The sequence below is a fragment of the Saccharopolyspora sp. ID03-671 genome, assembly GCF_045278815.1.
Taxonomy (GTDB): Bacteria; Actinomycetota; Actinomycetes; order Mycobacteriales; family Pseudonocardiaceae; genus Saccharopolyspora; species Saccharopolyspora ipomoeae.
This window is the reverse complement of record NZ_CP134054.1, coordinates 3,952,476-4,065,214: the sequence shown is the minus strand read 5'-3', so window position 1 is coordinate 4,065,214 and position 112,739 is coordinate 3,952,476. Positions and strand designations below refer to the sequence as shown.

The 112,739-nt window shown below is 70.2% G+C and carries 114 protein-coding genes, 1 tRNA gene and 2 pseudogenes (1 of these 117 only partly in view); 53 read left to right on the top strand and 64 right to left on the bottom strand.

Annotated features, from left to right (window positions below):
- On the bottom strand, positions 1-190 hold the 5' end (the start) of the coding sequence (locus REH65_RS18690; RefSeq protein ID WP_281457408.1) for a phosphatase PAP2 family protein. It extends 377 nt beyond the left edge of the window; the window shows 190 of its 567 coding nt (coding positions 1-190); its start codon is at positions 188-190; the stop codon falls past the left edge of the window.
- Positions 191-382: 192 nt separating this feature from the next.
- On the opposite strand from REH65_RS18690, the gene REH65_RS18685 reads away from it, so the two are divergent.
- Entirely contained in the window at positions 383-925 is a 543-nt protein-coding gene (locus tag REH65_RS18685; RefSeq protein WP_281457407.1) for a chorismate mutase, read from the top strand.
- A 4-nt stretch (positions 926-929) separates the two neighbouring features.
- Here the strand turns inward: REH65_RS18685 and REH65_RS18680 are convergent, their stop codons facing one another.
- The gene (locus REH65_RS18680) at positions 930-1,616 is read right to left on the bottom strand and encodes a class I SAM-dependent methyltransferase (protein WP_406688482.1); all 687 of its coding nucleotides are present in this window, start codon (positions 1,614-1,616) and stop codon (positions 930-932) included.
- A 241-nt stretch (positions 1,617-1,857) separates the two neighbouring features.
- On the opposite strand from REH65_RS18680, the gene REH65_RS18675 reads away from it, so the two are divergent.
- A complete protein-coding gene (locus REH65_RS18675) occupies positions 1,858-2,184 on the top strand; it encodes a hypothetical protein (protein WP_406688481.1) in 327 nt (108 codons plus the stop codon).
- Here the strand turns inward: REH65_RS18675 and REH65_RS18670 are convergent.
- Positions 2,175-2,690: an N-acetyltransferase family protein gene (locus REH65_RS18670; protein ID WP_406688480.1), complete on the bottom strand. Its 516-nt coding sequence runs from the start codon at positions 2,688-2,690 to the stop codon at positions 2,175-2,177. The genes REH65_RS18675 and REH65_RS18670 overlap by 10 nt on opposite strands.
- A 94-nt stretch (positions 2,691-2,784) precedes the next feature.
- Between REH65_RS18670 and REH65_RS18665 the strand changes: the two genes are divergently transcribed.
- Positions 2,785-2,860: transfer RNA gene (locus tag REH65_RS18665), tRNA-Lys, on the top strand.
- 40 nt (positions 2,861-2,900) lie between these two features.
- Here REH65_RS18665 and REH65_RS18660 read toward each other — a convergent pair.
- Genes REH65_RS18660 through REH65_RS18650 form a run of 3 tightly spaced genes read right to left on the bottom strand, consistent with a single transcriptional unit; the run spans position 2,901 to position 5,386 of the window.
- Positions 2,901-3,644, bottom strand: coding sequence for a pyrimidine reductase family protein (locus REH65_RS18660; protein ID WP_406688479.1), 744 nt, complete (start codon positions 3,642-3,644; stop codon positions 2,901-2,903).
- Positions 3,644-4,507, bottom strand: a complete 864-nt coding sequence (gene folP, locus REH65_RS18655; protein WP_406688478.1) for a dihydropteroate synthase — start codon at positions 4,505-4,507, stop codon at positions 3,644-3,646. Before folP ends, REH65_RS18660 begins: the two co-directional genes overlap by 1 nt.
- A 42-nt stretch (positions 4,508-4,549) precedes the next feature.
- Complete coding sequence (locus tag REH65_RS18650) at positions 4,550-5,386, bottom strand: undecaprenyl-diphosphate phosphatase (protein ID WP_281457383.1); 837 nt, start codon at positions 5,384-5,386, stop codon at positions 4,550-4,552.
- A 131-nt stretch (positions 5,387-5,517) separates the two neighbouring features.
- Here REH65_RS18650 and REH65_RS18645 point away from each other — a divergent pair, with 131 nt between their 5' ends.
- Positions 5,518-5,916, top strand: coding sequence for an NUDIX domain-containing protein (locus REH65_RS18645; protein ID WP_281457382.1), 399 nt, complete (start codon positions 5,518-5,520; stop codon positions 5,914-5,916).
- An 81-nt stretch (positions 5,917-5,997) separates the two neighbouring features.
- On the opposite strand, the gene REH65_RS18640 is transcribed toward REH65_RS18645, so the two are convergent.
- Positions 5,998-6,600, bottom strand: a complete 603-nt coding sequence (locus REH65_RS18640) for a TetR/AcrR family transcriptional regulator (protein WP_406688477.1) — start codon at positions 6,598-6,600, stop codon at positions 5,998-6,000.
- A gap of 171 nt (positions 6,601-6,771) precedes the next feature.
- Between REH65_RS18640 and REH65_RS18635 the strand changes: the two genes are divergently transcribed.
- Positions 6,772-7,539, top strand: coding sequence for an ABC transporter ATP-binding protein (locus tag REH65_RS18635; protein ID WP_406688476.1), 768 nt, complete (start codon positions 6,772-6,774; stop codon positions 7,537-7,539).
- Positions 7,539-7,910, top strand: coding sequence for an ArsC/Spx/MgsR family protein (locus REH65_RS18630; RefSeq protein ID WP_281457503.1), 372 nt, complete (start codon positions 7,539-7,541; stop codon positions 7,908-7,910). The genes REH65_RS18635 and REH65_RS18630 overlap by 1 nt, the downstream gene beginning before the upstream one ends.
- Positions 7,911-7,912: 2 nt before the next feature.
- Here REH65_RS18630 and REH65_RS18625 read toward each other — a convergent pair whose 3' ends face one another.
- Positions 7,913-8,212: a hypothetical protein gene (locus REH65_RS18625; RefSeq protein ID WP_406688475.1), complete on the bottom strand. Its 300-nt coding sequence runs from the start codon at positions 8,210-8,212 to the stop codon at positions 7,913-7,915.
- A 426-nt stretch (positions 8,213-8,638) separates the two neighbouring features.
- Here REH65_RS18625 and REH65_RS18620 point away from each other — a divergent pair, with 426 nt between their 5' ends.
- The 7 genes from REH65_RS18620 (at position 8,639) to REH65_RS18590 (ending at position 16,484) form a co-directional block, all read left to right on the top strand.
- On the top strand, positions 8,639-9,268 hold the full coding sequence (locus REH65_RS18620) for a superoxide dismutase family protein (RefSeq protein ID WP_406688474.1): 630 nt from the start codon (positions 8,639-8,641) through the stop codon (positions 9,266-9,268).
- Between the two features lie 122 nt (positions 9,269-9,390).
- Positions 9,391-10,545, top strand: a complete 1,155-nt coding sequence (dusB, locus tag REH65_RS18615; RefSeq protein ID WP_406688473.1) for a tRNA dihydrouridine synthase DusB — start codon at positions 9,391-9,393, stop codon at positions 10,543-10,545.
- A 3-nt stretch (positions 10,546-10,548) separates the two neighbouring features.
- Positions 10,549-10,950, top strand: a complete 402-nt coding sequence (locus REH65_RS18610) for a hypothetical protein (protein WP_281457378.1) — start codon at positions 10,549-10,551, stop codon at positions 10,948-10,950.
- A gap of 320 nt (positions 10,951-11,270) precedes the next feature.
- A complete protein-coding gene (locus REH65_RS18605) occupies positions 11,271-12,125 on the top strand; it encodes a GGDEF domain-containing protein (RefSeq protein ID WP_406688472.1) in 855 nt (284 codons plus the stop codon).
- A gap of 253 nt (positions 12,126-12,378) precedes the next feature.
- Entirely contained in the window at positions 12,379-14,742 is a 2,364-nt protein-coding gene (locus tag REH65_RS18600; protein ID WP_406688471.1) for an LCP family protein, read from the top strand.
- A 103-nt stretch (positions 14,743-14,845) separates the two neighbouring features.
- Positions 14,846-15,493 (top strand): phosphate signaling complex protein PhoU, encoded by a 648-nt coding sequence (gene phoU / locus REH65_RS18595; protein ID WP_281457376.1) that lies wholly within the window; start codon positions 14,846-14,848, stop codon positions 15,491-15,493.
- Between the two features lie 133 nt (positions 15,494-15,626).
- Positions 15,627-16,484: a helix-turn-helix transcriptional regulator gene (locus REH65_RS18590; protein WP_281457375.1), complete on the top strand. Its 858-nt coding sequence runs from the start codon at positions 15,627-15,629 to the stop codon at positions 16,482-16,484.
- A 165-nt stretch (positions 16,485-16,649) separates the two neighbouring features.
- Here the strand turns inward: REH65_RS18590 and pstB are convergent, their stop codons facing one another.
- From pstB to REH65_RS18560, 6 genes are all read right to left on the bottom strand, one after another.
- On the bottom strand, positions 16,650-17,426 hold the full coding sequence (gene pstB / locus REH65_RS18585; RefSeq protein WP_281457374.1) for a phosphate ABC transporter ATP-binding protein PstB: 777 nt from the start codon (positions 17,424-17,426) through the stop codon (positions 16,650-16,652).
- 11 nt (positions 17,427-17,437) lie between these two features.
- Positions 17,438-18,352, bottom strand: a complete 915-nt coding sequence (gene pstA / locus REH65_RS18580) for a phosphate ABC transporter permease PstA (RefSeq protein WP_406688470.1) — start codon at positions 18,350-18,352, stop codon at positions 17,438-17,440.
- Positions 18,349-19,275: a phosphate ABC transporter permease subunit PstC gene (pstC, locus tag REH65_RS18575; protein ID WP_406688469.1), complete on the bottom strand. Its 927-nt coding sequence runs from the start codon at positions 19,273-19,275 to the stop codon at positions 18,349-18,351. Before pstC ends, pstA begins: the two co-directional genes overlap by 4 nt.
- 203 nt (positions 19,276-19,478) lie before the next feature.
- On the bottom strand, positions 19,479-20,594 hold the full coding sequence (pstS, locus tag REH65_RS18570) for a phosphate ABC transporter substrate-binding protein PstS (RefSeq protein WP_406688468.1): 1,116 nt from the start codon (positions 20,592-20,594) through the stop codon (positions 19,479-19,481).
- Between the two features lie 222 nt (positions 20,595-20,816).
- A complete protein-coding gene (mshD, locus tag REH65_RS18565; RefSeq protein ID WP_406688467.1) occupies positions 20,817-21,776 on the bottom strand; it encodes a mycothiol synthase in 960 nt (319 codons plus the stop codon).
- Between the two features lie 67 nt (positions 21,777-21,843).
- Positions 21,844-22,599: a winged-helix domain-containing protein gene (locus REH65_RS18560; RefSeq protein ID WP_406688466.1), complete on the bottom strand. Its 756-nt coding sequence runs from the start codon at positions 22,597-22,599 to the stop codon at positions 21,844-21,846.
- Between the two features lie 186 nt (positions 22,600-22,785).
- Here REH65_RS18560 and REH65_RS18555 point away from each other — a divergent pair, with 186 nt between their 5' ends.
- The 7 genes from REH65_RS18555 to REH65_RS18525 all read left to right on the top strand — a co-directional run bounded on the left by REH65_RS18555 (position 22,786) and on the right by REH65_RS18525 (position 26,756).
- Entirely contained in the window at positions 22,786-23,547 is a 762-nt protein-coding gene (locus tag REH65_RS18555; RefSeq protein ID WP_281457369.1) for an alpha/beta hydrolase, read from the top strand.
- A 31-nt stretch (positions 23,548-23,578) separates the two neighbouring features.
- Positions 23,579-24,382 carry a DUF2993 domain-containing protein gene (locus REH65_RS18550; RefSeq protein WP_406688465.1) on the top strand — a complete coding sequence of 268 codons (804 nt, stop codon included), beginning with the start codon at positions 23,579-23,581 and terminating at the stop codon, positions 24,380-24,382.
- The gene (locus tag REH65_RS18545) at positions 24,379-24,816 is read left to right on the top strand and encodes a TlpA family protein disulfide reductase (RefSeq protein ID WP_406688464.1); all 438 of its coding nucleotides are present in this window, start codon (positions 24,379-24,381) and stop codon (positions 24,814-24,816) included. Before REH65_RS18550 ends, REH65_RS18545 begins: the two co-directional genes overlap by 4 nt.
- A 90-nt stretch (positions 24,817-24,906) precedes the next feature.
- A complete protein-coding gene (locus REH65_RS18540) occupies positions 24,907-24,972 on the top strand; it encodes a putative leader peptide (protein WP_363786369.1) in 66 nt (21 codons plus the stop codon).
- Positions 24,973-25,104: 132 nt separating this feature from the next.
- A complete protein-coding gene (locus tag REH65_RS18535) occupies positions 25,105-25,548 on the top strand; it encodes a DUF4395 domain-containing protein (protein ID WP_281457366.1) in 444 nt (147 codons plus the stop codon).
- Positions 25,549-25,583: 35 nt separating this feature from the next.
- Complete coding sequence (locus REH65_RS18530; protein ID WP_281457365.1) at positions 25,584-26,423, top strand: sulfurtransferase; 840 nt, start codon at positions 25,584-25,586, stop codon at positions 26,421-26,423.
- Between the two features lie 33 nt (positions 26,424-26,456).
- Complete coding sequence (locus REH65_RS18525; RefSeq protein WP_281457364.1) at positions 26,457-26,756, top strand: DUF1416 domain-containing protein; 300 nt, start codon at positions 26,457-26,459, stop codon at positions 26,754-26,756.
- Between the two features lie 53 nt (positions 26,757-26,809).
- Here the strand turns inward: REH65_RS18525 and REH65_RS18520 are convergent, their stop codons facing one another.
- On the bottom strand, positions 26,810-27,553 hold the full coding sequence (locus tag REH65_RS18520; RefSeq protein ID WP_406688463.1) for a class I SAM-dependent methyltransferase: 744 nt from the start codon (positions 27,551-27,553) through the stop codon (positions 26,810-26,812).
- Positions 27,554-27,810: 257 nt separating this feature from the next.
- On the opposite strand from REH65_RS18520, the gene REH65_RS18515 reads away from it, so the two are divergent.
- Positions 27,811-28,452, top strand: a complete 642-nt coding sequence (locus REH65_RS18515; protein WP_406688462.1) for an FABP family protein — start codon at positions 27,811-27,813, stop codon at positions 28,450-28,452.
- A gap of 256 nt (positions 28,453-28,708) precedes the next feature.
- Here the strand turns inward: REH65_RS18515 and REH65_RS18510 are convergent, their stop codons facing one another.
- Complete coding sequence (locus REH65_RS18510) at positions 28,709-29,563, bottom strand: aminodeoxychorismate lyase (RefSeq protein ID WP_406688461.1); 855 nt, start codon at positions 29,561-29,563, stop codon at positions 28,709-28,711.
- A gap of 129 nt (positions 29,564-29,692) precedes the next feature.
- Between REH65_RS18510 and REH65_RS18505 the strand changes: the two genes are divergently transcribed.
- The 5 genes from REH65_RS18505 (at position 29,693) to REH65_RS18485 (ending at position 33,931) form a co-directional block, all read left to right on the top strand.
- Complete coding sequence (locus tag REH65_RS18505; protein WP_343231397.1) at positions 29,693-30,076, top strand: transcriptional repressor; 384 nt, start codon at positions 29,693-29,695, stop codon at positions 30,074-30,076.
- A gap of 38 nt (positions 30,077-30,114) precedes the next feature.
- A complete protein-coding gene (locus tag REH65_RS18500; RefSeq protein WP_406688460.1) occupies positions 30,115-31,257 on the top strand; it encodes a YgfZ/GcvT domain-containing protein in 1,143 nt (380 codons plus the stop codon).
- Positions 31,258-31,469: 212 nt separating this feature from the next.
- Entirely contained in the window at positions 31,470-32,030 is a 561-nt protein-coding gene (locus tag REH65_RS18495; RefSeq protein ID WP_093419992.1) for an aerial mycelium formation protein, read from the top strand.
- The gene (locus REH65_RS18490) at positions 32,027-32,959 is read left to right on the top strand and encodes an asparaginase (RefSeq protein WP_406688459.1); all 933 of its coding nucleotides are present in this window, start codon (positions 32,027-32,029) and stop codon (positions 32,957-32,959) included. Before REH65_RS18495 ends, REH65_RS18490 begins: the two co-directional genes overlap by 4 nt.
- A gap of 165 nt (positions 32,960-33,124) precedes the next feature.
- Positions 33,125-33,931, top strand: coding sequence for a methyltransferase domain-containing protein (locus REH65_RS18485; protein WP_406688458.1), 807 nt, complete (start codon positions 33,125-33,127; stop codon positions 33,929-33,931).
- Between the two features lie 191 nt (positions 33,932-34,122).
- Here REH65_RS18485 and REH65_RS18480 read toward each other — a convergent pair whose 3' ends face one another.
- Positions 34,123-35,001 carry a hypothetical protein gene (locus tag REH65_RS18480; RefSeq protein ID WP_281457356.1) on the bottom strand — a complete coding sequence of 293 codons (879 nt, stop codon included), beginning with the start codon at positions 34,999-35,001 and terminating at the stop codon, positions 34,123-34,125.
- Between the two features lie 246 nt (positions 35,002-35,247).
- Here REH65_RS18480 and REH65_RS18475 point away from each other — a divergent pair, with 246 nt between their 5' ends.
- Positions 35,248-35,436, top strand: a complete 189-nt coding sequence (locus REH65_RS18475; RefSeq protein WP_093419982.1) for a DUF3073 domain-containing protein — start codon at positions 35,248-35,250, stop codon at positions 35,434-35,436.
- A gap of 484 nt (positions 35,437-35,920) precedes the next feature.
- Here REH65_RS18475 and purM read toward each other — a convergent pair whose 3' ends face one another.
- From purM to REH65_RS18445, 6 genes are all read right to left on the bottom strand, one after another.
- Positions 35,921-37,033, bottom strand: coding sequence for a phosphoribosylformylglycinamidine cyclo-ligase (purM, locus tag REH65_RS18470; RefSeq protein ID WP_281458629.1), 1,113 nt, complete (start codon positions 37,031-37,033; stop codon positions 35,921-35,923).
- 82 nt (positions 37,034-37,115) lie between these two features.
- The gene (purF, locus tag REH65_RS18465; RefSeq protein ID WP_406688457.1) at positions 37,116-38,723 is read right to left on the bottom strand and encodes an amidophosphoribosyltransferase; all 1,608 of its coding nucleotides are present in this window, start codon (positions 38,721-38,723) and stop codon (positions 37,116-37,118) included.
- Between the two features lie 122 nt (positions 38,724-38,845).
- Entirely contained in the window at positions 38,846-39,235 is a 390-nt protein-coding gene (locus REH65_RS18460) for a sterol carrier family protein (protein WP_406688456.1), read from the bottom strand.
- A 219-nt stretch (positions 39,236-39,454) separates the two neighbouring features.
- Positions 39,455-40,258 (bottom strand): DNA-binding response regulator, encoded by an 804-nt coding sequence (locus REH65_RS18455; protein WP_281458627.1) that lies wholly within the window; start codon positions 40,256-40,258, stop codon positions 39,455-39,457.
- A gap of 269 nt (positions 40,259-40,527) precedes the next feature.
- Complete coding sequence (locus REH65_RS18450; RefSeq protein ID WP_406688455.1) at positions 40,528-41,700, bottom strand: S8 family peptidase; 1,173 nt, start codon at positions 41,698-41,700, stop codon at positions 40,528-40,530.
- Positions 41,701-41,989: 289 nt separating this feature from the next.
- Positions 41,990-42,406 carry a PRC-barrel domain-containing protein gene (locus REH65_RS18445; RefSeq protein WP_281458625.1) on the bottom strand — a complete coding sequence of 139 codons (417 nt, stop codon included), beginning with the start codon at positions 42,404-42,406 and terminating at the stop codon, positions 41,990-41,992.
- A gap of 183 nt (positions 42,407-42,589) precedes the next feature.
- Here REH65_RS18445 and REH65_RS18440 point away from each other — a divergent pair, with 183 nt between their 5' ends.
- Both REH65_RS18440 and REH65_RS18435 read left to right on the top strand, forming a co-directional pair.
- Positions 42,590-43,165, top strand: a complete 576-nt coding sequence (locus REH65_RS18440; protein WP_281458624.1) for a type VII secretion system-associated protein — start codon at positions 42,590-42,592, stop codon at positions 43,163-43,165.
- Between the two features lie 226 nt (positions 43,166-43,391).
- Positions 43,392-45,242: a glycoside hydrolase family 15 protein gene (locus tag REH65_RS18435; RefSeq protein WP_406688454.1), complete on the top strand. Its 1,851-nt coding sequence runs from the start codon at positions 43,392-43,394 to the stop codon at positions 45,240-45,242.
- A 205-nt stretch (positions 45,243-45,447) separates the two neighbouring features.
- Here the strand turns inward: REH65_RS18435 and REH65_RS18430 are convergent, their stop codons facing one another.
- On the bottom strand, positions 45,448-47,613 hold the full coding sequence (locus REH65_RS18430; RefSeq protein ID WP_406688453.1) for a putative bifunctional diguanylate cyclase/phosphodiesterase: 2,166 nt from the start codon (positions 47,611-47,613) through the stop codon (positions 45,448-45,450).
- Between the two features lie 420 nt (positions 47,614-48,033).
- Here REH65_RS18430 and REH65_RS18425 point away from each other — a divergent pair, with 420 nt between their 5' ends.
- Both REH65_RS18425 and REH65_RS18420 read left to right on the top strand, forming a co-directional pair.
- Entirely contained in the window at positions 48,034-48,837 is an 804-nt protein-coding gene (locus REH65_RS18425) for a lysozyme (RefSeq protein ID WP_406688452.1), read from the top strand.
- Positions 48,838-48,991: 154 nt separating this feature from the next.
- Positions 48,992-49,978 carry a pentapeptide repeat-containing protein gene (locus REH65_RS18420; RefSeq protein WP_406688451.1) on the top strand — a complete coding sequence of 329 codons (987 nt, stop codon included), beginning with the start codon at positions 48,992-48,994 and terminating at the stop codon, positions 49,976-49,978.
- 4 nt (positions 49,979-49,982) lie between these two features.
- On the opposite strand, the gene purL is transcribed toward REH65_RS18420, so the two are convergent.
- From purL to purS, 3 genes are read right to left on the bottom strand one after another with little or no spacing between them, the layout of a single operon-like run.
- Positions 49,983-52,265: a phosphoribosylformylglycinamidine synthase subunit PurL gene (purL, locus tag REH65_RS18415; protein ID WP_281458620.1), complete on the bottom strand. Its 2,283-nt coding sequence runs from the start codon at positions 52,263-52,265 to the stop codon at positions 49,983-49,985.
- Complete coding sequence (gene purQ, locus REH65_RS18410) at positions 52,262-52,939, bottom strand: phosphoribosylformylglycinamidine synthase subunit PurQ (RefSeq protein ID WP_406688450.1); 678 nt, start codon at positions 52,937-52,939, stop codon at positions 52,262-52,264. Before purQ ends, purL begins: the two co-directional genes overlap by 4 nt.
- Positions 52,936-53,175, bottom strand: coding sequence for a phosphoribosylformylglycinamidine synthase subunit PurS (gene purS / locus REH65_RS18405; protein ID WP_093419957.1), 240 nt, complete (start codon positions 53,173-53,175; stop codon positions 52,936-52,938). Before purS ends, purQ begins: the two co-directional genes overlap by 4 nt.
- Positions 53,176-53,408: 233 nt before the next feature.
- Here purS and REH65_RS18400 point away from each other — a divergent pair, with 233 nt between their 5' ends.
- On the top strand, positions 53,409-53,825 hold the full coding sequence (locus REH65_RS18400; RefSeq protein ID WP_406688449.1) for a hypothetical protein: 417 nt from the start codon (positions 53,409-53,411) through the stop codon (positions 53,823-53,825).
- Between the two features lie 103 nt (positions 53,826-53,928).
- A complete protein-coding gene (locus REH65_RS18395) occupies positions 53,929-54,564 on the top strand; it encodes an MBL fold metallo-hydrolase (RefSeq protein ID WP_406688448.1) in 636 nt (211 codons plus the stop codon).
- Between the two features lie 68 nt (positions 54,565-54,632).
- On the opposite strand, the gene REH65_RS18390 is transcribed toward REH65_RS18395, so the two are convergent.
- Both REH65_RS18390 and REH65_RS18385 read right to left on the bottom strand, forming a co-directional pair.
- Complete coding sequence (locus tag REH65_RS18390) at positions 54,633-55,376, bottom strand: DUF2334 domain-containing protein (RefSeq protein WP_406688447.1); 744 nt, start codon at positions 55,374-55,376, stop codon at positions 54,633-54,635.
- A gap of 179 nt (positions 55,377-55,555) precedes the next feature.
- Complete coding sequence (locus tag REH65_RS18385; RefSeq protein ID WP_281458615.1) at positions 55,556-56,446, bottom strand: phosphoribosylaminoimidazolesuccinocarboxamide synthase; 891 nt, start codon at positions 56,444-56,446, stop codon at positions 55,556-55,558.
- Between the two features lie 73 nt (positions 56,447-56,519).
- Here REH65_RS18385 and REH65_RS18380 point away from each other — a divergent pair, with 73 nt between their 5' ends.
- Positions 56,520-57,167 carry a TenA family protein gene (locus REH65_RS18380; RefSeq protein ID WP_281458614.1) on the top strand — a complete coding sequence of 216 codons (648 nt, stop codon included), beginning with the start codon at positions 56,520-56,522 and terminating at the stop codon, positions 57,165-57,167.
- A gap of 74 nt (positions 57,168-57,241) precedes the next feature.
- Here the strand turns inward: REH65_RS18380 and purB are convergent, their stop codons facing one another.
- Both purB and REH65_RS18370 read right to left on the bottom strand, forming a co-directional pair.
- On the bottom strand, positions 57,242-58,675 hold the full coding sequence (gene purB / locus REH65_RS18375; RefSeq protein WP_406688446.1) for an adenylosuccinate lyase: 1,434 nt from the start codon (positions 58,673-58,675) through the stop codon (positions 57,242-57,244).
- Between the two features lie 212 nt (positions 58,676-58,887).
- Positions 58,888-60,114: a threonine synthase gene (locus tag REH65_RS18370; RefSeq protein ID WP_406688445.1), complete on the bottom strand. Its 1,227-nt coding sequence runs from the start codon at positions 60,112-60,114 to the stop codon at positions 58,888-58,890.
- A 98-nt stretch (positions 60,115-60,212) separates the two neighbouring features.
- Here REH65_RS18370 and REH65_RS18365 point away from each other — a divergent pair, with 98 nt between their 5' ends.
- The 3 genes from REH65_RS18365 to REH65_RS18355 all read left to right on the top strand — a co-directional run bounded on the left by REH65_RS18365 (position 60,213) and on the right by REH65_RS18355 (position 63,946).
- A complete protein-coding gene (locus tag REH65_RS18365) occupies positions 60,213-61,763 on the top strand; it encodes an ABC transporter transmembrane domain-containing protein (protein WP_406688444.1) in 1,551 nt (516 codons plus the stop codon).
- A 13-nt stretch (positions 61,764-61,776) separates the two neighbouring features.
- Complete coding sequence (locus REH65_RS18360) at positions 61,777-63,510, top strand: ABC transporter ATP-binding protein (protein WP_406688443.1); 1,734 nt, start codon at positions 61,777-61,779, stop codon at positions 63,508-63,510.
- Positions 63,511-63,679: 169 nt separating this feature from the next.
- Entirely contained in the window at positions 63,680-63,946 is a 267-nt protein-coding gene (locus tag REH65_RS18355) for a hypothetical protein (RefSeq protein ID WP_281458609.1), read from the top strand.
- Positions 63,947-64,018: 72 nt separating this feature from the next.
- Here REH65_RS18355 and REH65_RS18350 read toward each other — a convergent pair whose 3' ends face one another.
- The 3 genes from REH65_RS18350 to REH65_RS18340 form a co-directional block, all read right to left on the bottom strand.
- A complete protein-coding gene (locus REH65_RS18350; protein ID WP_281458608.1) occupies positions 64,019-64,603 on the bottom strand; it encodes a TetR/AcrR family transcriptional regulator in 585 nt (194 codons plus the stop codon).
- A gap of 77 nt (positions 64,604-64,680) precedes the next feature.
- Positions 64,681-65,298, bottom strand: coding sequence for a hypothetical protein (locus REH65_RS18345; protein ID WP_406688442.1), 618 nt, complete (start codon positions 65,296-65,298; stop codon positions 64,681-64,683).
- Positions 65,299-65,349: 51 nt separating this feature from the next.
- Positions 65,350-65,865, bottom strand: coding sequence for a SigE family RNA polymerase sigma factor (locus tag REH65_RS18340; protein WP_093419930.1), 516 nt, complete (start codon positions 65,863-65,865; stop codon positions 65,350-65,352).
- Positions 65,866-66,092: 227 nt separating this feature from the next.
- Between REH65_RS18340 and REH65_RS18335 the strand changes: the two are divergent.
- Both REH65_RS18335 and REH65_RS18330 read left to right on the top strand, forming a co-directional pair.
- Positions 66,093-66,976: pseudogene (locus REH65_RS18335) on the top strand (threonine aldolase family protein); the annotation flags it as partial.
- A gap of 119 nt (positions 66,977-67,095) precedes the next feature.
- Positions 67,096-67,689 (top strand): HAD family phosphatase, encoded by a 594-nt coding sequence (locus REH65_RS18330; RefSeq protein WP_281458636.1) that lies wholly within the window; start codon positions 67,096-67,098, stop codon positions 67,687-67,689.
- Positions 67,690-67,767: 78 nt separating this feature from the next.
- Here the strand turns inward: REH65_RS18330 and REH65_RS18325 are convergent, their stop codons facing one another.
- The 3 genes from REH65_RS18325 to purD all read right to left on the bottom strand — a co-directional run bounded on the left by REH65_RS18325 (position 67,768) and on the right by purD (position 70,592).
- The gene (locus REH65_RS18325; RefSeq protein ID WP_175548164.1) at positions 67,768-67,932 is read right to left on the bottom strand and encodes a hypothetical protein; all 165 of its coding nucleotides are present in this window, start codon (positions 67,930-67,932) and stop codon (positions 67,768-67,770) included.
- A 198-nt stretch (positions 67,933-68,130) separates the two neighbouring features.
- Positions 68,131-69,297: a pyridoxal phosphate-dependent aminotransferase gene (locus REH65_RS18320; RefSeq protein ID WP_406688441.1), complete on the bottom strand. Its 1,167-nt coding sequence runs from the start codon at positions 69,295-69,297 to the stop codon at positions 68,131-68,133.
- 32 nt (positions 69,298-69,329) lie between these two features.
- Positions 69,330-70,592: a phosphoribosylamine--glycine ligase gene (purD, locus tag REH65_RS18315; protein WP_281458604.1), complete on the bottom strand. Its 1,263-nt coding sequence runs from the start codon at positions 70,590-70,592 to the stop codon at positions 69,330-69,332.
- Between the two features lie 192 nt (positions 70,593-70,784).
- Between purD and REH65_RS18310 the strand changes: the two genes are divergently transcribed.
- Positions 70,785-71,885 carry a glycerophosphodiester phosphodiesterase gene (locus tag REH65_RS18310; protein WP_406688440.1) on the top strand — a complete coding sequence of 367 codons (1,101 nt, stop codon included), beginning with the start codon at positions 70,785-70,787 and terminating at the stop codon, positions 71,883-71,885.
- A gap of 148 nt (positions 71,886-72,033) precedes the next feature.
- Positions 72,034-73,644 (top strand): Na+/H+ antiporter, encoded by a 1,611-nt coding sequence (locus tag REH65_RS18305; RefSeq protein ID WP_406688439.1) that lies wholly within the window; start codon positions 72,034-72,036, stop codon positions 73,642-73,644.
- A 125-nt stretch (positions 73,645-73,769) separates the two neighbouring features.
- Here the strand turns inward: REH65_RS18305 and REH65_RS18300 are convergent, their stop codons facing one another.
- Positions 73,770-75,056: an adenylosuccinate synthase gene (locus tag REH65_RS18300; RefSeq protein WP_281458601.1), complete on the bottom strand. Its 1,287-nt coding sequence runs from the start codon at positions 75,054-75,056 to the stop codon at positions 73,770-73,772.
- A gap of 103 nt (positions 75,057-75,159) precedes the next feature.
- Between REH65_RS18300 and REH65_RS18295 the strand changes: the two genes are divergently transcribed.
- From REH65_RS18295 to REH65_RS18285, 3 genes are all read left to right on the top strand, one after another.
- Positions 75,160-75,861 carry a hypothetical protein gene (locus REH65_RS18295; protein ID WP_406688438.1) on the top strand — a complete coding sequence of 234 codons (702 nt, stop codon included), beginning with the start codon at positions 75,160-75,162 and terminating at the stop codon, positions 75,859-75,861.
- A 153-nt stretch (positions 75,862-76,014) separates the two neighbouring features.
- Positions 76,015-76,647 (top strand): HNH endonuclease family protein, encoded by a 633-nt coding sequence (locus REH65_RS18290; RefSeq protein WP_406688437.1) that lies wholly within the window; start codon positions 76,015-76,017, stop codon positions 76,645-76,647.
- A 124-nt stretch (positions 76,648-76,771) separates the two neighbouring features.
- Positions 76,772-76,969, top strand: a complete 198-nt coding sequence (locus tag REH65_RS18285; protein WP_406688436.1) for a hypothetical protein — start codon at positions 76,772-76,774, stop codon at positions 76,967-76,969.
- Here the strand turns inward: REH65_RS18285 and REH65_RS18280 are convergent.
- The 4 genes from REH65_RS18280 to REH65_RS18265 form a co-directional block, all read right to left on the bottom strand.
- Entirely contained in the window at positions 76,966-78,054 is a 1,089-nt protein-coding gene (locus tag REH65_RS18280) for an aromatic acid exporter family protein (RefSeq protein WP_281458597.1), read from the bottom strand. The genes REH65_RS18285 and REH65_RS18280 overlap by 4 nt on opposite strands.
- A 193-nt stretch (positions 78,055-78,247) precedes the next feature.
- A complete protein-coding gene (locus REH65_RS18275) occupies positions 78,248-78,658 on the bottom strand; it encodes a DUF3151 domain-containing protein (protein ID WP_281458596.1) in 411 nt (136 codons plus the stop codon).
- Between the two features lie 85 nt (positions 78,659-78,743).
- Positions 78,744-79,778, bottom strand: a complete 1,035-nt coding sequence (gene fbaA, locus REH65_RS18270) for a class II fructose-bisphosphate aldolase (protein ID WP_281458595.1) — start codon at positions 79,776-79,778, stop codon at positions 78,744-78,746.
- A gap of 208 nt (positions 79,779-79,986) precedes the next feature.
- A complete protein-coding gene (locus REH65_RS18265) occupies positions 79,987-80,265 on the bottom strand; it encodes a YciI family protein (RefSeq protein ID WP_281458594.1) in 279 nt (92 codons plus the stop codon).
- Positions 80,266-80,357: 92 nt separating this feature from the next.
- Between REH65_RS18265 and REH65_RS18260 the strand changes: the two genes are divergently transcribed.
- The 4 genes from REH65_RS18260 to REH65_RS18245 all read left to right on the top strand — a co-directional run bounded on the left by REH65_RS18260 (position 80,358) and on the right by REH65_RS18245 (position 83,192).
- Positions 80,358-80,927 (top strand): SigE family RNA polymerase sigma factor, encoded by a 570-nt coding sequence (locus REH65_RS18260; protein WP_281458593.1) that lies wholly within the window; start codon positions 80,358-80,360, stop codon positions 80,925-80,927.
- Positions 80,928-81,014: 87 nt separating this feature from the next.
- Positions 81,015-82,199: an N-acetylglucosamine-6-phosphate deacetylase gene (gene nagA / locus REH65_RS18255; protein ID WP_406693194.1), complete on the top strand. Its 1,185-nt coding sequence runs from the start codon at positions 81,015-81,017 to the stop codon at positions 82,197-82,199.
- 56 nt (positions 82,200-82,255) lie between these two features.
- Positions 82,256-82,441: a hypothetical protein gene (locus REH65_RS18250; protein ID WP_281458591.1), complete on the top strand. Its 186-nt coding sequence runs from the start codon at positions 82,256-82,258 to the stop codon at positions 82,439-82,441.
- A 79-nt stretch (positions 82,442-82,520) separates the two neighbouring features.
- A complete protein-coding gene (locus tag REH65_RS18245; protein ID WP_281458590.1) occupies positions 82,521-83,192 on the top strand; it encodes a DedA family protein in 672 nt (223 codons plus the stop codon).
- Between the two features lie 132 nt (positions 83,193-83,324).
- Here the strand turns inward: REH65_RS18245 and REH65_RS18240 are convergent, their stop codons facing one another.
- The 5 genes and pseudogenes from REH65_RS18240 to REH65_RS18220 form a co-directional block, all read right to left on the bottom strand.
- Positions 83,325-83,969, bottom strand: coding sequence for a TrmH family RNA methyltransferase (locus REH65_RS18240; protein WP_406688435.1), 645 nt, complete (start codon positions 83,967-83,969; stop codon positions 83,325-83,327).
- Entirely contained in the window at positions 83,966-84,508 is a 543-nt protein-coding gene (gene pyrE, locus REH65_RS18235) for an orotate phosphoribosyltransferase (RefSeq protein ID WP_281458588.1), read from the bottom strand. The genes REH65_RS18240 and pyrE overlap by 4 nt, the downstream gene beginning before the upstream one ends.
- An 18-nt stretch (positions 84,509-84,526) precedes the next feature.
- Positions 84,527-85,301: pseudogene (locus REH65_RS18230) on the bottom strand (SDR family NAD(P)-dependent oxidoreductase).
- A 211-nt stretch (positions 85,302-85,512) separates the two neighbouring features.
- Complete coding sequence (locus REH65_RS18225; protein ID WP_406688434.1) at positions 85,513-86,235, bottom strand: hypothetical protein; 723 nt, start codon at positions 86,233-86,235, stop codon at positions 85,513-85,515.
- A 151-nt stretch (positions 86,236-86,386) separates the two neighbouring features.
- Complete coding sequence (locus REH65_RS18220) at positions 86,387-87,010, bottom strand: TetR/AcrR family transcriptional regulator (protein ID WP_406688433.1); 624 nt, start codon at positions 87,008-87,010, stop codon at positions 86,387-86,389.
- Positions 87,011-87,098: 88 nt separating this feature from the next.
- Between REH65_RS18220 and REH65_RS18215 the strand changes: the two genes are divergently transcribed.
- A complete protein-coding gene (locus REH65_RS18215) occupies positions 87,099-88,304 on the top strand; it encodes an MFS transporter (RefSeq protein WP_406688432.1) in 1,206 nt (401 codons plus the stop codon).
- Between the two features lie 232 nt (positions 88,305-88,536).
- Here REH65_RS18215 and clpB read toward each other — a convergent pair whose 3' ends face one another.
- Positions 88,537-91,122, bottom strand: coding sequence for an ATP-dependent chaperone ClpB (clpB, locus tag REH65_RS18210; protein ID WP_281458584.1), 2,586 nt, complete (start codon positions 91,120-91,122; stop codon positions 88,537-88,539).
- Positions 91,123-91,367: 245 nt separating this feature from the next.
- Here clpB and REH65_RS18205 point away from each other — a divergent pair, with 245 nt between their 5' ends.
- A complete protein-coding gene (locus REH65_RS18205) occupies positions 91,368-92,963 on the top strand; it encodes an alanine/glycine:cation symporter family protein (protein WP_406688431.1) in 1,596 nt (531 codons plus the stop codon).
- Between the two features lie 153 nt (positions 92,964-93,116).
- Here REH65_RS18205 and REH65_RS18200 read toward each other — a convergent pair whose 3' ends face one another.
- The 5 genes from REH65_RS18200 to REH65_RS18180 form a co-directional block, all read right to left on the bottom strand.
- Positions 93,117-93,983 carry a YceI family protein gene (locus REH65_RS18200; protein ID WP_406688430.1) on the bottom strand — a complete coding sequence of 289 codons (867 nt, stop codon included), beginning with the start codon at positions 93,981-93,983 and terminating at the stop codon, positions 93,117-93,119.
- A gap of 119 nt (positions 93,984-94,102) precedes the next feature.
- Positions 94,103-96,619, bottom strand: a complete 2,517-nt coding sequence (locus REH65_RS18195; RefSeq protein ID WP_406688429.1) for an MFS transporter — start codon at positions 96,617-96,619, stop codon at positions 94,103-94,105.
- Positions 96,616-97,143: a MarR family winged helix-turn-helix transcriptional regulator gene (locus REH65_RS18190; protein WP_281458581.1), complete on the bottom strand. Its 528-nt coding sequence runs from the start codon at positions 97,141-97,143 to the stop codon at positions 96,616-96,618. Before REH65_RS18190 ends, REH65_RS18195 begins: the two co-directional genes overlap by 4 nt.
- 133 nt (positions 97,144-97,276) lie before the next feature.
- Positions 97,277-97,663 carry a MarR family winged helix-turn-helix transcriptional regulator gene (locus REH65_RS18185; protein ID WP_406688428.1) on the bottom strand — a complete coding sequence of 129 codons (387 nt, stop codon included), beginning with the start codon at positions 97,661-97,663 and terminating at the stop codon, positions 97,277-97,279.
- Positions 97,664-97,840: 177 nt separating this feature from the next.
- Complete coding sequence (locus REH65_RS18180) at positions 97,841-98,572, bottom strand: pyridoxamine 5'-phosphate oxidase family protein (protein ID WP_406693193.1); 732 nt, start codon at positions 98,570-98,572, stop codon at positions 97,841-97,843.
- A gap of 282 nt (positions 98,573-98,854) precedes the next feature.
- Here REH65_RS18180 and REH65_RS18175 point away from each other — a divergent pair, with 282 nt between their 5' ends.
- Positions 98,855-100,027: an FAD-binding oxidoreductase gene (locus REH65_RS18175; RefSeq protein WP_406688427.1), complete on the top strand. Its 1,173-nt coding sequence runs from the start codon at positions 98,855-98,857 to the stop codon at positions 100,025-100,027.
- A gap of 235 nt (positions 100,028-100,262) precedes the next feature.
- Here the strand turns inward: REH65_RS18175 and REH65_RS18170 are convergent, their stop codons facing one another.
- The 7 genes from REH65_RS18170 to REH65_RS18140 all read right to left on the bottom strand — a co-directional run bounded on the left by REH65_RS18170 (position 100,263) and on the right by REH65_RS18140 (position 106,199).
- On the bottom strand, positions 100,263-100,691 hold the full coding sequence (locus tag REH65_RS18170; protein ID WP_281458631.1) for a heat shock protein transcriptional repressor HspR: 429 nt from the start codon (positions 100,689-100,691) through the stop codon (positions 100,263-100,265).
- A gap of 43 nt (positions 100,692-100,734) precedes the next feature.
- Positions 100,735-101,934 carry a molecular chaperone DnaJ gene (gene dnaJ, locus REH65_RS18165; RefSeq protein WP_281458579.1) on the bottom strand — a complete coding sequence of 400 codons (1,200 nt, stop codon included), beginning with the start codon at positions 101,932-101,934 and terminating at the stop codon, positions 100,735-100,737.
- A gap of 25 nt (positions 101,935-101,959) precedes the next feature.
- A complete protein-coding gene (gene grpE / locus REH65_RS18160; protein WP_406693192.1) occupies positions 101,960-102,640 on the bottom strand; it encodes a nucleotide exchange factor GrpE in 681 nt (226 codons plus the stop codon).
- 17 nt (positions 102,641-102,657) lie between these two features.
- Positions 102,658-104,526, bottom strand: a complete 1,869-nt coding sequence (gene dnaK, locus REH65_RS18155) for a molecular chaperone DnaK (RefSeq protein WP_281458578.1) — start codon at positions 104,524-104,526, stop codon at positions 102,658-102,660.
- A gap of 231 nt (positions 104,527-104,757) precedes the next feature.
- Positions 104,758-105,369, bottom strand: a complete 612-nt coding sequence (locus REH65_RS18150; protein ID WP_406688426.1) for a TetR/AcrR family transcriptional regulator — start codon at positions 105,367-105,369, stop codon at positions 104,758-104,760.
- A 14-nt stretch (positions 105,370-105,383) separates the two neighbouring features.
- The gene (locus REH65_RS18145; protein ID WP_281458576.1) at positions 105,384-105,707 is read right to left on the bottom strand and encodes a multidrug efflux SMR transporter; all 324 of its coding nucleotides are present in this window, start codon (positions 105,705-105,707) and stop codon (positions 105,384-105,386) included.
- A 78-nt stretch (positions 105,708-105,785) separates the two neighbouring features.
- The gene (locus tag REH65_RS18140; RefSeq protein WP_406688425.1) at positions 105,786-106,199 is read right to left on the bottom strand and encodes a DUF1707 domain-containing protein; all 414 of its coding nucleotides are present in this window, start codon (positions 106,197-106,199) and stop codon (positions 105,786-105,788) included.
- Between the two features lie 376 nt (positions 106,200-106,575).
- Here REH65_RS18140 and REH65_RS18135 point away from each other — a divergent pair, with 376 nt between their 5' ends.
- A complete protein-coding gene (locus tag REH65_RS18135) occupies positions 106,576-108,804 on the top strand; it encodes a (Fe-S)-binding protein (RefSeq protein ID WP_406688424.1) in 2,229 nt (742 codons plus the stop codon).
- A 50-nt stretch (positions 108,805-108,854) separates the two neighbouring features.
- On the opposite strand, the gene REH65_RS18130 is transcribed toward REH65_RS18135, so the two are convergent.
- Both REH65_RS18130 and REH65_RS18125 read right to left on the bottom strand, forming a co-directional pair.
- Positions 108,855-109,043, bottom strand: coding sequence for a DUF397 domain-containing protein (locus tag REH65_RS18130; RefSeq protein WP_406688423.1), 189 nt, complete (start codon positions 109,041-109,043; stop codon positions 108,855-108,857).
- Positions 109,044-109,055: 12 nt separating this feature from the next.
- Positions 109,056-109,901: a helix-turn-helix domain-containing protein gene (locus tag REH65_RS18125; protein ID WP_406688422.1), complete on the bottom strand. Its 846-nt coding sequence runs from the start codon at positions 109,899-109,901 to the stop codon at positions 109,056-109,058.
- A gap of 79 nt (positions 109,902-109,980) precedes the next feature.
- Here REH65_RS18125 and REH65_RS18120 point away from each other — a divergent pair, with 79 nt between their 5' ends.
- Positions 109,981-110,196: a hypothetical protein gene (locus tag REH65_RS18120; RefSeq protein WP_406688421.1), complete on the top strand. Its 216-nt coding sequence runs from the start codon at positions 109,981-109,983 to the stop codon at positions 110,194-110,196.
- Positions 110,197-110,257: 61 nt separating this feature from the next.
- Here REH65_RS18120 and REH65_RS18115 read toward each other — a convergent pair whose 3' ends face one another.
- Positions 110,258-111,661: a sugar porter family MFS transporter gene (locus REH65_RS18115; RefSeq protein WP_406688420.1), complete on the bottom strand. Its 1,404-nt coding sequence runs from the start codon at positions 111,659-111,661 to the stop codon at positions 110,258-110,260.
- A 495-nt stretch (positions 111,662-112,156) separates the two neighbouring features.
- Positions 112,157-112,738, bottom strand: a complete 582-nt coding sequence (gene dcd / locus REH65_RS18110; protein ID WP_281457515.1) for a dCTP deaminase — start codon at positions 112,736-112,738, stop codon at positions 112,157-112,159.
- Between the last annotated feature and the right edge of the window lies 1 nt (position 112,739).

Below are 112,739 nucleotides of genomic sequence, written 5' to 3'. Positions count from 1 at the left end.
CACCACCGGAGATCAGGATCGCCAGCGCGGCCCGCGCCCGCCGGTCCACCCGCCACCACACGTACCCGGCGACGGGGATGAACCCGAGCAGCAGCGCATGGGTCAGCACCAGGGCGACGGCCTGCAGCCAGCCGGGCGAGGCGGCGCCCCAGCCCGAGATGATCAAGAACAAGTCGGTGCTGTAGTCCACCTCCTCCACACTAACCGGACTCCCAGCACCCGGCTCCGGCCACGGCCGAGCAGGGGATTCACGATTTCAACGGAAGTCGGGTCCCGGATTTCCATTGAAATCGGGGACCCGACTTCCGTTGAAATCGTGTCGACCGGGGCGGGATTCGGGTGTATGACTGGGAACACCTGATCATCCTGGGGAGGTTCTGCGATGAGGTCGTTGGTCGTCGGGGGTGCCGTGGTCGCCGCGGTGCTGGGGCTCGGGGCACCGGCGCAGGCCGAGGGCGCGCTGGATCCGCTGGTGGGGTCCGCCGCCGAGCGGGTGGTGCTGTCCGACCAGGTCGCCGCCGCGAAGTGGGGGACGGACTCGCCGATCGAGGACCCCGAGCGCGAGCAGGAGGTGCTCGACGGCGTCGCCGCGCGGGCGGTGGAGCTCGGTCTCGACCCGGAGGAGGCCACGCGGGTCTTCCGCGACCAGATCGAGGCCAGCAAGCTCGTGCAGCGCGGGCTGCACGCCCGCTGGACCGCGCACCCCGACGAGCAGCCGACCGAACGCCCCGATCTCGGCGAGATCCGCCCGGAGCTGGACCGGCTGGGCGAGGCGATCCTGGTGCAGCTGCGCGACACCGACGAGCTCCGCGACGGCCCGTCCTGCACGGGCCACCTGGTCAGCGCCTACGCGCACACCGCCCGCGATCTCGACGCCCTCCACCAGGCCGCCCTGGGCCGGGCGACCCCGTCGATCTGCGCCTGACGGCTCAGCGGCGGAACAGCGCGGCCTGGAGGAAGTCCGCGCCGAAGGTCGGTGACTCCGGCGGCTGGGCGCGCATCGGGCGGATCTCGACCGGGGTGAGGTCGGCGAAGATCGCGCGCAGCTCGTCGGGGCCGTAGGCGAGGCCGCCGCGCAGGTCGCCCCGGCGGTAGAGGTCGGCGTCGGGCAGCTCGGTTCCGGTGTTATCGGCGCCGGTGACGAAGCAGGTCATGGCCAGGTGACCGCCGGGGGCCAGCAGCCGGTCGACGAGGTCGAGGTAGCTGATGCGGCGGTGCGGCGGCAGGTGGTGGAAGCAGCCCGAGTCGTAGATCAGGTCGTAGGGCCCGGCGAGGTCGAGGGTGAACGCATCGCCGTGCCGGAAGCGGATTTCCGGTGCTCGTTCGCGGGCCCACGCGATGGCGGTGGCCGACAGGTCGACGGCGTCGACGTCGAAACCCGTTGCGGCCAGGTGCATAGCGTTGCGGCCGGGGCCGCACCCGAGGTCCAGCGCGCGGCCCGGCTTCAGCACGCCGTCGTCCACGTAGGACACGAGGTTCTCATCGGGTTCGGTGACGAAGAACGGGACGTCGCGGTCGCGATCCGCGTAGAAGCCGTCCCAGAACGGTTGGGGCGACGGGAAGATCTCGTCCAGCATCCGCAGCAGGCCGCCGACGTCGCGCACTGATCTCGACATCACGCCATCCTACCGAAAAACTAAGCGGCACAACGGCATTTCCCGCTGAGCAGCCCAAATCCTCAGCGGCTCCAGAGGTGTTCCGATGCCAGTCGCGCACCATCGGCGAGCGCCGAGAGCTTCGCCCACTGGATCTCCTCGTGCACCCGGTGCACGCGAAACCGCAGTCGGTCCCGGCCAGCACGTTGTCCCGCCCCACGACCCCGGCGAGCCGGATCAGCCGCTGCGCCACCAGTTCCGGGTGCTCGACGACGTTGGTGTGGTGCGTGACCACGCCCGGGATGAGCTTCTTGCCGTCCGGCAGCTGCACCTCCTCCCACACCCGCCACTCGTGCTCGTGCCGCGGGTTGGCCTGTTCCATCGCGTAGGCACCGGCGCTGACCTGCAGGATCAGGTCGACGACGTCGCGGAGCTCTCCCCATGTCGACAAGCCCTGAAGAACACGGCCGCCGAGACCGCACGCCCGACCCATCTCCAGGACGAAGTCGAGGTCAACAACCCACCCGACGAACCCCACGGGAACCGTCGGGACGAATACCGCAGGTTCTCGACCGCGGGTCACACCTGAGCCAGCGGGAGGCCGACGAAGACGACGTCTTCGGAGCGGCCGTCGAGATCGGCGACGGCCGGGAGCCGTCCCCACTCCTGGAAGCCGTGAGCGCGGAAGAGGCGGAGACTGCGCTGGTTCGAGGCGAAGATCGTGGTCGCGATGTTCCGGAAGCCGAGTTCGGGGGCTTGCGCGATCGCATGGCGCAGCAGGCACGCGCCTTGGCGGCTGCCGCGGTGGTCGGGATGCAGGTAGAGCGCGAGGTCGGCGGTGACGTCGTAGCCGCGACGGCCGTTGAGGAACGGCTCCAGAGACACGTACCCGGTCACGACATCCGGGTTTGGCGGCTCGTGCCCCACCCAGATCGGGTAGCGCTGGGGATCCGACTCGGCGAACCAGTCCTCGCGCGATTCGACGGTGACCGGGTCGAGGTCGCAGGTCGCCGAGCGGTCCGGGATCACCGAGTTGTAGATGCCGACGATCGCGGGCAAATCCGCGCGCGTCGCGAGCCGGTTCCCGTAGGTCACGAGTCGCCCTCCTCGGCCGTGTGGTGTGACTTCGGTCCGAATTGCCGCGACCACGGGCCACGGAGATCATCCGGACCTTGTAGCCTGGGCACGCGGGCCGTTAGCTCAACTGGCAGAGCAGCGGACTTTTAATCCGCGGGTTCAGGGTTCGATCCCCTGGCGGCCCACCAAAACCCCAGGTCACACGACCTGGGGTTCTTCTTTTCCTGGTCAGCGGTTGATCAGGTAGCGGAGGAGCAGGGTGTCGTCCTGGGCCAGGACCGAGGCCAGGGTGAGGTGGGCGGGGTCGATGCCCGTGCCGGCGGCGATGCGCTCCGCCGTGCCGGAGACCAGCATCGGGGAGAGCGTCAGGCGGAGTTCGTCGACGACTCCCGCTTCCAGCAGCGAGCCGAACAGGCGAGGGCCGCCGTCGCAGTGGATCCGCTTGAGGCCGCGCTGCGCCAAAGCGCTTGTCGCTGCGGCGAAGTCGACCGAGCCGTCGCCCGCCACGAGGACCTCGGCGCCCGCCGCTTCCCACTCCTCGCGCAGCGCGGCGGGAGCGGAGCGGCAGGTGATCACGATCGTGGGGACCTGCACGTCGGTGATCACGGGCGCATCCGGCGGGAGCGACCGGCCGGAGGTGACGACCGCGATGCGCGGAACCGGGGCGAGCCCGTGGCGGGCGCGCAGCTCGGCCTGCTGCGCGTCCGGTTCGACGCCGCGGAACTCCTCGATGATCGCGGTGCTCGCCCCCACCAGGATCACGTCAGCCAGGCTGCTGCCCAGCGGGTACACCTCGCGGTCGGCCTCGTTGCTCAGGCCGCGCGAGCGGCCCGCCACCTCGACCGCGCCGTCGACGCTGCTCACGAAGTTCATCGCGAGCCACTGGGACCGGTCCTCGGGATAGCCGTACAGGCGCTCCAGCTCGGCGCGGTCCACGCTTCCCGCCTCGTCCGGCGGCCACACGCGTCGCATCACAGGTACCTCACCACCCGCGACGGCTTCCGCTCGCCGCCGATGCTCGCGACCATCTCCAGGGTGTGCCGGGTCTCGCGGACCTGGTGCGCGCGGAACATCGCCGCACCTGCCTGCGCCGCCAGGGCGGTCGCGGCGAGCGTCCCGGTGACCCGGTCGTCCAGCTCGACGCCGAGGGTCTCGCCCACGACGTTCTTGTTGCTCATCGCCATCAGCACCGGCCACCCGGTGTCGATCATCTCCTGGATCCGTCCGAGGATTTCCAGCGACTGGTAGGTGTTCTTGCCGAAGTCGATCGCGGGATCGATCAGCACGCCCTCGCGCGGAACGCCGAGAGCGACGGCCTTCTCGGCGAGGCTCGTGGTCTCGGCGATGACGTCCGCGACGACGTCGTCGTACTGCGGGCTGGTGGGATCGGTGCGCGGCTCCAGGCCGCCGGTGTGCGAGCAGACGTAACCGGCCCCGTACTTCGCGGCGACCTCCAGCACCTTCGGGTCGTAGCCCTGCCACGTGTCGTTGAGCAGGTCCGCGCCCGCCCGGCACACGACGTCGGCGACCTCGTGCCGGTAGGTGTCGATGCTGATGATCAGGTCCGGGAACTCCGAGCGCGTCCACTCCAGGGTCGGCAGGACGCGGTGGAGTTCCTCCTCCACCGTGACCTCCGGCCCCGGGCTCGCCGGGATCCCGCCGATGTCCAGGACGTCGGCCCCCTCGGCGACGGCGTGCGCGATGGCCGCCCGAGCCCGGTCCTCCTCGAACGTGGCGCCGTGGTCGTAGAACGAATCCGGCGTCCGGTTCACGATCGCCATGATCAAGGCACGATCGCTGACCACGGTTCGCCCCCGAAAGGCCAGCTCAGGCATGCAGTGTCTCCTCGCCGCGCAGCACGTCATCCGCAGCCGAGACTACGTGCTCGGACCGGCCGCCGGGTCGAGCACGCCCGCGAACACCAGCACCAGCAGGACAACGCCCAGCACGACGCGGTAGATCACGAACGGAACGAAGGTGCCGCGCTTGATGTAGGCCATCAACCACGCGACGACGGCGTAGCCGACCGCGAACGACACGACCGTCGCCACCAGCGTCGGGCCCCAGGCGGGAGCGGTGCCGTCGCCGATGTCGGTGAGCTTGTAGATCCCGGAGCCGAACACCGCCGGGGCCGCCAGCAGGAACGAGTACTCGGCGGCGTCCGGGCGCCGATAGCCCATCAGCAGACCGGCGGTCGTGGTGCCGCCCGAGCGGGAGACGCCGGGGATCAGGGCGAGCGCCTGGGCGCACCCGTAGGCGAGGCCGTGCGGCACGGTCAGGTCGTCGAGGGTGCGCTGCTTGCGGCCGAACCGGTCGGCCCAGCCCAGCAGCAGGCCGAAGCCGATCAGCACGACGGCGGTCAGCCGCAGGTCCCGGAACACCGAGTCGATCGCGTCCTCGAACAGCACGCCCAGCACCACCACCGGGAGGGTGCCGACGATGATGAGCCATCCCATGCGGGCGTCGGGGTGATGCCGGTGGTCGCGGTCGTGCAGCGAGCGGAACCAGTTCCGCAGGATCGAACCGATCTTCCTCGCGAAGTACGCGACGATCGCCAGCTCGGTGCCGATCTGGATGACCGCGGTGAACGCCGCCCCCGGGTCGTCCCACCCGGCGAACGCCGCCACGACGCGGACGTGCGCGCTGGAGGAGATCGGCAGGAACTCGGTGAGCCCCTGCACCAGCCCCAGCACGATCGCTTCGAACCACCCCACGACGTCCCCTCTCCTCGCAGCAGCCGCACCGTAGCGAACTCGCGGGCCCCGGTCGGGCGACCGACACCCCGCCGCGTGCGGGCGGCGCAGCCGAGTCATCCTTGCGGAGCAGGAGCTGATGGGGAGGACTCGTGAAGGTCATCGACAAGATCGCGTGGATCGAGCTGCGGGACGGCAAGGTCCTCAGCACCCGGTCGCACGGCAAGGACGTCTACTACTTCCCGGGCGGCAAGCGGGAACCCGGCGAGTCCGATCTGGACACCCTCGCCCGCGAGATCACCGAGGAGCTGGCGGTCACCATCGACCGGGACAGCGCCACCCACATCGGCACCTTCGAAGCCGAGGCGCACGGCCAGAACGCCGACGTCCTGGTCCGCATGACCTGCTACACCGCGGCCCACGAGGGCACCCCGGCCGCGAGCAGCGAGATCGCCGAGCTCATCTGGCTCGGCTACGCCGACCGCGACCGTGTCTCACCGGTGGACCAGATCATCTTCGACCACCTCCACGAGCGCTCCCTGCTCGTGTGATCCCCACCAGGGGCGGTTTTTCCCAGAACCGCCGGGGTTTCGCTGTGAAATCCCGGGCGGTTCCGGCGAGAACCGCTCCGCTCAAGCCCCCGAACCCAAGTAACCCAAGACCATCGCCGCGGTGCGGTCCGCCCATTCCTGCCAGCCGAGGCCGTCGGGCCACGCCCGGCAGCTGGCCGCGCGGTGGACGCACGAGCCGATGACGCTGCGCGCGGCGAAGCGAACGGCATCGCCCGCATCAGCCCCAGCGTGCGGCTCGACGGCATCGACGAAGGCGAGCTGCACCACGTCGAGAGCCCGCAGGCCGCGCTCGGCGCCTTCCGCCGACTGACCGCTGAGCAGCTCCGGGAAAGCCCGGGTGTGCCCGGCGAAGGCGTCGGCCATCGCGCGGGTGAACGCCTCCACGACCCCGCGAAGATCCGGGGACGCTGACGAGAGCGCCTCGCGCACATCGGTTTCCAGCTGCGCCAGCAGCTGGTCCTTGACCGCTTCGAGCAGCTGCTCCTTGCCGGCGAAGCGCCGGTAGATCGCCCCCACCGACACGCCCGCGCGCTCGGCGACCGCCGCGACCGTGAAGTCGTCGAGCCCGCGCGCGCTCAGCACGTGCTCAGCCGAGGCCAGCACCTTCTGCAGGGACTCTCGACTGCGGGCCTGCTGCGGAGGCCGGAAGTGCGGGGCGCTCATCCCACCGACGCTACCGCCCCCGAACCCTCCACCGTCCGAGTGATCCGGCGTCGAAAACCGCAACATTCGTCGCGCGAAAACCGGGGTTTTCGCGGCACGAATGCAGCGGTTTTCGTCGGGCGGGATGCGAATGGTAATTTGCGTTCTCTTTCTGTGGAGAGGGGTTCCGGCTTGGTGGGGATTGAGGTGCGGGAGGCGTTCGTGGACTTCCCGATCTTCGACGCGCGGTCTCGGTCGCTGAAGAAGAAGGTGTTCGGGAAGGTCGGCGGCAAGATCGGGACCGAGGCGAAGGTGCCGGTCATCGAGGCCCTGCGCGGGGTCACCCTGTCGCTGCGGGAGGGCGATCGGGTGGCCTTGGTCGGGCACAACGGGGCGGGGAAGTCGACGTTGCTGCGGCTGCTGTCCGGGATCTACGAGCCGACGCGGGGGAGCGCTCGGATCCGGGGGAAGGTGGCGCCGGTCTTCGACCTCGGCGTGGGGATGGACCCCGAGGTCTCCGGCTACGAGAACATCGTCATCCGCGGGCTGTTCCTCGGCATGACGCGGCGCCAGATGCTGGACCGGGCCGACGACATCGCGGAGTTCACCGACCTCGGCGACTACCTGCACATGCCGCTGCGGACCTACTCCGCGGGGATGCGGGTGCGCCTGGCGCTCGGCGTGGTCACCACGATCGACCCGGAGATCCTGATCCTCGACGAGGGGTTGGGCGCGGTGGACGCGGCGTTCATCGCCAAGGCCCGCAAGCGGATGGTGGACCTAGTCGAGCGCTCCGGGATGCTGGTCTTCGCCTCGCACTCCGATGAACTGCTGCTGGAGCTGTGCAGTTCGGCGATCTGGATGGACGAGGGGGCGGTTCGGATGAGCGGGTCCGTGGAGGAGGTGTTGACCGCCTACAAAGGACATCCGCCTTCTCGGGGCAGTAGTCTGGGGTCGTGATGGAGATCTGGGTGAACCCGGCGTGCTCGAAGTGCCGGTCCGCGGTGAGCGAGCTGGACGCGGCCGGGGCCGAGTACACCGTGCGGCGGTACCTGGAGGAGCCGCCGACGGTCGCCGAGCTGGAGGCCGTGCTGGAGCGGCTCGGGTTGGAACCGTGGGACATCGCGCGGACCGGTGAGGCCGTCGCCGCGGAGGTCGGACTCCGCGAGGTGCCGAAGGACGCCGAGCACCGGGGCGACTGGCTGCGCCTGATGAGCGAGAACCCGAAGCTGATCCAGCGCCCGATCATCACCGCCTCCGACAGCACCACCGTCGTCGGCCGCGACCCCGATTCGGTGGGCCGCGTCATCGACGCCGAGCGGAACGCCTGAGGTCAGTCCCGGCGGGTGAGCTTCTCGCCGACCCGGATGATGCGCTCGCCGACGTTCTCGGCGAGGCCGCTGGTCGCGGCGGCGACCCGGTCGGCCGCCGTGCGACTCACCGCGGCGGCCTTGGTCGCGGCGTCCTCGGTGAACTCGGCCGTGGCCGCGCCCGCCTGATCCGCCCAGCTGGCGGCGCGGCCGGAGAAGCGCGCGATCTGCTCGGAGCCGTCCTGGCGGACCTGCTCGTAGAACTTCGCCGTCTGCGCGACGGTCGTGTCGACCAGCTTGGAGAACGCCTCAGGAACCGGCATCGCGACCTCCTCCGGGGATACCGAGCGAACCTGTTACTTCAAGTAACACCTTAGGGAGATCGCGGCGCGCGCGCAACGCCGGGGCCCGTTCGGGATCAACCGCGCTTCTCGGCCGATAAGCGGCGCTGATCAACACCTCCGTCCACAGAGGACGAATGAAGATCACGATTGCACCCGAGTGACGAGGATCGCTCGACCCGAGCGCTGGATCGTCATGAGCAGCGACGACCCCTTCGCGCTTTCGGATGATGCACGTCCGCGTGGCCCGGGCGATGCCGGAACGCAACCTTGGGTACTTAGGATCAATCACCCAGGGAAGGGAATGTCCGCGCGGCCGCTGATCAGGCGAAACCTGAATATGCCAAAAACGTTTATGCGGGCAGCGTCAACAGCCGAGACCTCGGCGACCACTAAGGACAGATACACATGCTTCAGCAGCGGACCCGACTGTTCGGTTCGATCGTGGGCCTGTGCACCGCCGGCGCACTCCTCGCAGGCTGCGGCGGCGGGGGCCAGGAGGCCGAGCACGCGCAGCACCAGCCCGCGCCGCAGACGCCCGCCGAGGGCCAGTCCGCTGCGGGCAAGCAGACCTCGGGCACCTTCGAGAACTTCTCGCCGACCGCCAAGGCCATCACCTACAAGCCGGAGGAGGTCCCGGCGGGCGGGCAGATCACCGTCAACTCCTCCGCCGCCGACGGCAAGAGCAAGGTGACCGTCGAGGTCAAGGGCCTGCAGCCGAACCGCCCCTACGGCGCCCACGTGCACGTCAAGCCGTGCGGTGCGACCGGCGAAGACGCGGGCTCCCACTACCAGGAGAAGGCCGACCCGGTGAAGCCGTCGGTCGACCCGGCCTACGCCAACCCGCAGAACGAGGTGTGGCTGGACTTCCACACCGACGCGCAGGGCAACGGCACCGCCACCGCGGAGGGCACCTGGTCGCTGGCCACCCGCGACGACGCGCAGTCGGTCGTCCTGCACGAGACCCACACCCACTCCGAGCCCGGCAAGGCCGGCTCGGCGGGCTCGCGCCTGGGCTGCATCACCGCGGACTTCTGATCCGCTGAACCACCGGGAGGGCACCCGCCGCGCAGGCGGGTGCCCTCCTCGCTTCTCCCACCGGAACGACTTTGACGCAGGTCACGGGTGATCGAGGTTCGGGGTCGGGGACAATGGGCTTGATGACCGCTCTGGACCTGCCCGCCCCGACGGGTGCCAAGACGCTGCGGATCGGACCTCACGAGGTCGATCCGCCGGTGGTGCTCGCCCCGATGGCGGGAATCACGAACGTGGCGTTCCGACGGCTGTGCCGGGAGTACGGCGCCGGGCTGTACGTGTGCGAGATGATCACCAGCCGGGCGCTGGTGGAACGGCACCCGAAGACGCTCGAGATGATCACCTTCGACGCCGACGAGAGCCCGCGCTCGATGCAGCTCTACGGCGTCGACCCGGTCACCATGGGGCAGGCCGTCCGGATGATCGTCGAGGAGGACCTCGCCGATCACGTCGACATGAACTTCGGCTGCCCGGTGCCCAAGGTGACCCGCAAGGGCGGCGGTTCGGCGCTGCCGTACAAGCGGCGGCTGTTCCGCGACATCGTGCGCGCGGCCGTCACCGCCGCTTCACCGGCGGGCATCCCGGTGACCGTGAAGTTCCGCATCGGCATCGACGACGAGCACATCACCTACCTCGACGCCGGGCGCATCGCCGAGGAGGAGGGCGCCGCGGCCGTCGCGCTGCACGGCAGGACCGCCTCGCAGCGCTACTCCGGCACCGCCGACTGGTCGGCGATCCGCACCCTCAAGCAGCACGTCACGTCGATCCCGGTGCTGGGCAACGGCGACATCTTCAGCGCCGACGACGCGCTGCGGATGGTCGACGAGACCGGCTGCGACGGCGTGGTCGTCGGGCGCGGCTGCCTCGGCCGTCCCTGGCTGTTCCGCGACCTGCAGGCGGCCTTCACCGGGCAGCCGATCCCGGAGGGCCCGGACCTCGGCGAGGTCTCGCGCGTCCTGCGGCGGCACGCCGAGCTGCTCGCCGACCACATGGGCGAGGAGAAGGGCCTGCGCGACCTGCGCAAGCACATGTCCCAGTACCTGCGCGGCTTCCCCGTCGGCTCCGACCTGCGGCACGGCTTCGGGCTCGTGTCCAGCCTCGCGCAGCTCGACGACCTGCTGGCCCAGCTCGACCCGAACGTGCCGTTCCCGACCGATGCCGAGGGACCGCGCGGGCGCCAGGGCTCGGCGGGCAAGGTCGTGCTGCCGGAGGGCTGGCTCGACGACCCCGACGACGCGACCGTCCCGGCCGGTGCCGAGGTCGACTCCAGCGGCGGCTGAGCAGTGCGGGCCTGGCCGCTGCTGCTCGCCGCGCTGTGCCTGACCGGCTGCGCCTCGACGCCGCAGCAGCCGGACTTCCGCGGCTACTTCGCCGACAACAACGCGGCGGCCGCGGCGGGACCGGCGGCGCAGCAGGAGTTCTTCAACCGAACGCAGCACCCCGACTTCACCGCCAACACGTGCGAGCTCGGCGATCTCACCGTCCGGCTCGACCCGGCGTGGAGCACGCTGCGGCCCGATCCCGGTTTCACCGCCGACGGCGTCGTCCCGCACGGGCAGATCTGGGTCATCGGCGTCGAGGTCACCACCCGAACGGGCGGCAGCACCACCGGTCATCAAATCGGGTCACAACACCTCGTGGTGCTCGACGGGCGCACGTTCGGCTTCGCACCCTGTCCTCAATGACAGCAGCGGGTCCTCGATGAAGGCAGTGGCTCCTCGATGAGCCAGGACCCGAAAACCCGGAGTCTGCGGCCAAGATCACCTCGATCGGCTTGCGGGGCGGTGATGCGAAACTGACACTGGTTTGCTCGTCCGTGCGGGTGGGTCCGTCCCGATTCGCTTCCACATCCACCCCTCCGCCCGGTACACACCTAGGAGCCGATGGCTCGGTCTCGGAATCGCCGAAGTTGTCACTCGATCGCGCGAACCGAGGCACCGGTCGAGTCGAAACGGCATGATCGTTCCGTCAGACCGAACGACAGCGCGGACGGGAGGTGGCCGACATGATCCGCAACGGATTCACCGGGCAGGACCCGCACCCCAGCGGAGGAGACGTGCCGCAACCGCCCACGCCCCGCAGCCGTGAGGAAGTCGCCAACGGCACGGGCATGGCGGAACTGCACGAGTCCATAGCGCGACTGCTGGCCTCCCGGGGTCAGTGGCGGCAGGCCTACCACCACCTGCGATCAGCGCTGGACATGATGTCCTCGGACAAGCCGGCGGTGCCCGAGCAGCTGCGCAGCGAGGTCGAGCTGCTGCGCCGGGAGCACGCCAAGGCCCGCGAGGAGAGCCTCCGGGACAGCCTCACCGCCAGCTACAACCGTCGCTACCTCGACGAACGGCTCGCGGACCTGGTCGCCGAGAACGCCATGACGGGCGAGGGCCTGGCCGTGGCGCTGATCGACCTGGACTGGTTCAAGGTGGTCAACGACACCTACGGGCACCTGTTCGGCGACCGGGTGCTGCAGCGGGTCGTGGACCTGCTGCAGGAGGCCCTGCCGGACGGGGCGTTCTGCGCCCGCTACGGCGGCGAGGAGTTCGTGCTGGTGCTGCCGCACATCCTGCCCAACTCGGCGGTGCAGGTCTGCGAGGCGGCCCGGCAGCGGGTGGAGCACTTCCAATGGGAGACGATGGCGCCCGGCCTCGGCGTGACGATCAGCATCGGCGTCGCGCACGAGCAGGGCACCGGCGGGCACGTCTCGGGCGAGCAGCAGTTGATCTCGGCCGACGCCCTGCTGTACGCGGCGAAGCGTGCCGGTCGGAATGCCGTCGCCTACCGAAAAGGCGCCGAAGTCCGGTTGGCGGGTGCCGCTTCCGAGCGGGTCACCGAAACGGGGAGAAGAGCCGCCGGCTACTGATGGCGATCACGCGAAAACGCAGGGTCCATTCGAATTGTGAACTTATCGGTCATCTGGCTTAGCACGGCTCGTCGCAATAGACGAGCCGCGCGGTAGGATCGTGCACTGATTGTGAAGAAACTGTCGGCGCTATCGTCAGTTCGGGCGATCCGCCGTACTATCTTCTAGGCGCCACGCGATGCATGTCGGGGAGTGTCGACGCGCCAGGACGATTCGCAGAACGATGACTGAGGCAGGTTGGGAGGGAACACGCGTGCCGCAAGACCCCCGGCATGGCGACTTCGGGCACCGGCGTACCCGCCCCGACGAGGACGCCGATGCCACCGGTTCGGCAAGTGGTGGTTCCGGACGTCGCCGACGCGCGCTGTCCGAGGACGGCACGGGCGGCACTCGAGTGATCGACCTGCTGTCCAAGCACGGCAAGGGTCCGAACACCTCAGGCCACCGCCGCGCGGCTGAACCCCAGCCGCCCGCGAGCCAACCCCCGAGCTCCCCGCCGCCGGTCAGCCAGCCACCGGCCGCACCCCAGCCCCCGCAGACCGGCCCCCGCCGGGCCGCTCCGCAGGCACCGCCGGAACCGGCGCAGGCCTGGACGAACCCCGAACCGTCCGGCCGCCGCCCCCGGCAGGCGCCGCCGAGCCGCCCGATGCCCAACCCGCCCGCGCCGCCGATCAACCCGGCGCCCCCGGCGGGCTGGACGGCCCCCGGCACCGGACCCCGACCGGTGCAGCAGCCGCCCGCAGGGCCGGTCTCCCCGCCGTCCGGCCGCAACCAGCGGCCCACCCCGCCTCCGCCCTCGGCCCCGGGCGCCGCCGCCGCGTTCGCCGGTGGCGCCGCCGCACGGCCGGCCCGGCGCAACCCCGAGCCCCCCGGCGAGGAGGCCACCCGGATCAGCCAGGCGCTGAGCACCGACGCCCCGCAGCGCGTCTCGCCGCCGTCCGGCCGCAACCCGCGCCCCGCACCGCCCGCGGCCCCGCAGGCGGACATGGACGCGACCACGCAGCACCCCCGCGTCCCGGCCGCTCCCCAGCAGCCGCCCCAGGCAGCCCAGAAACCGGCGGCCCAGAAGCAGCAGGCGGCGCAGAACGGGCAGCCCGCCAAGCCCACGCCTCCCCCGGTCGAGCGGGCCGAGGAGACGGCGATCGTCCAGCCCGCCGACGGCTACTCCGAGCTCGACGAGTTCGACGACGAAGCCGAGGTCGTCGACGACGACCTGGACGGCGACGGCGACCGCAAGAACGACATCGAGCAGATCGACCTCACGCTCGCCCGCTTCTCCGCGGTGCACGACGAGATCGCCGCCGAGGAGGCCAAGCGCCGCAAGCGCTACGCGTGGCTGCCCGGCAACAAGAAGGAACCCGAGCTCGGCAGCGACATGCCGTTCGACTTCCACGACGACCGCGGCGGCGCGTCGCGCATGGAGTGGAAGAAGAAGCAGCGCAAGCGCCGCACGAACCTCATCGTGATGGCCGTGGCCGTCGCGGCCTCGCTGACGGTGTTCCTGTCGCTGGGCTTCGCCTGGGGCGCCACCACCCTGTTCGGCCCGCCGGCGGTGCTGGCGCTGGACCCGAACTCGCAGGACATCAAGGACGCCGCCGGTCAGGCCGGCGACCAGAACTTCCTCATGATCGGTTCCGACACCCGCGCCGGGGCCACCGCCGCGGACGGGGTCGGCAACGAGTCCGACGAGCCGGGCGCGCGCTCGGACACCACGATGATCGCGCACATCCCGGCCGACCGGAGCCGCGTGGTGCTGGTGTCCTTCCCGCGCGACCTGCAGGTGAACATGCCCGCCTGCCAGCGCTGGGACTCCAAGACCGGCCAGTACAGCAACGAGGTCGTCCCGGCCAAGCAGGGCGCGCGGCTCAACGAGGCCTACGCGGTCGGCGGCCCGCTGTGCACCACCAAGGTCATCCAGCAGGTCTCCGGCCTGCGGATGGACAGCTTCCTGGGCATCGACTTCAACGGCTTCAAGTCGATGGTCGACGCCGTGCACGGCGTCGAGGTCTGCACCGAGAAGCCCGTCATCGACACCACCCTGGGCACGGTCATCCCGGAGGCCGGCCGCCACAACCTGACCGGCGACCAGGCGCTGACCTACGTCCGCGCCCGCCACGTCAAGGGCGACCCGACCTCGGACTACGGCCGGATGCAGCGCCAGCAGATGTTCCTGTCGTCACTGCTGCGCAAGACGATGTCCAGCCAGGTGCTGCTCGACCCGCGCAAGCTCAGCGACTTCGTCAAGGCCGTCAGCGCCAACACCTTCGGCGACAACATCGGTGCCGACCGGCTGATGGACCTCGGCCAGCAGCTGCAGGGCCTGGACCCGAGCAAGGTCACCTTCGTGACGGTCCCGACCACCGGCTACGCCAACGACGAGGGCATGGAGGTCCTGCGGGACGACGCCGCGAAGTCGCTGTTCCAGTCGATGATCGACGGAGCTCCGGTGACCACCGACGCCGCTCCGCAGCAGGCCGCCCAGAGCGCGCCCATCGGCGGATCGGGTGGTTCCGGCGGGGCCTCAGGAGTGGGCCGGACGCTGCACCAGCAGCCCGCGGACCCCTCGCTGCCGGGTGATCTCTCAACCGTTAATGCCGGCCACGACATCTGCGGCTGACCAGCGGGAACGTCCGTTTCCGGTTGCGCGGATCACGACCTGTTCACCCGTGGTTCACCACAGGTCATTCTGCCCGATTCCGCCGCGAAGTACGCTGGGTGACATGCGCGAGGTCTACCAGGAACAACTAGGCATGCTCACCGACGTTCTCGCCTCCATGTCGGCGATGGTCGGGACGGCGATGGAGCGCGCCACCAAATCGCTCCTGGAAGCCGACCTGAGCCTGGCCGAGCAGGTCATCGACGAGGACTCGCTGGTCGACGAGGCGCGGTCGCGCGCCGAGGAGTACGCCTTCGGGCTGCTGGCCCTGCAGGCGCCGGTCGCCGGCGACCTGCGCAGCGTCATCGCCACCATCCACGCCGCCGAGGACATGGAGCGGATGGGCGATCTCGCGCTGCACGTCGCCAAGGCCGCGCGCCGCAGGCACCCGAACGCGGTGCTGCCCGACGACGTCGCCGCCTACTTCGCCGAGATGGGCCGGATCGCGGTGAAGCTGGCCAACCAGGTCAGCACCGTCATCAGGACCCAGGACATCGAGGCGGCGCGGCTGCTCGACGAGGTCGACGACGAGATGGACGACCTGCACCGGCACCTGTTCACCGTGATGATGAGCCCCGACTGGGAGCACGGCGTGGCCACGGCCGTCGACGTGACGCTGCTGGGCCGCTTCTACGAGCGCTTCGCCGACCACGCGGTCGCGGTGGCCCGCCGGGTCGAGTTCATCGTGACCGGAAAGATGCCGTCCCGTTGATGCGTTTCCGCTGGTCAGGTGTGAACTTCCGCGGAAAGTATTAATAGTCGATCTCAGCACTCGATGTTGCGATCATCGTGTGCCATCCTCTTTCGGGTGAGAAGCGACCGAACTCGTACCGATGAGGTGCGCGGTGGGTAAGAGTCCGACCGTGCACCGACGTCGACTGGGCAGTGAACTGCGGCGCCTCCGCGAGATCGCCGGACGCACGCACCGCGAGGTCGCCGCCCACCTGGACTGCTCGCAGGGCAAGATCAGCCAGATCGAACTCGGCCGGGTCCCGGTGCGGACCTCGGACGTGCGGCTGATGGCCGAGTTCTACGGCGCCACCGGCGACCAGCTGGACGCGCTCATCGACCTCGCTCAGGACTCCAAGCAGCGCGGCTGGTGGCAGCAGTACCCGAGCACCGCGCAGCGCCCGGGCCTGCAGACCTACCTGGGCCTGGAGACGTCCGCGAAGGCCGTCAGCTGCTTCGGCAGCGACCCGCTGCCCGAGCTGCTGCAGACCACCGACTACACGCGCGCGCTGCTGGCCTCGGACTCGCAGGTGTTCACCGACGACGAGATCGCCGAGCGCCTCAAGGTCGTCTCGACCCGCCAGCAGCGGCTGCTGGGCGAGCAGCCGCTGGAGCTGTGGGCGGTGCTCGACGAGTCCGCGCTGCGCCGCTGCGTGGGCAGCCCGGCCGTGATGCGCCAGCAGCTGGAGCACCTGGTCCTGCTGGGCTACCGCCGCAACGTCACGCTGCAGGTCCTGCCGTTCAGCGTCGGCGGCCACCCGCTGATGGGCGACCGCGCCGCGGTCTTCTCCTTCGCCAACGAGGCCGACCCGCAGGTCGTGCACCTCGGCGACTCGGCCAACTCCCGCTTCCTCGACAAGGCCGCGGACACCTCCGACTACTTGAAGGCGTTCGAGCAGGTCTGCACCAGCGCGTTGAACCCCAAGGACTCCAGCGCCTTCATCTCCTCGGTCGCGGACGAACTCCCGACCTGAGCGGACGACAGAAGGCGGGGCCTCCATCGAGGAGGCCCCGCCTTCGTCACCCGTCAGTCAACCGGCGAAGCCGGTTTCTCTTTCACCGAGCAAGCAACTGGCACCGCCGCGGGTTCTGACACGTCTTCTGGGGAGGACAGCCGACGTGTCGTCAGCAGAACAAGATCAGCCGAAGCGGCCGGAGATGTAGTCCTCCGTCGCCTTCTGGGTGGGGTTCGAGAAGATCTTGCCGGTCTCGTCGATCTCCACCAGCTGGCCGGGCTCCCCGACCGCGCGGAGGTTGAAGAACGCGGTCTGGTCGCTGACGCGAGCGGCCTGCTGCATGTTGTGGGTGACGATGACGATCGTGTAGTCCTGCTTGAGGTGCGAGATCAGGTCCTCGATCGCCAGCGTCGAGATCGGGTCCAGCGCCGAGCAGGGCTCGTCCATGAGCAGCACGTCGGGCCGCACCGCGATCGCGCGGGCGATGCAGAGCCGCTGCTGCTGACCGCCGGAGAGACCGCCGCCCGGCTTGTTCAGCCGGTCCTTGACCTCTTCCCACAGGTTCGCGCCGCGCAGCGCCTTCTCGGCGACCTCGTCGAGGTGCGACTTGTTCTTCTCACCGGCCAGCTTCAGCCCGGCCACCACGTTGTCGCGGATGGACATGGTGGGGAACGGGTTGGCGCGCTGGAAGACCATGCCGATGGTCTTGCGGACCTGCACCGGGTCGACGTCGTCGGCGTAGATGTCCTCGCCGTCGAGCATCACCTTGCCGTCGACGCGGGCACCCGGGATGACCTCGTGCATCCGGTTCAGCGACCGCAGGACGGTGGACTTGCCGCAACCGGAGGGGCCGATGAACGCGGTGACGCTCCGGGCCGGGACCTGCAGGGTCACGTCCTGCACGGCGTGGAACTTGCCGTAGTGCAGGTTCAGGTCTTTGATGTCGAGACGCTTGGCCATGTCGAAAGTCCCTACTTCGTCTTGATCGCGAAGATCTTGGACAGACCGGTCGCGACAAGGTTGATCAGCATGATGACGATCACGAGGGTGAGCGCGGCCCCCCACATCCGGTAGTCACCGGCCGTGGTTCCGGTGCTGCGCTCCATGAAGATGGTCAGCGGCAGCGACGCCATCTCACCCTTGAACAGGTCGAAGTTGATCGAGGACGAGTACCCGACCAGGATCAGCAACGGTGCGGTCTCACCGAGCACGCGCGCCAGGCCGAGCATGACACCGGTGACGATGCCCGACAGCGCGGTCGGCAGGACGATCCGCACGATGGTCTTCCACTTGGGCAGGCCCAGCGCGTAGGCCGCCTCGCGGAGCTCGTTCGGCACGATCAGCAGCATCGTCTCGGTGACCCGGACGACGACCGGCAGCATCAGCAGAAGCAGCGCGAGCGCCACCGCGAAACCGCTGCGGGTCATGCCGAAGGTGGTGATCCACAGCGCGTAGATGAACAGGCCGGCCACGATCGAGGGCAGGCCGCTGAGGATGTCCACCATGAACGTCGCGGCCTTGGCCAGCTTCGAGTTCTGCCCGTACTCGACCAGGTAGACCGCGACCATCACGCCCAGCGGCACCGCGAAGACCAGGCAGACCAGGCCTTCGAAGATGGTGCCGACCAGGGCGTGGTAGACACCGCCGCCCTCGTCGGTCGGCAGCAGGCCGTTGAAGGAGTGCGACCACCAGTCGGCGCTGAGGATGGGCTTGAGGCCGCGTTCGATCAGCGTCCACAGCACCCACAGCAGCGGGATGACCGCGACCACGAAGGCGGCCGCGAACAGCACGGTGGCCAGGTTGTTCTTGAACTTCCGGCCGAAGCCGATGCTCTGGAAGGCCGGCGCGGTTGCGAGCTGCTCCACGTCGGCAGCGTCGGTCCTCATGACTTCCCCTTAGCGCCGGCCGCACTCTCGATCCAGCGCGCGATCGCGTTGACTGCGAAGGTGATGATGAACAGCACCAGACCTGCGGAGATGTAGGCACCGACCTGCAGGTTGTTGTTGAACTCCGCCGACCCGAGCGCGATCTTGGAGGCGAAGGTCGCCCCGCTGTCGAAGATGCTGTACCCGGGAGGGGCGGTGGCGCCGCTCAGGATGATGGTCAGGGCCATCGTCTCGCCCAGCGCGCGGCCGAGGCCGAGCATCGAGCCGCCGACGAAACCGTTGCGGCCGAACGGCCACACCGTGGTCTTGACGACCTCCCAGTTGGTGGCGCCGAGCGCGAGCGCGCCCTCGACCTGGGCGTCCGGGGTCCGCGCGAAGACCTCCCGGGTGACGCCGGTGATCGTCGGGATGATCATCACGGCGAGCACGATGCCCGCGGTGAAGACGTTCGCGCCGGAGTCGACCTGGGCGATGTTGCCCTGGCCGAAGATCGGGATCCAGCCCAGCGTCTCGTTCAGCCACGTCGACACCGGCTTGAGGACCGGCCCCAGCACCAGGAATCCCCAGAGGCCGTAGACGACCGAGGGCACCGCGGCCAGCAGGTCGACGATGTAGGCGAACGGGCGGGCCAGGCTGCGCGGCGCGTAGCGGGTGAGGAACAGCGCGATCCCGCCGGACAGCGGCATCGCGATCACCAGCGCGACCACGGAGCTCGCCACGGTGATCCAGGCCAGGTCCAGGATCCCGAAGCTCATGTCTGCGGGGTTCCGCGTGTCCCACTCCCGGCTGAACAGGAAGTTCACGTGGTTCACCTGCAGCGCGGGGATCGCCCGGATGAGCAGGAAGATCGCGATCGCCGCGATCACCGCCACCACGAACGCCCCGGACGCCGTGGCGAGCGAGGAGAACACCTTGTCGCCCACGCGGGAGGATTTGCCCGCGGACGTCTCTGGAGCGGAAATGGGAGCCTCCGGTCCGGAATGCGCCGAAGCGCCCCGCTGGGCACCGGTGGTGTCCGCGGGGCGCGTCTCGGCTCTCGTTGAGTCGGTCACTGCAGCTCGCAGCCTCTCATCCTCTCCGCAGGACCAGGGGCCCGCCCGGGTCGCGGGCGGGCCCGGTCACACGGTCATGCGATGGCGTCGACGGCGCCCAGAACCTTGGTCTTGAAGGCCTCGGGCAGCGGGACGTAGCCCGCCTTCTCCAGTTCCTGCGGGTTGGCGTTGGCGGCCACCTTCAGGAAGGCCTTGACCGCCTTGGCGGTCTCCGGGTCGTAACCCTTCGAGCAGACGATCTCGTAGGTGTTCAGGACGATCGGGTAGACGCCCGGGGCCTTGTTGCCGTAGATCGACTCCAGGTCGACGCGCAGGTCGTTGCCCTGGCCCTCGATCTTGGCCTCTTCGATGGCCTTGCCGACGTTGGCGGTGTTGAGCTCGACCGGGCCGGCGCCGCTGTCGATCTTGGCGATGCCCAGGCCCAGGTTCTTCGGGAAGGACCACTCGACGTAGGTGAAGCCGCCCTCGGTCGCCTTGACCGACTGCGCCACCTGGTCGGAGCCGTCGCGGCCCTGGCCGACGCCCTGGCCGCCCTGGAAGGTCTTGCCCTCACCGGAGAACGCGCCGCCGGTGGCGGTCTTCAGGTACTTCTGGAAGTTCTCGGTGGTGCCCGACTCGTCCGAGCGGAAGAACGGCACGATGTCGATCGAGGGCAGCTGCGCGTTGGGGTTCGCGGCCTTGATCGCCGGGTCGTCCCACTTCTTGATCTCACCCTTGTAGATCTTGCTGATCAGGTCCGGGGTGAGGGTCAGGTCGCTGACGCCCGGGAGGTTGTAGGAGATCGCGATGGGGCCGAACACCATCGGGATGTTCCAGGCCGGGTTGCCCTGGCAGCGCTCGGCGGCCTTGGCGACCTCGCCCTTCTCCTCCTTGAGCGCGGAGTCCGAGCCGCCGAAGTCGATCTGGCCGGCGGTGAACGCGGCGACGCCCTTGCCGGAACCGGACTTGGTGTAGTTCACGTTCTGGCCGGCGCACTTGAGGCCGTAGTCGCGGGCGAAGACGTCGACGGCGTTCTTCTGCGCCGAGGAACCCTCACCGGAGACGGGCTTGGTGCCGCACTCGACCTGGACGCTGTCGAGGGCCGGGTTGCCGCCGCCCTGCGGGACGTTCTGGTCCGATCCGCAGCCGGCGAGCACGAGCGCGCCCGCGGCGACGACGGCCAACGCAGCGCTGTGCCGCTTGATTCTCACTTCGTTCCTCCACCCAAGGGGACAAACTTGCGGGGCGCGGCCGAGCGCGGACGCTCGTGCTTTGTGCCGCTTGGCCCGAACGCTAAGCAGCCCGAGTGGACGCCCCTCGCCATCCAAGTGAACGCGAAGTGAACAAGGCACCCTGAGTAAGCGGGGCCACATTCGAACGGGCGATGAGGACACCCGTGTTCCGGTCCCGCCGTGACTCAGCGCATCGGCGGGTCAGCGTCCGAATTGCACATCGCTGTCCCACTTGGCGAAGCCCAACCGCTGGTAGACCTTCACCGCGGGGACGTTGTCGGCCTCGACGTAGAGCATGACGTGACTACGGCCAGTGTCCCGCAAGTACCGCAATCCGGCCACTGTCAGTGACTTGCCCAGGCCACCGCCCTGCGCGTGCGGGTCGACGCCGACGACGTAGACCTCACCGGTCCCGTCCGGGTGCACCTTCGTCCAGTGGAAGCCCTGCAGCGCGCCCGCCGCGTCGACCGCGAGGAAGAAGCCCTGCGGGTCGAACCAGTCCTCGCGCTCCTTGGTGCGCACGTCGTCCTCGGTCATGTCGCCCTGCTCGGGGTGCCAGACGAACGCGCGGTGGTTCACCCGCACGACCTCGGCCTCGTCCCGGCCCGGCTCGAACGCGCGGATCGTCACGCCCTCCGGCAGCGTCACCTCGGGCAGCTCCGGCTCGGCGAGCTCGCGGCCCATCCGCCACAGCTCGCGCGGCCGGTGCAGGCCGTAGCGCTCGGCCAGGCGCACCGCTCCCGGGTGCTCGCCGTGCGACCAGATCCGCAGCCGACCCGAGTCGGCGTCCGGCTCGGTGCCCAGCTCGGCGCGCTCCAGCAGCGCCTCGACGAGCCGAGCGCCCGCGCCCCGCCTGCGGTGCTCGGGGTGCACGGCGAGCTCGGCCACCAGCTGCCCGGCGCCCGGCTCGTGCTCGGTGTCCAGGTGGGCGTAACCGATCAGCACCCCACCGGAGTCGCGGAGGACGAAGTGCTCGGAGCGGACGTCGGCCTGCACCGGTTCGATCTGGTGCACCACGTCGCGGTGGGCCTTCAGCCGCAGGATCACGTGCTCGCCCACCGGCGCCACGCCGTCGGCCTTCTCCGCCTCGTCGAGAAGACCCATCACCTCAGCGGTCTCCGCGTCATCCAGTCCGTTACGCCAAGTCAACTGCACGCTCATGACCCTACCGATCCGAACGCGAAGGAGCCCCCGATCGGTGATCGGGGGCTCCTCGTCGATCTCGGTGTCATGCGTTGAGGCTGCGCAGGTCCTCGTCTGTGATCTCGACGGTCTCGGTCTCGGTGAGCTCGGTGGCCAGCGGCGAAGACGAGCCGCCGCGGTTCGGGCGGACGAACTTGTAGCCGACGTTGCGCACGGTGCCGATCATCGAGTCGTGCTCCGGGCCGAGCTTGGCGCGCAGCCGCCGCACGTGGACGTCGACCGTGCGGGTGCCGCCGAAGAAGTCGTAGCCCCAGACCTCCTGCAGCAGCTGGGCGCGGGTGAACACCCGGCCCGCGTGGTTGGCCAGGAACTTCAGCAGCTCGAACTCCTTGTAGGTCAGTTCGAGCGCGCGGCCGCGCAGCCGGGCCGTGTAGGTGGCCTCCTCGATCACCAGGTCGCCGACGCTGAGCGAGCCGTCGCCGCTGCTGGAAGCGCTGCTGCGGCGGGAGACCAGCAGGCGCAGCCGGGCGTCGATCTCGGCCGGGCCGGTGGCCGGCAGGAGGATGTCGTCCACGCCCCACTCGGCGCTGACGGTGACCAGGCCGCCCTCGTTGACCAGCGCGATCACCGGCACGTCACCCGCGGACAGCAGGCGGCACAGGTCTCGGGCACCGGCCAGGTCGGTGCGGGCGTCGACGATGACGACGTCGTGGGCACCGCCGGACAGGATGGCGCCGGGGTCGGCGGGGAGGATTCGGACGCGGTGCGGCAGCAGTGCCAGCGACGGCAGGACCGCATCGCAGTCGGACTCACCGGTCAGCAGGAGCAGCTCGGAGCTCATCTGGGGGCCTCCATCTCCAGGCGCGAGAGTCGACAGCCATGTTGTGTGGTCATCACCCGCAGCGGGCGGATGACTCGGCGTCGTTGCCTGTGGATGGCAAGGAGAAAAACCGACATGCGGTGGAAAAACCCAGGTCCAACCGAGGGCATCACAATTGTGAACGGAAACCGTCACCGTGTTTCCGGCATGTTTCCGGACCGGCCCGTCACGTTGCGCGCCGAGGACGGTACGCGGCTGCGGGGCGTGCTGCACCCCGGTCCCGGACTGCCCGCGCCACTGGGGTTCGTGGTCGGCCACGGGTTCACCAACCACATCCGGAAGCCCAGCGTGCGCGGGGTGCTGGAGCGGCTGGCGACGCACGGGCCGGTGCTGGCGACCGACTTCCGCGGCCACGGCCGCTCCGGTGGTCGCACCACCGTGGGCCCGAACGAGGCGATGGACGTCGACGCCGCCGTCGCACATCTGCGCGCCGCCGGATGTGAGCGCGTCGTCACACTCGGGTTTTCGCTGGGCGGATCCGTGGTCCTGCGCCAGGCCGCGCTCGGTACGCCGCCGGACGCGGTGGTCGCGGTGAGCAGCCCGGCCCGCTGGTTCGTGCGCGACACGGCCGCGATGCGCCGGGTGCACTGGCTGCTGGAGCAGCCGCACGGCCGGGCGAGCGCGCGGCTGCTCGGCGTGCGGCTGGCGGGCCCGTGGCCTCGGGTTCCGACCTCGCCGATCGAGCTCGCCACCCGCATCGAGATCCCGCAGCTGATCGTGCACGGCACCGACGACCACTACTTCCCGCTCGCCGACGCACTGGCGCTCGCGGAGGCGGGCGGCGCGGAGTTCTGGCCGGTGGAGGGCATGCGGCACGCGGAGAGCTCGACCACTCCCGAGCTGGTGGACCGGATCGCCGCGTGGGCGATGATTACAGTGAGGCCACCCGATCCCCACGCGGTCGGGTGACCGGCGCCCCGACAGAAACGGAACGCTCGGAGTGAAGAAGCTCGCGATCACCCTCGTCCTCGTCCTGGGTCTCCTGGTCGCCGCCGACTTCGGGTCGGCCGCGTTCGCGGAGTACCAGGTGTCGAAGAAGGTCGCCCAGCAGCTCAAGCTGCCGGAGAACCCGGAAGTCTCGATCAACGGCTTCCCGTTCCTGACGCAGGTCGCGGCCGGCGACTACCGCGACGTGCAGCTGGTGGCCAACGCGGTGCCGGTGGGCCCGTTCAACGAGGTGGGCATCGAGGCCGACCTGCACGGCGCGAAGGTCGCCACCTCGGAGGTCATCGCCGGGACCGCCGACGAGATCTCGGTGGACCAGCTGGTCGGCCGGGTGAAGCTGCGGGCCTCCGACGTGGCGCGGCTGATCGGCATCCAGGACCTGACAATCGAACCGGCGGCCCCGGACGCGCTGGCCGACGACGACGGCAACGTCAGCGAGGCCGACAAGCGGCTGGCCGAGGGCGGCGAGGACCAGCGGGCGCTGGTGCAGCTCGACGGCACGGTCAACATCGCGGGCTCGGACAACAAGGTCCGGGTGATCGCGGTGATGTCGCTGGTCAACGGCAAGATGGAGATCGAGCCGCGGAAGCTGGAGCTCAACAACAGCGCGTTCGGCAAGATCGAGCTGCCACCGATCTTCGAGCAGTCGGTGCTCAAGCAGTTCAACACCACCCTCGACCCGGGGATGCTGCCGTTCGAGGTGCAGCCCACGGCCGTGCGGGCGGAGCGCGGCGCGATGGTCGTCGAGGGCACCGCCGAGAACGTGACGATCAGCGGCAGCGGGGTGACGACCGGATGAGCCCGGGTGTGATCGCGCTGCTGGTGGTGGTGCCGGTGGCGCTGGTGCTGGGCCTGGTGTGGCAGGCGCGGCAGGGCAAGGTGCGCAGCAGCGGGGGCGAGGAGATCGTGACCGACCACTTCCCGGACGGGCTCAAGCAGCAGCTCGACGCCGCTCCGGACCCGGACGCGCGGGTGACGCTGCTGCAGCTGTCGACGACGTTCTGCCAGCCGTGCCGGCACACCCGCATCCTGCTGGCGGACTTCGCGGGCAAGAACGACCAGGTCAGGCACGTCGAGGTCGACCTCACCGACCACCCCGAGTGGTCCACGCCGCTGCGCGTGCACACCACGCCCACGACGTTGGTCCTCGACCGCGCGGGCCGCGAGCTCTTCCGCATCGGCGGCGTCCCCCGCCCCCAGGCCCTCGCCGAGGCGATCGAGCCGCACCTCTGACCCGGCAACGAGGCGAGCAGCTCCGTTAGATCCGTCCCACTGTATGAACGTTCTTCCCGGCGATCGGTCGATCCGGGTAATCTCCGGGTCGTGCATGTACTGCTGACCCGAAGGCGCGCGGTTGATCTCTGCCGCGTGGGTAGCAGCCTGTGTTGATGGCACTGACCGGGCGGTAGTACGCGCTCCCCGCACGGCCTCGTCATGCCCTCATGACTCCCGCCGGCGTGCGCCCTCGACCGCCTGACGGACTCGGCAGACCCAGTCCACATCGTCAGGAGGCCTTCGAAGATGTCTGTCACGACGCTCGACCCGCGAGGTGTCCGGTTCACCGCGGCGATCACCAGCGCGATCCTCGCGCTGGGCCTGATCACCACGAGCTGGCGCGTGATGGCGGCCCAGATGGTTCTGTTCGGTCTGTGCGCGTTCATCGGGATGGGCCTCAACCCGTGGGGGGCTCTCTACCGGAGCACCGTGCAGCCCAGGTTGGCGCCGGTCGCCCCGGAGGACCGCGAGGAACCCGCACCTGTCCGCTTCTCGCAAGGGGTCGGTTTCGTCTTCGCTCTCGTGGCCACCATCGGCTACGCGGCGGACCTGACCACCCTCGGCATCGTGGCCAACGCCTTCGCCCTGGTGGCGGCACTGCTCAACGCGGTGTTCGGCTACTGCCTCGGATGCCAGATGTACCTGGTGCTCCGCCGGTTCGCGCCGGCCGGGGCGTCCACAGCAGACTGAAACCACAGTTCGAAGATCAACGAAGGAGTCGCTCGATGAGCCGCGCAGACGTCCTGGTCTCCACCGAGTGGGCCGAGGAGAACCTGAACACCGCCGGGGTGGTGTTCGCTGAGGTGGACGAGGACACCACCGCCTACGACGGCGGCCACATCCCCGGGGCCATCAAGCTGGACTGGAAGAACGACCTGCAGGACCACGTCCGTCGTGACTTCGTCAACCGCGAGGGCTTCGAGAAGCTGCTGTCCGCCAAGGGCATCAGCAACGACGACACCGTGGTGCTCTACGGCGGCAACAACAACTGGTTCGCCGCCTACGCCTACTGGTACTTCAAGCTCTACGGCCACGACGACGTCAAGCTGCTCGACGGTGGCCGCAAGAAGTGGGAGCTCGACGGCCGCGAGCTGACCAAGGACGAGCCGAACAAGGCCGCCACCACCTACAAGGCCCAGGAACCGGACACCTCGATCCGCGCCTTCCGGGACGAGGTCGTGGACGCCATCGGCAACAAGAACCTGGTCGACGTGCGCTCGCCCGACGAGTTCTCCGGCAAGCTGCTGGCCCCGGCGCACCTGCCGCAGGAGGCCGCGCAGCGCGGTGGCCACATCCCCAGCGCGATCAACGTGCCGTGGAGCAAGGCCGCGAACGAGGACGGCACCTTCCGCTCCGACGAGGAGCTCAAGGAGATCTACGGCGAGGCCGGGCTGGACACCGGCAAGGACACCATCGCCTACTGCCGCATCGGCGAGCGCTCGTCGCACACCTGGTTCGTGCTGCGCGAGCTGCTCGGCCACCAGAACGTCAAGAACTACGACGGTTCCTGGACCGAGTACGGCTCGCTGGTCGGCGTGCCGATCGAGAACCCGTCCGAGGCCTGATCACCCGGTAACACCGAGCAAGGAGTTTGCGTCATGAGTGGATGCGGAGCGCCGCAGCAGTCGGCAACCGCGGTCGACGAGGCCACTGACCAGGTCGTCGTGGCCGGCAAGGTGCGAGCCGGGGAGTCGCCCGTCGGCGGGGCTTTCGTCCGCCTGCTGGACTCCTCCGGTGAGTTCACCGCCGAGGTCGTCACCTCCGAGGAGGGCGACTTCCGGTTCTACGCCGCCCCCGGCGACTGGACCGTCCGCGCGCTGCACCGCAGCGGCAAGGGCGAGTCCCAGGTCTCCCCGAGCGGCGCGGGCGTGCACGCGGTGGACATCGCGGTCGCCTGACCTGATCGACCCGAAGGGCCGGCACCTCACCGAGGTGCCGGCCCTTCGCCGTTTCAGGCCTTGCGGGAGCGAAGCAGCGCGAAAGCCCGCTCGTCGCGGTCTGGGGTCCGGGGATCGGAGTCCTCCCGGCAGCCGACTGTGGTGAAGTCGACGACCTCCCAGCCGGTGCGGTCGAACAGGCGGCGCAGGCCGGCCTCGCTGAAGATCCAGAAGTTGGTGGCGTCGTTGTTGGCCTCGGCCGGGTCCAGCAGGTAGGCGACCGGCTGGTCCGCGATGCGGGTGCCGTCCGGGGTGACCTGGGCGACGCGGGTCGAGACGAAGCAAAGCTCGGCGCGCTCGGCCAGCCGCTCCAGCACCAGGAACGGGTTCTTCAGGTGGTAGAGCAGGCCGAGGAAGAACACCGCGCCGTAGTGCTCGGCGGGCAGCCGGAACTGGGCGTCGAGGTCGATCTCGTGCACCTGCGCGCGGGACGGCAGCTCCGCCACCAGGCGCCGGGCGCCGCGCAGGCCGTTGAAGTTGGTGGGCGCGTTGTCGATCAGGTCGACCTCGCAGCCCAGCTCGTCCTCCAGGAAGAACCCGAAGTCGCCGTCGGCGGCGCCGATGTCGGCGATGCGGGTGCCCGCGATGCGGTCGAAGACCTGCCGGTGCTCGCCGCTGAGCAGGGCGTCCAGGTGGAAGATGTTGGCCATCGTGTCGTACGGGTACCACCCGAAGTCGGTCGGAGCGATCTTGTCCTTGCGGGCCAGCAGCTCCTCGCGGTAGGCCAGCGCGCGCTCGCGCAGCGTCTCGAAGTCCATGTGATCCTCGTCCCGGCTCTGACGTTCCTGGTGTTCAGCGGCCTGTCGCGACCGCGCACCACGCCGATCATGCCGCACGCCACACTCCGCCGGGGCGGCGCCGTGGTTATCCTTCACGCGTGGAACTCCTCGACTTCATGCACTACGGCCTCGTCACGCTCGTCGGACTCGCTGCGGTCGCGACCATCTGGTTCGCCTTCTACGTGGTGTACCGCCTGTTCAACGACTGATCAGCGCCTCGTTGTAGCCTCGACGCGATGACTGCAACGCCGAACGAACCGCAGCCGGGCAGCGGCGACGCCGCAGTTGCCGCGGCGGCGGAACGAGCCAAGATCACCCGGGAACTCAACGTCCCCGAGTTCGACGACCTCCCCGGCGAGGGCGACACCGCGAACCTGCGGATGGGCCCGTCGCTGGATGACGCATGCCTGTCGCTGCTGCCGCTGGTCGGCGTGTGGCGCGGCGAGGGCGAGGCCGCGCACCCGTCGCTGGAGGAGACCTACCGGTTCATCCAGCAGGTGACGATCTCCCACGACGGTCGCCCGTTCCTGATCTACGAGAGCCGCGCCTGGAAGCTGGACGGCGAGGGCGGCAACGTCGTCGGACCGGCGTTCCGCGAGCAGGGCTTCCTGCGCCCGCAGCCGGACGACACGATCGAGTTCATGCTGATGCACTCGACCGGCGTGACCGAGCTGCTCATCGGCACCCCGCGCAACACCACGACCTGGGAGTTCGGCTCGGACGCCGTGCTGCGCACCCCGAGCGGCGAGGACGTCACGGCCGCCGGCCGCCTCTACGGCGTCGTGGACGGCGCCCTCGCCTACGTCGAGGAGCGGGCCACCTCCGAGCACGAGCTCCAGCCCCGCCTCTCAGCGAAGCTAGACCGCGTCGTCGGCTGAAAAACGTCAGGCAAGCACCGAAGGTGCTTTCTCTTTACCCCGCCTAAGGCACCGGCACCCGCCGCGGGTTCTGACACGTCTTCTGGGGAGGACTGCCGACACGCCGTGTAATTGGCATACACGAGTCTCGGATCCCGGAGCCAGAAGGCGTGTCAGGTTCCGCTGCCCGCACCGCCGAGCAGGGTGACCACAGAGTCTTGTCAGTAGACAAAACCCCAGGTCAACCGGACTGCCGGGCAAAGAGGAACCCGGAACTTCACCCCTGATAGTTCGACTCGTAAAGGCCGGCGATTTCGGTGTGCAGGGCTCCGTCGGCCTTGATCGACGTCCCGTCGATCCCACGCACCTGGGTGATCTTGCGGATGCTGGAGGCGAGCCAGACCCCGTCGGACTCGAAGAGGGCCGAGGTGGGGAAGTCGACCACCTCGGTCTCCCAGCCCGCGCGCTCGGCAGCGCGGAACAGCGCGCCCTGCGTGGTCCCCTTGAGGACCCCCGAGGTCGGCGGGGTGGTCAGCAGCTTCCGGCCCTGGGCGAGCACGACGGTCGAGGTCGGTCCTTCGAGGACGACGCCGTCGGTCGCGGTGAAGATGACCTCGTCGGCACCGCGGGATTCGGCTTCGCGGAGCGCCGCCATGTTGACCGCGTAGGACAGGGTCTTGGCCGAGAGCAGCAGCCAGGGGGCGCGCTCCATCAGGTCCGACGGGTAGCCGCGGTCGAGGGTCACGACCTCGACGCCGCCGTCGCGCTTGCGCTTGGTGTCCGGGCCGACGTCCATGCCCATCGCGAAGCCGTGCGGAGTGCCGTCGCCGCCGTCGATGCCGCGGGTGCAGACGAACTTCAGGCCCATCTCGGGTTCGGCGTCCCACGGCCAGGCGTCGATGACGGCCTGACCGGCTCGCTCCCACGCCTCGCGCTCCGGCAGCGGCATCTGCATCAGCTGCGCCGAGCGCTCCATGCGGTCCAGGTGCGGGCCGAGCTCGCGCGGCTCCCGATCGACGACCAGGATCGTCTCGAAGCAGCCGTCGCCCCGCATCACGCCGAGGTCGTCGGCCCGGAACAGCGGTGCCTCGGGGTCGGCGAGGGTCCCGTCCAGAAGTGCCAGTACGCGCATGCCGCGAGCGTAGAGCGTCCAGATCCGGCGGTGCGCCCGGAGGTTACGATCGAGGGGGATTCGCGCCGAGCACAGGAGCGGGCATTGAGCGACCAGGGATCGCTGCGCAGCACCTTGCACCAACGCGGCATGCGCATGACGCCCCAGCGCCAGCTGGTGCTCGACGCCGTGCGCGAGCTGGGGCACGCCACGCCCGAGCAGGTGTGCAAGAAGGTGCAGGAGACCGCGCCGACGATCAACATCACCACCATCTACCGGGCGCTCGACCTGCTGGAGCAGCTCGGGCTGGTGCGGCACACCCATCTCGGTCACGGCGCGCCGACCTACTCCGCCGAGGAGCACGAGCACGTCCACCTGGCGTGCCACCGCTGCGGGCGGATCGATGAGGTGGCCATCGAGACGATGGACGAGCTGGCGGACAAGCTGCGCCGCGAGCACGGGTTCGCCCTCGACGCCACGCACCTGGCGCTGTCCGGCACCTGCCGGGAATGCCAGAACGCCGACATCGGCTGAACCCGGTGTCGGACGAGCACGCGATTCAAGGAGCGCTGATGGTTTCACCCCTGCTGGATCTGCCGGGCGCGGTGCCCGCGCCGGAGGAGTCGGTGGACGTCGGCGTGCCCTGGCACTTCGGGGACCCGTTCGCCGAGCAGCGCTCGGCGGCGCGCTCGGCGGTGCTGGTGGACCGCTCGCACCGCGAGGTCATCGCGGTGCCCGGCGAGGAGCGGCTGAGCTGGCTGCACCTGGTGCTCTCGCAGCACCTCACGGAGCTGCCGGAGGGGCAGGGCACCGAGGCGCTGGTGCTCGACACGCACGGCCGGGTGGACAGCCACATGATGGTCGCCCACCACGACGGCGTGGTGTACCTGGACACCGACGCGGGTGCGGAGGCCACGAGCGCGCTGCCGACGATCGGCGTGGACGGCAGGCAGACGCTGCTGCAGTACCTGGACGCGATGCGGTTCTGGTCGAAGGTGGAGCCGCGCGACGCGACCTCGGAGTTCGCGGTGCTGACGGCGATGGGCCCGGACGCGGGCGGCGTCCTCGCCGGGTTCACCGAGGTGCCCTCGGGCGCTTACGAGGTGCGCGGGTTGCCGGGCGGCGGGTTCGTGCGCAACGTCCCGTTCCGGAACCTGCAGACCTACGACCTGCTGGTGCCGCGCGAGTCGATGGTGGACTGGTGGCTCAAGCTCACCGACGCCGGCATCCGGCCGTCGGGGACGATGGCGTTCGAGGCGCTGCGCGTGGAGGCGCTGCGGCCTCGGGTCGGGCTGGACACCGATGACCGCTCGATCCCGCACGAGCTGGGCTGGATCCACCTCGCCGCGCACGTCGCGAAGGGCTGCTACCGGGGTCAGGAGACGGTCGCGAAGGTCCACAACGTGGGCAAGCCGCCGCGCCGGATGGTGCTGCTGCACCTGGACGGGTCGGTGGAGGTCTCGCCGGAGACCGGCGACCCTGTGCTGCACGGCGACCGCAAGGTCGGCCGGGTGGGCAGCGTCGTCCAGCACCACGAGCTCGGTCCGGTGGCGTTGGCGCTGCTCAAGCGCTCGGCCCCGGTGGAAGCGGAGCTGATGGCGGGTGACCCGGCGGAGGAGCGTTCGGTGGCCGCGGCGGTCGACCCGGACTCGGTGCCGCCGGACACCGGCGAGCCACCCGGTCGGCTGGCGGCGGACCGGCTTCGTGGGCGCTGAGGAGGTTAGGTTCGATAACGGTCCTCAAGTTCTGCGCGTGGAGTGACGTCGCCATTTGACAGGGCCGGTATCCCTTGAGGCATGCCGATCACCCGATCAGGGTCGTTGCGACCACCGAGGAACGCTGATCGAAAGCTCGGCGTCACACTGTTGTCGTAATGACATCACCCGAAATGTTGGCGAGCTCGACCGAATTGCCGGAGGATGGCCACGTGATCGAAGTCCGCCCGGGTGGACGGCGCCGCATCGACAGGGTCCTGTCCCCGGACTACACCAGTGGCATCGAGCAGCACGCGCTGGGCGAGGTGCGCGCGCTGCGGGACGAGGCCGCCCAGGAGGAGACGGACCTGTCCTACCTGCGGCGTGTGCTGCACGCCCGCATCGACATCGTGCGCGCGGAGCAGCGCCGCCGGCGCGAGGACGGTTCGCGGTCGGTGGTCGAGCAGCTGGTCGCCATCCTGTCCGACAACGCGGTCGGCCCGGCGATGGGCTCCGGCCGCTACCAGACCACCGAGCCCTCGCGCGCCGAAGCGCACCGCAGGCACGTGGAGGCGCTGGTCTCGGACGTGGACCTGTCCGACGTCATGTCGCTGTCCGATGAGAAGCTGGACCGGGCGCTGAGCGCCTACACCGCCGAGGAGGACTCGGTGTCGCAGCGCCGCCGCGAGGTCCAGCAGGTCGTGGATCGGCTCAACGCCGAGATCGCCCGCCGCTACCGGGAAGGCGCTGCTTCGGTGGATGACCTTCTGGCTGAGGAGCGAGACCGGCGTTGATCCAACCTGTTCCACTCGTCGAGATCGTCCGAAGTGGACTTCGGGAAGGCCTGCACCACGGCTCGGTGGTGATGATCGACCCGGACGGTGCTCCCCTGCTCTCGCTGGGTGACGCGACCGCCCCGATGTACCCGCGCTCCTCGCTCAAACCCGCTCAGGCGGCCGGGATGCTGCGCTGCGGGCTCGAACTGCCCTCCGCCGACCTGGCTCTGGCGTCCGCGTCGCACAGCGGCGAGGACGACCACGTGCGCCGCGTCGGCGAGCTGCTGGCCCGCTACTCGCTGACCGAGGACGACCTGCGATGCCCGCCCGACCTGCCGCTGGGCGCGGAGGCGCGCCGCGGCGTCTCGGTGGAGCGGCGGATCGCGATGAACTGCTCCGGCAAGCACGCCGCGATGCTGGCGACCTGCGTGATCAACGGCTGGTCGACGGCCGACTACCTGGATCCGAAGCACCCGCTGCAGGTCGCGATCGCCGAGACCGTGGTGGACCTGGCGGGCGAGCCGCTGGCCAACACGGCGGTGGACGGCTGCGGCGCCCCGCTGTTCGCGATCTCGCTGACCGGGCTGGCCCGGGTGTTCCAGCGCCTGGTCGGCACGCCGGTCGGGGACGCGATGCACGAACACCCGTGGCTGGTGGCGGGCACCGGCCGGGAGGACACCCGCCTGATGGACGCGGTCCCCGGTCTGATCAGCAAGATCGGGGCGGAGGGCGTCTTCGCGTTCGCGCTGCCGGACGGCCGCGCGGCCGCGATCAAGATCGCCGACGGCGCCGACCGCCCCCGCCTGCCCATCGCGGTCGGCCTCCTCTCCCGCCTCGGCGTCGAGGGCCCGGGGATCGGGAATCTGGACGACCTCGCCGAGATCCCCGTCCTGGGCGGCGGCGAGCCCGTGGGCTCGGTCCGGCTCATCCCCGGCGCCCTGGACTGATTCGCGCGATTTCAACGGAAGCCAGGTCCCCGATTTCAGCGGAAGTCGGGGACCTGATCTTTGCTGCGTTCGGGATCATTCACCCCTGAAGGCTTCTCACCAGCGACTCGTTCGCGATACGCTCATATTTCGGAACGAAATTCCCACATATCGGGATGGTGAGTGATGAGCGCTCAGGACACCTACACGCACGGGCACCACGAGAGCGTGCTGCGGTCGCACCAGTGGCGGACGGCCGAGAACTCCGCCGCCTACCTGCTCGGCGACCTCCGGCCCGGCGTCGAGGTGCTGGACGTGGGCTGCGGGCCGGGGACGATCACCCTGGACTTCGCCGAGCGGGTCGCACCGGGCCGGGTCCTGGGCATCGACAACGTCGAGGACCCGCTGACCATCTCCCGCGCCGCCGCCGCGGAGCGCGGCCTGGGCAACGTCGAGTTCGAGACCGCCGACGTCTACCGGCTCCCCTACGCCGACGACTCCTTCGACGTCGTGCACGCCCACCAGGTCCTGCAGCACCTCACCGACCCGGTGGCCGCGCTGCGCGAGATGCGCCGGGTGTGCCGGCCCGGCGGGATCGTCGCCGTCCGCGACGCCGACTACGGCGGGATGCGCTGGTCCCCGGACAACCCGGGGCTGGACCGCTGGCTGGAGCTCTACCGCGAGGTCGCCCGCCACAACGACGCCTTCCCCGACGGCGGCAAGCACCTCAAGACCTGGGCGCTGCAGGCGGGTTTCACCGACGTCGAGTGCACGGCCTCGGCCTGGTGCTACGACACGCCGGAGGAACGCGCCTGGTGGGGCGACCTCTGGGCGGACCGGATCCGCCGGTCGTCCTTCGCGACCCAGGCGATCTCCTACGGCCTGACCACCGAGGACGAACTCGAAGACCTCGCCACCGCCTGGCACACCTGGCGGGACTCCGACAACGGCTGGTTCGCCGTCCTCAACGGAGAGATCCGCTGCCACCCCTGACGTCAGGCCCGTCCCGCCCCGGGAGGTGACGGATTACGGCGGTATTCGGTGAACGGATTACGGCGGTATTCCGAGTCCCGAGGGTGCCCACCGGATGCCGAACCCGGATTGCCGCCGGAATCAGGTTCCCGATTACAGCGGTAATCCGGGTTCGGGCACGGGTGCGCGTGGGTCGGCGGATCGGAGTCCGGTCAGTTGTGGTGTTCCCTGGAGGCGAACTCGGACCAGAAGTCGCGGAGCTGCTCGTAGCGGGTGGCGACCTCTTCGGCGTCGTCGGCTTCCATGGCGTCGACGATGGCGTGGACGTCCTCGGCGGAGGTGTCGGCGTCGAGGTCGTCCTGGGTCATGAGCTGCACGAGGCCGCCGTAGTCGAGCTCGACGGCGCTGTGCGGGTGGAATCGCTCCAGCCAGCGCCCGGTCTCCTTGAGGATCCGGGTCGGCCCGTCCTCGCCGATCGACTGCTGCGACACCGAGTGGGCGCGGGCGACCCGGCGCCGGGCGTCGGCCATCGCGACCCGCCAGCAGACGCGGCGGCGCTCGGGTTCGGTGAACACGCAGCGCTCGGTGGGGTCCACGACGACGAACCAGGGCAGCGGGACCGTCCAGGTCGACGACAGCACGTGCACGGCTCCGCCGCCGAGCTCGCTGACCACCGCGCCCGCGCGCGTGCGGGCCTTCTCCACCGACTCCGGCAGGGCCGCCGTGCGCAGCGGGACGTCCGCGTCGCCGAGGAACCCCACCAGGGCCGCGGCGGCGCGCCCGCGCACGTCCAGCGGGCACACCAGCGGGCCGGGACCGACGGTGGCCGCCGGGGCGGTCGGGACCTCCTTGGGGTCCAGCACGAGGACTCCGCCCACGCCCTGGACCTCGCCGTCGGCGTTCTCCCCGGGGAGCAGCCGGGGAGGCGCGGCCAGCTGGCTGCGCAGCCACAGGTGCTGCTCCCACAGCCCCGCGTCGAACGGGTCCACGGACCCGCGGTCCACCGCCGCCTCGACTTCCTCGCGCAGCGGTGACTCGAACGACGACAGGGGCTCGTAGACCCTCAGGTAGGCGACGAACGGCTCTGGCACAGCGAGCATGGTGTCATGCCCGCGACGAGCCGGTTCGCGCGACTCACGGCCCCCTCCGGAGGGCCTCGGGAGGTTGATCGAAACGGGCGAGGGACACATCACCCAAGACACGACCGCCAACTCACGGCACCACGTCGCGTTCAACCGCCTCGACACGGTACGGTAGTTACAGGAAAAGTTGTCGAGATCATGCGGGGCCGGCTTTCCCCTGTCCGCCCCGCACACCCTGTGCGAGGGGGTCGAGCCATGGGGCGCGGCCGGGCTAAGGCCAAGCAGACGAAGGTGGCCCGCGAGCTTAAGTACAGTTCCCCGTCCATGGACATAGAGGCTCTGCAGCGCGAGCTGTCGACCTCGGAGTCCGGCGAGTGGTCCAGCGAAGACCGCGATGACTCGCACGACGACGGGTACGACGACTACGACTACGGTCGACGTTGACGCACTCCTCCAGCGAGAACAGCGGTTGAACGCTGTTCGTTCGAGGGCGGAGTGCGTCGCTTAGCTCGCAGGACCCACCAGAGCAGCACGAGGTGAGTGGCGCCGCCGGTGATGAACCGGCGGCGCCACTCACGTCTGCGATGTACCCGGAAAACCGGGACCGGACATGGAGAACCGCCGAGGGGCGGTGCGGGATCAACTCCCGCACCGCCCCTCGTGCTGCGCTGGGACCGGGCTGATCGGAACCCACCAACGGGTGATCGTCGGCGCTCCGGGAATCCTCGGCGGCACTCGTTCGTTGGACGGGGTGCCGGCGTCGTGCGCGTGCCCCCGGGCTCCAACTATCGCCTGCTGGGAATACCGTTCGGCTGGAGCCCATCAGTGCCACCCGCCGAGAGGCGGCCCGCACGACCCGGCTCCTAACTTCAGAACGCGAGAAGCCGCAGCACCCGAGGAGAGTGCTGCGGCTTCTCGTCGCTGAAGGTCAGAAGCGGGGGTGGTTGCCCCGCAGGACGACCCGGTCGTCCTCCTCCGCGCCTTCGACGGTGGGCTGCTTGGCGACCTCGCCGAGGACCCAGGCGGGCACGTGGCGCGCGGTGAGCACGGCCAGGGCGCGGTCGACGTCCTCGGCGGTGACCACGGCGACCATGCCGATGCCCATGTTGAAGGTCTTCTCCATCTCCTCGGTCTCGACCCGGCCGCGCTGGGCGATCATCCGGAACACCGGGGCCGGCGTCCAGGTGCCGCGGTCCAGCGTCGCGGTCAGGCCGGACGGGATGACCCGCGCCAGGTTCTGCGCCAGACCACCGCCGGTGACGTGCGCGAACGTCCGCACCTCGGCCTCGGCGGCCAGCGCCAGGCAGTCCTTGGTGTAGATCCGGGTCGGCTCCAGCATCTCCTCGCCGAGGGTGCGGCCGAACTCCTCGACGTGGCCCTCCAGCGGCATCCGCGCCAGGTCCAGCAGCACGTGCCGGGCCAGCGAGTAGCCGTTGGAGTGCAGGCCCGAGGCACCCATCGCGATGACGACGTCGCCGGGGCGGACCTTGTCCGGGCCCAGCATCCCGTCGGCCTCGACGACGCCCACGCCGGTGGCGGAGATGTCGTACTCGCCGGGGGCCATCATGCCCGGGTGCTCGGCGGTCTCGCCGCCCAGCAGCGCGCAGCCGGCCTGCACGCAGCCCTCGGAGATGCCCTTGACCAGGTCGGCGATCCGGTCCGGGACGACCTGGCCGACGGCGATGTAGTCCTGCAGGAACAGCGGCTCGGCACCGGCCACCACCAGGTCGTCGACGACCATGGCGACCAGGTCGATGCCGACCGTGTCGTGCTTGTCCATCGCCTGCGCGACGGCCAGCTTGGTGCCCACTCCGTCGGTGGAGGACGCCAGCACGGGCTCCTTCCAGCGGTCGAGCTTGAGCTGGAACAGGCCCGCGAACCCACCGAGGGAACCGAGCACCTCCGGCCGGGTCGCGCGCTCCGCCCAGGGGCGGATCTTCTCCACCGCCTCGTCACCGGCCTCGATGCTCACTCCCGCCGCGGCGTAGGTGGCCTTCGGGGTTTCGGATGGGGCAGACCCTGCGATCAGGTCTTCGGACACGACTGGCTCCACATCTAGTGCGATTTGCGATTCGCCGGACGCGCAATCCTGGCACGGCCAACGCTACGCGGCGACGGTGAGGTCAAGGGCGCTGCAACGCGTCTTCCGCGCCGTAACCGCTGGGCAGCACGGGCTCGGCGGGTCCGGCCACGCCGCGCTCGTTGCCGAGGCCTTCGAGCAGGTACTTGCCGATCCGCGCGTCGTCGGGCAGCGGGATCGGGTACTCGCCGTCGAAGCACGCCGCGCACAGCCGGTTGCGGGGCTGCTCGGTGGCGGCGATCAGACCGTCCAGCGAGACGTACCCGAGGCTGTCGGCCCCGATCGAGCGGCGCACGCCGTCGTCGTCGAGGCCGTTGGCGACCAGCTCCGCGCGGGAGGCGAAGTCGATGCCGTAGAAGCACGGCCACTTCACTGGCGGCGAGGCGATCCGCACGTGCACCTCGACGGCTCCGGCCTCGCGCAGCATCCGCACCAGCGCGCGCTGGGTGTTGCCGCGCACGATGGAGTCGTCGACCACCACGAGCCGCTTGCCGCGGATGACCTCGCGGAGCGGGTTGAGCTTGAGCCGGATGCCGAGCTGGCGGATCGTCTGCGAGGGCTGGATGAACGTCCGGCCCACGTAGGAGTTCTTCACCAGGCCGTTTCCGTACGGGATGCCGGAGGCCTGGGCGTAGCCGACCGCGGCGGGGGTGCCCGACTCGGGGACCGGGATGACCAGGTCCGCGTCGACCGGGTGCTCCTTGGCCAGGCGGCGGCCGATCTCCACGCGGGTGCCGTGCACCGTGCGGCCGGAGATCGTGGTGTCCGGGCGGGCCAGGTAGACGTACTCGAAGACGCAGCCCTTGGGCTTGGGGCTGGCGAAGGACTGCGAGCGGAGCCCGTCGGCGTCGATGGCCAGCAGCTCGCCGGGCTCGACCTCGCGGACGAACGACGCTCCGACGATGTCCAGCGCCGCGGTCTCGCTGGCCACGACCCAGCCGCGTTCGAGGCGGCCGAGCACCAGCGGCCGCACGCCCTGCGGGTCGCGCACCGCGTAGAGGGTGTCCTCGTCGCAGAAGACCATCGAGAAGGCGCCGGAGACCGTGGGGAACAGCTCCATCGCGGCCTGCTCCAGGCCGATGTCGGCGGCCTTGGCCGCGAGCATCCCGGTGACCAGGTCGGAGTCGCTGGTGGCGCGGTCGCAGCCGTTGGCCGGGGACGACAGGTTGCCGCCGTCGAGACGGCTGCCGGACTCGCTCGCGCGGTCCATCAGCTCGGCGGTGTTGACCAGGTTGCCGTTGTGGCCGAGCGCGAGGCCGCTGCCCGCGCCGGTGGTGCGGAAGGTCGGCTGGGCGTTCTCCCACGAGCCCCCGCCGGTGGTGGAGTAGCGGCAGTGGCCGACGGCGACGTGGCCGTGCAGCGAGGCCAGCGTCTGCTCGGTGAACACCTGGCTGACCAGGCCGAGATCCTTGTAGACGACCACCTGGGACCCGTCGCCGACGGCGATGCCGGCGGCTTCCTGGCCTCGGTGCTGGAGGGCGTAGAGCCCGTAGAAGGAGAGCTTGGCGACTTCCTCGCCAGGGGCCCACACGCCGAAGACGCCGCATTCCTCGCGCGGGATGTCCCGCTCGATGGCTTCGGCCGAGGTGTCGAAGGTCGGAAAGGGAAGGTCCGTTGTCGTGCTGGCATGAGCCGGACGGTCGGTGACCACCGAGAACTCCCTGGAGGACGGAGCCGGAGTTACACCTCAGTGTAAGACGCCCGAAACCTGGGCGAACCCCACCTGAAGCGTGTTCGCCATCTCATCACCGCACGTAGCGTTCGCTCACCGCTTCAGCCCTGGTCCACTCGGACGAGCGGCAGCCACTGGGAGACGTCCGAGCGCGATCCGGACGCGGTCAGCAGACCCTCGCCGACGGCATCGCTCCAGGTCATGCGGCCAGCGGCGAGTCGGAGCCAGGTGCGCGGGTCGGTCTCGACGACGTTCGGCGGGGTGCCCCGGGTGTGCCGGGGGCCTTCCACGCACTGGACGGCGGCGAACGGCGGGACGCGCACCTCGACGCTGTTGCCGGGCGCGATCTGCTCCAGCGTCCGCAGACTCAGGCGCACGGCCTTGGCGAGCTCGGGCCTGGCGGGGCGCTGGTCGGCGTCGTCGAGCCAGTCGCGGACGGCGGCGACCGCCTCGCGCATCTCCCCGGGATCCACAGCACCGCGCTTCGGCATGAGCGGAAGTCTAGTGGCGACGGTTCTAGTGAAAATTACCCGGACAAAACGGATGTTGATCATGGGCGATTTGGACTAAAACTGTCCACCGACAACGGCCGTCGACAACGCGAGGGCGAGGCGCGACGAGGGGGAGGGCCGACCGTGCGCCCCGGATCCGGTGCTCAGATGTGCAGAACCGGGACCGAGGCGCCTGATCGATTCACCAGTCGGATCGATTCACAGCCAGCCCAGCTTGACCGCCTGCATCCCGGCCTGGAACCGCGTCTCGACGCCGAGCCGCGAGATCAGCTCCCGCACCCTGCGGTGCGCGGTGCGAGCGCTGAAGCCCATCAGCCTGCCGATCGTGTCGTCGGTGGCGCCCGAGGCCAGCAGCGACAGGATCCACCGCTCCTCCTCGGTGGGCCGCAGCTCGTTGCCGTCGAGGTCCTGGTTGGCCGTGAACGGCGCCGCGTAGCGCCACAGGTCCTCGAAGATGCGGGCGATCGCCGCCAGCATCGCCGAGCTGCGCACCACGACCGCGCTCTCCACCGAGGTCTCGGTGACGGTCAGCGGCAGCAGCGCGATCTCGTTGTCCACCATGATCAGCTTGGTGGGCGCCACGTGGATCACCCGCGCCTGCTCGCCCATCGCGACGAGCTTGGTGGTGATGTCCAGCTGGGGCGGACGAGCGAGCGCCGAGCGGTCGTAGAGCACCTGGTAGCGCACGCCCTCGGCGAGCTTGCGCGACTCCAGCGAGTCCAGCGTCCCGGTCTGGGCGTACGGCGGCTTGGCCACGCCCTGGACCAGGTGCGTGGCACCGGCCTGCAGCTCGTAGGCGGCCCAGCCGACCCGCTTGGCCCCGTGCACCACCTGCAGCACTCCGCCGCTGCCCGCCTGCGCCTTGGCCGCTCGGGTGACCGAGGCGACCTGCGCCTGCACGGCGCGCTGGCTGAGCTGCTCCGGTGCGGGCGACTCCCCGCCCGGAGGTTCCGCGACATCGGTCGACGGCTTGGTCAGTTCCTCGGTGTATCCGGGTAACACGGCACATCCCTCCTCGATGTGCCCCGGCGGCACCCGCCCGACCTCTCGGCGCGGCACCGCAATGGACACTGAGCTCCCCCTGCTTCTGGCAACGTATCCACCGGGAACCACCGCCGGAACCGACTTTCGCCGGACATCTCGGGCGACGAGGTGACGCAGCCCGATCAGCGGAGTCCCGATACCCCCGAATGCAGCAGCGCCGATGCAGCGCGGGCCCTCCCTGAAGCGCTCAGGAAGGGCCCGCGACGGCGCTCTATCGCGTCAAGCGATCACAGGTCGCCGATCTGCAGCAGGTCGGCGATGGTGCCCTGCGGGGCTCCCTGGACGACGCCGGTCGAGGCCTGGCCCTGCAGACCCTTGATGACGTCGGCCGGGGCGGTGCCCGGGTTGGCGGCCAGGAACAGCGCGCCGACACCGGCCACGTGCGGGCTGGCCATCGAGGTGCCGCTCATCGCCTCGGTGCTGCCACCGGGAACGGTGGAGACGATGTCCACGCCGGGGGCGTAGCCCTCGACGGTCTCGCCGAAGTTGGTGAACTCGGCGGACGTGTCGGTGTTGTCCGACGCGGCCGTGGTGAACACGCCCTCGGCGCTGGCCGGGGACACCTGCGAGGCGTCCTGCGACTCGTTGCCCGCGGCGACCGCGAGGAACACGCCGCTGTTGACCAGGTTGGTCGCGGCCTCGTCGAGGGCCGGGTCCTTCGGACCGCCCAGCGACATGTTGGCCACGGCGTTCTCGTCGTGGTTCTGGGCGACCCAGTCGATGCCGCCGACGACGGACTCGGTGGTGCCCTGGCCCTGGTCGTCCAGGACGCGGACGCCGACGAGCTTGACACCGGGCGCCACGCCGTAGGTGTTGGAGCCGATGGTGCCGGCGACGTGCGTGCCGTGGCCCTGCTTGTCCAGGCCGTCACCGCCGGTGGCGTCGAAGCCGACCGAGGCGCGACCGCCGAAGTCGGGGTGGTCGGGGGCGATGCCGGTGTCGATGATGTAGGCGGTGACGCCCTCACCGTTGCCGGCCGGGGTGTAGCTGTCGTCCAGCGGCAGCTGCGGCTGGTCGAGGCGGTCCAGGCCCCACGAGCCGGCGGCGGCCGGCTTGACGTCCGGCTCGACCGCCATGCGGTAGCTCTGCGAGATGTTCTGGACCTTGTCGCTGGCGCGGACCTCGTTGAGCTGTTCCGGCGTCAGCTTCGCGGAGAAGCCGTTGATGGACTTGGTGTAGGTGTGCCGGGCCTGGACGCCCAGCTCCTCGGCGACGCCCTGCGGGGCGATGCCGTCCTTGAGGTTGACGATGTAGACGTCCGCGGTGTCCCTCGACTGAGCCTGCGGGTGCAGGGTCAGCGGGGCCAGGTCGACCTGCGGCTGTGCGCCGGCGGGAGCTCCGGCGAACACGAGCGCCGCCGCGGCAACCCCTGCCCCGGTGCCGAAGAGCAGCTTCCTCATGCGTTCCCCTCCTTCAAACGGTTCCGCTCGGGTGGGGCCGAGCGGAGGTGTTTCAGAGCGGAACGTAACCAGCGAGTGCACTCGTATGGGCGACGTTGGCGATTTTGCGCCAAACAATCGGACGTTGGGGTTAACGCATTCCCAATGAGCCCGGTCCTACCGGGAATGAGCAGCTGAAACCGGAGTGCGCGCAAGGGGCCGATCGGCCCGGCGATCGCCGGATTTCCCAGTTGTTACCCGCAAGTAGCGGTAACAGTCCGTACTCAATATAACGACGGGGGTGGAAGCTCTAACGGGTGGCCGCTACCCAGCGCCGCAACCGCAGCCGAACCGACTCGACGTACTCGTCGGACTGCTCCGACTCACCCTCGGCTCCCTCGGGCTCGACGCCGTAGGTCATGCCGTAGTACCGGTACAGCGCCCGCTCGGTCGCCAGCGGCAGATCGCCCTGCTCCAGGTCGACGTGCGGCGCCAGCCGCACCGCCTCCTTGCCGACCGAGACCGTCAGGGTGTCGCCGTCGAACGCGGCGCCGTCGAGCGGCACGAAGCTCTCGTTGGTGCCGAACAGACCGGTTTGGACCGTGATCCACGCGGGTTGCTCGGTGTCGTCGTCGATGAACAGCTGACCCACGATGCCGATGCGCTGCCCCGCCGGATCGAAGACCTCGCACCCGAACATGCGCAACGCTTCCCGCTGACCGATCATCGAGCACCCCTCCCGAAAGCCCCGGGAATCAAGTCTCCCCCTTCATCAGGCGAGACGGCACCTCAAAACGGCGGACTGACCTCTTCGGACCACGCCTCGCCGAGAATGGGACCCTTCAACGGGAACGCTCGGCAGTCGCGGGGCGTGTTCTTTGTCCAGCCGAGCAACGGAGTCTCGAACCCCATGACCGAACCGACGCCGCCGATCACCGACGAGATGCGCGCGCACGCCAAGGAGAACCCGAACACCTGGCTGTACATCGCGGATCCCGGCTACGCGCAGGACGAGGACGGCGACATGCCGCCGGAGGGCGTCGTGGGTGCGTACCGCATCGACGAGAACGGCGAGATCGACGAGGAGTTCCAGTTCAACGAGCAGTACGTCCCCTCGGACCTGATGCTGCACCGTCCGGAACCCACCAACGACCTGGAGCGCGTCCTCGACGAGATCGCCGACGGCGAGCGCCCGGAGGACGACCTGCCGCGCGCCGTCCTGGCCGGTGAGGTCATGCTCTACGCGCCGTCCGCCGAGGACCGCAACGTCTACACCGCCGAGATGTCCGACGGCACCACGCTCGTCCCGGCCTGCACCTCGGCCTCGCGCGTTCCCGAGGACTGGCCCGGCTACCGCACCGTCCCGGGTTCCTGGCTGCCCGACGTCCTCGGCGGCTACGACCTCGGCCTCAACCTCCACGAAGCCGTGCAGGCCGTCATCCCCAACGGAGTCCTGGCGCAGTTCGCCGAAGAACCAGGAGAATAGAGCTCCTCAGCTTGCTCGGCGGTGCGGGTGGGGGAACCTGAGCGGCGCTGCGGACTCCGCTCGCCGCTCCTGATGCACGGCGTCGCGGCGTGCTCGCCGCAGCACCGCTCAGAACCCCGGCGGTGCGAGCTGCCAGGGTGGTGGAGGAGAAACCGGCTTCGCCGGTTACCGGTGAAACTCGTTCGACGGATGGCCGGTCGCCCTGATCGAACCTAGTGTCGGCAGGGTGACCGGGCCCGGGTTGATCGAGGACTACGCGCTGCTGTCCGATCTTCGGACGGCGGCGCTGGTCGGCAGGAGCGGATCGCTCGACTGGTTGTGCCTGCCGCGCTTCGACTCGCCGTCCTGCTTCTCCCGGCTGCTGGGCGGCACCGGCGACGGGTGCTGGTCGATCGCCCCGACCGAGCCGGTGCGCGAGAGCCGCCGCCGCTACCGGGACGACGTGCTGGTGCTGGAGACCGAGTTCCGCACCGACTCCGGCGTGCTGCGGCTGATCGACTTCATGCCCCCGCACGAGATGAACGAGAGCGGCGAGCCGTGCGTGATGCGGATCGTCGAAGGCGTCTCCGGCGAGGTCCCCTTCCAGCTCGACTGGGTGCTGCGCTTCGACTACGGCGACGCGGTGCCGTGGGTGCGGCGGGTCCGGATGCGCGAACCGGTGCTCGACGAGCACATTCTGGCCATCGCCGGACCGCACACCGTCGTGCTGCGCGGCGACGAGCTGCCCACCCGAGTCGAAGGCGAGCGCGCCCACCGCTACACGGGAACCATCTCCGCAGGTCAGCGCATGTCCTGGACGATGCAGTGGGCGTCGGACCACGGTCGCACGCCCGCGCCGCTGGACCCCGAGCAGGAGCTGCGGGAGTGCGAGGAGTTCTGGCGCGCCTGGTCCGACAAGATCGTCTACGAGGGGCCGCACCCGCAGGCCGTGCGCCGCTCGCTGACCACCCTCAAGGCCCTGACCTACGCACCGACCGGCGGCATCATCGCCGCTCCCACCACCTCGCTGCCGGAAGCCGTGCCCGGCAACCGGAACTGGGACTACCGCTACTGCTGGCTGCGCGACGCGACGCTGGTGCTGCTCGCCCTCGACGAGTTCGGCTGCACCTCCGAGGCCGAGGCCTGGCGGAGCTGGCTGGTCCGCGCGGTGGCCGGCGACCCCGCCGACCTGCAGATCATGTACGGGATCGGCGGCGAGCGGCACCTGGTCGAGTGGGAGCTGGACTGGCTGCCGGGCTACCGGAGCGCGAGCCCGGTGCGGGTCGGCAACGCCGCCTACCGGCAGACCCAGCTCGACGTCTACGGCGAGGTGATGGACGCCCTGCACCTGGCCCGGGAACGCGGGCTCGCCGAGAGCGAGGAGTCCTGGGCGGTGCAGCGCGGCATGCTCGCCCACCTGGAGCGGATCTGGCGTCGCCCCGACCGCGGTCTGTGGGAGGTGCGCGGGCCCGACCGGTACTTCACGCACTCGCAGGTCATGGTGTGGGTCGCGTTCGACCGCGCGATCCGCGCCACCGAGGAGGACGGGCTGCCGGGCAGCGCCGATCACTGGCGGGAACTCCGCGAGGAGATCCGCGAGGAGGTGCTGCGCGAGGCGTGGAACCCGGAGCTGGGCGCGTTCACCCAGTTCTACGGCGGGACCGCGCTGGACGCCGCGGTCCTGCTGCTGCCCTCGGTCGGGTTCCTGCCCGGCACGGACGAGCGGATGCGCAGCACCGTCGAGGTGATCCAGCGCGAGCTGCAGCACGGCGTGCTGGTCGACCGCTACACCACCACCGAGGCACCGAACGACGTCGACGGCCTGACCGGGCGGGAGGGCTCGTTCCTGGCCTGCTCGTTCTGGATGGTCGACGCGCTGGCCTACTGCGGCCGCCGGGACGAGGCGGTCCGGATGTTCGACGAGCTCGTCGGCATGGCCAACGACGTCGGCCTCTACGCGGAGGAGGTCGACGGCGAGACCGGCTGCTTCGCGGGCAACTTCCCCCAGGCCTTCAGCCACCTCGCCCTGGTCAACTCGGCCGCGGTCCTGTTCGGAGGCCGCACCCGGGAGCAGAAGTCCCGGCGCAACGGCCTCTGACCGGACGCGAAGTTCTCATGAGAACTTCCCCACCCGCGGGACCACCCCCGAATCGAAGTTCTCATGAGAACCTCCCCGTCCCCGAACCACCCGCGTGACCACCAAGTCGTTGCGAGGGGAGGGAAGTTTTCATGAAAACTTCCCTCTTCCAGGGGACGTGAGTGCGGTCGGTTCGAGGAATGACGAAGTTCCCGTTGGAATTTCGTCATTCCAGGTGGGAGGCGATGTAGTCGGTGACCGTGGTGGGGTCTCCGGGCTTGGCCCAGAGGTAGCCCTGACCGGTCTCGCAACCGATCTCGGCCATCCTGCGGGCCTGCGCCTGCGTCTCGACGCCCTCGGCGGTGACCGTCAGGCCGAGGGTGTGGGCCAGGTCGACGAGGGTGCCGACGATGCGGGCGTCGACGGGATCCGCGCGCTCGGCGTCGCGCAGGCCCTCCATGAACGACCCCGCGATCTTGAGCTCGTGCACCGGGAGGTGCCGCAGGTAGGCGAGGTTGGAGTAGCCGGTGCCGAAGTCGTCGATGGCGATCCGCACACCCATCCGGGACAGCGCGCGCAGCTTGTCCAGCGGCTCGTCGGCGGTCGACATGATCGCGCTCTCGGTCAGCTCCAGCTGCAGCCGGTGCGGGGCGAGCCCGGTCTCCTCCAGGATCTCGGCGACATCCATGACCAGGTTCGGGTCGCGGGACTGCCGGACCGCGAGGTTGACGCTCACGAACGGGGCCTCGTCGCCGAACCGGTCCTGCCACCGCTTGGCCTGCTCGCAGGCCTTCCGCAGCACCCACCTGCCCAGCGGGACGATCAGCCCGGTCTCCTCGGCGAGCCCGATGAACTTGTCCGGACCGAGTCTGCCCAGGTCGGGGTGGCCCCACCGGACCAGGGCCTCGACGCCGACGACGGAGCTGTCGCGCAGCCCGATCAGCGGCTGGTAGTCGACGTAGAACTCCTCGCGCTCCAGAGCGGCGGGCATCGAGGCGGCCAGCCGCAGCCGGGCGACCTCGTTGGCGTTGCGCTCCGGGTCGAACTGCGCCCAGCGGGCCTTGCCGTCGGACTTCGCCCAGTACAGGGTCACGTCGGCGTCGCGCATCAGCTCGGCCGCGGTCTGCCCGGCGACCTCGCGCTCGACGATGCCGATGCTGGCCGAGACGATCAGCTCGTGGCCATCGATGCGGATCGGCTCGTCGACGGCGTCCAGCACCCGGTCGGCGATCTCCACGGCCTGCTCGGTCCCGGCGGAGTTCTGCAGCAGGATGACGAACTCGTCGCCGCCCATCCGCGCGACCAGCCGGTCGTCGCCCTGCACGGCGGCGGCCAGCCGCTCGGCCACGGTGCGCAGCAGGTCGTCGCCGACGTGGTGGCCGAGGCTGTCGTTGATGACCTTGAACCCGTCGAGGTCCATGTAGCACAGCGCGACCCGGTCCCGCGGCCCGTGCCGCTGCAGCACGGACTCCAGCCGGTCGAGGAACAGCGCCCGGTTCGGCAGCGCCGTCAGCGGGTCGTGCATCGCCTGGTACCGGAGGCGTTCCTGCAGCTCGCGGCGGTCGGTGACGTCTTCGATCAGCGCCACCTGGTACAGCGGCTTGCCGTCCTCGTCGCGGATCAGGGACACGAACAGCTCGGTCCACACGGTCTTGCCGCTGGGCCGCGAGAACTGCTTCTCGACGCGGAACTGCTCGCGCTCGCCGCGCAGCAGCTCCTCGTAGAGCTCCCAGGTCCGGTCCGGGTCGGCCGGGTGCACCATGTCGGCGACCTGCATCCGGCGGATGTCGTCGGTGGAGCGGCCCAGGATGCGCGCCAGCGAGCCGTTGACCTCCAGGATCCGGCCCTCGATGTCGGCGATGCCGATGCCGATGGCGGCCTCGGAGAAGATCGCGCGGAAGCGGGCCTCGCTGGTGCGCAGCGCGAGCTCGACGGCGTCGCGGGCGTCGAGCACGGCCTGCCGGATGGCCTCCTGCTCGTCGAGCGTGCGCTTGCGAGCGGCCTGCACGAACCCGGAGCACAGCGCGGCCTGCAGCGCGGCGACCCGGCCGCGCCACACGGGGTCGTCGCCGAGGTGCAGCACGTCGAGGATCTCGCCGCCGATGAGCTCGACGGTGCGCGCCAGCGATTCGGCGCTGGTGAAGTGCACGCCGACGAGGTCGACGCCCACCGCCCGCGCGGGCGAGGCGTCGAACGGCTCACCGATCAGCGCGTCGACCAGCCGGTCGGTGTAGCCCTGCAGACGGCCCTCGACCTCGGCGCTGGTCATCGGGACGTAGCTGGTCCCCATCAACGCCTGCGCCCAGACCGCGGCGAAACGTCGTCGGTCGGTTCGGTTCACCTTGGCGGCCACCTCGTGAGCGCTGGGCACCGGCGCGGTCCAGCCAGTCATGCCTGGGCGCCCTCCACTCGTCGTCCTAGCCCGGGCCGTGTCTCGTCGGAGCATACGACCGGATGAGCTCGGCGGTCGAACATCACGTACGGCGCCCGGAGCAGCCGTCACACCGATGTCGGGCGGCCATCCGCGCTACCGACGCGCACATCACCACTACCGTCCGCGATCGCCTTTCGCCGCGCAACGTTACGGAGAGTTCGATCCCCCCACTGTTAGACGCTCAACCCACCCCCAGAGGTTGCGCTGGCAAGTCTTCGCCAAAACCCCTGCTCGGGTGCCCCGCAGCGGTACGGATTGAGCCGATCCGGTCAAAAGCTAACACAGCATCTCCCGCCCTCGGAAAACGTTCGCCGCGCTTCCGGGGCCCGATGCGCAGCCACCCGACGCGGTCCACGACCGCCCGTGATGCGAGGGAAGATGACGGCACGCGTTCGATCAGCCCTGGTGGTGTCGCTCGTGCTGGTGTGCGCGGCGCTGTCGGCCCCCGTCCGGACGAGCGTCGCCCAGGCGAGTCCGGTCATCACCGACGACGACAACGCGACGCTGGGCTCGCAGATCCGCGAGTTCGAACCGCTCGACCCGCTGCCGCTGCCGGACCTCGACCCGCTGCTGAGCGTGCCCGGCATGGACGTCGCCAGCTACCAGGGGAACGTGGACTGGCCGGCCTGGTACGGGCGGGGGAAGCGGTTCGCCTACGTCAAGGCCACCGAGTCCACCAGCTACACCAACCGGTACTTCCCGCAGCAGTACGACGGCTCCCACGCCGCGGGGATGATCCGCGGCGCCTACCACTTCGCGATCCCCAACGCCTCCAGCGGCGCCGACCAGGCGAACTACTTCGTCGATCACGGCGGCGGCTGGTCCGCCGACGGCCGCACCCTGCCCGGCGCGCTCGACGTGGAGTACAACCCGTACGGCGAGACCTGCTACGGCATGAGCGGTGAGGCGCTGACCGGGTGGATCGAGGACTTCAGCGACACCTACCGCGCCCGCACCGGCCGCCACCCGGTCATCTACACCAGCACCAACTGGTGGACCCGGTGCGGCATCGGCACCTTCGCCGCCACCAACCCCCTCTGGATCGCCCGCTACTCCGACACCCCGGGCGCCCTCCCCACCGGCTGGCTCCTCTGGACCTTCTGGCAGCACACCTCAGATCCCCTGGACCAGGACCACTTCAACGGTCCCCTCCTCGCCCTCCAACTCCTCGCCCGCGGCTGACCCGTCCCCACCCCACGTCAAAAACCGCAACATTCGTCGCGCGAAAACCGCGGTTTTCGACGCGTTGAAAACCCCGGTTTTCGCGGCATGAATGTTGCGGTTTTTGACGGGAGGTGGGTGTGTTGGGTGATCGTTTTCGGGGAGGATCACCGGTGTGGGTGAGCGGAAGGTCGGGTTGGTGGTGACGATCGCGGTGGCGATCGTCGGGTTGTGCGCGGTCAGCGTCGGGTTGCTGGTGTTCGACCCCCGGGTGACCGGGGCGGAGGCGTTGCGGACCGGGGGACTCGCCGCGGGGTCCGTGGTGGCCCTGTACGCGTTGTGGTTGAACGATCGGCGGCGCCGGGTCGAGGAGCAGCGGCAGACGCTGGAGGGCCGGCGGACCGAGCTGGAGCGGGACCGGGTCGCCGACGAGCGCTTCGCGCGGGCCGTCGAGCTGCTGGGGCACGAGACCGACCAGGTCAGAGTGGGTGCGCTGCACGCGCTCGCCGGGCTGGCGCGCAGCAACCCCGACTACGCCCAGACCGTGCTCGACGTCCTCTGCTCCTACCTGCGCCGCCCCTTCCAGCACCCCCGCTACTCGACGTCGCGGGACTGGGCTCCCGAGGACTCCGACGACGCCGAGCGCCAGCTGCAGGTGCGGCTCACCGCGCAGCGCCTGATCACCGACCTGCTGCCGGCGGCCGACGACGCCGACGCGCCGATCTACGACCTCGACCTCACCGGGGCGACGCTGGAGTACTTCGAGCTCTCCGACCGCAAGGTCGGCACCGTGCTGCTGCGCTACGCGCACCTGTTCAGCAGCAACAACCTCAGCCGCAGCACCTTCCACGGCCACGTCTACTTCACCGGCAGCACCTTCGGCACCGGACGGCTCAGCGGCCGGTTCCGCTGCGACGACGCGGTGTTCCACCGCAGGGCGTGGTTCAGCGGAGTGCACTTCGGCGGCCCGGTGCGCTGCGAGCGCAGCACCTTCCGCGGGCCCGCGAAGTTCTCCGACAGCACCTTCACCGACGAGGTCTCGCTGGCCGGTTCGTCCTTCGAGGAGCGAGCGGAGTTCGACGGCGTCGTGTTCACCCGCGCCCCGGACGTCACCGGAACGACGGGGGCCCCGACCGAAGTGGTCGGGGCCCCCGTCGAGTGAAGGATCAGCCGAAGAGCTTCGGCAGCGTGCCCTCCCACGCCTCGCGGAGCTCCGGCAGCGGGATCTCGGTGACGTCCTGGATGTCCAGGGAGTTCGAGCCCGCGTCGGCGACGCCGATCTTGGCCCACGGCAGGCCGCGAGCGGTGCACATGTCGGTGAAGCGCAGCTCCTCCGAGCGCGGCACCGCGACCAGGATCCGGCCGGACGACTCGGAGAACAGCTGGACGAACGGGTCCGCGCCCTCCGGCAGCACCACGCGGGCACCGCACTCGCCGACCAGCGCCGTCTCGACCAGCGCCTGCGCCAGACCGCCCTCGGAGAGGTCGTGCGCGGCGGAGATCATGCCGTCGCGGGAACCCGCCAGCACGATGTCGGCCAGCAGCTTCTCGCGGGCCAGGTCGACCTGCGGCGGCGTGCCGCCGAGGTGGTCGTGCGCCACGCGGGCCCACTCCGAACCGCCGAACTCCTCGCGCGTGTCGCCGAGCAGGATCAGCGTCTCGCCCTCCTCACCGCCGATGCCGGTGGGGATGCGGCGGGTGACGTCGTCGATCGTGCCGAGCACGCCGACGACCGGAGTCGGCAGGATCGCCTGCTGCCCGGTCTGGTTGTAGAAGCTGACATTGCCGCCGGTCACCGGGATGCCCAGCTCGGCGCAGCCGTCGGCGAGACCGCGCACCGCCTGCTGGAACTGCCACATCACGCCCGGGTCCTCCGGCGAACCGAAGTTCAGGCAGTTGGTGACGGCCATCGGCGTGGCGCCGGTGGTGGCCACGTTCCGGTACGCCTCGGCCAGCGCCAGCTGCGCGCCGGTGTACGGGTCGAGCCGGGTGTAGCGGGCGTTGCAGTCGGTGGCGACCGCGATGCCGCGCCCGGTCTCCTCGTCGATGCGCAGCACACCGCCGTCGGACGGCTGGGCCAGCACGGTGTTGCCCCGCACGTAGCGGTCGTACTGGTCGGTGACCCACGCGCGCGAGCACAGGTTCGGGGAGGCGGCCATCGTCAGGATGGTCTCCCGCAGCTCGTCCGGGGTGGACGGGCGCGCCAGCGTGTTCGCGTTGTCGGCGGCGATGAGGTCCTGCTCGCCCGGCCGCTCGACGGGACGCTCGTAGACCGGGCCGTGGTGGGCCACGGTGCGCGGCGGCACGTCCACGACGAGCTCGTTCTGCCAGTAGATCTCCAGGTTCTCGCCGTCGGTGACCTCACCGATGACGTTCGCCGTGACGTCCCACTTCCGGCAGACCGCCATGAACTCGTCCACCTTGGACGGATCCACGACGGCGCACATGCGCTCCTGGGACTCGCTGGAGAGGATCTCCGCGGCGTTCATGCCGGTGGCGCGCAGCGGGACCTGGTCGAGGTCGACGCGCATGCCGCCGTCACCGGCCGCGGCCAGCTCGGAGGTCGCGCAGGACAGCCCGGCACCGCCGAGGTCCTGGATGCCCACGACCAGGCCCGAGTGGTACAGGTCCAGGCAGCACTCGATGAGCACCTTCTCGGCGAACGGGTCGCCGACCTGCACGCTCGGCAGCTTCTTGCGGCCGCCCGCGCTCTCGTCGCCGTCGAAGGTCTCCGAGGCCAGCACGGACACGCCGCCGATGCCGTCGAGACCGGTGCGGGCGCCGAACAGGATGATCTTGTTGCCCTTGCCGGTGGCGTGCGCGAGGTGCAGGTCCTCGGTCTTCATGACGCCCACGCACATGGCGTTGACCAGCGGGTTCCCCGCGTAGGTGTCGTCGAAGACGACCTCGCCGCCGATGTTGGGCAGACCCAGGCAGTTGCCGTATCCGCCGACACCGGCGACCACGCCGGGCAGCACGCGCTTGGTGTCCTCGGCCTCGGCCGGGCCGAAGCGCAGCGGGTCGGCGACGGCGACCGGGCGGGCGCCCATCGCCATGATGTCGCGGACGATGCCGCCGACGCCCGTGGCCGCGCCCTGGTAGGGCTCGACGTAGGACGGGTGGTTGTGGCTCTCCAGCTTGAAGGTCACGGCCCAGCCGTCACCGATGTCGACCACGCCCGCGTTCTCGCCGATGCCGGCGAGCATCTTGGCGCGCATCTCGTCGGTGGTGGTCTCGCCGAAGTACTTCAGGTGGACCTTGGAGGACTTGTAGGAGCAGTGCTCGCTCCACATCACCGAGTACATCGCCAGCTCGGCCTCGGTGGGCCGGCGGCCGAGGATCTCGCGGATCCGCTGGTACTCGTCGTCCTTGAGCCCCAGCTCGCGGTAGGGCTGGTCGACGTCGGGAGACTTCTCGGCCACCCCGACGGAATCGATCTTGTCGGTCACGCTGCCACCAAAGAATCCAGAACGGACAGGAACATGCCGAGGCCGTCGTCGGTGGGCCCGGTCAGCGGGTCGATCGCGTGCTCGGGGTGCGGCATCATGCCGGCGATCCGCCCGCGCGCGTCGGTGATGCCCGCGATGTCGCGCTGCGATCCGTTCGGGTTCTCCCCGGCGTAGCGGAACAGCACGCGACCCTCGCCCTCCAGCTGGTCGAGGACGGCCTGGTCGGCCATGTAGTTGCCCTCGCCGTGCTTGATCGGGATGAGCAGCTCGGCACCGGCGTCGTAGCGCGTGGTCCAGGCGCTGGAGTTGTTCTCCACCTTCAGCCACTGGTCGCGGCACACGTAGTGCAGGCCCGCGTTGCGGGTCAGCACGCCGGGCAGCAGCCCGGACTCGCACAGGATCTGGAAGCCGTTGCACACGCCCAGCACCGGCATCCCCTTGCCCGCGGCGATGATGACCTCGGTCATCACGGGGGCGAACTTGGCGATCGCGCCACAGCGCAGGTAGTCGCCGTAGGAGAAGCCGCCGGGAACGACCACGGCGTCGACGCCCTTGAGGTCGTGGTCGGCGTGCCAGAGCGCGACGGCCTCGCCACCGGCGCGGCGCACCGCCCGGGCGGCGTCGACGTCGTCGAGCGTGCCGGGGAAGGTGATGATCCCGATCTTCGCGCTCACGCTTCCACCCGCCGAACCTCGAAGTCCTCGATCACGGGGTTGGCCAGCAGGGTCTCGGCGATGTTGGCGAGGGTGGCGTCGTCGACGTCGTCGGCGACCTCCAGCTCGAACCGCTTCCCCTGGCGGACTTCGGTGATCCCGTCGAACCCGAGACGGGGCAGCGCGTTGGCCACCGCCTGTCCCTGCGGGTCGAGGATCTCCTGCTTGGGCATGACGTCGACAACGACTCGGGCCACGGGTGCTGCTCCCGGTTTCCGTGCAGATCCGCCGGTCCGGCGGATGGCCAGCAGTACCCGCGCAGCGTACCTGAGCTGCGGGTTCACCCGTCCGCGCAGGGGCCCGACGTGCGTCGCAGCTCACCCGCCGATGGTGACGTGGGACACATGTGGCGGCGTTGGTCCGAACCTCCCGGCGGCCCGGGCGTCTTCAGGTCAGCAACAACAACGTTGACCGCTGAGGGGATTTCGCCATGCGCCGCTTCACGACCGTCCTCGCCGGGGCCGCTCTCGCCGGCCTCGCGCTGACCACCGCGCCCGTCGCCAACGCCACCACCGCAGTCCCGGACGCCGGAAGCGCACCGATCACCGCCACCGCGGCGCAGGGCGTCCCGCTGACCGTCGACCGACCTGTGGTGCACCCGGGCGAGCAGCTGAGGATCCACGTCGAGCACGGGCAGGAGGCGCTGAGCTGGGTCTCGTCCGGCGCCTTCGTCCGCGACTCCGACCACCCGATGGGCGCCGACGAGGGCGTGGCCCACCTGGTCCGCGCGTCCGACGGCAGCACCGACCTGATCGCCACCATCGCCGACGTGGCGCCGGGGCAGTACCAGGTGCACGGCCGCGCGGGCGGCGGCCCGGTTCCGGGGGTCGTGATCACCGTCGAGTGACGACCTGGGACCGGCGAGGCTCGGGGGCTCGCCGGTCCTTCGCGTCGCAGCGGGTGGTGGCAGAGTGGGGCGCGGATTTCGCTCGCCGCTGAGGAGGATTCGCGTGCACATCACCCACTTCGGACACGCGTGCGTGCTGCTGGAGACCGGTTCCGGCCGACTGCTGCTCGACCCGGGCGGGTTCTCGTCCGACTTCGAGGACCTGCGCGACCTGGACGCCGTGCTGATCACCCACCAGCACGCGGACCACCTCGACCTCGCCCGGCTCCCGGCGCTGCTGGAGGCCAACCCCGGCGCCCGGCTGGTCGTCGACCCGGGCAGCGCGGCCGCCGTCGCCGAGAAGGGCCTGACCGCGACCACCGCGAAGCCCGGCGACGCCCTGGAACTGGGCGGATCGTCGATCAACGTCGTCGGCGGGGAGCACGCGGTGATCCACCCGGACATCCCGAACATCGACAACGTCGGCTACCTCGTCGACCACGGCGCCTTCTACCACCCGGGCGACTCGTTCCACGTGCCCGAGCAGCGGATCGACGTCCTCGGCCTGCCGACCGGCGCGCCGTGGCTCAAGCTCTCCGAGGCCGTGGACTTCCTCCGCGCGGTCGCCCCGCGCGCCGCCGTCCCGATCCACGAGGCCGTGCTGGCGATGCCCGCGATGCACTACCGCCGCTTCGAGGAGCTCAGCCCCGCGGAGACCGCGGTCGACGTCCTCCCCCGGGCCACCGCCACCGAGATCTAGGGCCGTCGAGCAGCTCTGGCCATGATCAAGGCCCCTTCCGCCCGGTCAATCATGGCTGGAACCGCCGCTCACCAGACCTCGTGCGGAATCCGCGGCGTCGGGATGCGGTCGGTCTCCGCGCGCACGGTCGCGAACGACGCGTAGGTGACCGGCTCCGCGCCGTGGTGCAGCGCGAGGTCGATCGCGTCCAGGATCGCGTGCCGCACAGCGGGTTTCGCCAACGCCCGGGCCTCCAGCGCGAGCCGCACCGCGCGTCCCCGGCGGGCCGCGCGGCCCGCTCCGAGCACCAGCGCCCGGCACCACCACGGCTCGGCGGCCTCACCCGGGCCGAGGATCCGGATCCGGGACCGCAGCACCTGGCCGGTGCCCAGGTCGCGCACCCCCATCGCGTCCGCGCACACCGCGAAACCGCGCCGCTGAGCGGCGAGGACGGTGCCCGGCGAGGCCAGCCAGCGCGGCGGCACGAAGGTGCGGGTGCGCAGGCCCGCCTGCTCCAGCACCGCCGAGGCGGCCACCAGTCGCAGGCCCGCCTCGTGCGCGGGCAGCCGCGCGGCCGGGGCGAGCCGGGAGCGCAGGCCGGGCGAGACGCGGGCGAAGCCGTGCAGGCTGACCGTGTCCTTCCCGCCCAACCGGTCGGCGACCCAGCGCAGCGTCGGTGACCTGCGGTCACGCGCGTCGAGGTCGGTCGGGCGCGGTGAGATCAGCAGGGACAGCGGGACGGACCGCCGGTCGAGCTCCGCGGCGAAATCCGCGCAGCTGTCCAACGACCGGTGCTCCAGCCCCGACAACGACACCACGAGCGGCGTGCTCACGAGCACCCATTCGGCCTGGCGCGGGTGACCGTTACCTGAAAGCCAGGTGTCGCCCCGGCGCAAATCCGGCGAACCTCCACACCGCAACCATCAAACGCGCAGGCCAGGCCCACCTCCCGACACGCCGCCGGATCCCGCTACCGGGTGAAGCTCCGAATGCCCAGGTCAGGCGCCCGCCGTCAGGAGCCCTGGGGCCAGTCGGCGAAGGAGCGTCCCGTGATGCGCTCGTAGGCCTCGACGTAGCGGTCCCGGGTGGCCGCGACGATGTGGTCCGGCAGCGCGGGCGGCGGGGTGTCGGAGTGCCGGTCCCAGCCGGAGTCCTCCGAGGTCAGCCAGTTGCGGACGAACTGCTTGTCGAACGACGGCTGCACCTTGCCCGCTTCGTAGCCGTCGGCCGGCCAGTAGCGGGACGAGTCCGGGGTCAGCACCTCGTCGCCGAGCACCAGCTCACCGGCGGCGTTGAGGCCGAACTCGAACTTCGTGTCGGCCAGGATCACGCCGCGCTCGCGGGCGTGCTCGGCCGCGCGGGCGTAGACGCGCAGGGTGAGGTCGCGCAGCTCGGCGGCGCGCTCGGCGCCCTCCTGCGCGGCGACGGCCTCGAAGCTCACGTTCTCGTCGTGCTCGCCGATCTCGGCCTTGGTGGCCGGGGTGAAGATCGGCTCCGGGAGGCGGGAGGACTCCACCAGCCCGTCCGGCAGCGACACGCCGCACACCGCGCCGGTGCGCTGGTAGTCGATCAGCCCGGAACCGGTCAGGTAACCGCGGGCGACGCACTCCACCGGCACCATCGTCAGCCGCTTCACCAGCAGCGCGCGGCCGCGCACCTCGGCGGGGATGCGCGGGTCGTCGTGGGCGACCAGGTGGTTCGGCAGCTCGTCGGCCAGCAGCTCGAACCAGAACACGCTCATCGCGGTGAGCACCGCGCCCTTGTCCGGGATCGGCGTGTCCAGCACGTGGTCGTAGGCCGAGATCCGGTCCGAGGCGACCAGCAGCAGGTGTTCGTCATCGACGGCGTGCAGCTGGCGAACCTTGCCTGCCGCGATCTGGGGGTAATCGGCGAGTGCAACCACGACGCGCATTGTCTCCCACCGCAGGTTGGGCGCCCGCACGTGGTGGGATGGAGAGCGGGAGAAGGAGGAGATCGTGACCGACAACTTCACCGACTGGCTGCGCGAGCGCAGCGAACCGGACTGGACCGCGGTCGTGGAGCACCCGTTCACCGACGCGCTGTTCGACGGGTCGATGCCCGACGAGTACATGAGCTCGTACCTGGTGCAGGACTACCAGTTCGTCGACGACTTCCTGGCGCTGCTCGGCGCCGCCGTCGCCCGGGCCGACCGGTACGAGTCGCGGCTGAAGCTGGCCGGCAGCATCGCGGTGGTCACCAGCGAGGAGAACACCTACTTCCAGCGGTCCTTCGAGGCGCTGGGCATCGTCGAGTCCGACCGGGTCGACCCGGAGCTGGACCCGGCGACGGTGGCGTTCCGCGACCTGATGCGCGACACCAGGGACAACGGCGGCTACGCCGAGATCCTCACGGTGCTCACCGTCGCCGAGTGGACCTACCAGGAGTGGGCCGTGCGAGCCCCGGCGAAGCCGGACAACTTCGTGCACGCCGAGTGGATCGACCTGCACGCCAACCCGGACTTCCAGGAGTGGGTGACCTGGTTGCGCTCCGAGCTCGACCGCATCGGCGCCGACCTCGACGAGCGGGATCGGGCCCGCTGCCTGCGGCTCTTCCAGCAGGCCACGAAGTGCGAGATCGACTTCTTCAACGCCCACTGGGACTGAGCCCCTCGGAGTCGCACGATTTCGATGGAAGTCGTGTTCCCGATCTCCATCGAAATCGTGCGACCACCTGGGCGTCAGAGGATGTCGCTCGGGGCGTAGGCCGCGGCCTCGGGGTACTGGGTGGCGACCTTCTCGATGGCCGCGACGACGTCGCCGACCTGGGCCGAGGCCGCACCGGTGAAGGCGAGGCGGTCGGCCAGCAGGGCCTCCAGCTGGTCGCGGTCGAGCGGCAGGCGCTCGTCGGCGGCGAGGCGGTCGAGCAGGTCGTTGCGCTCGGCGCCCCGCTCGCGCATGTCCAGCGCCACCGCGACGGCGTTCTCCTTGATCGCCTCGTGCGCGACCTCCCGGCCCACGCCCGCGCGCACCGCGCCCATCAGCACCTTCGTGGTGGCCAGGAACGGCAGGTAGCGGTCCAGCTCGCGGGAGATGACGGCCGGGAACGCGCCGAACTCGTCGAGCACCGTCAGGAACGTCTCCAGCAGGCCGTCGAAGGCGAAGAACGCGTCCGGCAGCGCCACCCGGCGCACCACCGAGCAGGACACGTCGCCCTCGTTCCACTGGTCACCGGCCAGCTCCCCGCTCATCGACAGGTAGCCGCGCAGGATCACGGCGAGGCCGTTGACGCGCTCGCAGGAGCGGGTGTTCATCTTGTGCGGCATGGCGCTGGAACCGACCTGGCCGGGCTTGAAGCCCTCGGTGACCAGCTCGTGCCCGGCCATCAGCCGGATCGTCTTGGCGACGCTGGAGGGCGCGGCGGCCAGCTGCGTCAGCAGGCTCAGCACCTCGAAGTCCAGCGAGCGCGGGTAGACCTGGCCGACGCTGGTCAGCGTGCTGCCGAAGCCCAGGTGACCGGCGACGCGGCGCTCCAGCTCGGCGAGCTTTGCGGTGTCGCCGCCGAGCAGGTCGAGCATGTCCTGCGCGGTGCCGACCGGGCCCTTGATGCCGCGCAGCGGGTACCGGTCGAGGAGCTCCTCGAGGCGCCGGAACGCCACCAGCAGCTCGTCGGCGGCGGTGGCGAAGCGCTTGCCCAGCGTCGTGGCCTGCGCGGCGACGTTGTGCGAACGACCGGCCATGACCAGCTCGGCGTTCTCGCCCGCGAGCTTGCCCAGGCGCGCGAGCACGGCGACGGTCCGGTCGCGCACGTGCTCCAGGCTGCGGCGGACCTGCAGCTGCTCGACGTTCTCGGTCAGGTCCCGCGAGGTCATGCCCTTGTGGATCTGCTCGTGACCGGCCAGCGCGTTGAACTCCTCGATCCGCGCCTTCACGTCGTGCCTGGTCACGCGCTCGCGCGCGGCGATGGAGTCGAGGTCGACCTGCTCCAGCACCCGCTCGTAGTCGGCCACGGCCTGCTCCGGGACCTCGATGCCGAGGTCGGCCTGGGCGCGCAGCACGGCCAGCCAGAGGCGCCGCTCAAGAACGATCTTGTGCTGCGGCGACCACAGCTCGACCAGCTCCGGAGAGGCATAACGACCGGCGAGAACATTCGGGATGCTGGGCTTCTCAGTCACGCGCCCAGGATAATTGAACCGAAACCTTCACCCGTTCTGCGTAGCGGTGCGGGTGGGGGAACCTGAGCGGCTCCGCGGACTCCGCGCGCCACTCCTGATGCATGCCGATGCACGGCGTCGCGGCGTGCTCGCCGCGAAGCCGCTCAGAACCCCCGGCGGTGCGGGCTGCGAGGGTGGGGGAAGAGAAAGCACCTCCGGTGCTCATGCCCTGGTCAGAGCCCCGAGGCCCAGGCCGGGGAGTCCGCGGGGACGAACTCCGGTGAAACCGGGACGAAGTCGGGGTACTTCTGGCCCGCGCCCGTGTTGAAGAGGACGACCCGGTCGGTGTCGGTGACCGCTCCGGTGTCGCGGAGCCTGCGCAGCGCGGCCAGGGTCGCCGCCCCTTCGGGCGCCGGGTAGATGCCCTCGGAGGCGGCGAGTTCGCGGGTGGCCTCGCGCATCTCGTCCTCGCTCACCGACACCGCCGTGCCGCCGGAATCGCGGACCGCGTCGAGGATCAGGTAGTCGCCGACGGCGACCGGGACCCGCAGGCCGCTGGCGTCGGTGGTGGCGTCCTCCCAGCGCGGCGCGTGCCGTTCGCCCTGGTCGTGGGCCCGGACGATCGGGGCGCACCCCTCGGCCTGGACGACGACCATGCGCGGGCGCTTCTCCCCGATCCAGCCGAGCTCGGTCATCTCGGCGAAGGCCTTCCACATGCCGACCAGCCCGGTGCCGCCGCCGGTCGGGTAGATCACCACGTCCGGCAGCTCCCAGCCCAGCTGCTCGGCGAGCTCGTAGCCCAGCGTCTTCTTGCCCTCCACGCGGTAGGGCTCCTTGAGGGTGGAGACGTCGAACCAGCCGCGCGCCTCCGACGTCGTGCGCACCAGGCGTCCCGCGTCGTCGATCAGGCCGTCGACCAGCCACGTGTCCGCGCCCGAGACGACGGCCTCGACCTGGTTGATGCGCGGGCAGTCCTCGGGCATCACCACCCCGGCGGCGAGCCCGGCGCGAGCGGCGTAGGCGGCCAGCGCGCCCCCGGCGTTGCCGGCCGACGGCGCGGCGACGGCCTTCGCACCCAGCTCTCGGGCCCGGGACACGGCGGCGGACATGCCGCGCGCCTTGAAGCTGCCCGTCGGGTTCTGCCCCTCGTCCTTGATCCGCACGTCGCCGAGGCCCAGCCGCGCCGACAGCCGGGGCGCGGGCAGCAGCGGCGTGAAGCCCTCGCCGAGGGTGACGACGTGGTCGGCGTCCCGGATCGGCAGCACCTCCCGGTACCGCCACATCGACGGCTCCCGCGCGAGCAGGTCCGACGGGCGCAGCGCGACCTTCGCCAGGTCGTAGCGCGGGTAGAGCACCTTGCCGCAGTCCGCGCACAGCCGGTGCGGCTCGTCGGCGTCGAAGGTCCGCCCGCAGGCGGTGCACTCGAGGTGGGACAGGCTGCTGCCGGTGGGGTTCGCCATGATCGCATCCTGACCCGCCGCACCCGCCCGGTCCAGCCCGGTTCACCCGCTGGAAATTCGGTCGCCGGGAGTGTTGATCATCGCTAACGTCGGTGCTCGTGACCAGGAACGGCGCGGTGCGCTTCCTCGTCGGCCTGCTCGCCCGGCGTCCCGGCCTGGTGTCGCTGGCGGCCGTGTCCGGAGCGCTGTGGATGCTGCCGACGGCGGTGCTGCCGCTCGTCGTCGGCCTCGCCGTCGACGAGGGGATCCGAGCCGGTGACACCGGTGCCCTGCTGCGCTGGGCGCTGGTCGTGCTGGTGCTCGGCCTGGTGCAGATGCTGGCCGCCACGGCGGTGAACTGGGCGTCGCACACGCTGTGGATCCACGGCACCGCCGACGCCCAGCGGTTCGTGCTGGAGCAGGTGATCCGGCTCGGCGGCGCGCTGCCGCGCAAGGTCAAGGCCGGTGAGGTCGTCACGATGGGCGCCTCGGACGTGTTCAAGATCGGCGAGCTGTTCGAGAACCTGGGCCGCGCGGTCGGCGCGCTGCTGGCCTTCGTCGGCGGGACCGCGCTGGTGCTGTGGATCTCGCCCCCGCTGGGCCTGGTGGTGCTGATCGGCGTGCCGCTGGCGGTGCTGGGCATCGGACCGCTGCTGCGGCCGCTGCACCGCCGCGAGCAGGTGCAGCGCGACGAGCTGGGCGAACTCGGCGCGCAGGCCGCCGACATCGTCTCCGGCCTGCGGATCCTGCGCGGCATCGGCGGTGAGCGGAGGTTCTTCGCGCGCTTCGCCGAGACCGGGCAGCGGGTCCGGGAGGCCGGAGTCGCGACCGGGCGGATCGACGCCTGGCTGGGCGGCGCCGAGGTGCTGCTGCCCGGTCTGGTCACGGTGCTGGTGACCTGGCTGGGAGCCCGGATGGCGCTGGCCGGGTCGATCACCGTCGGCGAGCTGGTGACCTTCTACGGGGTCTCCGCGTTCCTGGTGATCCCGGTGCGCACGGCCACCGAGACCGCCTACGCGTTCGCCTCCGCGCGCATCGCCGCCGGACGCGCCACCGCGCTCGGCCGCGTCGAGGTCGAGCCCGCACCCCCGGCCGACCCGGTTCCGCTGCCGGAGGGCCCGTTGGGCCTGGTCGACGACGAGGTCGAGGTTCCGGCCGGGCAGCTGGTGGTGATCGACGCCGGGGATCGCGGCGAGGCCGTGGCCGAGCGGCTGGCGGGCTCGGCCGTGGCAGGCGGGGTCCGGTTGGCCGACGTCGACCCGGACGAGCGGCACCGCCGCGTCGTGCTCGCCCACAACCAGGACCTGCTGTTCGCCGGGGACGTGCACGACGCCGTCGACCTGGGCGCCGGGGTCGGGTTCGACACCGCCATCCGCGCGGCCGACGCCTCCGACGTGCTCGCCGCGCTCCCGCCGGACGGACTGCTCGACGAGCGCGCCCGGTTGCTCTCCGGCGGCCAGCGGCAGCGGTTGCTGCTGGCCAGAGCGTTGAGCGCGGACGCCGACGTGCTGGTCCTCGACGACCCGACCTCGGCCGTCGACGCGCACACCGAGGCCCGCATCGCCGACCGAGTCCGCGCGCTGCGCGCCGGGCGCACCACCGTCGTGCTCAGCCAGAGCCCGCTGTGGTCGGCCGTCGCCGACCGGCACGTGATCTTGGGGGACCAGTGATCTTGGGGGAACCGTGAAGCTGCCGCTGGCCGACGGCGCCGCGCTGCGCCGCCACCTGCGCGCGACCGCGCGCGCCCACCGACGGCGGTTCCTGATCACCACGGCGCTGTACGCGCTGGCCACCTCCGTCGGACTGCTCGGACCGCAGCTGCTCGGCGTGCTCGTCGACTCCGTGCAGGCCGGGGCCGAGGTGCTCCGCATCGACCTGCTGGCCGGGGCGTTCCTGCTGGTCCTGATCGTGCAGGCGCTGCTGGCCCGGGCCGCGCGGCTGCGCGCGATGCTGCTCGGCGAACAGCTGCTGGCCGAGGCCAGGGAGGACGTCGTCGAGCACGCCCTGGCGCTGCCGCTGGGCGCGGTGGAGGCCGCGGGCACCGGTGACCTGCTCAGCAGGGCCACCACCGACGTCGACCGGCTCGACTTCACCATCCGCAACGCGCTGCCGGAGATCTCGGCGGCGCTGATCGCCATCGCGCTCACCACGACCGCGATGGTGCTGTCCTCGCCCCTGCTGGCCTGCGGGATGCTCGTCGCCGTGCCGCTGCTGGTGCTGAGCACCCGCTGGTACTACCCGCGCTCGCTGCCGGTCGTGCAGGAGGTCATGGAGCGCTGGTCGGACGTGCAGGCGGGCACGCACGAATCGGTGGAGGGAGCCCGCACGATCGCCGCGCTGCGGCTCGGCGGGCGGCGCACCGCGCGCAACGAGCGCGTGCTGGGCGCGGCGGTCGCCGCGGAGGAGCGGCACCGCTCGCTGCTGACGGTGTGGCTGCCGTGCCTGGAGCTGTCCTACGTGCTGCCGGTCGCCGCGATCCTGCTGCTCGGCGGCTGGGCGCACGCCACCGGCGCGGCCGAGCTGGGCACGATCGTCGCGGTCGTGCTCTACGCCCAGTCGCTGTCGGCGCCGCTGGACGAGCTGTTCATGTGGCTGGAGGAGCTGCAGGTCGGCGGCACGGCGCTGCAACGGGTCCTGGGCGTCTCGCAGGTCCCGGTGGATCGGCCCCGCGACCCGGCACCGCCGTCCGACGGCCGCGACCTGGTGGTGCGCGACCTGCGGTTCTCCTACCGGCCGGAGCGCGAGGTGCTGCACGGCATCGACCTGGTCGTGCCCGCCGGGCAGCGGCTGGCGATCGTGGGCCCGTCCGGCGCGGGCAAGTCCACTCTGGGCCGGCTGATCGCCGGGACCGGCCGCCCGGACTCGGGGTCGGTGGCCTTCGGCGGCACCGAGGTCTCGGCGCTGCCCACCGAGGCGCTGCGCCGCGAGGTGGTGCTGCTGACCCAGGAGCAGCACGTCTTCGCCTGCTCCCTGCGCGACAACCTCGCGCTGCTGGACCGGGACACCGGCGACGCGGAGCTGCTCGACGCGCTCGCCGCCGTCGGCCTGCGCGACTGGGTGCGCGGCCTCAACGACGGGCTGGACACGCGGCTCGGCGCCGGTGGGCTCGCGGTGCCCGCGGCCCGCGCGCAGCAGCTGGCGCTGGCCCGGGTGCTGCTCGCCGACCCGCGCGCGGTGGTGCTCGACGAGGCGACGTCGCTGCTGGACAACAGCACCTCGCGGGATCTGGAGCGCGCGCTGGCCGGGCTGCTGGCGGGCCGCACGGTCATCGCCATCGCGCACCGGTTGCACACCGCGCGCACGGCCGAGCGGATCGCGGTGCTGGACGAGGGCCGGATCGTGGAGCTGGGCGATCACGACGAGCTGATGGCGGCGGGCGGTTCGTACGCGGAGTTGTACCGGGCCGCCCAGATCTGAACCGCCCAGAACCGATCCCATCAGGATCGAACTCGAATGTCGAGGTCAATCGCTCATTCGGCGAATTCGCCTTTTGCGCTCGATCAGGTGTGGGAATCTGGACTGATACAACGGCGCGACCATATCGTTGGCCCAAGCATTCGCGGCTTGTGCACAGGAACGGGAGCGGATGAGCATCAACAGGTTCGCCGAGGACCGGCAGGACGCTTTCTGGATAGTCGGCACTGGTCAGACCCTTCGGCACGCGACGACGATGCGACCAGGCGCGGTATATTCCGGCCAGGTGGTACCGGCGCTCTGCGAGCACGAGGTCAAAATCCCGCAACCCACTCCGCTCGGACGAGAACCGCAGACGAAGAACATCGCCGAGAAATGTCTCGACTGCGAACAACTGATCGCCGACGGGAATTTCGCGGAAATCACCTGGGATTTCTGACGCGAAAGCACGGTCGCGGTTCGCGCGGCGTCCGGTTCAGCGTTCTTGCACGCGCATCAGGACTGCTGGGGATCAGGACAGCTGGGCGCGCAACATCCTGCGCGCGGCGCCCCGCGGGTCCGGGTCCGATTCGATGAGCGCGTTGACCACCGCGCCGTCCACCAGCGCGACCAGCTCGGTGAGCCGCTCCGCTGGGACCTCCATGTCGCTGCGGCGGAAGATCTCCGCGAGCAGCTGCTGCAGCTCGGCGGCCATCTCCCGCATCAGCGGCGTGAGGTACGGGCGGCGCGGCGAACCCACCAGGCGCTCGTAGCGCAGCAGCACCGGTTCGACGCCGCCGTCGCGGGAGTCGACGCCGAGCAGCAGGTCCAGCAGCAGCTCGATCACGGTGTCGGTGCTGCGCGGCTGCGCGGACAGGTCGGCGAGCCGGGCGTGCCCGGCGGCCAGCTCCTCCCGGCCGTTGTGCTCGACGGCCGCGCTGATCAGGTCTTCCAGCGAGGAGAAGTAGTAGGTCGTCGAGGCCAGCGGGAGCCCGGCGCGCTCGGCCACGGCCCGGTGCCGGACCGCGTCGAACCCGCCCTCGACGAGCAGCTGCGCCGCAGCCGTCACCAACGCCTGCCGCCGCCGCTCTCCCTTGGGTGTGCTGGCCGCTGTCATGACACGCGATCCTATGCCGAGTCCGCATTGTCGCTTTGGCTGCCGCCGCCGCGGATGAGCACGACCCCGGTGACCAGTCAGAACCGGGCGGCGAGGTCGCCCGCGACGTGCGCCAGCCGGGTGCCGAACGGCGCCGCCGGCGAGCCCTGCTCGGGTTCGCTGACCACCACGACGAGCTTGCCGCTGCGCGCCTTGCGCACCGACTGCTGCGCCCCGTCGGGACGCTGCACGTCGCCCGGCGCGGACTGGCCCGCCTGCGCGGTGCCCGCCGGGCTGACCAGCACCGTCACCCGGCCCGCCGCGGAACCGTCGCGCAGCGGGAACGCCGCCGCCTTGGCCCCGGTCGGGCACGACAGCACCGAGGTCGGCGTGGTGCCGCCCGCCTCGGGCAGCGTCACCTCGACGGCCTCGACCAGACCCGGGTCGGGCTTGCAGCCCCCCGAACGCGGCGTGATCCCGGTGGACTCGATCTGCGGCCCCGGCGCCGCCGTCAGCGGTACCGCCGGAGGCGGGCTCGCCGCGGTGTCCGTCGAGGACGTGAACCAGCCGGAGCCCACGCCGATCCCGCCGACCAGCACGGCGGCGGCCACCGCCGTGCCGCCGACGGTGGCGGTCACCCGGCGCCGGGCCGTGATCCGGCGCGACGCGGTCGCGACATCACCTTCGTCGAACGACGCCGGCGGAACGGTTCGCACCGAGTCACGGAAAAGCTCTTCGAGCTTGCGCTCGTCCAACCCGCACCCCCTTCACGCGGACCTCAGATCCCCGAGCTCGTCTCCCAGCGCCTCCCGCAATGTCGCCAACCCCCGGGCGCACTGACTCTTCACGGTTCCTTCGCTGCAGCGCATGACGGCCGCGACCCCTGCCACGTCCAGCCCCTCCAGGAAGCGCAGGACCAGCACGGCGCGCTGCTTCGGCGGCACCTGGCGCAGACCGGCTATCAGGGTCTGCCTGGTGGACACCGAGTCGTCCACGTCCGGGTCGTCGACCGGACTGTCGGGCAGAGTCTCGGCGGCCCTCTCCCGTCGCCAGGGCCGCCGCGACTCGTCGATCACCGCGCGGGTGAGGGTCCGGCGCACGTAGGCGTCGAGCGCGCCCTTGTCCCGGACCTTCCGCCAGTGACGGTGCAGGGCGATGAACGCGGTCTGGGCGAGATCGTCCGCGCGGTGCCAGTCGCCGCACATCATGTACGCCATCCGACGCACCGCCTCCCGCCGAGCCACGAAGTACTCCGCGAACTCCTGCTCTTCGCGCTGGTCCACGCGGAACTCTCCGCTCGTTCGTTGCCTGCACTGCTATGACGGGATCGCGCGCCCCGACCGTTGCACGCCCGCGGGGACGGATCCACCTGTGATTGATACCGCAGCGGTGAATTCACGTCTCACAGGGCCATTGCCCAGACCCCCCGCAGGTGTGATGTGATCGGTTCGTGACCACTCCGGCGCCCATCGACCTCCGCTCCGACACGGTGACTCGTCCCGACGAGCAGATGCTGGCCGCCATGGCCACCGCCGACGTCGGCGATGACGTACTCGACCACGATCCCACCATGCGCGCGCTCGAGGAACGGGTGGCCCAGCTGCTCGGCACCTCGTCGGCGCTGTGGTCCCCAGCGGGACGATGGGCAACCTGATCGCGCTGATGCTGCACCTCAAGCGGGGCGACCGGTTCCTGGCGCCGCGCGGTGCGCACGTGCTCAACCACGAGCTGGGCTCGGCGGCCTGGCTGGCCGGGGGCATGCCGGACCCGCTGGACTGGGACGCCGGACCGGGCAGGCCGACCGCCGAGGCGGTCCGCGCCCAGGCCAACCTGACGATGGCCTACGACGCCCTGCACACCACGCTGCTGTGCCTGGAGAACACGCACAACGGCGCGGGTGGAGCGGTCGTCCCGCCGCACGAGCACGCCCGGCTGGCGGCCGCGGCGAAGGAGCTCGGGCTCAAGGTGCACCTCGACGGCGCCCGGCTGTGGAACGCCTCGGTGGCGCTCGGCGTGCCGCCCGCGGCCCTGACGGTGGGCGTGGACAGCGTGCAGGTGTGCCTGAGCAAGGGGCTGGGCGCGCCGGTCGGATCGGTGCTGGCCGGTGAGGCGGAGTTCATCAAGGCCGGACGGCGGATCCGCAAGATGCTCGGCGGCGGCGTGCGGCAGGGCGGCGTGCTGGCGGCGGCCGGGCTGGTCGCGCTGGACCGGCTCGACGCGCTGGGGGATGATCACGACAACGCCCGGCTCCTCGCCGACGGCCTCGTCGAGCAGGGCTGGCAGGTCACGACCCCGCAGACGAACATGCTGCTGGCGGCGGTGCCGGACGTGCAGTTGACGTTGCAGCGACTGCGTTCGGTGGGTGTGCTGGCGGTGCCGATGAACGGTCAGGTCCGGTTCGTCACGCACCGGAACGTGTCGAAGTCGGACGTGGAAGAGGCGTTGCGCCGGATCGCCGGCACCGGGGCCTGACCCGGTCGGGATCGGGCGTCCGAGCAGCGGAGGTGCCCGTGCTGCGGTGGATCGTGTTCGACTACGGCGAGGTGATCAGCCGCCGCATCACGGCGCTGCCCCAGCTGGCCGCGCTGCTGAGCAGCACCCCGGAAGCCTTCGAGCCGGCCTACTGGAGCGAACGCGGCGCCTACGACGCCGGGCTGTCGGACGCCGACTACTGGCGCGCGGTGGCCGCCCGGCTGGACCGCGAGGTCGACGACTCGCTGATCCAGCGGCTGACCAGCGTCGACGTCGACGGCTGGATGTCCACCGACCCGGAGACGCTGGCGCTGCTGGAGGACCTGCACCGGCGCGGCGCGCACCTGGCGCTGCTGTCCAACGCCTCCACCACGTTCGCCCGCGCCGCGGAGAGCAAGCCGTGGGCGCGGTACTTCGAGCACCTGCTGTTCTCCGGCGACCTGCGGGTCATCAAGCCCGACGCGGAGATCTGGCGGATCCTGCTGGACACCCTCGGAGCGCGCCCCGAGGAGTGCCTGTTCTTCGACGACCGCGAGGAGAACATCGCGGGCGCCCGCCGCGCGGGCCTGCACGCCGAGCGCTGGACCTCGGCCGTCCGCGCGCGAGACCTCCTCCAGGACCAGCTGGCCGCCTGAGCCCGAGGGGGCGAAGCCGCCGTTCCAGGTGCCGGGCTCAGCCCGCACCGCCGCGCGGAGCCACCACGACGGCCGGCTTCAGGGCTTGATCTGCTTCTTGTCCTTGGACCAGCCGATGGCCGCGGTGGCGAGGAACAGGACGCCGCCGATCACGGCGAGCCAGAACAGGCCCTTGATCAGGAATCCGGCCACGGACATCACCAGCCACAGGGCCAGCAGCCCGCCGAGGATCTTCCACCACATCGCGACCACCTCTCGCCGGGACCTTCCCGCAGCTCCAGCCTGCCAGACAGAACCCCTGAAACGGCAGGTCGCGAGACCCGGACCCGGGAAACATCAGGGTCTCCCCGAGTCCCGCCCGCCCCGTGCCCGACCCGATTTCAACGGAAGTCGGGTTCCTGATCTCCATTGAAATCGGGTCACCGCGTCGGGACCCGAGGTCTACAGCCAGGCGCCCAGGCGCTGCACCGCCTCGGTGATGTCCCCCGGGTCGCCCGCGAAGGAGAGGCGCAGGTAGTGGTGGCCGCGCTGCGGGTCGAAGTCCACGCCCGGGACGAGCGCGACCCCGGTGTCGTCGAGGAGGCGGCGGCAGAACGACGTCGCGTCGTCGGTGTGGTCGCCGATGTCCACCCACGCGTAGAACGCGCCGTCGGCCGGGGCGACCTTGGTGATGCCCGCCTTCGCCAGCCCGTCGAGCAGCAGCGCCCGGTTCTCCCGGTAGCGCTCCACGTGCGCCTCGACCTCGTCGTAGGCCTCCGGGCTGAACGCCGCGACGGCCGCCTGCTGCGACAGCGCGGGCGGGCACAGGGTGAAGTTGCCGGTCAGCGAGTCGACGGCGCGCAGCAGCCGCGGCGGCACCAGCATCCAGCCGAGCCGCCAGCCGGTCATCGACCAGAACTTGGAGAAGCTGTTCACCACGATCGCCTCGGCGGAGAACTCGCGCGCCGTGTGCAGCGGTTCGCCGTAGCTGAGCCCGTGGTAGATCTCGTCGCTGATCAGCTGCACCCCGTTGGCCTCGCACCAGCCCGCGAGCTCGGCGAGCTCGTCGCGGGAGAGCACGGTGCCGGTCGGGTTGTTGGGGCTGGCCACGATGAGCCCGCGCACCGGCTCGTCGAGGTCCTCCAGCATCGCCACCGTCGGCTGGAACCGGGTGGAGGCGTCGCAGGGCAGCTCCACGACCTCGCAGCCCAGCGCGGACAGGATGTTGCGGTAGGCGGGGTAGCCGGGGCTGGCCAGCGCGACCCGGTCACCGGCGTCGAAGGCGCTGAGGAACGCCAGCAGGAACGCGCCCGACGCACCCGTGGTGACCACGACCTCGTCCACCGGAACCGAGCGGCCGTAGGCCTTCTCGCAGTGCCCGGCGATGGCCTCCCGCAGCTCCAGGACGCCCAGCTGCTCGGTGTAGCCCAGCGCGTTGCCCTCCAGGGCGCGCGCGGCGGCCTCCCGCACGGCCTTCGGTGCCGGGGTGGACGGCTGCCCGGCGGCCAGGGACACGACGTCACCGAGCTCCCGCTGCCGCTTCGCAGCAGCCGAGAGAACCTCCATGACCTGGAACGGAGCCACATCGGCTCGCGCCGCGACGGCGAGCGCGGGGTGCTGACCACTCATGGGTGCAAGCCTGCCAGGGCGAACGCGTCAGGTCAGGCGCGGGGGACGGTGATCTCGCCGTCGGCGGCGCGGCGGGCGATGTCGGTGCGCCAGTGCGCGCCGGGCAGGTGCACCCGCTCGACCCGCTTGTAGACCTCGTCGCGCGCGGCCGTCAGGTCGGGACCGGTGGCCACCACCGACAGGACGCGACCGCCCGAGGACAGCACCGCGCCGTCCTCGCGGCGCCGGGTGCCCGAGTGCAGCACTCCCTGCATGTCCGAGCCCTGGATGACGTCGTCGACGCGCGGACGGCCCGGGTAGCCCTCAGCGGCCAGCACGACCGTCACCGCCGAACCCGGCTCCCACTCCAGCGGCGGCTGGTCGGCGAGCTCGCCGTTGGCGACGGCGTGGAACAGCCGCGCCAGCGGGGTGTGCAGCAGGGCCAGCACGGCCTGGGTCTCGGGGTCGCCGAAGCGGCAGTTGAACTCGATGACCTGCGGGCCGTTCGAGGTCAGCGCCAGACCCGCGTAGAGCAGGCCGGAGAACGGGGTGCCTCGGCGGTCGAGCTCGTCGACGGTGGGCTGCACGACCGTGCGCACCACCTCGTCGACCAGGCCGTCCGGGGCCCACGGCAGCGGCGCGTAGGCGCCCATGCCGCCGGTGTTGGGCCCGGCGTCCTCGTCACCGACGCGCTTGAAGTCCTGCGCGGGCAGCAGCGGGACCACCGTGGTGCCGTCGACCAGGCAGAACAGCGAGGCCTCGGGGCCGTCGAGGAACGACTCCAGCAGCACCGGGTGGCCGCCGTCGAGCAGCTTCATGGCGTGCGCGCGGGCCGCGTCGAAGTCGCTGGTGACCAGCACGCCCTTGCCTGCCGCCAGACCGTCGTCCTTGACCACCCAGGTGGGGCCGAAACCGGACAGCGCGGCGTCGAGCTTGGCGGGGTTGTCCACGATCTCGCTGCGGGCGGTGGGCACGCCCGCCGACACCATGACGTCCTTGGCGAACGCCTTGGAACCCTCGATGCGGGCCGCCGCCTTGGACGGGCCGAAGCACGGGATTCCCGCCGCGCGGACCGCGTCGGAGGCGCCCGCGACCAGCGGGGTCTCCGGACCGAAGACGACCAGGTCGGCCTTCCAGCGGGTGGCCAGCGCGGCCACCTCGTCGGGCTTGGCCACGTCGACGGCGTAGGACTCGGCGAGCGCAGCGGTACCGGCGTTGCCGGGCGCGCAGGCGAGTGCCGTCACGGAGGGGTCACGGGAGAGGGCCAGCACGATCGCGTGCTCCCGGCCGCCACCGCCGATCACGAGGATTCGCACAAACCGCAGCGTAGAGCGTGCGGTGAGCCACTCGCCCGCTGCCCCCGGGAAGTGCTGCGTCCGGATGGCGCACCGCAGGTCGCGCGGGGTTGGTCCGTCGGTCGGCGTTCACCCTCCGGTCGCACAGGTGTGCCTCGCGCGTCGGTTGCGGCAAGTTGAGTGGGCCCGCCACAGTCACAGCGAGGAGTGCACATGACGATTCGGGGACGGTTGATCGCGTTGTCCGTCGCGGGAGCTGCCGCACTGGGGGTGATCGCCACCGGCCCGGCCACCGCCGCCGAGTCGGCGCCGGGAGCGGAGCAGATCGAGGTGTTCGGCCACCGCGGCGCGTCCGGCTACCGGCCGGAGCACACGCTGGCCTCCTACGAGCTGGCCGCCCGGATGGGCGCCGACTTCATCGAGCCGGACCTGGTGCCCACCAAGGACGGCGTGCTCGTCGCCCGGCACGAGCCGGAGATCGGCGGCACCACCGACGTCGCCGAGCACCCGGAGTTCGCCTCCCGCAAGACCACCAAGGTCATCGACGGCACCGAGATGACCGGCTGGTTCACCGAGGACTTCACCCTCGCGGAGCTCAAGACGCTGCGCGCGAAGGAGCGCATCCCGGAGATCCGGCAGCACAACACGGTCTACGACGGCCTCTACGAGGTGCCGACGTTCCAGGAGGTGCTGGACCTGCGGGCCCGGCTGTCGAAGGAGCTCGGCCGCGACATCGGCGTGGCCCCGGAGACCAAGCACCCCAGCTACTTCCGGCAGATCGGCCTGCCGGTCGAGCCGGGCCTGGTCGAGACGCTCGACGGCAACGGGCTCAACGAGAAGGACTCGAAGGTCGTCGTCCAGTCCTTCGAGGTCGGCAACCTCAAGGAGCTGCGCGACGAGCTCCGGGTGCGGCTGGTGCAGCTGATCAGCAACACGGGCGCCCCGCAGGACTTCATCGAGACCGGCGACCCGCGCACCTACGCCGACATGGTCACGCCGGAGGGCTTGAAGGAGATCGCCACCTACGCCGACGTCATCGGCCCCGACACGAAGGTGATCCTCCCGGTCGACGGCTCCAACCACCTCACCGAGCCGACGGCGGTCGTCGCCGACGCCCACGCCGCCGGCCTCCAGGTCGTCCCCTACACGGTCCGCGCCGAGAACACCTTCCTCCCGGCGGACTTCCAGTCCTCCGCGGACCCGGCTCAGTGGGGCGACGTCCTCGCCTTCTTCCACGCCCTCTACGCCCAGAACGTCGACGGCATCTTCAGCGACATGCCCGACCTCGCCCTCACCGCCCGCGACCAGCACTGACCCGCCGGGGTCACCCGATTCCCATTGAAATCGGGTCTCCCGCGAGGTGAGTGAGACCGTCGTCCCCTTTTCGGGGGCGGCGGTTTCGTCGTTTCGGGTGATCGGCGGGGTGCGCACCTAAGGTGTCCACCGTGGACGGAGGTGTGCGGTGGTTCAGCTGATCCTGGTGCTGATCGGGGCGTTGCTCGTCACGGCGCTGGCTCGGAGCCGGGAGATCGCCTCGCCGCTGCTGCTGGTCGCCGTCGGGATGGCCGTGTCGCTGGTGCCCGGCCTCGACCCGCTGCGGATCGAGCCGGAACTGCTGCTCACCGCGGTCCTCCCGCCGCTGCTGTACGCGGCGGCGCTGGACAGCTCGTTCACCAACTTCCGGGCGCGGATCCGCCCGATCGTGCACCACGGCGTGCTGCAGGTGATCGTCACGTCGTTCGTGCTCGGCTGGATCGCGTTCACGCTGATCCCGGACCTGCCGCTGGCCTCGGCGATCGTGCTGGGCGCGGTGATCGCGCCGCCGGACGCGGTGACGGCGGCGGCGATCGGCCGCCAGCTGAAGCTGCCGCGCGGCGTGATGACGGTGCTCGGCGGTGAGAGCCTGATCAACGACGCGGCGGCGCTGACGATCTACCGGATGGCGATCACCGCCGCCGTGGGGACGACGCCGTCGCTCGCCCACGGGATCGGCGTGTTCGCGCTGGCCGTGGTGGTCGGAGTGGTGCTGGGGCTGGGCTTCGGGATGCTCGCCCAGCTGGCCCGCCAGCACATCCCGGACGTGCAGGTGGCGACGCTGCTGGGCGTGCTGGTGCCGTTCATCGCCTACCTGACCGCCGAGGAGCTGCAGGGCTCCGGTGTTCTCGCGGTGGTCACCGCCGGGCTGTACGTGGGGCACAACCTGCCGCGGGCGCGCGCCGCCGGGCGGCTGCAGGAGCACACGGTGTGGGGTGCGATCAACCTGCTGCTGGAGAGCCTGGTGTTCGCCTACATCGGTCTGCAGCTGAAGTCGGTGGTCGGCGACGTCGTGGGGTCCGGCCGCCCGATGAGCGGGATCCTGCTGGCCACGCTGCTGATCCTGGTGTCGGCGATCGCGTTCCGGGTGCTGTGGATGTTCGCCTCGAACTACCTGCCCGGCGTGTCGCACCTGATCATGAGCGGGCGGCGCGGCGGCCGGTGGCGCCGGACCGCGGTGCTGTCCTGGGCGGGGATGCGCGGGGTGGTGACGCTGGCGGCGGCGGGCGCGATCCCGTTCACCACCGAGGCCGGTGCTCCGCTGCCCGGTCGCGAGGTGATCCAGTTCGTCGCCGCGGTGCTCACGGTGGCCACGATCTTGATCCAGGGCACCACGCTGCCGCCGCTGATCCGCCGCCTGGGCGTCACCGACCCGGAGGAGGCGCGCAGCGACGACCAGGCCGAGGCGGAGGCGCGGCGGATCGCCACCAACGCGGCGCTGGCCTACCTGGACGGGCTCACCCCGGGCGAGGCGCGCTGCGAGCGCTCAGCGCTGAACCGGATGGTGAGCCGGATGCGGGACGTGGTCGAGCACCAGGGCTTGGCGGCGGCCGAGCAGGTGGGGCGCACTCCCGCCGAGCGCGCCGACACGGCGACGCGGACGTTCGCGGAGCTGCGCCGCGGCACCATCGAGGTGCAGCGCTCGGCCATCGCCGACGAACGCGACGCGGGCCACCTCGACGACGAGGTCCTCCGCCGCGTCTTCAGGGAGCTCGACCTGCAGGAAGCAGCGGTCGAGGGCTCCTGGCGGAACCGCTGACACCCCGGTTCCTGGGAGGGCGCAGTTTTCATGAAAACTTCGCTCCCTCCGTCGAGAACCGAGGGATCCGACGTCCCGTGGGTGGTGGGGAAGTTTTCATGAAAACTTCCCCACCACCGAAAGGATCACGCCATGGTGTGACGCACGATCGTCTGGTCGCGGCCGGGGCCGACGCCGATCGCCGAGACGCGGGCTCCGGAGAGCTCCTCGATGCGCTCGATGTAGGCGCGGGCGTTGGCCGGCAGGTCCTCGAAGGTGCGGCAGTCGCTGAGGTCCTCCCACCAGCCCGGCATCTCCTCGTACACCGGAACCGCGTGGTGCACGCCGGTCTGCGTCATCGGCATCTCCTCGACCCGCTCGCCGTCGACGTCGTAGGCGACGCAGATCGGGATGGTCTCCAGGCCGGAGAGCACGTCGAGCTTGGTCAGGAAGTAGTCGGTGATGCCGTTGACGCGGGTCGCGTAGCGGGCGATCACCGCGTCGAACCAGCCGGTCCGCCGCGAGCGACCGGTGGTGACGCCGAACTCGCCGCCCTGCTTGCGCAGGTTCTCGCCGGCCTCGTCGGTCAGCTCGGTCGGGAACGGGCCCGCGCCGACCCGCGTCGTGTATGCCTTGAGGATGCCGATCACGGCGCTGATCTTGGTCGGGCCGACGCCGGAACCGGCCGAAGCACCACCGGAGGTCGGGTTCGACGAGGTCACGAACGGGTAGGTGCCGTGGTCGACGTCGAGCAGGGTGCCCTGCGAACCCTCCAGCAGCACCGTCTCGCCGCGCTCCAGCGCCTGGTTGATCTTCAGCTTGGTGTCGGAGATGCGGTTGGCGAACTTCTCCGCCTGCTCCAGCACCGTGTCGACGACCTCTTCGGCGTCGATCGCCCGCCGGTTGTAGACCTTGACCAGGATCTGGTTCTTGATGTCGAGGGCGGCCTCGACCTTCTGGCGCAGGATCTTCTCGTCGAGCAGGTCCTGCATCCGCACGCCGACGCGAGCGATCTTGTCCTGGTAGCAGGGGCCGATGCCGCGGCCGGTGGTGCCGATCTGCTTCTTGCCCAGGTATCGCTCGGTGACGCGGTCGATGGCCACGTGGTACGGCATGATCAGGTGCGCGTCGGCGGACAGCAGCAGCCGCGAGGTGTCGACCCCGCGCTCCTCCAGCCCCGCGAGCTCCTCCAGCAGGACTCCCGGGTCGACGACGACGCCGTTGCCGATCACGTTCGTCACGCCGGGGGTGAGGATCCCCGACGGGATGAGGTGCAGCGCGAAGTCCTGCCCGTCCGGGAGCACGACGGTGTGTCCCGCGTTGTTGCCGCCCTGGTAACGCACGACCCACTGCGCCTGCTCGCCGAGCAGGTCGGTCGCCTTACCCTTGCCTTCGTCGCCCCACTGGGCGCCGATCAGCACGATCGCCGGCATGTGAAACTCCAACCTGGACTGGGTGGTCGCCAGCGTGACCGCACGCTTCGCCCGCTCCCACCACGGGGTATGCCGGTCGATCAGGGTAAACCAGGAGCGAAACGTGAGTACCACCGCATTGTCCTGCGGAAACGTTGGTGGCGCAGTGCGTCCGTCCGGTGACGGTGCGCAATGGCACGAGGTTTCGGCGGCGCCGGGCCGCAACGAGGTCGATCCGCTGCTGGCGGAAGCCACCGATCGTGTGGTGGTGCGCGGCACGGACATGGACCTGGCGGCGGTCGTGCTGCGGCTGCTGCGCAAGGAGCGGCTCACCGAGCTGACCGTCGGCTACGTGCCGGTCGCCGACTCGCCGGTGGCCCGGTTGTGGGGGCTCGCCGTCGACGACGTCGAGCGGGCGCTGACCGCCGAGCCGCGCCCGGTTCCGCTGATCAGGGACGACTCGGGCGGGGTGCTGCTGGGAGAGGGCGTGATCGCGCCGATCACCGGGCAGGCCTACTGCGACGACGAGCAGGTCCTCAACGGCCCCGCGCAGAGCCTGGTGGTCTCGCCGGACCCGGACGCCGAGCCGCTGCCGGACCCGACGGCCGATCCGATGAACCACACGATCGATCCCCCGATGGACGGCCTTCGGGTCACCGTCGCCCGGCGCGGGTTGCTGCGCCGCAAGGAGCACGTGGCGCGCGGCCGGGCGTTCCAGGCGTCGTTCCGGTCGGCGACCGTGCGGCACGACGGGACCGATCACCCGCGTCCGACGGAGAAGTGGGTCTGGTACCGGCACACCGAGGACCTGAACCTGGCCCGCTGATCACCGGGTGTGTGGAATTCACATTTGCGCCCCCTGATCGGTGGCGACTTCACGCCATGTCACCTTCCGGTCACTCCGCGGCATTGAATCGTCCACTCACGTGGGCAATCGTCATCCCCGAGCAGGCGATGCACGCCCACCGCGGAGGAAGCCATGACACGTTCGCTGCGCACCACCCTCGCCGCGCTGCCGCTGGCCGGCCTGATCGGGCTCGGACTGGCGGTGCCGGCGGGCGCCGAGCCGCCCGGCATCCCGGACCCGGCCACCGCCCAGACCCAGCTCGGCGAGCTGACCGTCGCCGCCGAGGGCTCGATGGACGGCTACGACCGGGAGAAGTTCCCGCACTGGAACGAGGGTTCCGACGGCTGCAGCACCCGCGAGTCGGTGCTCAAGCGCGACGGTGACGGCGTCGAGGTCGGCTCCGACTGCTACCCGACCTCGGGCAGCTGGGTGAGCCCCTACGACGGCGAGACCTGGACCCAGCCGTCCGACCTGGACATCGACCACGTGGTGCCGCTGGCCGCCGCGTGGCGCTCCGGCGCTGCCGAGTGGACGCAGGAGCAGCGCCAGGCCTTCGCCAACGACCTGGAGGGCCCGCAGCTCATCGCGGTCACCGACAACGTCAACCAGGAGAAGGGCGACCAGACCCCGGACGCCTGGATGCCGCCGTCGACCGACTACCACTGCACCTACGCCTCGATGTGGGTCGGCACCAAGCACAAGTACCAGCTGACCGTCACCGAGGCCGAGAAGGGCGCGCTGCAGACCGCACTGGACGGCTGCTGATCGGATTCACCCGAGGAACGGGCACCTCCCGGGCGTGGAGGTGCCCGTTCCTCGTCGTCAGGGGAGGCATACTGCGCGCATGGCTGAGTTGCGCACTACCGTGACAGCGCCTCCGGGTGGGGTGATGACCGACGAGGTCGGCGTGATCACCGGCGACCTGGAGCTGGCGACGGCCTGCGAGGACGGCGCCGTGAAGGTGTGGATCCGCTACGACGGCGCCGAGGAGTGGTACCGCCTCTCCGCCGCCGACTGCGACCTGCACGACCCGCGCGACCACGAGCCGCTGCACGCCTCCCTGGCGGCGGTGCTGAACCGGCCCTAGTCCTCGTCCGGGTGCAGGGTCGGGAGGGCCGCCACGGCCTCGTTGCGGGTGAGGCCGGAGGCTTGCAGCAGGTCGACGGCGATGGAGCGGACCTGCAGGACCACGACCTGCATCGAGAAGTCGCCCTCGCCCAGCAGTTCCACGGTGGACTTCTTGGCCACCGAGCGCGCGGCCTCCCTGGCCTGCAGCGGGTCCTTGCCGCTGGCGAGCTCGTCGCGCAGCAGCACGACGGTTCCGGCGAGCTCTTCGAGCATGCCCGGCAGCGGGCGCGGGACGGGTTCGCCGTCGCGCAGCGCCGCCAGGGCGCGCCGGGCCAGCACGCGGGTGTTGCGCAGCGCCCGGTCGACGGGCGTGGCCGCGGTTTCGTAGCGTTCGAGGTCGCGACGCCTGCGCCAGCGGATGGGCGCGAACCGGGCGATCTCGGCCCCGGCCTCCAGGGCGGTGCGGAGCTCCTCGACGGACTTGTGGCTCTTGCGGGCCTTGGCCAGCACGTCGGCGGCCATCGAGACGTCCCGGTGCGCGACCGCGCTGGCGACCCCGCGCAGCGCGTCGGCCAGCTCGCCGAGCACGACGCGCCCGTTGCGGTGCGCCACCGACAGCGGGTTGGCGGGCAGCAGCGCGGCGACGGCGAAGCCGACGAGACCGCCGACGACGGCGTCGAGCATCCGCGTCAGCCCGCCGGAGGTCGCGGGCGGCAGCAACGTCGCGACCAGCACCGATGAGGACGCCGCTTGCAGGACGATCACGCCGCCGCTGTCCAGCAGGACCGCCGTGGACATCGCCAGCGCCACGACCAGCGCGATCTGCCAGGGGCCGGAGCCGATCACCGAGATCAGCACGTCGCCGACGCCGATGCCGATGCTCACGCCGACGACGAGCTCCAGCGCCCGCCGCATCCGCTGGCCGAGCGACACGCCCAGCGAGATCACCGCGGCGATGGGCGCGAAGAACGGCGCGGCGTGCCCGACCAGGTCGTGCGCCAGGAACCACGCCACCCCGGCCGCCACCGCGCACTGCACGATCGGCACCCCGGTCCGCAACAACCGCCGGAGCCGCCGGCTCAACTCCTCACGCACACGCCCCACGGCACCATCCTCCGCCACCGAACGCCGGTGCCCGCCGCGAGGTCACGATTTCAGCGGAAGTCCTGGTCCCGATTTCCATTGAGATCAGGGACCCGACTTCCATTGAAATCGTGTCACCCGCTGCGGGAGGTGCCGGGCGCGACGAACCCGACCACCTGCGGACGGGGTCCGTCGGTGGCCGGGTTCGGGGACGTCAGGCCAGGTCGTTGGCTTCGAGGGAGGCGGGGTCGCTGTCCTCCAGGAGCTGGCGGCAGCGGTCGAACTCCTCGGTCTCGCCGATGGCGCGGGCGGCCTTGGCCAGGGCGGCGACCGAGCGGAGGACGCCGCGGTTGGGCTCGTGGTGCCACGGGACCGGGCCGAAGCCCTTCCAGCCCGCGCGGCGCAGGGCGTCGAGGCCCCGGTGGTAGCCGGTGCGGGCGTAGGCGTAGGCGGCGATGTTCTCGCCGGCGTTCAGCGCGTTGTCGGCGAGCGCGGCCCAGGCGGCGCTGAACGCGGGGTGCTGCGCGGCGACCTCGGCGGGGTCGGTGCCGGCGTCGAGGGCGCCCTGCGCCTCGGGGCTCTCCGGCAGCAGCGTCTCCGGCGGCTCCAACAGATTCCTCGTCATGCCCCAATCCTCGCACTACCGCCTCGACGACGATGGCCCGTCCACCCAGCGGGCGGACGGGCCATCGAGCACCGAAAATGTTCTGTCAGCCGGCGATCATGCGGCCGGTCGACTTGAGGACCTCGCAGCCCTGGGCGACCCGGGCGGCCATGGCCTGCTCGGCGACCTTGAGGTAGCTGCGGGGGTCGTAGGTCTTCTTGTTGCCGACCTCGCCGTCGATCTTCAGCACACCGTCGTAGTTCTTCATCATGTGGTCGGCGATGGGCCGGGTGAAGGCGTACTGGGTGTCGGTGTCGATGTTCATCTTGATCACGCCGTAGGAGACCGCCTCGTGGATCTCCTCCAGCAGCGAACCGGAACCACCGTGGAAGACCAGGTCGAACGGCTTCGAGCCGGCGGGCAGGCCCAGCTTCTCGGAGACGACGTCCTGACCCTGCTTGAGGATCTCCGGGCGGAGCTTGACGTTGCCCGGCTTGTAGACGCCGTGCACGTTGCCGAAGGTCGCGGCCAGCAGGTAGCGGCCCTTCTCGCCGGTGCCCAGCGCGTCGACGGTCTTGATGTAGTCGCCGGGAGCGGTGTAGAGCTTGTCGTTGATGTCGTTGGCAACGCCGTCCTCCTCGCCGCCGACGACGCCGACCTCCAGCTCCAGGACGATCTTGGCCTTGGCCGACAGCTCCAGCAGCTCCTGCGCGATCTGCAGGTTCTCGTCGAGGTCGATCGCCGAGCCGTCCCACATGTGCGACTGGAACAGCGGGTTCTCGCCGCGGTTGACGCGCTCCTGGCTGATCTGGATCAGCGGCTTGACGTAGCCGTCGAGCTTGTCCTTCGGGCAGTGGTCGGTGTGCAGCGCGATGTTCACCGGGTACTTGGCGGCGACGACGTGCGCGTACTCGGCGAGCGCCGTGGCGCCCGTGACCATGTCCTTGACCTTGGTGCCGGAGGCGAACTCGGCGCCACCGGTCGACACCTGGATGATGCCGTCACTCTCGGCCTCGGCGAACCCGCGCAGCGCCGCGTTGAGCGTCTCCGACGAGGTCACGTTGATCGCTGGGTAGGCGAACTCACCGGTCTTCGCCCGGTCCAGCATCTCCGTGTAGACCTCGGGGGTCGCGATGGGCATCGGTCATCCTCCTCAGATGGAGTTCGGTCGTCAGTGACGCGAGAATCGCGCAGCATCCTAAGAACCCGCGAGCGCCCTCAACGGCGCGTCGGGGCAGGTACCACTCTTTCGCGCGTCACAGTGCCCCAGCGGTGTGGTTTTGAAAAGTTGGTGCAAGGATTCAGAAAACGATCCTGTGCACATAGTCACACGCCGGGGCACTCGCCGACTACACCCAAGCGCCGGTGACGACCTCCCACTGGCGGATGGTGGTCGAGGCGATCACGCCGGCCTCGGTGTACGGGTCGGCGGCCAGGACCTCGTTCAGCTCGGCCTCGTCGGCGACCTCGTAGATGATCTGCGCGCCCTTGCCGTCGGTGTAGGGCCCGCCCGCCAGCAGCACGCCCTTGTCGGCCAGGCCCCGCGAGTACTCGCGGTGATCCGGCCGGACGGCCAGCCGCTTGTCCTCGTCCGGGCCGTAGACCAGCTCGACAACGAACCTCGCCATGTCGTCCTCCATCGCGGCGAATTCAACGATCGCGATGACGCTAACCCGAACCCGCCCCGCGAACCCATCCTCGCCCGGTAAGTTCTTCGATCATGGGCGGTGATTCGGAAGGGATCGAGCGGAGCGTCGAGAAGACGTTCGGCACGTTGCGCAAGCTCGACGGCGCCCACCGCGAGACGCAGCAGCCGCTCTCCCTGGAGGACATCTACAAGCAGCAGCGGATGCGCATGGTCCGCTTGGCGATCCTGCTGGTCGACGACATCAGCAGCGCCGAGGACGTGGTGCAGGAGGCGTTCACCGGCCTCTACCGCAACTGGGCGAACCTGCGCGATGCCAACGCCGCGGTCGGCTACCTGCGGACCGCGGTGGTCAACGGGTCCCGCTCGATGCTGCGCCGCCGGAAGACGGCCCGCGAGTACCAGCCGCCGCACCAGGCCAACGCGCGCTCCGCGGAGTCGCTGGCGATGCTCACCGCCGAGCACCAGGCCGTGGTGGACGCGCTGAGCAAGCTGCCGCGCCGCCAGCGCGAGGTGCTGGTGCTGCGCTACTACGGCAACCTGTCGGAAGCGGAGATCGCCGAGGCCACCGGGGTGTCCAAGGGGACGGTGAAGTCGACGGCGAGCCGGGCCCTGGAGGCGCTGCAGAAGCACATCGACGGCTGACGGCTCGAGCGTGGACGGCCCGCGTCCGGGGGACTGAGCCGCACACCACCGATTTTGGTGTAGACCACTGCTCTCGTTTGGCGGAGGATCGTAAGCGTGAACACTGCCGAGCAGATCCTCACCGGCGCGCGGGTCGTCACCCCGGGCGGAGTCGCACAACCGGGCTGGGTGCGGGTGTCCGGGGGCACGATCGCCGCCGTCGGAGACGGCGCCGTGGGCGACCGGGCCGGGGCCGAGCGGGCCGTTCCGCGGGGACCGGCGATCGAGCTGTCCGGGAGCTGGCTGGTCCCCGGCTTCGTGGACATCCACTGCCACGGCGGGGGCGGCGGCTCGTTCACCTCCCTCGACCCCGAGCAGACGCAGGCCGCCGTCGGCCACCACCGCGCGCACGGCACCACGACGATGCTGGCCAGCCTGGTGTCCGCGCCGATCCCCGAGCTGGTCAAGCAGATCACCGCGCTCACCGAGCTCACCGCCGAAGGGCTCCTGGCCGGGGTGCACCTGGAGGGGCCGTTCCTGTCGCACGCGCGCTGCGGCGCGCACGCGCCCGAGGCGCTGCGGGCGCCGGAGCGCGACGACGTGCGGCAGCTGCTCGAAGCCGGGCGCGGCGCGGTCCGGATGGTCACCCTCGCGCCCGAGCTGCCCGGCGCGCGGGAGGCGGTCCGGCAGCTGGTCGACGGCGGCGCGATCGCGGCCGTCGGGCACACCGACGCCGACGCCGATCAGGTGCTGGCGGCCGTGGACGCCGGGGCGACCGTGGCCACGCACCTGTTCAACGGCATGCGTCCGCTGCACCACCGCGAACCCGGACCGGTCGGGGCGCTGCTGGACGACGGGCGGGTCGACGTCGAGCTGATCTGCGACCTCGTGCACCTGCACCCGACGATCGCCCGGATCGCGGCCACCCACGCCGGTGCGGACCGGACGATCCTGGTCACCGACGCGATCAGCGCCACCGGCGCGGGCGATGGCACCTACGAGCTGGGTGCGCTGCCGGTGACCGTCGTCGACGGCGAGCCGAGGCTCGCGGACGGGTCGCTGGCCGGCAGCACGCTCACGATGGACGCCGCGTTCCGCAACCTGGTCCGCGACTGCGGGCTGTCCGTGCCCGCGGCGGTGGCGGCCACCTCGACGAACCCGGCGCGGCGGCTCGGCCTGACCGAGGTGGGCGAGATCCGGCCGGGCGCGGCCGCCGACCTGGTCGTGCTCGACGACGACCTGGTGGTCCAGGGCGTCATGCGGCGCGGCCGGTGGCTCGCCGAGCCTCGCTGACCTGGTCTTTCCCCGATCCACCCCGATCCGGGCGACCGGCTGGTTAAGGTCGGGGCATGACGGGCCGGAACACCGAGGACGCGCTGTCCGCCGCGCTGCGGGCGCGGGCGGTCGGCCGTTCCGGTCCACCGCAGCGCAACCGGCGTCCGGGGCCCGGCGGAGTGCTGCTCTTCGTGATCGTTTTGGGACTCCTCGCGGGACTGCTCGCGGCGGGCGTCACAGTCCTTTACCCGATCGGGTGATCGCGGGTGTGCGCTGCGTGTATGTCCGGTTGCTCTCCCGGAATCCGGACAGCGCGGCGCCACGGTACCGTTGGCAAGCGTGACGTCCGAATTCGCCGCCGCGGCACAGCCCGCGCTCGCTCTGCTTCCGGATTGGCTGAATCCGGAGAACATCGTCTCTGGTCTGGGCCCGTTCGCGCTGATCGGCGTCTGCCTGATCATCTTCGCCGAATGCGGTCTGCTCATCGGCTTCTTCCTGCCCGGTGACTCGCTGCTGTTCGTGACCGGCATGTTCGTGGCCATCGGCGCGATCAACACGCCGATCTGGCTGACCTGCGTGCTGCTCGCGGTGTGCGCCTTCGTCGGCAACGTGACCGGGTACTGGATCGGCCGCAAGGTCGGCCCGGCCATGTTCAACAAGCCCGACTCGAAGCTGTTCAAGCGCGAGCACGTCGACAAGACGCACGCGTTCTTCGAGAAGTACGGGGCCCGCGCGATCATCCTGGCCCGCTTCGTGCCGATCGTCCGCACGTTCATCACGGCGGTCGCCGGCATCGGTCAGATGGACCAGAAGAAGTTCTTCAGCTACTCGGCCATCGGCGGCATCGCCTGGACCCTGAGCATGACGCTGCTCGGGTACTTCCTCGGCAACATCCCGTGGATCCGGAACAACATCGAGGCGATGGCCATCGTCATCGTCGTGATCTCGATCGTCCCGATCATCATCGAGTACATCAAGGGTCGCCGCGAGAAGGCCCGCGAAGCGGCCTGACGCAGTCCCCCGCGAGAGCCGGAGCCCGCTCGGGTTCCGGCTCTTCGCTTGCGAGGGGACGGTTTTAGCCATAATCACCCATGATCAATGTCCGTTTTGCCCGGACAATTATGGCTAAAACCGTCCCCTGCCTCACCACGCCCGCATGAGGTCGGCGTGCTGCTGGACCCAGGTGTGCATGACGATGCCCGCGGCGACGCCGGCGTTGATGGACCGGGTGGAGCCGAACTGCGCGATGGAGACCACCAGGTCCGCCTCGCGGCGGGACTCCTCGTGCAACCCCGGGCCCTCCTGGCCGAAGAGCAGGACGCAGCGGCGCGGCAGCTCCGCGCGCTCCACCGGAACCGCTCCCGGCGTGTTGTCCACCGCCACCACCGCCAGGCCCTCGACCCGCGCCCACGCGGTCAACGAGCCCACGTCCGGGTGGTGGTGAACGTGCTGGTAGCGGTCGGTGACCATCGCGCCGCGCCGGTTCCAGCGGCGACGACCCACGACGTGCACGCCGCGCGCCAGGAACGCGTTCGCCGTGCGCACCACCGTGCCGATGTTGTGGTCGTGCTGGAAGTTCTCGATGGCCACGTGGAAGTCGTGCCGCCGCAGGTCCAGGTCGGCGACGATCGCCTCCCGCCGCCAGTACCGGTAGTGATCGACGACGTTGCGCCGGTCACCGTGCTCCAGCAGCTCGGGGTCGTAGCGCTCGTCCTCGGGCCACGGGCCCTCCCACGGGCCGACGCCGACGCTGGTGCCCCACTCGGTGGGCCCGACGTCCTCGCTCACGCCAGCCCGAGGTCGGCCAGCCCCAGCAGCGTGCGGTAGGGCAGGCCCGCTTCCTCGATGGCCTCCCGCGCGCCGGTGTCCCGGTCGACCACGGTGGCCACGCCGACGACCTCGGCCCCGACCTGGCGCAGCGCCTCGACAGCGGTGAGCACGCTGCCGCCGGTCGTGGAGGTGTCCTCCACCGCGAGTACCCGCTTGCCGACGACGTCCGGGCCCTCGATCTGCCGCTGCATGCCGTGGGCCTTGGCGGACTTGCGCACCACGAAGCTGTCCAGCGCGGGACCGTCGGCGTGCATCATGGCCGCCGCGACCGGGTCCGCGCCCAGGGTGAGACCGCCGACGGCGGTGTAGTCCCAGTCAGCGGTGATCTGCCGGAGCAGACTCCCGATCAGCGGAGCCGCCTGGTGCTGCAGGGTCGCCCGGCGCAGGTCCACGTAGTAGTCGGCCTCCTTGCCGGAGGACAACGTGACCTTGCCGTGCACCACCGCGAGGTCGGTGACCAGACGGGCCAGTTCGGAGCGCTGCTTCTCGTTCACCACGAGGTCTGAGGATAGTTCTCAGGTCCGGCCGGGAACGGTTCGGGTGACCACCATGCGCTGCAGCTTCTTCGGGATGAGCCGCCCGACCGCGACCAGCGCCTTGTACTGGGCGCCCGGGATGGACACCGCCTTGCCCGCGCGCAGGTCCGCCAGCGACTCGTGCACGACCTGGTCGGCCTGCAGCCAGAACGCGCGCGCGCAGCCTGCTCATCTCCAGGCCCGCGCGCTCGTGGAACTCGGTCTGGGTGAAGCCGGGGCACAGCGCCATGACCCGCACGCCGGTGCCCGCCAGCGAGGTCGCCAGGCCCTCGGAGAAGGCGATCACGTAGGCCTTGGTGGCCGCGTAGGTGGAACCGGAGACGGTGAAGAAACCGGCGACGCTGCCGACGTTGACCACGTCGCCGCGCCCGCGCTCGCGCATCCCGCGGACCGCGGCGTGGGTGAGCTCCAGGACCGCCGCGACGTTGACGTCGAGCTGCTCGCGCAGCACGTCGGCGGGCAGGTCCCAGAAGGCGCCGCCGGTGCCGAACCCGGCGTTGTTGACCAGCACGTCGACCGGCTTGGCCGCGTCGCCGACGCGCGCGGCGACCTCGGCCCGCTGCGCGGCGTCGGCCAGGTCGGCGGTGAGCACCTCGACCCGCACGTTGTGCCGCGTCTGCAACCGGTCGGCGAGCTCCTCCAGCCGAGCCGTGTCGCGCGCGACCAGGACCATGTCGTGACCTTCGGCGGCCAGCCGGCGAGCGTAAGCGCGGCCGATGCCCGCGGTGGCACCGGTGACGAGTGCGGTAGGCATATCCCGAACCTACCGGTCTCGGAAAGCTGAGGGTGTTGTGGTCACCCCGCTCAGCGGTGCCGGTAGCGGAACCTGAGCCGGTCCTCCTGCTCCGGGCGCGCCGACTCAGGTATGCCAATGCACCACGCCGACGCGTCCTCACAGGAGAACCACCTCGACGGTGCCAGTCGCTCAGGTGGTGGAAGAGAGAGCGGCCACGCCGCTCGTCGACCTACTGGAGGTGCTCCGAGGGCTCCTCGACCTCTGCTTCTTCGGCGTCCTCGGTGCTGTTGGGGTCCTTGGTCGTGTTGGGGTCGCTGTCGAACGGGTCGACCAGGTCGGCGAGGTCGCCGAGGTCGCGGAGCAGCCGTTCCAGGCGAGCCGGGTCGGCGTCGGCCGGGTGCATGGCGGCCAGCACCCAGTCGTTCTCCAGCCACACCACGGTGACGTCCTGGCCGATCTCCTCGGTGGCGTCCACCAGGTCCTCGGTCACCAGCGGGCGAGCCGCGGCGACCTCGGTGACGAAGGCGTAGCGCGAGCCGACCGGGCCCAGCAGGTCCAGACCCGAGTCCTGCGGCACCGGCACGTCCGGCAGCCACAGCTCGATGGTGGCCGGGGCGGTGCGGCGGCAGCGGATGCCGACCAGCACGACGACGTTCTTGCCCCCGGCCTCCAGGTCCAGCACGTAGACCTGGCGGCGGCCGTCGGCGGTGAAGGTCGAGCCCGCCACCACGTCGACCGCGGTCGTCGCGCCGTACTGCGCGAGCACGCCGCGCTCCCACCGCGTCGGCAGGACGCGGTCCGCTTCGGCGAACTGCCAACCCCGCAGCGCCGCCCAGCGGCGCCGCTCCCGGTTGTTGGAGGTGCGCTGCGATCGGTCGGAGATCAGCAGCGCGACGCCGGCGACGATCGCGACGACGGCGACGAGGAACCAGAGCCACGCAGGTATGCCCACACGGGGCAGGGTAGTCCGAACATCGCGGATCTCGAAGATCACCTGGGCATCCGAATCCGAACCCCTCGATCGACTGATCTTGACGTGCGAAAACGCCGGAACGCCGGGCCTGTCGGGCGGGTCAGGCCTCGACCCCTCAGGCTTCGACCCCTCAGGGTTCGACGTTGTCGCAGAGGGCGCGCCACTCGGCCGTGTCGGGGGCCGGGCCGCGCAGGGCCGAGCCCTCCGAGCGCATGCCCTCCAGGACCAGGCCGAGGTAGCGGGCCCGGAGCTCGGCGCGGCGGTGCTCGCCGGTCGGCAGCGTCGGGTTGAGGTGCTTGAACAGCAGCAGGACGTCGGTCCAGTCGATGTCGGCGCGCAGCTCGCCCGCCAGCTTGGCATCCTCGACGAGCGCCTCGATCACCTCCGCCACCTGCTGCTGCAGGATGCGGAACTCCGCCGAGAACGCGTGGTGCTTCTCCAGCGGCGGCAGCACCGTGCCGATGCCGGAGCCCTCGCGCAGGCAGCGGTGCATGAAGCGGCTCAACGCCCGCCACGGGTCGGACTCCTCGGCGCGCGCCGCCTGCGCCTCGGCGATGACCAGCCGGAACCCGGCGATGCGGACCTGCTCGACGAGCTCGGCCTTGCTCGGGTACCGGCGGTAGATGCTGGCCACGCCGACACCGGCGCGCTTGGCCACCTCCGCCATCGGGGCCGACATGCCCTGCTCGGCGAAGACCTCCCGCGCGGCGCGGATCACCGCGTCGTCGTGCTCGGCCGTCGCTGCTGTGGTCATGCGCACAGCCTACGCCCGCGCGGAATGGTCCGTTCCGCTCAGAGGTTGTCGTGCACCGGACCCGCCCACCGACTCGAAGAGGAAGCGCATGACCACCGAACTGGTCCGGCCCCGCGTCCAGCCCGCACGGGGCCTGTCGCGCTCCGGCTCGTTCTGGTTCATCGGCGGCATCTACGCCCTGTTCCTGATGGCCTCCACGGCCCCGTCCCCGATGTACTCGCTCTACCAGCAGCGATGGGGCTTCACCAACACCGTGCTGACCGAGGTGTTCGCCTCCTACTCGGTGGCGATCCTGCTGGCGCTGCTGCTGTGCGGATCGCTGTCAGACCACATCGGACGGCGTCCGGTGCTCGTGGGAGCGCTGGTGCTGGAGATCGCGGCCGTGCTGGTGCTGGCGCTGGCGCCCGGAGTCGGCTGGCTGTTCGCGGGCCGCGTCCTGCAGGGCCTGGCCACCGGTGCCGCCACCAGCGCGATCAGCGGTGCGCTGCTGGACTTCCAGCGGCCCGGATCCAATCGGGGTTCGCTGGTCAACGGGGTCGCCGCAGCGCTGGGCATGGCGGGCGGTTCGCTGCTGGCGGGCGTGCTGGTGCAGTTCCTGCCCGGCCCGACGCTGACCACCTTCCTGCTGCTGGCGGCCGGTTTCGCGGTCGCGATCCCGGTCGTGCTGGCGATGCCCGAACCGGTCGCGCAGCTCAGCCCGCTGCGCGAGGCGCTGCGGCCCCGGCGGCCGATCGTGCCCGCCGGGCAGGGCGGCCGGTTCGCGCTGATGTCGACGATGGTGCTGGCCTCGTGGACCGTCGGCGGCATGTTCATGTCGCTGGCCCCGTCGGTGGTCAAGGGCATGGTGCACAGCTACCCGAGCCTGATCAGCGGCCTGCCGGTGGCGGTGCTCGCCGGGCTCGGCGGGCTCACGCAGCTGGTGCTGTCCCGCTGGGCGGCGACCCGCGCGGTGCGCGTCGGCGCGGTGCTGATGATCGCGGCCCTGACCGGGGTCGCGGCGGCCGAGCTCGACGCCTCCCCGGTGGTGTTCTTCCTGGCCGCGGCGGTGCTCGGGGTGGGGTGGGGCCTGATGTTCATGGGCGCGTTCCGGATGCTCACCGGGCTCGCCGCCCCGCACCAGCGCGCGGGCACCGCGGCGATGATCTACGTCGTCGCCTACCTCTCGGCCACGGTCCCGAGCGTCGCCCTCGGCTACCTCAGCACCCTCACCGACCTGCGCACGGCCACCCTCGCCTTCACCGCGGCAGCGGCCGTCTTCGCCGCCACCGCAGCCCTCTCCACCGCCCGACGCTGAACGAACTCCCCCACCCGACCGTTGGGTGGGGAAGTTTTCATGAAAACTTCCCCCCAACACACGCGACCAACTCCCCTTCAGGAACCCGTGACCTGGGAATGGGTGATTTTCTCGGGGGGACTCACGTGGGTGGGTGGCGGGGAAGTTTTCATGAGAACTTCGCGTCGCGACGGACCCCTTCGGGTGCGGGGGACGAAACCCCGTTCGGGGAACGGGGTTTCGCTGTGGTCGGTCAGTTCTGCGGGGCCACGGTGAGGGACTCGTTGTCGTCGGTGACGTCGATGCGGACCTTGTCGCCCTCGCGGATGTCGCCCGCCAGCAGCTTGCGGGCCAGCTGGTCGCCGATGGCCGACTGGACCAGGCGGCGGAGCGGGCGGGCGCCGTAGACCGGGTCGAAACCGTTGAGCGCCAACCAGTCCCGGGCAGCGGGCTGCACGTCGAGGGTGAGCCGCCGCTGCGCGAGGCGCTTGGCCAGCCGGTCCACCTGGATGTCCACGATGGACGTGAGCTCCTCGGTGCTGAGCTGGTGGAACACCACGACGTCGTCGAGCCGGTTGAGGAACTCGGGCTTGAAGTGCCCGCGCACCACCGACATCACGGCCTCGTCCCGGCCCCGCTCGTCGAGCGTGGGGTCGGCGATGGCCTGCGAACCCAGGTTGGAGGTCAGCACCAGGATGGTGTTGCGGAAGTCGACCGTGCGCCCCTGACCGTCGGTGAGCCGCCCGTCGTCGAGGACCTGCAGCAGCACGTCGAAGACGTCCGAGTGGGCCTTCTCGACCTCGTCGAACAGCACCACCGAGTAGGGCCGCCGCCGCACCGACTCGGTGAGCTGCCCGCCCTGGTCGTGGCCGACGTAGCCGGGCGGGGCGCCGACGAGCCGGGCCACCGAGTGCTTCTCGGAGTACTCGCTCATGTCGATGCGGATCATCGACCGCTCGTCGTCGAACAGGAACCCGGCCAGCGCCTTGGCCAGCTCGGTCTTGCCGACACCGGTCGGCCCGAGGAACAGGAACGAGCCGGTCGGCCGGTCCGGGTCGGCCACGCCGGCGCGGGTGCGCCGGACGGCGTCGGAGACCGCGCGCACCGCCTCCTCCTGGCCGACGACCTGGGCGCCCAGCGCCTCCTCCATGCGCAGCAGCTTGGCGGTCTCGCCCTCCATCAGGCGTCCGGCGGGGATGCCGGTCCAGGCGCTGACCACCCCGGCGACGTCGTCGGCGGTGACCTCCTCCTGCAGCATCGCCTTGCGCTCGCTCTGCGCCTGGGTGGCCGCCTCCAGCTCCTTCTCCAGCGCGGGGATCCGGCCGTAGCGGAGCTCGGCGGCCTTGCCGAGGTCGCCGTCGCGCTCGGCCCGCTCGGACTCGCCGCGCACCTGCTCCAGCTGGGTCTTGAGGTCGCGGACCTTGTCGATGGACTCCTTCTCCTGCTGCCAGCGCGCGGTGAGCTCGGAGAGCTTCTCGCGCTTGTCGGCGAGCTCGGCGCGCAGCGCGGCGAGCCGCTCGACGGAGGCCGGGTCGGACTCCTTGGCCAGCGCCATCTCCTCGATCTCCAGCCGCCGCACGGCGCGCTCGACCTCGTCGATCTCCACCGGCCGCGAGTCGATCTCCATGCGGAGCCGGGACGCGGCCTCGTCGACCAGGTCGATCGCCTTGTCCGGCAGGAACCGGGCGGTGATGTAGCGGTCGGACAGCGTCGCGGCGGCCACCAGCGCGCCGTCGGTGATGCGCACGCCGTGGTGGACCTCGTAGCGCTCCTTGAGGCCGCGCAGGATCGCCACCGCGTCCTCCGTGCTCGGCTCGCCGACCAGCACCTGCTGGAAGCGGCGTTCCAGCGCGGCATCGGTCTCGATGTGCTCGCGGTACTCGTCGAGCGTGGTCGCGCCGACCATGCGCAGCTCGCCGCGCGCCAGCATCGGCTTGATCATGTTGCCCGCGTCCATCGCCCCCTCGCCGGCGGCCCCGGCGCCGACGATGGTGTGCAGCTCGTCGATGAAGGTGATCACCTGACCCGCGGAGTCGGTGATCTCCTTGAGCACGGCCTTGAGCCGCTCCTCGAACTCGCCGCGGTACTTGGCGCCCGCGACCATCGAGCCGAGGTCGAGCGCGACGACCCGCTTGCCGCGCAGCGATTCGGGCACGTCGCCGGCGATGATGCGCTGGGCGAGTCCCTCGACGATGGCGGTCTTGCCGACGCCGGGCTCGCCGATGAGCACCGGGTTGTTCTTGGTCCGCCGGGACAGCACCTGCACGACGCGGCGGATCTCGGCGTCGCGGCCGATGACCGGGTCGAGCTCGCCCGCCCTCGCGCGCTCGGTGAGGTCCTGGCCGTACTTCTCCAGCGCCTGGTAGGTGCCCTCGGGATCGGGGCTGGTCACGCGCGCGGAGCCGCGCACCTTGCCGAATGCCTCGCGCAGCGCGTCGGGGGTGCCGCCGTGCCTGCGCAGCAGGTCGGCGACGCGGCCGCCCTCGGCGGCCAGGCCGACCAGCAGGTGTTCGGTGGAGACGTACTCGTCGCCCATCTCGGTGGCCAGCCGCTGCGCGCTGGTGAGGGCCTTGACCGCGGCACCGGAGAGCTGCGGCGCTCCGACGGTGCTGCCGGTGGCGGCGGGCAGCGAGTTCATCAGGGATTCGAGTTCGCGGCGCACGTCGGCGACCTCGGCGCCGACGGCGGTGAGCAGCGGCGCGGTCAGCCCGTCCCCCTGGGCGAGCAGGGCGCCGAGCAGGTGCGCGGGTCCGACGTCCGGGTTGCCCGCCACGGTGGCGGCCTGCACCGCGGAGGAGATCGCCTGCTGGGTCTTCGTCGTCGGGTTGAACGCGTCCATTCCCTCACCTCGTGCCGGATTCGTGCTGCGTGCCGGTTCGTTCCTGGTCATCCCGGTTGTCGGCGACCGGACTTCACACTTCCAACGTAACAAAGGTTGAGCGTGTTCCGCTCAAGTCCAGTTTCACACTAATTTTCTCTTTTCACAGCGCGTAAACAATAGGTCTGACCAATCGGACCAACCTTCTGCAGATTGTTACGCACAGTGCTTGTGTTCGGGGTTTTCGCCCGCTTTGCTAGTGCGCCATGACCTACACCTTGGCGACCGCCTCCTTGGCGACCGAGCCGCCGGACGGCGAACTCGTCCTGGCGGCCGACGCCGGTCCACTCGCCGGCATCGAGGACACCATCAACAACGTCTTCACGCCGATCTCGGAGGGCTTCTCCGGGTTCGTGTTCGGTGAGATCACCGTCTTCGGCGTGACCTTCCCGTGGATCGTGGCCTGGCTCGTGATCGCCGCGACGGTGTTCACCCTGGTCTTCGGCTTCGTGCAGATCCGGAACTTCAAGCTCGCCACCGACCTGGTGCGCGGCAAGTACACCAGCTCCGACGAACCGGGCGAGATCAACCACTTCCAAGCGCTCGCCTCGGCGCTGTCCGGAACAGTCGGCCTCGGCAACATCGCCGGTGTCGGCGTCGCGGTGACGGTCGGCGGCGCGGGCGCCACCTTCTGGATGATCCTGTGCGGCCTGCTCGGCATGGCCACCAAGTTCGTCGAGTGCACGCTGGGCGTGAAGTACCGCGAGATCGACGCCAACGGCAACGTGCACGGCGGCCCGATGCACTACCTGCGCAAGGGCATCGCCGAGCGCATCCCGAACGCCTTCGGACGCGGCCTGGGCAAGACGCTGGCCGTGCTGGCCGCGATCATGATCCTGCTGTTCGGAGTCGGCGGCGGCAACATGTTCCAGGCCAACCAGACCTTCGCGCAGCTGCGCGACGTCACCGGTGGTGACGAGGGCCTGCTCGGCTCGGACGGTGCCGCGCTGATCTTCGGCATCGTCCTGGCGATCATCGTCGGTTCGGTGGTCGTCGGCGGCATCAAGTCCATCGGCGCGGTGACCAGCAAGCTCGTCCCGGCGATGGCGATCATCTACATCGTGGCGTCGCTGACGGTCATCGGCGTCAACATCACCGCCGTGCCGGACGCGGCCGTCGCCATCGTCAAGGGCGCGTTCACCCCGGAGGCCGGTTTCGGCGGTCTCATCGGCGTGCTCATCGTCGGCTTCCAGCGCGCCGCGTTCTCCAACGAGGCCGGTCTGGGATCGGCGCCGATCGCGCACTCCGCGGTCCGCACCCAGTACCCCGCCACCGAGGGCCTGGTGGCGCTGCTGGAGCCGTTCATCGACACGGTCATCATCTGCACCATGACCGCGCTGACCATCGTCATCGCGCAGCCGCAGCTGTGGATCGAGGGCCAGAAGGCGGTCCTGGCAGGCGGTGAGGAGCCGGACGGCGTCACCGTCACCTCGCAGGCGTTCGCCGAGGTCCTGCCCTGGTTCCCGTACGTGCTGACCGTGGCGGTCGTGCTCTTCGCCGTCTCCACGATCATCACCTGGGGCTACTACGGCCAGCGGGCGTGGCTGTTCCTGTTCGGCAACACCTCGGTGAGCCGCAACATCTACAACCTGGTGTTCTGCCTGTTCGTGATCGTCGGTTCGGTGCTGAGCCTGAGCAGCGTCATGGACTTCACCGACGCGGTGCTGTTCCTGCTGGCCCTGTTCAACATCATCGGCCTGTACATCATGATCCCGGTGGTCAAGAAGGAGCTGGCCGAGTACAAGGCCAAGATCCGCTCCGGCGAGATCCGCAAGATCGACAAGAAGAAGGCCGACGCCTGACGACGAGGTGACGGATTACGGCCGTATTCGGGTCACCGAGAACGGCCGTAATCCGGCCCCGCGAAACGCGAAGAAGCCGTGCGCACCCCCGACGTGCGCACGGCTTCTTCTTCGGCGGAGCGGTCGAGCCAGCCACAGCGGACCGCTCCTGGTCTACCCGTCTTCCAGCACCGCCTGGATGTCGATCTGGACGCGCAGGGTCATGCCGACCGCGGCGATGCCGGAGGCCAGCGACTGGCTGAAGCGCACCGCGAAGTCGTCGCGGCGCAGCTGCGCGACCGCCGAGGCCGAGGCGCGGGTGCCGCCCCACTGGTCGGGTCCGACGCCGTCGAAGCGCGTGTCGAGCAGGACGGGCTTGGTCACGCCGAGCATGGTGAGCTCGCCCTGCAGGTCCCACTTGTCGCCGCCGCGCGGGCGCAGCCCGGTGGAGCGGAACGCGATCTCCGGGAACCGGTCGACGTTGAGGAAGTCCTCGGTGCGCAGGTGGTCGTCGCGCATCGTGTTGCCGGTGTCGATGGTGCGGGCGTTGATCCGGGCCTCCACCAGCGACTGCTCGATCGGGGCGCCGATGCGCACCTCGCCGGAGAACTCGTTGAACCGGCCGTGGATGCTGCTCAGGCCCAGGTGCTTGGCGGTGACCTGGATGGAGGAGTGCACGGGGTCGATCCGCCACAGCCCGGGGGCCGGCAGGTCGGCACCGCCGATGCGGCGGACCTCAACACCGCCGAGGTTGGCGGTGGCGCCCTCGTGCACGAGGGTGGTGCGGGCGACCGGCTCGTGGCCGATCGCGGTGATGATCGCGGTGTAGGCGCCGGCGGCGAGGCCGGAGGCGAGCACCGAGCCCTTGCCGTCGCCCTGAGCCCGGGCGACCTGCGCGCCGCCGGAGTCGATGAGGGTCAGCACCGCCTCCGGCACCGGCCAGCCGTCGCTGCCGAGCACCGACGCGGTCACCGCTCCGGAACCGGGAGCGGAACCGGTCTGACCGTTGCCCGACGCGGCCTGCGGTTGGCCGAGATCCATGGTGAAAACACTCCTTTGAAGAGCTCGATCATGATCCTGCTGTGCGGGCGGGCCCGGGGTCCAGCCGAACCCGCCCGCCGCAGCGCGACCGTGACCTGCGGGTGGTGCGAGCGCGACCGTCAGGCTTCCGGGTAGCCCAAGTCGACGTCGTGCGACGACTCCTGGCCCGTCAGCCGCAGCGAGCTGGCCACCGGCGGGTACCCGCTGGCGATGACCGTGTACTCACCGTCGGGCAGGTCGGTGAAGTGGTAGTTGCCGTCGATGTCGGTGGTGCCCGCGGCGACCACCGCGCCCGAGGCGTCGAGCAGCGTCACCCGCGCGTCGGGCACCGGCACGCCGAGGTTGGCCGAGCGGATCACGCCGTGCAGCTGCGCCCCGGTCTGCAGGGCGACGTCGAGCCGCACCCGCTCCCCGTCGGTGACCACGATCGGGTGCGCGACCGGGCGGTAGCCGTCCGCGGTGACGGTCAGCGCGTACGAGCCCCCGACCAGGTCGGAGAAGCCGTACTCGCCGTCGCCGTCGGTGGCGTTGGTGGCCACGACCTCGCCGCGCACGTCGGTGAGCACCACCATCGCGCCCGGGACGCCGACGCCGCCGACGTGCACCAGACCGCTGAGCTCACCGGCGCCGAGCAGCTGCACGTCGTGCCGCACCGGTCGGTCGGAGACCACGACCATCGAGGCGGTCGGCTGGTAGCTGCCGCCGGAGGCGATCAGCACGAAGGTGCCGTCGTTGTCGACGTCGAAGTGGAACCGCCCGTCGTTGTCGGTGCGGGTCCGCTCCACCTGGCGCCCGTTGGCGTCGGTCAGCGTCAGGACGACGCCGGAGACCGGGGTGCCGATGGAGTCGTGGACGACGCCGTGCACGGAACGCCGCTGGAGCTCGTGGCCCTCGGCGAACCGGCCGGTCAGCGCCGCGCCGTTGGAGGCGAAGGACGGGATCGACGGCTCGGTCCACGGGTTGGAGCGCTCGGAGTTCACCTGCGCACCGTTGGTCCTGCCGCTGTCGAGGCCCTCGTCGTGTGCCGACACTGAAGCCGTCTCCCTTTCCTCGTTGCTCTCGATCGTCGTCCGCAACGGCTTCTCGCGGATAAACAGCACCGCGATGAAGGTGACCACGGAGATGCAGGCCGAGATGAGGAAGATGTCGCCGATGGCATCCCCGTAGGCCGCGCGGACGATGGTCTGGATCGGCCCGGGCAGGTGTCCCACGTCCAGCGATCCGGTGCCGCCGCCTGCGGCCGCGGCCTGGGCCGCGCCGGGGATCTTCGCCAGGCCTTCCACGATGTAGTCCTGCACGCGGGTGGCCAGCACCGCACCGAGCACCGACACGCCAGCCGAACCTCCCAGGGTGCGGAAGAAGGTGACGACGGAGGTCGTCGAGCCCATGTCCTTGGCGCTGGTGGCGTTCTGCACGGCCAGCACCAGGTTCTGCATGAGCATGCCCACTCCGCTTCCCATCAGGAAGAGGTAGACCCCCATGAGCACCAGGTTCGTTTCGTGATCGACGGTGCTCAGTAGCCCCATCGCAACCATCATCACGATCGAGCCGATGATCAGGAACGGTTTGGTCTTGCCGGTGACCCGGGAGATGATCTGGCCGCTGACGGTGGAGGAGATGAACAGCCCGCCGACCATCGGCAGCGTCATCAGGCCCGCGATGGTCGGGCTGAAGCTGCGCGCGATCTGGAAGTACTGGCCGAGGAACACCGCGCCGCCGAACATCGCGGTGCCGACCGCGACGGTGCCGATGGTGGCGAGCGTGACCGTGGGGTTGCGGAACATCCGCAGCGGCACGATCGGTTCGCTGTGGTTGGCCTCGATGATCACGGCGATGATCAGCGCGAGGACGCCGCCACCGACGAAGTAGCCCGTCTCGGGCGAGAGCCAGTCGAAGTTCTTGCCGGCCAGCGAGACCCAGATCAGCAGCAGCGAGACACCGCCGACCAGGAACAGCGCGCCGAACCAGTCGATCTTGACCTCGCGCTTGACGACCGGCAGCTTGAGCACCCGGCCGAGCACGATGAAGGCGATGACCGCGATCGGCACGGTGACCCAGAAGCACCAGCGCCAGCCCAGCCACGGGGTGTCGACGATGACGCCGCCGACCAGCGGGCCGCTGACGGTGGCCACCGCGAAGGTGGCGCCGATGTATCCGCTGTAGCGGCCGCGTTCGCGCGGCGAGACCATCGCCGCGATCACGACCTGGATCAGCGCCTGCAGACCGCCCATGCCGATGCCCTGCAGTGCGCGGAACCCGATCAGGGTCTCCATCGACTGCGCGAAACCACCGGCCACGGAGCCGACGGTGAAGATGGTGATGGCGATCTGGTACAGCAGCTTCTTGCTGAACAGGTCGGAGAGCTTGCCCCACAGCGGGGTGGAGGCGGTGGAGGTCAGCAGCATCGCCGTGACGACCCAGGTGTACTGGCCCTGGGTTCCGTGCAGGTCGGCGATGATCCTCGGCAGCGCGTTCGACACGATGGTCGAGCTGAGGATGGCGACCAACAGCGCCAACATCAGGCCGGACAGGGCCTCCAGGATCTGGCGGTGCGACATCGCCGGTTCCTGAGCCGACTCGTGCGGCGCGCTCGGTTGAGTCGACACCTTGGGCGCCGTCTCCGTCGAGCTGGTCATCGAGTTCCTTCCCTCATCCGGGGGGCCGAGAGGTCCCCCTGGTCAATCGTGTGCCCGTGGTCGGGCGCATGACCGTCGTCGATCGTGTGGCGGCGGATGTCGGACATCGCGTCGCCGAGCAACCGGGCCAGCTCGCGGACCTTGCCGTCGTCCCAGTCGACCAGCGCCTCGCTGATCCACTCCTGCTTCTTGCGTTCGAGGTCGGTGACGACCTGCTCACCGTCGGCGGTGGCGCGGAGCAGCGACACCCGCCGGTCGGCGGGGTCGGGGCGGCGCGTGATCAGTTCGGCCTGTTCGAGCTGGTTCACCTGACGGCTCACCACGGACGCATCGACGATGCGGTGGTGGGCGAGGTCGGAGACCCGGCTTTCGCCGCGGTGCACGAGCTCGGTGAGCAGTCCGGCCGCCGCGTAGGGAACCTGGTCGGAGAGCTGCAATCCCCGTTGCAGCGCGACCTGCTTGAGGCCCATCAAGGCGCGGAGTGGGCGGAGCAGCTCACCACAGGTCTCGGGTGTTGGTCCCATGTGAGCCCATCCTTTTAGTTGCTAAAGGCAACAATACGACCACTTGGTTGCAGCACGCAACTGAAGTGGGGGTGACGCGCGACACCGGCCGTTTTTGGCCGTTTTGCCTGATAGGCGACGATTCAGCCGGGGGTCAGCTGGTCTGGTTCAGCTTGCCCAGCAGGCGGGCGAGATCCGCGAGGTCCTGGGTGCTCCAGCTGGCGAACTGGCCGTGCAGGTGCTTGCGCCGCTCGGCGCGCACCCGCTCCAGCCGCTCGGAGCCGAGGTCGGAGAGCTGGATGCGGCGAGCGCGGCCGTCGTCCGGGTCGGGGGCGCGCTCCAGCAGGCCGAGGTCGACGAGGGTGGCGATCTGCCGGGAGACGGTCGACTTGTCCAGGCCGGTGCGGCCGGCCAGGTCCATGCCGCGCAGCGGTCCCTCGTTGGCGACCATGAGCAGCAGCGTGTACGAGGCGGGGTCGAGGTCCGGGTGCACCAGCGCGGCGACGTGGGTCGAGAGGTTCCGGGCGTTGCGGAACATCATCACGAGCTCGCGTTCGACCTCCTCGGCGGCCTCCCGGCGCGCGGGTCCTCCTCCACGAACTCGGCGTCCTGCTCGCTCACTTCGCTCCCTGCGTTCCGACCGTTTCGCCCCACTCTAGGGACGCCCACTCTAGGGAGCGCACCTGAGCGGCGGTGCACCAGGCCGGAACTCGGCAGGTCAGCTGCCCGCGGTCACCTCGTGCCAGGGGCGCGGCATGCCCTTGGCCCCGAAGTAGTCACCGCCCTTGCGCTTGACGTCGTCGGTGCCCCAGGTCCGCTCCCGCAGCACCGGCATCATCCGGGGGATGTGCTTGCGGCAGTGGATGTAGGCCTCCTCGACCTGCACCACCACCCACCGCTCGGGCGTGCGGCCGCGGTCGAACTCCGAGGGCAGCGCGGGGTAGATGCCGCGCAGGTCGGCGTCCTCGACGATGCGGGCCTTGCCGTTGACGTGCAGGCCGATCAGGTCGGTCACGAAGTCCACCAGCAGGATCCCGACGTGCGGGTTCTCGCTGATGTTGCCGAGGCTCGCCATCACGCCGTTGCCCCGGTACTCCGGGTAGCAGACGTGCTGGTCGTCGAGGACCTCGATGAAGCCGGGCGGACCCGCCCGGAGGCTGGAGTCGCACTCGCCGCGCGCGTCGGAGGTGGCCACGAAGGCCAGCTCCATGCGCCCGATGAACTCCTTCATCTCGGCGTTGAGGCGGTCCAGCACCTGGTCGTCGTAGAAGCGGCGGGCCCGCTTCTCGGTGCCGTAGGCGCTCTGCAGGAGGTGCTCGCCCGCCGAGCCCGGCAGAGTCGGGGATTCCTGCCGGAACGGGTCGTTGAGCTGGGACTCCACCAGAGCGGAGATCGGGGTCGGGATCGGGACGGGGGGTGCTGCCGGGTCGGATAACTCGAGGTCCAGCATGGCTTCGGGAGCCACGCCGACCGGGTTGATGTGATCGGGGGTCACAGCGGGCCACAGTGTCACGTCGCCCCCTTCGGTAACAGGTTGCCCACTAGCTTTCCCCCGACCGATTGATGGATTATCTACGCGAGGTAGTTAAAAAGCACTCAAAAGTGCCATCAAGGCAGACGTCCTTGCGATCAGCGGTTAGGGTCGCCCCTGATGTCGGGGGACGTTTGCAGGTAGCGGTTGCGCCCGCCCCAGGTGACTGCCGCCAACGTGGAGAAGACTGCGCCCGAAACGATGACGAACGCCGTACTGAGCCCCGGTCCGCCCCCGAACAACGAGCCGTCCAACTCCGGCGTGAGCAAGATGGTTCGACTCATCCGCGAGAGCTTCGCGGTGGTCGAGCCGCACTCAGACGAGGTGGCCAAGTTCTTCTACGGCACCTTGTTCAGCATCGCGCCGCAAACCCGCGAGCTGTTCGCCGCCAACATGGAGGTGCAGCGAAGCCGCCTGCTGAGGGCGCTCGTGCACGTCATCCAGATGGTCGACAAGCCCGACGAGCTGCTGCCCTTCCTGCAGCAGCTGGGCCGCGACCACCGCAAGTTCGGCGTCGTGACGCAGCACTACGAAGCGGTCGGCACCGCGCTGCTGGCCTCCATCAAGCGCTTCGCCGGTGACGCCTGGACCGACCAGGTCGAGCGCGCCTGGGCGGAGGCCTACACCGTCATGGCCTCGGCGATGACCGAGGCGGCGGCCGCCGACGACGGTCCCGCCTGGTACACCGGCCAGGTCCTGCACCACGAGCGGCTGAGCTGGGATCTCGCCGTGATCCGGGTGCAGACCGATCACCCGGTGCCCTACCAGCCCGGTCAGTACGTCAGCGTCGAGGTCCCGCAGCGGCCGCGGCTGTGGCGCTACCTGTCCCCGGCCAACGCGCCCAGCGACGACGGCGTCATGGAGTTCCACGTCCGCTCCGTCGAGGGCGGCTGGGTCAGCCGCGCGCTGGTCGGGCACGCCCGGCCCGGCGACCAGTGGCGGATCGGCTCGCCGATGGGGCGGCTGACCGTGGACCGGGAGAACTCGCCGGACATCCTCATGATCGGCGGCGGCACCGGTGTCACGCCGCTGCGCGCGATCATCGACGACCTCGCCCAGTACGGCGAGAACCCGCGCGTCCAGCTCTTCTACGGCGGGCGCACCCGCGACGACCTCTACGACCTGGACAACCTGCGCCGCATCGCGATGCAGAACCCGTGGCTCACGGTCACCGGCGTGCTGGAGAACGACCCGAACGTCGACGGGGTCGAGCACGGCACCATCGCCGACGTCGTCTCCCGCTACGGCGCCTGGGAGGACTGGGACGTCCTGGTCTCCGGCTCCCCGGCCATGATCCGAGCCACCGTCTCGAAGATGCTGGTCGCGGGCACCACCCTCGACCACATCCGCTACGACCCTTTTACGTTGGACTGACGCCACTCATCTTGCTCAGCGGTGCGGGTGGGGGAACCTGAGCGGCGCTGTGGACTCCGCGCGCCACTCCTGATGTATGCCAATACACGGCGTCGCGGTGTGCTCGCCACAGCACCGCTCAGAACCCCCGGCGGTGCAAGCGCCTTAGGTGGTGAAGGAGAAAGCGACTCCGTCGCTTGACTGACGAGAAGAGGCGCCTCCCCGGGTGGGGAGGCGCCTCTTTCCGGTGCTGAGGTCAGCGCTTGCGGTTGGGCTTCCAGACCACCAGCGCGGTCTCCTGGCGGACCGGGACCAGGTCCCGGCGGTAGGAGGCGTGGACCTGCGCCGCCGCCGACTCCGCCGCGGCGTAGGCCGCCGCGACCTCCTCGGTCAGCTCGGCGACCTTGGACTGCAGCGCGTCCACCTGGTTCTCCAGATCGATGATGCGCTTGATCCCGGCCAGGTTGACGCCCTCCTCCTGGGAGAGCCGCTGGACCTCGCGCAGCAGCGCGATGTCGCGCAGCGAGTAGCGCCGGCCGCCGGCCGCGGTGCGCCCCGGCGAGACCAGGCCCAGCCGGTCGTAGCTGCGCAGCGTCTGCGCGTGCAGACCGGACAGCTGCGCCGCCACCGAGATCACGAACATCGGGGTGTCCTCGTTGGAACCGGGCGGGAACGCGAATCCCATCTCCGGTCCGATCCCTCCGGACCCGTCATGCGGCCGGCCATGCCTACCTCCCGAGCAACTCGTTCAGCTCGCTGCGCGGGTCGTGGTCAGCCGTGGCCTCGGCGTACTCCTGCAACGCCCGCGTCGCCGCGTCGTCGAGCTTCGACGGCACCGCGACCTGCAGCGTCACCAGGAGATCCCCGTTGCCACCGGCCTTCTTGCCCACGCCCTTGCCACGCACCCGGAAGGTCCGCCCGCTGCTGGTCCCCTCGGGAACCTTCAGCGAGACCTTCCCGTCCAGGGTCGGCACCGTCAACGTAGTGCCCAGCGCGAGTTCCGGGAAGGTGACCGGAACCGTGATCGTCAGATCATCACCGGATCGTCCGAACACCTTGTTCGCGTTGACGTGCACGACGACGAAGAGATCACCCGCGGTCGCTCCCTGGCGGCCCGGCTCGCCCTGCCCGGCCAGCCTGATCCGCTGCCCGTCGTCCACACCCGGCGGGATGCGCACGGTCAGCGTCCGGCTGCGGGTGCTGACGCCCTCGCCCGCGCAGTCCTCGCACGGCGTGTCGATGATCTGGCCGCGGCCGCGGCAGTCCGGGCACGGCTCGCTGAACGCGAACGCGCCCTGGTTGCGGGTGACCAGACCGGATCCACCGCAGGTGGAGCAGCCGCGCGGCCGGGTCCCGGGCTTGGCGCCCGAACCCCGGCAGGTCTGGCAGGTCGCCGGGCTCGACAGCCGCAGCGGCACCGTGGCACCGCGCACCGCCTCGTAGAAGTCGATGCGCACCTCGGTCTCGACGTCGGCGCCGCGGCGCGGCCGGTTGGCCGTGCCCGCGCCCGCTCCGGCGCCGCTGCCGGGACGCCGGTTGCCGAACAACCCGCCGAACAGGTCGCCCAGGCCACCGGCCCCCTGCTGACCGCCGAAGAGGTCTCCGAGGTCGAAGCCGCCACCGGCACCACCCGGTCCGCCGAAACCGCCCGGGGCGCCGAAACCGCCGCCCCCGCCGCCGAAGCCGCCGGATCCGAAGAGCCGGCGGGCCTCGTCGTACTGCTTGCGCTTGTCGGGGTCGGACAGCACCCCGTAGGCCTCGGAGACCGCCTTGAACTTGGCCTCGGCCCGGGAGTTGCCGGGGTTGGCGTCGGGGTGGTTCTCCCGCGCCAGCTTCCGGTACGCCTTCTTGATGTCGTCCGACGAAGCATCGGAGGAAACGCCCAGTTCAGCGTAGAAATCCTTGTCGAGCCATTCCCTGGCACTCACCGGACGCTCCTCCTTCCGCTCCTGATCACTCTTGTTCGCTGGACTCGGCGGCCTCGGCGGGACTCTCGTCCGCCTCGTAGTCGGTCACCGCGACCATCGCCGGGCGCAGCACCCGCTCACCGAACCGGTAACCCCGACGCATCACCGTGGTGACGGTCGGCCCGGACACCTCCGAGGAGGTGGTGTGCTGGACGGCCTCGTGCACCGACGGGTCGAACTCGTCGCCCTCGGCACCGAACGCCTCCAGACCCGCGGAGTTCAGCGCGCCGACGAGCTTGTCGGCCACCGACTTGAACGCGCCGTTGAGGTCGCCGTGCGCCTCGGCCCGCTCCAGGTCGTCCAGCACGGTCAGCAGGTCGCCCGCGACCGACGCCTTGGCGGCGGCGATCACCGACTCGCGGTCGCGTTCCACCCGCTTGCGGTAGTTCGCGTACTCGGCGGTGACCCGCTTGAGGTCCGCGGTGAGCTCGTCGACCTGCTTCTGCAGGCCACCGGACTCCCCGGCCTCCGGGGCAGCACCGTCGACGGGCTGCTCGGCCTGCTCGTCGGCCTGGCCGAGCTCCTCGTCGAGGGTGCCGGAGATGCTTTCGGACACCTGAGCCTCGTCTCCGTTCGGAGCGGGGGTCCGGCGCTCGCCGGTCTCGGGGTCGATGCGACGCCGATCCCGGACGATCACCGGCTCCTGCTCGCCTTCGTTGCGCGACATCTCGGGGCTGTCCGAAGTCACTTCTTCTTCTCGTCCTCGTCGTCGACGATCTCGGCGTCCACCACGTCGTCGTCCTTGGCCGACGAACCGGCACCGGCCTCGCCCGCGGCGTCACCGGCACCCGCGTCGCCCGCGGCGGCGGCACCGGCGTCGGCGTAGAGGGCCTGGCCCAGCGCCTGCGACTCGGTGGCCAGCTTCTCGACGGCGCTGGAGATGGCGTCGACGTCCTCGCCCTTCAGGGCCTCGTTGACCTCGTCGATCGCGCCCTTGACCTTGGTCTTGGTCTCCTCGGGCAGCTTCTCGTCGTTCTCCTTGAGGACCTTCTCGGTCTGGTAGACGAGGGTCTCGGCCTGGTTGCGGGCCTCGGCCTCCTCGCGACGCTTCTTGTCCTCGTCGGCGTGGGCCTCGGCGTCGGAGACCATCCGCTCGATGTCCTCCTTCGGCAGCGCCGAGCCGCCGGTGATGGTCATCGACTGCTCCTTGCCGGTGCCGAGGTCCTTGGCGGAGACGTGCACGATGCCGTTGGCGTCGATGTCGAAGGTGACCTCGATCTGCGGGACGCCGCGCGGCGCCGGCGGCAGGCCGGTCAGCTCGAACATGCCGAGCTTCTTGTTGTGCGCGGCGATCTCGCGCTCGCCCTGGAAGACCTGGATCTGCACCGACGGCTGGTTGTCGTCGGCGGTGGTGAAGGTCTCGGAGCGCTTGGTCGGGATCGTGGTGTTGCGCTCGATCAGCTTGGTCATGATGCCGCCCTTGGTCTCGATGCCCAGGGACAGCGGGGTGACGTCGAGCAGCAGGACGTCCTTGACCTCACCGCGCAGCACACCGGCCTGCAGGCTGGCGCCGACGGCGACGACCTCGTCCGGGTTCACGCCCTTGTTCGGCTCGCGACCGCCGGTCAGGTCCTTGACCAGCTCGGACACGGCCGGCATGCGGGTGGAACCACCCACGAGCACGACGTGGTCGATCTCGGAGAGCTTGATGCCGGCGTCGCGGATGACGGCCTCGAACGGCTTGCGGCAGCGCTCCAGCAGGTCGGAGGTGATGCGCTGGAACTCGGCGCGCGACAGCGTCTCGTCGAGGAACAGCGGGTTCTTGTCGCCGTCGACGGTGATGTAGGGCAGGTTGATGCCCGCGGTCGAGGAGGACGACAGCTCGATCTTGGCCTTCTCGGCGGCTTCCTTGATCCGCTGCATGGCCATGCGGTCCTTGGTCAGGTCGATCCCGTTGGACGACTTGAACTTCTCGACCAGCCACTCGACGATGCGCTCGTCCCAGTCGTCACCACCGAGGTGGTTGTCACCGGAGGTGGCGCGGACCTCGACGACGCCCTCGCCGATCTCCAGCAGCGAGACGTCGAAGGTGCCGCCACCGAGGTCGAAGACGAGGATCGTCTGCTCGGACTCGCCCTTGTCGAGGCCGTAGGCCAGGGCCGCGGCGGTCGGCTCGTTGACGATGCGCAGCACGTTGAGGCCGGCGATCTGGCCGGCTTCCTTGGTGGCCTGGCGCTGGGCGTCCTCGAAGTAGGCGGGGACGGTGATGACCGCGTCGGTCACGTCCTCGCCCAGGTACGCCTCGGCGTCGCGCTTGAGCTTCATCAGGACTCGCGCGGAGATCTCCTGCGGCGTGTAGTCCTTGTCGTCGATGCCGACCTTCCAGTCGGTGCCCATGTGCCGCTTGACCGACCGGATGGTGCGGTCCACGTTGGTGACGGCCTGGTTCTTCGCGGGCTGACCGGTGAGGATCTCGCCGTTCTTCGCGAAGGCCACGATGGACGGCGTGGTCCGCGAGCCCTCGGAGTTGGCGATCACCGTCGCTTCACCGCCCTCCAGGACGGAAACGACGGAGTTGGTCGTCCCCAGGTCGATGCCGACCGCTCGCGCCATGGGTGGTTCCTCCAGTACTTAGTCCAGTCCGCCCAAGCGCCGTCGCGGGCCCTTGAGCCTTGCTAGCTCAAGTTTTACCCACGGTCCCAACGCACGTCAAACGGGTTGAGCAAGGCTCACTCAAGCTTTCTGCCTACCCAACGCCCCACCAGCGCTTTCAGTTCCCGGCCACCCCACCGGGTGACCCACCCGACACGCCGGACCGGTCGCCACCGGCCGCAGCGGACGAGGTCATGCCGGGGAGGAAGGCACGCCCAGGTAGTCGTAGGGGTGCATCAGGAAGCGGAGGACGGGTTCGAGGTCGTCGACCGACGGGGGTTCGTCGGCGATGAGGGCCTGGATGAGGAGGCCGTCCATGCCCGCGATGAAGGCGCTGATGACCGGGTCCTCGCCGTCGTCGCCGTCGTTGATGTTGCCGCGGATGAGGTCGAGCCAGCGGCGGGCGGCGGGCCGGAGGGCCGGACGCCGGGCGGCGAGGAGGTAGAGCTCGTACTCGCCGATGGTGCGCTCGCGCTGCTCGGTGATCATGCGGACGAGCAGTTCGGCGATGGCGCGCGGCCACTGAGTGTTGTCGGTGACCTCCTCGCGCACGGCGGTGATCTGCTCGACCAGCGCTTCGCACCCGTCGAGCAGGCTGGCGACCAGCAGGTCGTCGATGCCGTCGAAGTAGTAGGCGATCGACGCGGGCGGCACGCCGGCCTCGCGCGCGACGTTGCGGTGGCTGACCGCCCCGACGCCCTCGCGGGCCACGACCCGCAGCGCCGCGTCGACGATCGCCCGGCGGCGACGCTCGCCCTTGAGCCGTCGCCCGTCGGTCACCTCGGCCCCCGATCCCGAGGTCAATGCGGTTCCCGAGGTCAATGCGCGCCTCCCAGTTCCAGTGCCACGACCCCGCCGATGATGAGCGCGATGCCGCCGATCTGCACCGCGGTGATCGACTCGCCGAGGAACACCGCCCCGATGATGGCGACCAGCGCGACCCCGGCCCCGGCCCAGATGGCGTAGACGACGCCGACCGGCAGGCCGAGCTTGAGCACCGCGCTCATGGCGGTGAACGCGACCGCGTAGGCCACCACGACCACCACCGACGGCGCAAGCTTGCTGAAGCCCTCGGACAGCTTCAGCGAGACGGTCCCGACGACTTCGCTGCAGATCGCCAGCACCAGCAGCACGTAGGCCACGAAATCCCTCCTGAGAATCATGGGCGATCGCCCAACTTTGTTTGGACACGTCCGCCCGGGCCAGGAGGACGCAAGAGGTCAGTCGCGCTTCTTCTTCCCCGGCCCCTCGATCGAGGTCGCGAGGATCACGGCCGCCCAGATCACGAGCGGGATGGCGGGCCAGAACGCGATCAGATCACCGGAGACGACCGAGGTCACGCCCCAGATCGCGATCATGATGACCGCGCCGCCCGCCCAGTCCCGCCACTCCTTGGCCATCTTCGCCCTGTGCTCCTCGCGCTCGGCGAGCTCGGCGGAGGGCTTCGACTCCGGCAGATCGCGGGTCAGCGGTTCGAGCTCGCCGAACGTCGTTGCGGCGAAGGCCTGCTGCAGCCGCTCGTCGTACTCGGCGACGGTCAGCCGCCCCTCGTCGAGCGCCACCCGCAGCCGCTGCGCGACCTGCTCGCGGTCGGCGTCGGACGCCCGCATATCGCCGTCGCTGGGATCCACCATCGCCCTTACCCCAGGTGTGGATTGACCGAACGCGAGGCTCACTCGATCAATTACGTGGCGAAAATCGCACATCTACTCGTCAGTTTGCCTTGATCGACACCGCCCCGGTGGTGAACCGGCGAGATGCGCTCCGCACGCCTCGGGCGTTCAGCAGCGACAACTCCCGAAACACCCGTTACCCCCGGACACCGATCGGCGGTCGTGCCCACTGCGAAAATAGCAGAAAACTGAACGACCGCCCAAGTAGTTTTTCGACCTGGGGTCTCGCAGAATCACCGACTGTTCCCGAATTCACGCCCCAGCCCCCGTGGTTACCAGCGGGTAACAGGGCGTACGCTCCCCAAACGGACAACCCCCGAAACAGGAGGCCACGAGCATGGGTGCTGTGCAGATCACGCTTGGCGCGATCTCAGTCGCGCTCGGCGTCGTCGCGTGGAGCATGTTCGCCATGACCATCGCCCGATTCGTGCGGATCATCCGCCTCGGGCAACCCGACGGCACCCGGAACGGTCCGGCTCTGGCACGTCTGGCCACGCTGGTCAAGGAGTTCGCCGCGCACACCCGGATGAACAAGTTCCGCCACGTCGGCGTGTGGCACTGGCTGGTCATGTGGGGCTTCCTGCTCGGCTCCCTTGCCCTGTTCGAGGCCTACGGCGAGGTCTTCGTCCCCACCTGGGGCTGGCCGATCCTCGACGACCTGGCAATCTTCCACTTCCTCATGGAGGTCCTGGGCGTCGGCACGATCGTCGGCATCCTGGTGCTGATGGCGATCCGCCAGGCCAACCACCCGCGTCGCGCGGGCCGCGTCTCGCGGTTCCAGGGCTCCAACTTCGCCTGGGCCTACTTCATCGAGGCCGTCGTGCTGGTCGAGGGCATCGGCATCATCGGTGTCCGCGCCGCCAAGACCGCGCTGGGCGTGCACGAGATGCCGCTGTGGGCGGAGTTCGTCTCCGGCCCGATCGGTCACCTGCTGCCCGCCAGCGAGAACCTGGTCTCGGTGTTCGCCTTCATCAAGCTGATGAGCGCCACCGTCTGGCTGATCGTCGTCGCCCGCACCATGACGATGGGCGTCGCCTGGCACCGGTTCTCGGCGTTCTTCAACATCTACTTCAAGCGCGAGGACGACGGCGACGTCGCCCTGGGCGCGGTCAAGCCGATGATGTCGGGCGGCAAGCCGCTGGACTTCGAGGAGGCCGACCCGGACACCGACGTGTTCGGCGCGGGCAAGGTCGAGGACTTCTCCTGGAAGGGCTGGCTGGACTTCACGACCTGCACCGAGTGCGGTCGCTGCCAGTCGCAGTGCCCGGCCTGGAACACCGGCAAGCCGCTGTCGCCGAAGATGCTGATCACGCAGCTGCGCGACCACGCCTACGCCAAGGCCCCGTACCTGCTCGCCGGTGGCAGCAAGGACATGGCCGGCGACGAGGTCGGCATCACCGGTGACGGCGCCGAGGAGAAGCTGGCCAAGATCGACGCTCTCGCGCTGGCCGAGGCCGAGCGCCCGCTGGTCGGCGGCCCGGAGGAGATGGGCGTCATCGACCCCGAGGTGCTGTGGTCCTGCACCTCCTGCGGTGCCTGCGTGGAGCAGTGCCCGGTGGACATCGAGCACGTCGACCACATCGTCGACATGCGCCGCTACCAGGTCATGATCGAGTCGAACTTCCCGACCGAGCTGGGCGGGATGTTCAAGAACCTGGAGAACAAGGGCAACCCGTGGGGCCAGAACGCCAAGGACCGGCTGGCCTGGACCGAGGACCTGGACTTCGAGGTCCCGGTCTTCGACGGTGAGCTCGCCGAGGACGACGAGTACCTGTTCTGGGTCGGCTGCGCCGGTGCCTTCGAGGACCGCGCGAAGAAGACCACCCAGGCCGTCGCCGAGCTGCTGCACATGGCGGGCGTGAAGTACAAGGTGCTGGGCCCGGAGGAGTCCTGCACCGGTGACCCGGCCCGCCGCGCGGGCAACGAGTTCATCTTCCAGATGATGGCCCAGCAGAACGTCGAGGTCCTGAACTCGGTGTTCGAGGACCGCGAGCCGGGCAAGCGCAAGATCGTCGCGACCTGCGCGCACTGCTTCAACAGCCTCGCCAACGAGTACTCCGAGCTCGGCGGCAACTACGAGGTCGTCCACCACACCCAGCTGCTGAACAAGCTGGTGCGGGAGAAGCGCCTGACCCCGGTCGCCCCGGTCGCCGAGGACGTGACCTACCACGACCCCTGCTACCTGGGACGGCACAACAAGGTCTACACGCCGCCGCGCGACCTGGTCGGCGCCGCGGGCGCGACCTTCCGCGAGATGCCGCGCCACGAGGAGCGCTCCATGTGCTGCGGCGCCGGTGGTGCCCGCATGTGGATGGAGGAGCGCATCGGCAAGCGGATCAACCTGGAGCGCGTCGACGAGGCCCTGGGCACCGCCCCCTCGAAGATCGCCACCGGTTGCCCGTTCTGCAAGGTGATGCTCTCCGACGGCGTCACGACCCGGAAGTCGGAGCAGGTCGCCAACGAGTCCGTCGAGGTCGTCGACGTCGCCCAGCTCCTGCTCAACGCCGTCAAGCGCGGCGACGACAAGAAGGACGGCGCCGCCGAACCCGAACCCGCCGGCAGCTGACCGAAAAACGCTGAAGGGCGCCTCCCGTGCGGGAGGCGCCCTTCTTGCTGTCAGCGACCGTTGAGGGTTGTTAAGAACCGCCGCCAGGACTCGGCTGGGAACACCAGCGCCGGGCCGTCCGGTTCCTTGGAATCCCGCACCGCAACGACCTCGCTGACGAAAGCGACCTCAACGCAATTCCCATCGCCTCCGCCGCCGCTACGACTGCTCTTGCGCCACTGAGCATCCGAAAAATCCATGAATCCGCGCCTTCACTCGGGATAGCAGTCGGACATTAACCGACTGATGAGCGCCGCCGAATCGTCGGCGTTCAAGGCACTGGACCGCAGCCGGTCGAAGATCGACGCTGCAGTCGCGACCGCCTCGGGCTTGTCGATATGCAGCGATCCGACCGCGTGCTCCAGGAACAGGACGTCGTTCTCCTCCGCGTCCCCGTAGCTGAGCAGTGTGAACGAGCCTTCCAATCCGCGATGAGATCCCGTCCCGATAGGCATGATCTGCAGCGTCACAGTTGGTAGCTCCATGAACTCCAGCAGTGCGGCGAACTGTTTTCGCATCACGTTCGGCCCACCGACCGGCCGCCACAACACCGATTCGTCCATCACCGCCGAGAAGCACAGCGGCACTTCGGGATCGTGCAATCGGTGTCGTCGCAGCATCCGTGCAGCAACGGCCTTGTGGATCTCGCCCGGCTTGAGAACGCCCACGCCCTCAAAGACAGCGCGCGCGTAGCCCTCGGTCTGCAGCAAGCCCGGGACGTATGTGGACTGCCAATCACGAACGACAGCAGCTTCTTCTTCCAAGTCGTAATAACCGCGGCTGGTAATGCCGTAGGCGTGCCACCAGGGTTTCGCCTTCGCCGACCTGGCCAGGTCGACCAGTCCCGGGTCGTAGGCGTCGTAGAGGTCCATCATCGAGCGCACTTCGTGCACCGAGGTGGCGACCTCGCCGGTCTCCTTGCGGCTGAGCGCACTTGTCGACATGTCGAGCGCAGCGGCGGCCTGCTCCTGGGTGATCCCGGCGTCCTCGCGCAACCGCCGTATCCGGCGCGCGAGCCGACGCCGCCGGAAAGTGGGGCTGGTGCGCACGAATTCCATGATCGCAGCGGGAACCCGTCACCGGGATTCCCGATTGCGGTGATCCCATCGGGGGACTCCCGCCCGGATCCTCTACGCAATGACACCGAGGATCTTCGGCCTGGCCGAGAAGAACATCGACGGGACTCCGGACCCCGACCACGTGCGGCTCTGGGGCATGGAGCTGGAGACTAGAGCCGTTCTGTACTGGCGGGAGCAGGGCAAGAGCCAGTTCGCGGTCTTCGACACGGTCGAGAGCGCCGACGAGCGCTTCGGCCGGCTCTTCGACCTCGCGCTCTACTTCCCGCAGCCCTGAGAAGTGATCGAGGGCCGTTCCCCACCCGCGGGAACGGCCCTCGATCGGCTGGCTGGAGGGATCAGCTGCCCATCTCCTCCAGGGAGCGGCCGTTGGTCTCCTTCAGGTACTTGACCACGAACACCACCGACAGCGCCGCGAACGCCGCGTAGATGAAGTACGTGACCGGCAGGTTCCAGTCCCGCATGCTCGGGAAGGACACCGTCACCAGCCAGTTCGCGATCCAGTTCGTCGCGGTGCCCAGCGCCAGGGCCGCGGCGCGAATGCGAGCCGGGAACATCTCGCCCAGCAGCACCCACATCACGACGCCCCACGAGGCGGCGAAGAACAGCACGAACGCGCTCGCCGAGATCAGCGCGACGACACCCCACTGCGCGGGCAGCACGGCGTCCTCGCCGACGACCTGGGCGAAGCTGAAGGCCCAGCCGGTCACGGCCAGCGAGACCGTCATGCCGACCGAACCGATGATCAGCAGCGGCTTGCGGCCGATCTTGTCGACCAGCGCGATCGCCACCAACGTGCCGATGATGTTCACGATCGACGTGAACAGGCTCAGCAGCAGCGAGCTCTCCTCGTTGATGCCGACCGAGTGCCACAGCGACGACGAGTAGTAGAAGATCACGTTGATGCCGACGAACTGCTGCAACGCCGCGATGGCCATGCCGACCCAGACGATCGGCAGCACGCCGAACTTGCCGCGCAGGTCGCTCAGCTTCGGCTTCGTCTCGCCCAGGGCCGCCTGGATCTCGCCGATCTTGCCGTCGACGTCACCGGGCTCGATCTTGGTCAGCACCTCGCGCGCCCGGTCGACCTTGCCCGCGGCCACCAGGTAGCGCGGGGACTCGGGGATCGAGGAGGCGACGACCAGGTAGACCACGGCCGGGATCGCGGCCACGCCCAGCATCCACTGCCACGCCTGGATCGGCCCCAGCATCCCGGAGGCGCTGCCGCCCGCGAACGCCGCCAGGGCGTAGTTGACCAGCTGCGACACGGCGATGCCGAGCACGATCGCCAACTGCTGCAACGAGGCGAGCCTGCCCCGGTACTCAGCGGGTGCCACCTCGGCGATGTAGGCCGGGGCGATCACCGAGGCGATGCCGATCGCGACACCGCCGACCACGCGCCAGATCGCCAGGTCCCAGATCGCGAAGGGAACGGCCGAGCCGATGGCGCTGATGATGAACAGCACGGCGGCGACCTGCATGACCCGGATCCGACCGATCCGGTCCGCCAGACCACCGGCGATGCCGGCACCGACGGCCGACCCCAGCAGCGCCGACGACACGGTCAGACCGGTCATCGCCGAGCCGACGCCGAAGTGCTCCTGGATCGCGTCGACGCCGCCGTTGATCACGGAGGTGTCGTACCCGAACAAGAAGCCGCCGAGAGCCGCAGCCCCGGCGATCATCACCACGTGCCCGAGCTTGGCGGTTCCGCCCGAGGCACGCGACTGCAATGCGGACATCGATTCTCCCGCTTGCCCACACGCCGATCCGCCCCGTTGCGGGATCGTTCCAGAGCGCCGGGCGTCGGGGATCGTAAGTTCTTAACCCCGCACTTGCCTTGCTCGATTCAGGGTGATTTGCTTCACGCCGCAAGAATCCGCAGGCAACAGCCCTTACCTGGCAAAACGTCACATTCCCTGGGAACGCGAACAGTTACCAACCGGTTCCCCACCGCGCTCGCGACCACCCCCGATCGCACGAACGCGCACGATCACCGACAGCATCCACCTCCGCCCCGCGCTCCAGCCGTCGGCGGCCGGTCACGGTGACAACGCCCGTTGGCAGTGGGCAGTTTTAGCCATAACTATCCGGACAAAAGGGATCTTGATCATGGGTGATGATGGCTAAAACTGTCCACTGCCGCGGCGAGCACCTCACGGGACCACCGCTCCGCGACGGAGGTCGGGGCGTGGGCGGGGCGTGGGCGGGGCGTGGGTTCGCGGCGTGGGGGTCGCTCAGCGGCGGGTGTCGGTGACCTTGAAGTTGAGGTAGGCGCGGGAGGACGTCGGACCGCGCTGCCCCTGGTAGCGGGAACCCGCTTCCTTCGAGCCGTACGGGAAGTCCGCAGGGCTGGACAGCCGCAGCAGGCACAGCTGCCCGATCTTCATCCCCGGCCACAGGGTGATCGGCAGGTTCGCCACGTTCGACAGCTCCAGCGTGATGTGGCCGCTGAACCCGGGGTCGATGAACCCGGCCGTGGAGTGCGTCAGCAGTCCGAGCCGCCCCAGCGACGACTTGCCCTCCAGCCGGCTGGCCAGGTCGTCGGGCAGCTTCACCGCCTCGAACGTCGACCCCAGCACGAACTCGCCCGGGTGCAGCACGAACGGCTCGCCCTCGGGCGTCTCCACCAGCGAGGTCAGCTCGTCCTGCTGCTTCGACGGGTCGATGTGGGTGTACCGGGTGTTGTCGAAGACCCGGAAGTAGCGGTCCAGCCGCACGTCGATGCTCGACGGCTGGATCATCGAGGGGTCGAACGGATCCAGTTCGAGGCGTCCCTCGTCCAGCTCTTTACGCAGGTCCCGATCACTCAGCAGCACG

Excerpts from the sequence above, each read along its gene's own strand:
- REH65_RS18425 (WP_406688452.1), top strand. The coding sequence starts at position 48,034 with ATGACGGCACGCGTTCGATCAGCCCTGGTGGTGTCGCTCGTGCTGGTG.
- REH65_RS18555 (WP_281457369.1), top strand. The coding sequence starts at position 22,786 with ATGTTTCCGGACCGGCCCGTCACGTTGCGCGCCGAGGACGGTACGCGG.
- phoU (WP_281457376.1), top strand. The coding sequence starts at position 14,846 with ATGCGCGAGGTCTACCAGGAACAACTAGGCATGCTCACCGACGTTCTC.
- pstB (WP_281457374.1), bottom strand. The coding sequence starts at position 17,426 with ATGGCCAAGCGTCTCGACATCAAAGACCTGAACCTGCACTACGGCAAG.
- REH65_RS18485 (WP_406688458.1), top strand. The coding sequence starts at position 33,125 with ATGAGCGCTCAGGACACCTACACGCACGGGCACCACGAGAGCGTGCTG.
- REH65_RS18190 (WP_281458581.1), bottom strand. The coding sequence starts at position 97,143 with ATGGGACCAACACCCGAGACCTGTGGTGAGCTGCTCCGCCCACTCCGC.
- REH65_RS18515 (WP_406688462.1), top strand. The coding sequence starts at position 27,811 with ATGACTGCAACGCCGAACGAACCGCAGCCGGGCAGCGGCGACGCCGCA.
- REH65_RS18310 (WP_406688440.1), top strand. The coding sequence starts at position 70,785 with ATGACGATTCGGGGACGGTTGATCGCGTTGTCCGTCGCGGGAGCTGCC.
- REH65_RS18440 (WP_281458624.1), top strand. The coding sequence starts at position 42,590 with ATGACCGAACCGACGCCGCCGATCACCGACGAGATGCGCGCGCACGCC.
- REH65_RS18170 (WP_281458631.1), bottom strand. The coding sequence starts at position 100,691 with ATGGGATTCGCGTTCCCGCCCGGTTCCAACGAGGACACCCCGATGTTC.
- REH65_RS18125 (WP_406688422.1), bottom strand. The coding sequence starts at position 109,901 with ATGGAATTCGTGCGCACCAGCCCCACTTTCCGGCGGCGTCGGCTCGCG.
- REH65_RS18460 (WP_406688456.1), bottom strand. The coding sequence starts at position 39,235 with ATGCCGAAGCGCGGTGCTGTGGATCCCGGGGAGATGCGCGAGGCGGTC.
- REH65_RS18680 (WP_406688482.1), bottom strand. The coding sequence starts at position 1,616 with ATGTCGAGATCAGTGCGCGACGTCGGCGGCCTGCTGCGGATGCTGGAC.
- grpE (WP_406693192.1), bottom strand. The coding sequence starts at position 102,640 with ATGTCGCGCAACGAAGGCGAGCAGGAGCCGGTGATCGTCCGGGATCGG.
- pstA (WP_406688470.1), bottom strand. The coding sequence starts at position 18,352 with ATGAGGACCGACGCTGCCGACGTGGAGCAGCTCGCAACCGCGCCGGCC.
- REH65_RS18500 (WP_406688460.1), top strand. The coding sequence starts at position 30,115 with ATGGTTTCACCCCTGCTGGATCTGCCGGGCGCGGTGCCCGCGCCGGAG.
- mshD (WP_406688467.1), bottom strand. The coding sequence starts at position 21,776 with ATGAGCGTGCAGTTGACTTGGCGTAACGGACTGGATGACGCGGAGACC.
- REH65_RS18135 (WP_406688424.1), top strand. The coding sequence starts at position 106,576 with ATGGGTGCTGTGCAGATCACGCTTGGCGCGATCTCAGTCGCGCTCGGC.
- REH65_RS18300 (WP_281458601.1), bottom strand. The coding sequence starts at position 75,056 with ATGCCGGCGATCGTGCTGATCGGCGCCCAGTGGGGCGACGAAGGCAAG.
- REH65_RS18525 (WP_281457364.1), top strand. The coding sequence starts at position 26,457 with ATGAGTGGATGCGGAGCGCCGCAGCAGTCGGCAACCGCGGTCGACGAG.
- REH65_RS18275 (WP_281458596.1), bottom strand. The coding sequence starts at position 78,658 with ATGACGAGGAATCTGTTGGAGCCGCCGGAGACGCTGCTGCCGGAGAGC.
- REH65_RS18140 (WP_406688425.1), bottom strand. The coding sequence starts at position 106,199 with ATGGTGGATCCCAGCGACGGCGATATGCGGGCGTCCGACGCCGACCGC.
- REH65_RS18630 (WP_281457503.1), top strand. The coding sequence starts at position 7,539 with ATGGAGATCTGGGTGAACCCGGCGTGCTCGAAGTGCCGGTCCGCGGTG.
- REH65_RS18545 (WP_406688464.1), top strand. The coding sequence starts at position 24,379 with ATGAGCCCGGGTGTGATCGCGCTGCTGGTGGTGGTGCCGGTGGCGCTG.
- REH65_RS18130 (WP_406688423.1), bottom strand. The coding sequence starts at position 109,043 with ATGGATTTTTCGGATGCTCAGTGGCGCAAGAGCAGTCGTAGCGGCGGC.
- REH65_RS18290 (WP_406688437.1), top strand. The coding sequence starts at position 76,015 with ATGACACGTTCGCTGCGCACCACCCTCGCCGCGCTGCCGCTGGCCGGC.
- REH65_RS18265 (WP_281458594.1), bottom strand. The coding sequence starts at position 80,265 with ATGGCGAGGTTCGTTGTCGAGCTGGTCTACGGCCCGGACGAGGACAAG.
- REH65_RS18475 (WP_093419982.1), top strand. The coding sequence starts at position 35,248 with ATGGGGCGCGGCCGGGCTAAGGCCAAGCAGACGAAGGTGGCCCGCGAG.
- REH65_RS18250 (WP_281458591.1), top strand. The coding sequence starts at position 82,256 with ATGACGGGCCGGAACACCGAGGACGCGCTGTCCGCCGCGCTGCGGGCG.
- REH65_RS18505 (WP_343231397.1), top strand. The coding sequence starts at position 29,693 with ATGCGCATGACGCCCCAGCGCCAGCTGGTGCTCGACGCCGTGCGCGAG.
- dnaK (WP_281458578.1), bottom strand. The coding sequence starts at position 104,526 with ATGGCGCGAGCGGTCGGCATCGACCTGGGGACGACCAACTCCGTCGTT.
- REH65_RS18625 (WP_406688475.1), bottom strand. The coding sequence starts at position 8,212 with ATGCCGGTTCCTGAGGCGTTCTCCAAGCTGGTCGACACGACCGTCGCG.
- REH65_RS18660 (WP_406688479.1), bottom strand. The coding sequence starts at position 3,644 with ATGCGACGCGTGTGGCCGCCGGACGAGGCGGGAAGCGTGGACCGCGCC.
- REH65_RS18510 (WP_406688461.1), bottom strand. The coding sequence starts at position 29,563 with ATGCGCGTACTGGCACTTCTGGACGGGACCCTCGCCGACCCCGAGGCA.
- REH65_RS18320 (WP_406688441.1), bottom strand. The coding sequence starts at position 69,297 with ATGAGTGGTCAGCACCCCGCGCTCGCCGTCGCGGCGCGAGCCGATGTG.
- REH65_RS18285 (WP_406688436.1), top strand. The coding sequence starts at position 76,772 with ATGACCGACGAGGTCGGCGTGATCACCGGCGACCTGGAGCTGGCGACG.
- REH65_RS18175 (WP_406688427.1), top strand. The coding sequence starts at position 98,855 with ATGACGAACGCCGTACTGAGCCCCGGTCCGCCCCCGAACAACGAGCCG.
- folP (WP_406688478.1), bottom strand. The coding sequence starts at position 4,507 with ATGCCTGAGCTGGCCTTTCGGGGGCGAACCGTGGTCAGCGATCGTGCC.
- REH65_RS18120 (WP_406688421.1), top strand. The coding sequence starts at position 109,981 with ATGACACCGAGGATCTTCGGCCTGGCCGAGAAGAACATCGACGGGACT.
- REH65_RS18200 (WP_406688430.1), bottom strand. The coding sequence starts at position 93,983 with ATGGATCTCGGCCAACCGCAGGCCGCGTCGGGCAACGGTCAGACCGGT.
- clpB (WP_281458584.1), bottom strand. The coding sequence starts at position 91,122 with ATGGACGCGTTCAACCCGACGACGAAGACCCAGCAGGCGATCTCCTCC.
- REH65_RS18220 (WP_406688433.1), bottom strand. The coding sequence starts at position 87,010 with ATGACCACAGCAGCGACGGCCGAGCACGACGACGCGGTGATCCGCGCC.
- REH65_RS18450 (WP_406688455.1), bottom strand. The coding sequence starts at position 41,700 with ATGAGGAAGCTGCTCTTCGGCACCGGGGCAGGGGTTGCCGCGGCGGCG.
- REH65_RS18185 (WP_406688428.1), bottom strand. The coding sequence starts at position 97,663 with ATGATGTTCCGCAACGCCCGGAACCTCTCGACCCACGTCGCCGCGCTG.
- REH65_RS18180 (WP_406693193.1), bottom strand. The coding sequence starts at position 98,572 with ATGCTGGACCTCGAGTTATCCGACCCGGCAGCACCCCCCGTCCCGATC.
- REH65_RS18355 (WP_281458609.1), top strand. The coding sequence starts at position 63,680 with ATGAGCATCAACAGGTTCGCCGAGGACCGGCAGGACGCTTTCTGGATA.
- dusB (WP_406688473.1), top strand. The coding sequence starts at position 9,391 with ATGACCGCTCTGGACCTGCCCGCCCCGACGGGTGCCAAGACGCTGCGG.
- REH65_RS18620 (WP_406688474.1), top strand. The coding sequence starts at position 8,639 with ATGCTTCAGCAGCGGACCCGACTGTTCGGTTCGATCGTGGGCCTGTGC.
- REH65_RS18260 (WP_281458593.1), top strand. The coding sequence starts at position 80,358 with ATGGGCGGTGATTCGGAAGGGATCGAGCGGAGCGTCGAGAAGACGTTC.
- REH65_RS18215 (WP_406688432.1), top strand. The coding sequence starts at position 87,099 with ATGACCACCGAACTGGTCCGGCCCCGCGTCCAGCCCGCACGGGGCCTG.
- REH65_RS18640 (WP_406688477.1), bottom strand. The coding sequence starts at position 6,600 with ATGAGCGCCCCGCACTTCCGGCCTCCGCAGCAGGCCCGCAGTCGAGAG.
- REH65_RS18370 (WP_406688445.1), bottom strand. The coding sequence starts at position 60,114 with ATGGCGAACCCCACCGGCAGCAGCCTGTCCCACCTCGAGTGCACCGCC.
- REH65_RS18400 (WP_406688449.1), top strand. The coding sequence starts at position 53,409 with ATGCGCCGCTTCACGACCGTCCTCGCCGGGGCCGCTCTCGCCGGCCTC.
- REH65_RS18430 (WP_406688453.1), bottom strand. The coding sequence starts at position 47,613 with ATGACTGGCTGGACCGCGCCGGTGCCCAGCGCTCACGAGGTGGCCGCC.
- REH65_RS18325 (WP_175548164.1), bottom strand. The coding sequence starts at position 67,932 with ATGTGGTGGAAGATCCTCGGCGGGCTGCTGGCCCTGTGGCTGGTGATG.
- REH65_RS18605 (WP_406688472.1), top strand. The coding sequence starts at position 11,271 with ATGATCCGCAACGGATTCACCGGGCAGGACCCGCACCCCAGCGGAGGA.
- REH65_RS18535 (WP_281457366.1), top strand. The coding sequence starts at position 25,105 with ATGTCTGTCACGACGCTCGACCCGCGAGGTGTCCGGTTCACCGCGGCG.
- REH65_RS18520 (WP_406688463.1), bottom strand. The coding sequence starts at position 27,553 with ATGGACTTCGAGACGCTGCGCGAGCGCGCGCTGGCCTACCGCGAGGAG.
- REH65_RS18445 (WP_281458625.1), bottom strand. The coding sequence starts at position 42,406 with ATGATCGGTCAGCGGGAAGCGTTGCGCATGTTCGGGTGCGAGGTCTTC.
- fbaA (WP_281458595.1), bottom strand. The coding sequence starts at position 79,778 with ATGCCCATCGCGACCCCCGAGGTCTACACGGAGATGCTGGACCGGGCG.
- REH65_RS18205 (WP_406688431.1), top strand. The coding sequence starts at position 91,368 with ATGACCTACACCTTGGCGACCGCCTCCTTGGCGACCGAGCCGCCGGAC.
- REH65_RS18530 (WP_281457365.1), top strand. The coding sequence starts at position 25,584 with ATGAGCCGCGCAGACGTCCTGGTCTCCACCGAGTGGGCCGAGGAGAAC.
- REH65_RS18560 (WP_406688466.1), bottom strand. The coding sequence starts at position 22,599 with ATGAGCTCCGAGCTGCTCCTGCTGACCGGTGAGTCCGACTGCGATGCG.
- REH65_RS18350 (WP_281458608.1), bottom strand. The coding sequence starts at position 64,603 with ATGACAGCGGCCAGCACACCCAAGGGAGAGCGGCGGCGGCAGGCGTTG.
- REH65_RS18685 (WP_281457407.1), top strand. The coding sequence starts at position 383 with ATGAGGTCGTTGGTCGTCGGGGGTGCCGTGGTCGCCGCGGTGCTGGGG.
- REH65_RS18195 (WP_406688429.1), bottom strand. The coding sequence starts at position 96,619 with ATGACCAGCTCGACGGAGACGGCGCCCAAGGTGTCGACTCAACCGAGC.
- REH65_RS18115 (WP_406688420.1), bottom strand. The coding sequence starts at position 111,661 with ATGTCCGCATTGCAGTCGCGTGCCTCGGGCGGAACCGCCAAGCTCGGG.